Here is a 111,653-nt window from a genome sequence, read left to right as displayed (position 1 = left end):
GTCGCGGCGATGTCATCCGCGCCTGGCGCAATCGTCGCAACCCGAACGAAACGTCGATGCATGTGGCGCATCTGGCCGCCGACAATGCCGGCTCGGCACGCCCGACGGAATTCGAGACCGACCGTCGCCGCTTCCTTGGACGCGGCCGCACGCTGAGCGAAGCCGCGGCCTTCGATGCCGATGCAACGCTTTCCGGCAGCGACGGCTTCACGCTCGATCCGATCCTGTCGATGCGGCGCGTCGTGCGCGTGCCGGCCGGCAAGAAGGTCAGCGTGATCTTCTGGACGATCGCAGCACCGAGCCGCGAGGAACTGGATTTCGCCATCGAGCGCTACCGCCACCCGGACGCGTTCAGCTCGGAACTGACGCAGGCCTGGACCCGCGTGCAGGTGCAGATGCGCCATATCGGCATCAGCTCGCAGCAGGCCGGCGCCTTCCAGCATCTTGGCCGCTACCTCGTCTATCCCGACATGCACCTGCGTGCCGATGCGGCGACCGTCGAGGCCGGGCTCGGCTCGCAGAGCAAGCTCTGGGGTGTTTCGATCTCCGGCGACCTGCCGATCCTCACCCTGCGCGTCAATGACGAAATGGACATGGACATCGTCAAGGAGGCGCTGTCGGCTCAGGAATACCTGCGCTCGCGCGGCGTCATGGCCGATCTCGTCATCGTCAACGAAAAGCCTGCGTCCTACGCGCAGGATATGCAGCACGCGATCGACCACATCAGCGAGAGCATCCGCCGGCAGGGCCTGTCGGAAGGACGTCAGCAAGTGTTTGCGCTTCGCCGCGACCTGATGGACGAAGCCACATGGGCGACGCTGATCGCCGCCTCGCGGGTGGTCCTGCACGCACGCAACGGCAAGATCGAGGATCAGGTCACCCGTGCCGTGTCGCTGTTTGCCGCACCGCGCGGCGCCGAAGCCGAACTGGATCGGCGGGCGCTGCTGTCCGCCGGCGATTTCGGTTCTCCGAGCGAGACTTCGGCGACCGACCTCCACTACTGGAACGGCTATGGCGGGTTCTCGACCGAAGGCGATGAGTATGTCGTGCGGCTGAACGGTGGCGGTGCCACTCCTCAGCCGTGGATCAACGTCATCTCCAACGAGAATTTCGGCTTCCATATCTCGGCCGAGGGAGCCGGCTTCACCTGGAGCCAGAACTCCCGCGATTACCAGCTGACGCCATGGTCGAACGATCCGGTCATCAACCGGACCGGCGAAGGCTTCTACGTGGCGGATCTGCAGAGCGGCCAGGTGTCGACGCCGTTCGCCGCCCTGTCGCGCCGCCCGTCGGTCACCTTCGAAGCCCGCCACGGCCTCGGCTACTCGACCTTCACGGCGCAGGAGGAGGGTCTCTCGCTCTCGCTCTCGCAGACCGTCGATCGCCAGCGGCCGGTCAAGCTGTCGAAGATGGTGGTGCGCAATACCGGGACCGAGGCTCGCCGTCTGCGCGTCTACGGCTATGTCGAGTGGATCCTCGGCAACAACCCGCAGCGGACGCTGCCGTTCGTACTGAGCGGCCGCGACGAGACGACCGGAACGCTGTTTGCCACCAACCCCCACAGCATCGACTTCCACCGTACGTCGTTCTTCGGCTGCGACGCGGAGATCTCCGGCTTCACCACCAGCCGGCGCGACTTCGTCGGCCGCTTCGGCAGCATGCACGCCCCGACGGCGGTCCTTTCCGGTTCGCCGCTGAACGGCGGGCTTGAGCCGGACGGTGCGCCGTGTGCGGCCGTCGCCTGCGATATCGAGCTTGCACCGGGCGAGGAGAAGACCATCACCTTCTTCCTCGGTGATGCCGGCAGCCGTGAAGATGCCTCGGCGCTGGCAGCCGACGTCCGTGGCGGCAACTTCCAGACCGTGCTCGATCAGACCCACGGCTTCTGGCAAGAGTTTACCGGCAGGCTGAAGGTCCAGACGCCGGACAAGGCGCTGAACAACATGGTCAACACCTGGCTGCCCTATCAGGCTCTCGGGTGCCGGATCCTGTCGCGCACGGCGTTCTACCAGTCATCCGGCGCCTACGGCTTCCGCGACCAGTTGCAGGACACGCTGGCGTTCCTGCTGCATGCGCCGGAACTTGCCCGCAAGCAGATCGTCAACGCTGCCAGCCGCCAGTTCAGCGAAGGCGACGTGCAGCATTGGTGGCTTCCGGGCAGCGGCGCCGGTGTCCGCACGACGATCTCCGACGACGTCGTGTGGCTGGCCTTCGCTGCGCACCAGTATATCCAGGCGACCGGCGACAAGGCCGTCCTCGATGAGCAGACGCCCTTCCTGGAGGGTCCCGCGCTGCTGGCGACACAGCATGACGCCTTCTACAAACCGCAGCTGTCGGCTGAAACGGCATCGCTTTACGAGCATGCCGCCCGGGCGCTCGACCTCGCCATCCAGCGGACGGGTTCGAACGGGCTGCCGCTGATCCTCGGCGGCGACTGGAACGACGGCATGAACCGCGTCGGCATCGGCGGACGCGGCACGAGCGTCTGGCTCGGCTGGTTCCTGGCGGCCGCCCTGCGGCGCTTCCTTCCCTATGCCGAGGAGCGTGGCGACGGCGCCCGTGTGCAGGCCTGGACCAGTCATCTGGCGTCGCTCAAGCAGTCGCTGGAAACGGCCGGCTGGGACGGCACCTACTATCGCCGCGGCTATTTTGACGACGGCAGCCCGCTGGGTGCCAACGGCAATCTGGAATGCGCGCTCGATTCGCTCGGCCAGTCGTGGAGCGTGCTGTCCGGAGAAGGTGATCCGGCCCGCGCGGAGCAGGCGATGAATGCAGTGATGGACCGTCTCGTCGATGAAGAGGGCGGCATTATCCGCCTGTTCACGCCGGCCTTCGCCAACACGCCGAAGGACCCGGGCTACATCAAGGCCTATCCGCCGGGCGTGCGCGAAAACGGTGGGCAGTATACCCATGCCGCCATCTGGGTGGTGCTGGCTCTGGCGGAACTCGGACGCGGCGATGATGCCTGGAAGGCGTTCAAGCTCCTGAACCCGGTCAACCATGCGCTCGACCGTCAGGCCGCCGATCACTACCGGGTCGAACCGTATGTCGTCGCAGCCGACGTCTATGGGGAAGGCGACCTCACCGGTCGTGGCGGCTGGACCTGGTATACCGGGTCGGCCGGATGGCTGTACCGAGCCGCTGTCGAGGGCATCCTCGGCATCCGCCGTGAGGGCGAGCGGCTCTTCGTCCGCCCGGCGCTTCCCTCCGAGTGGCCAGGCTTCAGTGCCGAGCTGAAGATTGGCGATCGCACCTTCGCCATCACCGTGGAAAAGACCGAGGGCCAGACGAGGACCACCATCAACGGCGTGGCGGTTGCTGACGACGAAGGCTTTGCCATCGCCTGATCCGGCAACGGCGGAACGACATCTCACAGGGCCTGGCTGCGGACGCAGCCGGGCCTTTTTCCTTGGGTGCGCAGCCTATCGCTGCGCTCGGAATGTCGTGCAATGGTGTCGGGCAGCTTGGGCGATTACCTCGGTTGAGGAGACGGCTTCCTGAAGGAGCCGGGGCTATCGCCGAGAGGCCGCTCCATTGCCGGCACAGCCGCCCACGGACCAGTGGAAGCCAGCCGCCGGGGCAGCGCCGTCGCCGGCAAGCGGCTCGGCTCTAGGGGGGAGGTAGAGTCCCGCTTCTCTCGCAGCAGCTGTCAGTGGTGCCTCGACGGATACCCGCTCGCCAAGCCTGGCAGTCCGGCTCAAAAACAGTCGGTTTCGCGGCTGTTGCCGTGGCACTGACGGTCGACGGCGCCCCACCAGGATAGCCGATCGCCTGGGCCAACTGACGACACATGAAAAAGGCCGGCCCTGCGATGTGCGGGGCCGGCCTTCCAAGTGCGTCTCAGCGAGGGATGTTGCGTCAGGCGTGCTGCGAGATCTGCGTGACGGTCGCCATCGGCTTCACCTCGTCGGGCAGGATGCCGCTGGTCTTCAGCAGCGAGGCAAAGCGGCCGCCCAGCGCGCTCAGCTCGTCATAGGTGCCCTGTTCGAGGATCCGGCCACGGTCGAGGAAGATCACCACGTCCGCATCGCGGATCGTCGACAGACGGTGGGCGATGATGAAGGTGGTGCGGTTCTGGCGCAGCCGGTCGATGGCTTCCTTGACGCGCGCCTCGGTTTCGACGTCGAGCGCGCTCGTCGCCTCGTCGAGCACCAGGATCGGCGCGTTCTTGAGGATGGCGCGGGCAATCGCGATCCGCTGCCGTTCGCCGCCCGACAGGCGGTTGCCGCGCTCGCCGACATGGGTGTCGTAGCCGGCAAGGCGGCTCTCGATGAAGTCGGTAGCAGCGGCGGCCTCGGCTGCGGCGATCACCTCGGCTTCCGAGGCGCCCTCGCGTCCGAGCCGGATATTCTCGGTGATCGAGCGGTTGAGCAGGCCGGCATCCTGGAACACGGTCGCAATCGATTGGCGCAGCGACTTGCGGGTCACCTTGGCGATGTCGATGCCGTCGATCAGGATCTGGCCCTGCTGCGGCTCGTAGACGCGCTGCAGCAGGTTGACGAGCGTCGTCTTGCCGGCGCCGGTGGGGCCGACGATCGCCACCGTCTGGCCGGTCTTGGCGGTGAAGGAGACGTTGCGGACGCCCTGCGTGGTGTTGGCGAAGTCGAACGATACGTCGCGGAATTCCACCTCGCCGCGGACGGCCTGCAGATCGACGGCACCGGCCGGCTCTTCGCGTTCCTGGACGGAATCTTCCAGGCGGAAGAAGTCCTCGAGCTTCGAGCGGGCTTCGAAGATCTGCGTGGCGAACTGGCGCAGGAGGTCCAGGCGGCCGATCAGGAGGTTGGCGAAGCCGATGAAGGCGATGACGTCGCCGACGCGGATTTCGCCGGCGCGGACGAGGAAGACGCCGATGATCAGGATGATCAGCATCGAGATGGTTGAGGCCATACGGTTGAGCGCGCTGGCCAGTGCCCACCAGTCGAGGACCGGGTACTGGGCTGACAACAGCTTTTCCGTATAGCCCTTCAGCGCCCGCGTTTCCGCTTCGATGCGGTTGTAGCTGTGCAGCACGGTGACGTTGCTGATCGAATCGCTCACATGCGAAAAGACGTTGTGGTAATGGCCCTCGACGGAGGCCTGGCCCTCCTTGGTACGGTTCATCACCATGCGGCCGATGAACCAGTAGAGGACGCTCAGGACGACGAGCACCAGGCTCAGGCGCCAGTCCATTGAGAAGGCCGTCGGCACCAGCAGCACCAGTGCGACCACTGTCGCCAGATGGGTGCGCATGAATTCAAGCCACAGGCCGAACAGCGTCTCGCTCGCCCGCAACAGCGTATGCAGGGCGTTCGACGTGCCGCGCTGGTGGTGCCAGGCGAGCGGCATGGAGATGATCCGGCCGAAGGCTTCGGTCAGCAGCGTGGCGCGGCGGCCATGCGCCAGCCGGTCCGCCTCGCGGGCGACGAGCACGTAGGCAATGGTGTTGAAGACACCGAAGCCGCCCCACATCAGGAGGATGGGCGTGACGTCGCCATTGCCGGAGATGGCATCGATAATACGGCCGAACAGGATCGGTTCGGCGATGGTGATGACGGCGAGCACGATGTTGGCAACCACGACCATGGATACCCGGATCCGGCTGGAACCCAGATATCGCAGTGCGCGCGCATAAACTTGAAACAAGCTCAAGACATTACCTCATGGTGACTTCGTGCCACGCTTCTAGCAGGCAGCACCTGTATGTAGCGTGAACGATGGCACCCGGCGGCGAAGCAGATACTGAACGCGTGCGCTGTATGGCAACAAGTAACTTGCAATCTCTGCGAGAATAGAGCCCACTGAAGGAAGTCGATCCGGCGCCTGAAGGCGCTCCGGGAGCTCGGCACGAAGTGTCGGCCGACCCGTCGCCGAACATCGTCTCAATCTGAAAAGACCACCTCACGGGTGGCAGGGGGTATGAGTGAACGTTCACTCAATTCTGCAGCTCTTGGTGCTCATCAACGAGACGAAGACACAGGCAGATCTGACTGCAGAGCTTGAGACGCTGATGTCCGGCTACGGTTTCGACTATCACGGCGTGTGGATCCATGATCGCTCCGACAAGCGGCTGACGAACATGATGATGGTCGGGCGGTGGCCGGAAGGCTGGCGCAAACACTACAAGACGAAGAACTATGCCTCCATCGACCCGCTCCGGCGCATGCTTGCCCGCGCCCAGCGCCCATACCGCTGGCGCGACGCCATCCAGACGTTCCGGGACGACCCCTACCGCAAGCGGATGATGCGTCTGCTGCAGGACGCGTCGAAGGTTGGCCTCATCGACGGCTACGTCTTTCCGATCTACGGCAAGACCGGGTTGATCGGTCAATTCAACATCGGCGGGCGGCCCATCGATCTTTCGCCGGTCGAGATGTCGCTGCTCGACGCGGCGGGACGCAAGATGTTCTGGCGCCTTCTGGAGATGCAGGGCATCGCCGCGGATCTGGAGACCTCGGTCGTCATCGACCCCGAACTGACGCGCCGTCAGATGGAGGTGCTGAAACTGCTGGCCGAGGGCATGACGTCGAACGAGATTGCCCGCGAGCTGCAGATCTCCAGCCACACGGTCGACTGGTACATCAACGTCATCCAGGAGAAGTTCCACGCCCGCAACCGTCAGCACGTGATCGCAACCGCCTTCCGGCTGGGACTGATGACCTGACGCGAAACTGACATAAATTCCGCTGCAGGCGCATTGGCAAATTGAACTTCCCCGAAAAGCCGTTAGTCTCCCTTCGCGGGTGCAGCATGTCCGCCAAAGCGTATGGGAGATCGCCTTGAAGATTTCGAAGATTCTCGTGGCCAACCGATCCGAGATAGCGATCCGCGTGTTCCGGGCCGCCAATGAGCTGGGCATCAAGACCGTCGCCATCTGGGCCGAGGAGGACAAGCTTTCCCTGCATCGGTTCAAGGCGGACGAAAGCTATCAGGTCGGCCGCGGGCCGCATCTCGCCAAGGATATGGGGCCGATCGAGAGCTACCTGTCGATCCCCGAGATCATCCGCGTCGCGCGGCTCTCCGGCGCCGATGCCATTCACCCCGGCTACGGCCTCCTGTCGGAAAGCCCGGAATTCGTCGAAGCCTGCAACGAAGCCGGCATCATCTTCATCGGCCCGACGGCAGACACGATGCGCCAGCTCGGCAACAAGGTGGCCGCCCGCAACATCGCCATGTCTGTCGGCGTCCCCGTTGTGCCGGCGACGCTACCCTTGCCTGACGACATGGCGGAAGTCGCCCGCATGGCCGACGAGATTGGCTACCCGGTGATGCTCAAGGCCTCCTGGGGCGGCGGCGGGCGCGGCATGCGCACCATCCGCTCGCAAGGCGAACTGGCCAAGGAGGTGACCGAGGCCAAGCGCGAGGCGATGGCCGCCTTCGGCAAGGACGAGGTCTACCTCGAAAAGCTCGTCGAGCGGGCCCGCCACGTGGAAAGCCAGGTGCTTGGCGATACGCACGGCAATGTCGTGCACCTGTTCGAGCGTGACTGCTCGATCCAGCGGCGCAACCAGAAGGTCGTCGAGCGGGCGCCCGCTCCCTATCTTGGCGAGGCGCAGCGCCAGGAACTGGCCGGCTACTCGCTGAAGATCGCCGCCGCGACCAACTATATCGGCGCCGGCACCGTCGAATATCTGATGGATGCCGATACCGGCAAATTCTACTTCATCGAGGTCAATCCGCGCATCCAGGTCGAACATACGGTGACCGAGGTCGTCACCGGCATCGACATCGTCAAGGCGCAGATCCACATCCTCGAAGGCGAGACCATCGGCACGCCAGAATCCGGTGTCCCCGCCCAGGAGAACATCCGGCTGAACGGCCATGCGCTGCAGTGCCGGATCACCACCGAGGATCCCGAACAGAACTTCATTCCCGATTACGGCCGCATCACCGCCTATCGCTCGGCTGCCGGCTTCGGTATCCGTCTCGACGGCGGCACCGCCTATACCGGCGCGATCATCACCCGCTTTTACGACCCGCTGCTGGTCAAGGTCACGGCTTCCGGCGGCACGCCGCAGGAAGCGATCAGCCGCATGGACCGGGCACTGCGGGAGTTCCGCATTCGCGGGGTGGCGACCAACCTCACCTTCCTCGAAGCGATCATCGGCCATCCGAGTTTCCGCGACAACACCTACACGACCCGCTTCATCGACACGACGCCGGAGCTCTTCCAGCAGGTCAAGCGCCAGGACCGCGCGACGAAGCTGCTGACCTATCTTGCCGACGTCACCGTCAACGGCCATCCGGAAACCAAGAACCGGCCGCTGCCGTCGGACAAGGTGGCAAAGCCGATCGTCCCCTATATCGACGCCGCGGTGCCCGATGGCACGAAGCAGAAGCTCGATGCGCTCGGACCAAAGGGCTTCGCCGAGTGGATGCGCGCCGAGACCCGCGTGCTGATGACCGACACGACGATGCGCGACGGCCACCAGTCGCTCCTTGCCACCCGCATGCGCACATACGACATCGCCCGCATCGCGCCGGTCTACGCGCGGGCGCTTCCCAACCTCCTGTCGCTGGAGTGCTGGGGCGGTGCGACGTTCGACGTTTCCATGCGCTTCCTCACCGAAGACCCCTGGGAGCGCCTGGCGCTGATCCGCGAGGGTGCGCCGAACCTCTTGCTGCAGATGCTGCTGCGCGGCGCCAACGGCGTCGGCTACACCAACTATCCCGACAACGTGGTGAAGTATTTCGTCCGGCAGGCGGCCAAGGGCGGCATCGACCTGTTCCGGGTGTTCGACTGCCTGAACTGGGTGGAGAACATGCGCGTCTCTATGGATGCGGTGCAGGAGGAGAACCGGCTCTGCGAGGCGGCCATCTGCTACACCGGCGACATGCTGAACAGCGCCCGTCCGAAGTACGACCTCAAGTATTACACCGGTCTGGCGCAGGAGCTGGAACGGGCAGGCGCCCACATCATCGCGCTCAAGGACATGGCCGGCCTGTTGAAGCCGGCCGCGGCGCGCGTGCTCTTCAAGGCGCTGCGCGAGGCGACCAGCCTGCCGATCCATTTCCACACGCATGACACATCCGGCATTTCGGCCGCCACCGTGCTCGCCGCGATCGATGCCGGCGTCGATGCCGTCGATGCCGCGATGGACGCGTTTTCGGGCAACACCTCGCAGCCCTGCCTCGGCTCGATCGTCGAGGCGCTGTCGGGTACCGAACGCGATCCGGGGCTCGATCCGGAATGGATCCGCCGCATCTCCTTCTACTGGGAAGCGGTGCGCCACCAGTATGCGGCCTTCGAGAGCGATCTCAAGGGACCGGCCTCGGAAGTCTACCTGCACGAGATGCCGGGCGGCCAGTTCACCAATCTCAAGGAGCAGGCGCGGTCGCTGGGGCTCGACACGCGCTGGCACGAGGTGGCGCAGACCTATGCGGACGTCAACCAGATGTTCGGCGACATCGTCAAGGTGACGCCGTCCTCCAAGGTGGTCGGCGACATGGCGCTGATGATGGTTTCCCAGGATCTGGATGTCGGGGATGTCGAGAACCCGGACAAGGACATCGCCTTCCCGGATTCGGTGGTCTCGATGCTGAAGGGTGACCTCGGTCAGCCGCCGGGCGGATGGCCGCAAGCGCTGCAGAAGAAGGCACTGAAGGGCGACAAGCCCTATACGGAGCGTCCTGGCTCCCTGCTCGTCGAAGCCGATCTTGATGCCGAACGCGCGGCGATCGAGGCGAAGCTGGAGCGCCCGGTCGATGATTTCGAGTTCGCCTCGTATCTCATGTATCCCAAGGTGTTCACCGATTTCGCGCTGGCCTCCGATACCTACGGGCCGGTCTCGGTGCTGCCGACGCCCGCCTATTTCTACGGCATGGCGGATGGAGAGGAGCTGTTTGCCGATATCGAGAAGGGCAAGACGCTGGTGATCGTCAACCAGGCGGCCAGTGCGGCGGACATGCAGGGTCTGGTCACGGTGTTCTTCGAACTCAACGGCCAGCCGCGGCGCATCAAGGTGCCGGACCGCACGCAGGGCGCCGGCGGCGCGGTGGCAAGGCGGAAAGCCGAAGGCGGCAATGGCACGCAGCTTGGGGCACCGATGCCCGGCGTCATCTCGCGAGTGTTCGTGTCGACGGGGCAGGCGGTGAAGGCCGGCGATGTGCTGCTGTCGATCGAGGCGATGAAGATGGAAACTGCCCTGCACGCCGAAAAGGACGGCACGGTCGCCGAGGTGCTCGTCAAGCCGGGCGACCAGATCGACGCCAAGGACCTGCTGATCGTCTACGCCGACTGATCAGCCGTGTTCTCTCCGCCGCCCGGTCTCAACCAGTCTGGGCGGCGGTGACGGTCGCGACGAACTGGCGCGTGCGGTCCTGCTGCGGCGAACGGAAGATCGCTTCGGCGGTGCCGGTTTCGACGACGCGTCCCGCCTCGAGGAAGACAACCCTGTCGGCTATCTTCGAGGCCAGCCGCAGGTCGTGCGTCGCCATCACCATGGTCGTGCCTTCGGCGGCAAGCTTGGCGAGAACCTCGACGACTTCGGCGGCAAGCTCCGGGTCGAGCGCCGAAGTAGGCTCGTCGCACAGAAGAACCCGGGGCGAAGGCGCCAGCGCCCGGGCGATCGCGACGCGCTGCTGCTGGCCACCCGACAGCGTTGCCGGCCATGCGTCTGCCTTGTGCGCCATGCCGACCTTCGTCAGCAGTTCCATCGCCCGCTCGCGCGCCTTGGCTTTCGGCCATTTGAGCACCGTCACCAGCGATTCCATGACGTTCTCGATCGCCGTGCGATGCGGAAACAGCTGGAAATTCTGGAATACCATGCCGGTCTGCCGGCGGATCGCCTGCACGGCCGACCATGCGGGTTTCTGTCCGGGCGTGATGTCGAGACGCGCATCGCCCAGTTGCAGATGCCCGGCGCTTGGGATCTCGAGCAGGTTGATGCAGCGCAGCAGCGTACTCTTGCCGCCGCCCGAGGGGCCGACCAGTGCCGTAACGCTGCCTTCCTCCATGCGCAGGCTGACGTCATGGAGCACCGTGGTTTCGCCGAAACGCTTGTCGATGTGGCTGAGCTCGATCATGCGTTTGTCTCCAGCATGCCGCCATAGCGGGCGAAGCGCTTTTCCAGCCGCGCCTGCAGGGTTGAGAGGACAGAACTCAGCGCCAGATAGATGAGTGCCGCCTCGATGTAGAGGATCAGCGGTTCGTAGGTCGTTGCGACGATGCGTTGTGCGGCCTGGAACAGTTCCGGCACGGTGATCGCCGCGGCAAGCGAGGTATCCTTGACCAGCGAGATGAAGGTGTTGGAGAGCGGCGGCACGGCCACCCGCGCCGCCTGCGGCAGGATGGTGCGGATCATCGTCTGGCGCCAGGACATGCCGATCGAATAGGCGGCTTCCCACTGCCCCTTGGGCATCGAGGATATGGCGGCACGGATGATTTCGGAGCTGTAGGCCCCGATGTTGAGCGTAAAGCCGATCAGCGCGGCGGGAAAGGCGTCGAGCAGGATGCCGATGCTCGGCAGGCCGTAGAAGATCACGAACAGCTGCACGAGCAGCGGCGTGCCGCGGATCACCCAGACGTAGAAGCGGGCGACGGCGGCAAAGGGGGCGGCGGCGAAGAGCCGCGTCAGGGCGGTGATGAGCCCGAGCGTCAGCCCGAAGGCGAAGGAAAGAAGCGTCAGCGGAACGGTAAAGGTCACGCCGGCCCAGAGGAGGGAGGGCAGCGAATCCGCCATGAGTTGCAGCCAGTGCGGCACGATGATCTCTCCTCGCTAGAAGGCGGGCCTCGCGAAAAAGGCGGGGCCAGGCTGGCCGCCGCCTTGTCACATGATATGGAGGACTGTTCCCGGGCGGGAACGGGCCTTCTGCTTATTTCGATACGTCCTGCCCGAAATACGTGTCGGCGATCTTCTGGTAGGTGCCATCCGCCTTGATGTCGGCCAGCGCCTTGTTGATCGCCTCGAGCAGTTCCGGTTCCTGCTTGCGGATGATGATGCCGGAATAATCGGCATTGGACTGTTCGGCAACGATCTTCACCGGCGCGTCCGGCTTCTGCTTCTTGAAGTCGAGGAAGGACAGGCTGTCATTGACGGTGGCATCGGCGCGACGTGTCAGAACGAGCTGGATAGACTGGTCGAAGCCGTCGGTGCCGACGAGTTCGGCGCCGGCGGTCTGGGCGATCTTGCCGAAATTGCTGGAGAGCGACTGGGCGGACTTCTTGCCCTTCAGGTCGGTGAACGACTTGATGTCGTCATTGCCGTCACGGACGATCAGCACCGCCTTCGAGGCGATGTAGGGCTCTGAGAAATCGTACTTCTGCTTACGCGCTTCGGTAATGCCGACCTGGTTGATCACGGCGTCATAGCGCTTGGCGTCAAGACCGGCGATCAGGCCATCCCACTTGCCTTCGATGAACTGCGCCTTGACGCCAATCTTGGCGGCCACCGCTTCGCCGATTTCGACGTCGAAGCCGACGAGCTTGCCGGTCTTGTCGTGGAAGGTGAACGGCGCATAGGTGCCCTCGGTGCCGATCTTGATCGTGCCGGCGGATTTGATGGCGGCGAGGTTTTCGCCGGCCTGCACCGGCAGAATAGCTGCGGCCTGCAGAAGGGCGGCTGCAGCGAGCGCATTGAAAAGCTTCATGACGTGATCTCCTTGGAGCGGAATGGCGGTTCGGTTGGGCACGATCAATCGCAGAAATGGTGCAGCGTGGCTGGGTAGAAAACTGCAAAACCGATGTGCAAATGCAAATTTTTTTCTCTTCTTGCAGCGCATCCATACGGGCAGTTTCAGAACTCTCGGCACGGACGCAGGTTGCATGCGTGTTTGTTCCGGTTTATGCATGCTTATGCCGATTCTAAAGCTACGGGATGATTGATGACTGAACTGATGTTCGCCGAACGAAAAGAGCGGATCCGCGCCCTGCTTCGCCAGAACGGCCGGGTGGTCGCCGCAGCGCTGGCCAGCGAGTTCAATGTTTCCGAGGATACGATCCGCCGGGATCTGCGCGAACTGGCGGCGGCCGGCCTTTGCGAGCGCGTCTATGGCGGCGCGCTGCCGGTCTCCAAGGGTAGCAGCAGTCTCAGCCAGCGGATGGCGGTTGCGGTCGATCGCAAGCGGAACCTGGCGGGCAAGGCGGTCGGCTTCATCACGCCCCGCTCGGTCGTCTATCTCGATGCCGGCAGCACCAATCTCGCCGTTGCCGAGGCGCTGGGCGAGGATCTGCCGGTGACGGTGATCACCAATGCGCCGGCGATCGCCACGGCGCTGGCCGACAAGCTTGGCGTTGAGACCATCCTGGTCGGCGGGACGATCGATCGCATGGTCGGTGGAACGGTGGGTGCCAACGCCATCGCGGCGATGGCGGCGTTGCGCCCGGACCTCTGCCTGATCGGCACATGCGCCATCGATGCCGAGGGCGGTCTGTCCGCCTTCGGATTCGAGGATGCCGCCTTCAAGCGGTTCGTCCTGTCGCGCAGCCGGCGGACGATGGTGCTCGCCACGGCCGACAAATTCGAGGCTTCCGCACCCTATGCGTTCGCGGATGCCGGGCAATATCAACTGCTGGTGACGGAGCGCGGCGCCGATGCCGGGCGGCTCGGCACCATCAAGGACAAGGGCTGCGAGATCGTGCTCGCCTGAGCGGCGGCGCGCGGATGCAGGCAGGAGGAAGCGACAATGGACCATTCCATCCAGAACGAACGTCAAACCGGCCGCAGCCCGGCAGTGACCCGCGAGCGCGCAGCCGTGGCGCTGATGTTCCTGATGAACGGCTTTCTGGTCGGCGCCTGGGCGCCGAAGATCCCGGAATTTGCCAGCCGGCTGTCGCTCAGCGAAAGCGGGCTGGGCTTGATGATCCTCACCTTCGGCCTCGGCTCGATCATCATGATGCCGGTGGCCGGCCTGCAGATCGCCCGCTTCGGCTCGACCTGGGTGACCCGCATCAGCGCCGTTCTCGCCTTGCCGACGCTGCTTATCCTCAGCCTGGTCGGCAGTGTCTGGACCGGAGCCATCGCCATCTTCCTGTTTGGCGGCCTGATCGGGGCGATGGACGTGGCGATGAACGCCAATGCCGTGGCGACGGAAACCCGCATGCGCCGCTCGATCATGTCGTCCTGCCATGCCTTCTGGAGCCTTGGCGGTCTGTTCGGTTCGGTGAGCGGCGGGTTCCTCATCGCCTGGCTCGGCGTCGTCGGCCATGGACTGCTGATCACCGTCCTTGCGGCACTTGTGGTGGCGATCGGCTGGCCGATGCTGCTCGCCGACAAGCCGCATCCTGAAGAGGTGAAGGAACGGGCGCGCCTGCCGCGCTCGGCACTGCCCTGGCTGATCGGCATGGTCGCGCTGTTCAGCATGATCCCGGAAGGCGCGATCCTCGATTGGGGCGCACTGTATATCCGCAACGAACTCGGCGCCTCGGTGCAGGCTTCGGGCCTGGCCTTCGGCGCCTTCTCGCTGACCATGGCGGTCATGCGGTTCGCCGGCGATCTGGTGCGCGATCGGTTCGGCGCGGTGCGGACGCTGAGGTTCTGCACGGTCGCCTCGATCGTCGGGCTGCTGACGGCGGGATTTGCGTCGACGCCGCTGATGGCGATTATCGGTTTCGCCATTGCAGGCATCGGCATCTCCAACATGGTGCCGATCGCCTTCTCCGCAGCGGGAAACCTGCCGGGCATGGCACAGGGCATCGGTCTCTCGGTGGTAACGACGATGGGCTATTCCGGAATTCTCGTCGCCCCTTCGGCGATCGGCTTCATCGCCGAGCATACGGGGCTTGCGGCGATCTTCATCGGACTGCCGGTGCTGCACCTGGTGGTTCTCGGGCTTTCGCATCTGGCGCGGCATGCCGACCGGCCGGCCGCCGTCGGACCCAGCGCGCCGTAATGTGATCTCAAGCGGGTGTTGACAAGCCCCTGCGGTTGATCCACCTGAGGGGCACCTTTCCGGGATAAGAGAGAGCCTGATGCCTGCCGATTATGATCCGAAACCCCGTCGCGCCTCCGTCGCCGTCGACGTCGGCGGTGTGATTGTCGGCGGCGGCGCACCGGTCGTCGTCCAGTCGATGACCAATACCGACACGGCCGACATCGATGGTACCGTCGCCCAGGTGGCGGCCCTCTTCAACGCCGGCTCGGAGATCGTCCGCATTACCGTCGATCGCGACGAAAGTGCCGCAGCCGTGCCGAAGATCCGCGAGCGGCTGCTGCGGCTCGGCATGGACGTGCCGCTGGTCGGTGATTTCCATTACATCGGCCACAAGCTGCTCGCCGATCATCCGGCCTGCGCCGAAGCGCTGGCGAAGTACCGCATCAACCCCGGCAATGTCGGCTTCAAGGACAAGAAGGACAAGCAGTTCGCCGACATTATCGAGATGGCGATCCGCTACGACAAGCCGGTGCGCATCGGCGTCAACTGGGGGTCGCTCGACCAGGACCTGCTGACGACGCTGATGGACCGCAATGCCGAGGCGGGCTCGCCGCTGTCGGCCCGCCAGGTCATGCATGAGGCGATCTGCCAGTCGGCCCTCCTGTCGGCAGAGCTTGCCGAGGAACTCGGCCTTGCGCGCAACCGCATCATCCTGTCCGCCAAGGTCAGCCAGGTGCAGGACCTCATCGCCGTCTACTCGATGCTGTCGGAACGCTCCAACCACGCGCTGCATCTTGGCCTGACGGAAGCCGGCATGGGCTCCAAGGGCATCGTCGCCTCGTCGGCAGCCATGGGCTACGTGCTGCAGCAGGGCATCGGCGATACGATCCGCGTCTCGTTGACGCCGGAGCCGAACGGCGACCGCACCCGGGAGGTGCAGGTGGCGCAGGAACTGCTCCAGGTCATGGGTTTCCGCCAGTTCATTCCAGTCGTTGCGGCATGTCCCGGCTGCGGTCGCACCACCTCAACGGTGTTCCAGGAACTGGCGCAGAACATCCAGAACGACATCCGCAAGAATATGCCGATCTGGCGCGAAAAGTATCCGGGCGTCGAGGCGCTCAACGTCGCGGTGATGGGCTGCATCGTCAATGGTCCTGGCGAAAGCAAGCATGCCGATATCGGCATCTCGCTGCCGGGAACGGGCGAGACGCCGGCCGCACCGGTGTTCATCGACGGGCAGAAGGCGCTGACGCTGCGCGGCCCGCATATCGCGTCGGATTTCGAGGCGCTCGTCGCCGACTACATCGAAAAGCGCTTCGGCCAGAAGACCGCGGCGGAATGAAGCAGCGGACGCTGCCGGACGATCGTCCGGCCGTCCTCGCTTATGCCGCAATTCATGGTAAATGAACGGTCGCCAAGACGACGGGGACCTGATTCCATGATCAAGAAATTCGCGATTGTCGCCATGTGTGCGACCTATCTCTCAGCCTGCACCACCACCGACCCGTATACGGGTCAGCAGAAGATGTCGAACACCACCGGCGGTGCCGCACTCGGTGCCGGTCTCGGCGCGCTTGCAGGCCTCGCCGTCGGTGGATCGCCGGTCGGCCGTCGCAATGCGGCGCTCATCGGTGCCGGCGTCGGCGCGCTCGCGGGCGGCGCCATCGGCAACTACATGGACCAGCAGGAGGCCGAACTGCGCGCCCAACTGCAGGGGACCGGAATCTCGGTCACCCGTGTCGGTGATCGCATCATCCTCAACATGCCGTCCAACATCACCTTCCCGACCGATCAGGACCAGGTGCTGCCGGGCTTCTACTCGACGCTCGATTCCGTCGCGCTGGTGCTGAACAAGTTCAACCGCACGCTCGTCGACGTCAACGGCCACACCGATTCGACCGGCAGCGCCGGCCACAACCAGGAGCTCTCGGAGCGCCGTGCCGCATCGGTTGCCAACTATCTCGGCGGACGCGGCGTCGATCAGCGTCGCATGTCGACGCTGGGCTTTGGCCCCTCGCAGCCGGTCGCATCAAACGCGACGCCGGACGGCCGCGCCCAGAACCGTCGCGTCGAGATCCAGATCGCGCCGATCACCCAGAACTGAGGCTTTTCGAGCTCTTCGGAAAGCTGGAAGGCGTCGCGCAAGCGGCGCCTTTTGCGTTTCTGGCAGATTGGATGCCTGAAGCTTCGATCAAAGGCTGCTGGTCAGCATCTTGATGCCGGCAGCGCCGAACATCAGCGCCATCACGCCGTCGATGCTGCGCCGGGCGTTGCGATAGAGACGGGCGGCGCGCTCCGTCGAAAACAGCAGGGCATAACCCATGAAGACGGTGAAGCCGGTGGCAAGGCAGCCGCCGACGATGATGGCGACGGCACTCGGCGAGGCGGCCGGCGGCAGACCGAGAGAGATGATCGCCACCCAGGCGAAGATCGCCTTAGGATTGGTGAGGTGGATGGCGTAGCCAGTGAGGAAGGTCCGGCGAAGGCCGATCTCCGGCTTCGCCGTCTCGCCGGGTGCGATCGATGCCGTCGTATCCCGTCTGGCCAGCGCTCCCCTGGCGGCCTTGTAGGCGAGGTAGAGAAGATAGAGCCCGCCGACGATCTTCAGCACCGTCAGCGCCTGGCCATAGCGGCTGAGCAGCGCCGAGAGGCCGAGTGCCGCCGCCATCGCCCAGGTGAACGAGCCGGCGAAGATGCCGAGCCCGATCACCACGCCGGCCTGCCTGCCGCGCGCCAGCGAGGTCGAGATAATGGCGACGATCGCCGGCCCCGGGCTGATGACGGCGACCAGGTAGAGCAGGTAGGCGGCGGCCACCTGGTGAAGGTTCTGCATCAGCTCGGTCATGGGGCGCTTCCGGCGTTGAACTGCCGCCAGCTATAGCGCATCGGCAATCGCCGATCACGCCACGAGTTTTGATGGGACCCGTTGTTGCGCTGATGGATCGATCAGTTGCTGCGGTCGGCCACGAAGCGGGCGGTGGCGATCAGCATGTCGGCACGGCTGCCATAGGGCGAGAGCACGCCAACTGCATCCTCGACCAAGGCGTCGAGCCGCTGCTCGGCCCAATCGAGGCCATGCCGGCCAACAAGCGTCGCCTTGCCACGATCGGCATCCTTGCCGGTCGCTTTACCCATGGTCTTGGCATCCGCCGTCACGTCCAGCACGTCGTCGGCAAGCTGGAAGGCAAGCCCGATGATCTCGCCGAACCGGCGCAGGCGCAGGCGGTCGTCGGCTTCAGCCCCGGCCAGGATGGCACCGGCCTCGCAGGCGAACCGAAGCAATGCGCCCGTCTTCATCGCCTGTAGCGTGACGATGCCGTCTTCGTCCGGCGCTGCCGTCTCGGCCGCCAGGTCGAGCGCCTGCCCGCCGGCCATGCCGCCAATGCCGGCCGCCCGCGACAGGGCCATGACCAGCGCCACCTTGCGGTCGTCCGGCAGCCGGGTTTCCGGCGCGGCGATGATGTCGAAGGCAAGCGTCAGCAGGCTGTCGCCGGCAAGGATCGCGGTTGCCTCGTCAAAGGCCTTGTGGACGGTCGGCTGGCCGCGACGCAGATCGTCGTCGTCCATGGCCGGCAGGTCGTCGTGGATCAGCGAATAGCTGTGCAGACATTCGAGCGCCGCACCAACGCGGGCGGCAGCCTCCGCATCGCCGGAAAACAGCGCGGCCGCTTCCTGGACGAGGAAGGGCCGCAGGCGCTTGCCGCCATTCAGCGTGCCATGACGCATCGCGGCCAGCAGGTTTGCCGGCCGGACGATTTCTCCCGACAGTGGCGTGTCCGCCAGCAGAGCCGCCAGCAGCTCTTCCGTCTGGGCGGCGCGCGCGCGAAGGTGAGCGTCAAAGGCGGCGGGGTCGATGGTCGTCATGCGCGGTTCATTGGCACGACGGGACGGGGCTGGCAACGGGTTTTGCTGAAAAGCGGGGGGAGGCGCCGCCGCAGGCTGGCTTTCGCCTGTGGCTGCGTCTATATCCGGCAGGGATCTACGAAAACGAGTGGGAATGTTGGACGTTACACCCGAGCGGCAATCCGAAGAGGAGGAGCCCTTGCCGGCAACGCGCCGTGGCCTTCCCCTATCCGGATGGTTGAGGCGGGCAGCCGTCGTCATCCTCGCGCTGCTGCTGTTGCCCTACGGGCTGGTGCTCGTCTACGCGCTCCCCTTCATTCACCCGGTTTCGACGCTGATGGTCAGCGAGCTCGCGACGCTGAACGGCTACGACCGGCGATGGGTGCCCTTCGACACCATCTCGCCGGTCCTCGTGCAGTCGGTGATGATGTCCGAGGACGGTCAGTTCTGCGCCCATGACGGTGTCGACTGGGTGCAGATGCGCGGCGTCATGCAGGATGCCATCGACGGCGAGCCGACGCGCGGCGCCAGCACAATCCCCATGCAGACGGTCAAGAACCTGTTTTTGTGGAACGGCCGCTCCTTCCTGCGCAAGGGCATGGAAGTGCCGCTCGCCATGTGGGCGGACCTCGTCTGGTCGAAGCGGCGGGTCATGGAAATCTACCTCAATGTCGCCGAATGGGGTCCTGGCATCTACGGCATCGAAGCGGCGGCCCATCATCACTTCCGGGTGCCGGCAGAAAAGCTCAGCCGTCGTCAGGCGGCGCTTCTGGCCGTATCACTGCCCAATCCGATCACCCGTGTCGCCGGCAAGCCGGGCCGCGGCCTGCAGCGTCTCGCCTCGGTCGTCGAGCGGCGCGCGCGGGGCTCGGGCGAATACATCAGATGTCTTTATGAGTGACAGCAGCAAATCTCGTTAGTGGATTCGCCGACGTCCGCCTAGATTGGCATCGCGGGCACCTTTGCGGGAGAACATCATGGACGGTCTGGTCCTCTACATCGCCAACAAGAACTATTCGTCATGGTCGTTCCGGCCGTGGATTGCCATGAAGGCGGCAGGTATCCCCTTCGACGAAGTGCTGATCCCCTTCGACGACAATGCCAGCAATCCGCGCTTCCGGGAGTTCTCGCCAACCGGCAAGGTGCCGGTGCTGCAGCATGGCAGTCTGCATGTCTGGGAATCGCTCGCCATCATCGAGTATGTGGCAGAGCTCTACCCAGAAGCGGGCATCTGGCCGCTCGACCCGGCAGACCGCGCCATGGCTCGGTCGATCTCGATGGAAATGCTGTCGGGCTTCCGGGCCCTGCGCGGCGCCTGCCCGATGAACATGCGACGGCAGAAGGGCAAGATCGAGCTTGCCGATGGCGTGCTGGCCGACGTGGCGCGGATCACCGAGATCTGGAAGACCATGCGCATGCGCTCCGGGGGGCCGTTCCTGTTCGGCGCCTTCTCGGCCGCCGACGCCATGTTCGCGCCGGTGGTCAACCGTCTGGACGTCTACGATTTCGATCTCGACGCCGAAACCATTGACTATATCCAGGCGGTGCAGGCGCATCCGGCATGGGTGGCCTGGCGGGATGCGGCACTTGCCGAGACATGGGTGGTTCCCGCCGACGAGGCTTGATCCTCGGGCCGGAAGCGGCTGAAGTGCCTGGGGTACCCTGGGTACGGGTATCCGCCTCCGGGCTTCTGTGTGTCCGACCACATGAGCCGTTGCGCGAGATCCTGCCGCTGCCGGAAAGGCATTACCGGGGGGCATGCAGAGGCCGTCTGAGTTGCCGAGCGTTTCCGACCGGCGATCGCGCAAAAAATCCCGGCAGGGACTGGTCAATCGCCGCCACGCCATGTATAAGCCCGGCAAATTCCGAGATCGAGAGATGTGAAGCTCGGCCCATCACGGCCGCCGAACATCTCCTGCCTGACAATTTGGAGTAACGAAAATGGCTGTACCGAAGAGAAAAACGAGCCCGTCGAAGCGCGGTATGCGCCGCTCCGCTGACGCGCTCAAGACGCCGACCTACATCGAAGACAAGAACTCCGGTGAACTGCGTCGTCCGCACCACATCGACCTGAAGACCGGCATGTACCGCGGCCGTCAGGTTCTGACGCCGAAGGAAAGCGCATAATCCTCATTCGGGGATTTGCGAGCGGAAAGGCCGGCATCGCCCGGCCTTTTTTGTTGTCCGGATTTTCTTTGAGGCACCCGCTTTAGCGTCCCGACGCTTGGCCTGCGCCATTGATGGCCGAGATGCCGCGCGGCCGGGGTCGTGCAGCCTGCGGCCGCTCCAACCCAGGCCCTCGCGCCTTATCTAGGTTCCGAGGCTGTCGAGCCGGGTCTGCAGCGTCCGCAGCTGCTCCTTGAGCTCGTCTAGATCGCGGGCATCCGGTGCCTTCTTCGACGTCTCGGCCGTCCCATTACCGTTGAACGGCGTGAACATCTGCATCGCCTGGCGGAACAGTTCGGTGTTGCGACGGACCTGCTCCTCCATCAATTGCATCGGCGCCTGCAGGTTCTTGGTCAGCGGCGTCTCGCCGAAGGCACGGGTCATCTGCTCGCGCATCTGCGCCTGCTGGTCGGCGAATGTCTTCATCGAATGCTCGAGGAAGGTCGGCACGACCATCTGCATCTGATCGCCGTAATAGGAAATCAGCTGCCGCAGGAACGAGATGGGCAGCAGCGTGTTGCCGGTCTTCGATTCCTGCTCGAATATGATCTGCGTGAGGACCGAGTGGGTGATGTCGTCACCGCTCTTGGCGTCCTGTACCTTGAACTCCTGGCCCTTCTTGACCATCTGCGCCAGGTCTTCCAGCGTCACATAGGTGCTGGTGCCCGTATTGTAGAGGCGGCGGTTGGCATATTTTTTAATGACAACCTCACCATCCGTCTTTGCCATAATTGCCTCCTGATCCCGCCAATATGGTATTTTCGGTATTTCTCCCACGGCAACCTTACGCTTAAAAATTAGAAACTGACAATCCATTTGTGCGATGCGAGACGGCCTTGCGGCCTGTCGATCGTGCGCTTGCGCAGGCATCCCGCCTGCACCCCTCCGTCAGACCCTTTGACTTGCGTCGAAAGCTTTGCCAGTCTCGCGTCCAAACAAAACAAAGCATCTTGAGGAGACAGCCATGAGCCAGCCATCCATCGTCATCGCCTCGGCGGCCCGCACGGCAGTCGGATCCTTCAACGGAGCCTTCGCCAATGTTGCAGCGCACGAACTGGGGGCTGTGGCCATCAAGGCGGCTCTGGAGCGTGCAGGTGTCGAGGCGGCGGATGTCGACGAGGTCATCCTCGGTCAGGTGCTGCCGGCAGGCGAGGGCCAGAACCCGGCCCGCCAGGCGGCGATGAAGGCCGGCGTGCCGCAGGAGACGACGGCCTGGGGCGTCAACCAGCTGTGCGGCTCCGGCCTGCGGGCTGTGGCACTCGGAATGCAGCAGATCGCGCTCGGCGATGCAAAGATCATCGTCGCCGGTGGTCAGGAATCGATGTCCATGGCCCCGCACTGCGCGCATCTGCGCGGCGGCACCAAGATGGGCGACATGAAGCTGATCGACACGATGATCAAGGACGGCCTGACCGACGCCTTCTACGGCTATCACATGGGCATCACCGCCGAAAACATCGCCCGCCAGTGGCAGCTCTCGCGCGACGAGCAGGACCAGTTTGCCGTCGCCTCGCAGAACAAGGCGGAAGCCGCGCAGAAGGCCGGCCGTTTTCAGGACGAGATCGTGCCGTTCGTCATCAAGGGCCGCAAGGGAGACGTAACCGTCGACGCCGACGAATATATCCGCGCCGGCGTGACGCTCGACAGCATGACGAAATTGCGCCCGGCCTTCGACAAGGATGGCACCGTGACGGCGGCCAACGCCTCCGGCATCAATGACGGTGCGGCGGCCACGGTGATGATGACCGAGGAAGAGGCCGTCCGTCGCGGGATTTCGCCGATGGCGCGCATCGTGTCCTGGGCGACTGCCGGCGTCGATCCGCAGATCATGGGCACCGGGCCAATCCCGGCTTCGCGCAAGGCGCTGGAAAAGGCCGGCTGGTCGGCCGCCGATCTCGATCTGGTGGAAGCCAACGAAGCCTTCGCCGCACAGGCCTGTGCCGTCAACAAGGACATGGGCTGGGATCCGTCGATCGTCAACGTCAACGGCGGGGCGATCGCCATCGGCCATCCGATCGGTGCATCGGGTGCGCGGGTGCTCAACACGCTGCTGTTCGAAATGAAGCGGCGCGGCGCCCGCAAGGGGCTGGCAACGCTCTGCATCGGCGGCGGCATGGGTGTCGCCATGTGCCTGGAAGCGCTGTAGCCGGACCGGCTGCCGGATCGAGACGACCGCGCGGCACGGGTCGCGCGTCGCAACCGCAAGGGGGAGATGCTGCATGACCAGAGTGGCGTTGATATCCGGTGGCACGCGCGGTATCGGAGCGGCAATCTCGAAGGCGCTGAAGGCGGCGGGCTACAGCGTCGCGGCCAATTATGCCGGCAACGAGCAGCGGGCACTCGCCTTCCAGGAGGAGACCGGCATCCCCGTCTTCAGGTGGGACGTGTCGTCCTACGAGGCCTGCGTCACGGGGATCGGCGAGGTCGAGGCGCAGATCGGTCCGGTAGAGATCCTCGTCAACAACGCCGGCATCGTCCGCGACACGATGTTCCACAAGATGACGCCAGATGATTGGAACGCGGTGATCGCCACCAATCTCAGCGGCCTCTTCAACATGACGCATCCGGTCTGGCCAGGCATGCGCGAGCGGGGCTTCGGACGCATCGTCAACATTTCCTCGATCAACGGACAGAAGGGCCAGATGGGGCAGGTCAATTATTCGGCGGCCAAGGCAGGAGATCTCGGCTTTACCCGGTCGCTGGCGCTCGAAGGGGCGGCGAAGAACATCACCGTCAATGCCGTCTGCCCCGGCTATACGGCAACAGAAATGGTGCTGGCGGTACCCGAGAAGGTAATGAACGAGCGGATCCTGCCGCAGATCCCGGTCGGCAGGCTTGGAAGACCGGAAGAGATCGCACGCTGCGTCGTATTCCTGGTTTCCGACGACGCCGGTTTCATCACCGGCTCGACGATCAGCGCCAATGGCGGCCAGTATTTTACCTGATCCACTAGGCGTCCTCGTGCGCGGATCTCCAGGCAGAAGACAAAAAGAGACCGGCATGCGGGGGCACACCGGTCTCTTTTCTAGACAGCGTTATCGCTTAGCGGCAACGAGCTTCGTAGTTGCGGCCGTAGCGATCGCGGTAGACGCAATAGCCCTGACGCTTCTGCGACTCGCCGACAGCGGCGCCAACCAGGCCGCCGGCAACGGCGCCTACTGCTGCACCACCCCAGCTGTTGGTCACGGCACCGCCGACGACGGCACCCGTGCCGGCACCGATGGCCGTGCCTCTTTCGGTCGAGGTGCACGATGCGAGCATGCCAACCATGGCTGCAACGGCGAGGATCTTTTTCATGTGAGGCTTTCCTTCCCTGTTATAATCGAGTTTTGCAAACTTTAGATTCTGCCCATCAGGAGCAGAATGATCAGTATGAGGACGACGAGACCGAGACCGCCCGACGGGCCATAACCCCAGCTGCGGCTATGACCCCAGTTCGGCAGGGCGCCGATCAAGAGCAGAATGACAATGATCAGCAAAATGGTCCCGAGCATTCGAACTTCTCCAACACGTTGGTTTGTGCGGCGAAAACGTGACCACTGCGATTTTGTTCCAAGCCGATGTCCGATTTATGTGACGCCACAAAATCACTGTAGATGGCACAACGAAACTGCCTGCCCCAGTGAGGCCTAGTCGGCTTGCTTCCGGTTCCTGCATAGTAGCCGCGCGGAACAAAGGGTGACTCAGGAGAGTCAGCGATTCGTCCGTGCTTTGTTCGCCCGCTGTTCCGAACGTGCACGCATCGAGAAAACTGGCAGGATTTCCGTTGCCGCCGTCACTCCTGAGCCCTTGCGGCTTGCCATCGCCGGTTCGAAACGCCATGTGTGAGGTGTCAGCCGCATCGTCGCGGCGGCTTCAGACGATGTGCGGACAGAGCTTTTGAATTCCCAGCCCATGATCTTGAGTGGCCGCGGCGTTACCGCGGTTCTCGGCCCGACCAATACCGGCAAGACCCATTATGCCATCGAGCGCATGGTTGCTCACGGATCCGGCGTGATCGGCCTGCCGCTGCGTCTCCTGGCGCGCGAGGTCTATGGCCGGCTGGTCGAGAAGGTCGGGCACCACAACGTCGCGCTGATCACCGGCGAAGAAAAGATCACCCCGCATCTGGCACGGTTTTCGGTCTGTACCGTCGAGGCCATGCCGCGCGAGACGAAGGCGGCGTTCGTCGCCATCGACGAGGTTCAGCTCGCTGGCGATCTTGAGCGGGGGCACATCTTCACCGACCGGATCCTGCATCTGCGCGGACGGGAAGAGACCCTGCTTCTCGGCGCCGGCACCATGCGGCCGATCCTTGAGCGTCTGCTGCCCGGCATCACCGTCGTCGAGCGCCCCCGCCTGTCCACCCTCTTCTATGCGGGGCAGAAAAAGATCACCCGCCTGCCGCAGCGCACCGCCATCGTCGCCTTTTCGGCCGACGAGGTCTATGCGATCGCCGAACTGATCCGCCGTCAGCGCGGCGGGGCGGCGGTGGTCCTCGGTGCGCTGTCGCCTCGCACTCGAAATGCCCAGGTCGGTCTCTACCAGGCCGGCGACGTCGAGTATCTGGTGGCGACCGATGCAATCGGCATGGGCCTCAACCTCGATGTCGATCACGTCGCCTTTGCCCAGGATCGAAAGTTCGACGGATACCAGTTCCGCAATCTCAATGCCGGCGAAATGGGCCAGATTGCTGGCCGCGCCGGCCGCCACCTGCGGGATGGCACGTTCGGGGTGACTGGCCAGGTAGCGCCGTTCGACGAAGACCTGGTGGAGCGCATCCAGAGCCACCACTTTGACCAGGTGAAGGTCTTGCAGTGGCGCTCCAAGGCGCTCAACTTTTCCTCCATCCGCGACCTGCGTGCCAGCCTCGATGCGACGCCGACCGTCCACGGCCTGACCCGCGCCTTGCCGGCGACGGACAGCCAGGCGCTCGACTATCTGTCGCGCTATCCCGAGATCATCGATGCCGCGACGACGCCCGAGAATGTCGAGAAGCTGTGGGAAGCCTGCGCGCTTCCCGATTACCGGCGCATCACGCCGGCACAGCATGCCGACCTGATTTCGACGATATTTTCCGATCTTGTGCGGCTAGGCGCGGTGAACGAAGACTTCATGGCGACGCAGGTGCAGCGGGCCGATCGGACCGACGGCGAGATCGATACGCTGTCCGCCCGCATCGCCCAGATCAGAACATGGACTTATGTCTCCAACCGTCCGGGTTGGTTGGCGCATCCGACACACTGGCAAGAAAAGACACGGGAAATCGAAGACAGGTTGTCGGACGCGCTACATGAAAGGTTGACGAAACGCTTTGTTGATCGCAGGACATCTGTGCTCATGAAGCGCCTGAGAGAGAATGCGATGCTGGAAGCTGAAATCAGTGTGAATGGGGATGTCTTCGTCGAGGGACACCACGTCGGTCAACTAGCCGGTTTCCGGTTTACGCCTGTTTCCGGTGCCGAAGGGCCGGATGCCAAGGCTGTGCAGACGGCTGCCCAGAAGGCCCTGTCGCTGGAGTTCGAGGCTCGCGCTGCGCGGCTCTATGCTTGCGGCAATAGCGACATCGCCGTCGGCTCGGACGGTTTCGTCCGCTGGCTCGGTGATCCGGTGGCAAAGCTCGCGGCCGGCGATCACATCATGCATCCGCGTCTCATCCTGCTCGCCGACGAGCAGTTGACCGGCAATGCCCGCGATCACGTGGCTGCTCGCCTCGAGCGCTTCGTCAATCATCACATCGCCACGGTCCTGAAGCCGCTCGACGATCTGTCGCGTGCCGAAGACCTGCAGGGGCTTGCCAAGGGGCTCGCGTTCCAGCTCGTCGAAAATCTCGGTGTCCTCTTCCGGCGCGACGTTGCCGACGACGTCAAGACGCTTGATCAGGATGCGCGCGCCTCGATGCGCCGCTACGGCATCCGCTTCGGCGCCTACCATATCTTCATGCCGGCGCTGCTGAAGCCGGCCCCGGCCGAACTGATCACGCTGCTCTGGGCGCTGAAGAACGACGGTCTCGACAAGCCGGGCTATGGCGATCTCATCCCGGCGCTGGCAGCCGGCCGGACCTCGGTGGTCACCGATCCGACCTTCGAGCGCAACTTCTACAAGCTCGCCGGCTTCCGCTTCCTCGGCAAGCGTGCCGTGCGCGTCGATATCCTCGAACGTCTCGCCGATCTCATCCGGCCGCTCCTGCAGTGGAAGCCGGGCAACGGCCAGCGTCCGGAAGGCGCCTATGATGGGCGACGCTTCACCACGACGACCGCCATGCTCTCCATTCTCGGCGCGACGCCGGACGACATGGAGGAAATTCTCAAAGGTCTCGGCTACCGCGCCGATGCGGTAAAGCCGGAAGAGGCGCAGGCCTTCCTCGCCGGCCAGTCGGCAAGCGCCGCAAGCGCTGCCCCCGCGGCAGAAGCCTCGGCAGAAACGGCGCCGGCCTCCGAAGCTGACGATGCTGACAGTGCGGATGTTGCGACCGACGAGGCTCAGGCGCCGGAAGCGGTCGCCGAAACCGCCGCGGAAGATGCTGCCTCCGAACCGCAGGTCGAAGCCGTCGCTGGCGCGGAGCCTGAAGCTCCAGCCGAAGCGCCGGCCGCTGATCAAGCCGCCGCAGCTGCAGCAGACGTCGAGGCCGTTCCTGCGGCCGAGACGACCGATGCCGAACCGGCACCGGCGTCCGAGCCTGTCGCCGAAGAAGAACCCAAGCCGGTTCTGCTGTGGCGTCCGGGTGGCGGACGTAGCGAAAACCAGCGCGGTGGTCGTCCGCAGGGAGAACGCCGGGCGGCTGCCAACCGCGCACCGGGCGAAGGTCGACGCGATGATCGTCGCGGCGGCGGAGAGCGTACCGAACACGCAGCACGTGGTGCCGAGGGTGGCCAGCGTGAAGGCGGTCAGCGGGATGGTGGCAATCGCAACGGCGGCAAGCCGCGCGGCGACCGCCGGCCCGACGGCAAGGGCGATCGTCCGCCACGCGGCGACCGTAACGACAGGAACGATCGCAACGATCGGCAGAAGACTGCGCAGCCGGCTCGCTTCGAGGCTCGTCCGCCGCGCAAGGAAAAGCCGATCGATCCGGATTCACCGTTCGCCAAGCTGGCTGCTCTCAAGGAGCAAATGAAGAAGTAGGCTGATGACGGAACAAGTGCCGCCCGGAGTTGCGCGTCAGCGCCTCGACAAATGGCTGTTCTTTGCCCGCATGGTCAAATCCCGATCGCTTGCCCAGGCGTTCATTCACTCGAACAATGTGCGGGTGAATGGCGTCCTCGTGTCGCAGCCCAGCTTTCAGCTGAAGGCGGGCGATCGGATCAACCTTTCCCTGGACAGGCGAGACCTCGTGCTGCAGGTCAAGGCTGCCGGTGAGAGGCGGGGCCCGTACGAGGAAGCCCGGTTGCTCTACGACGATCTGACGCCGCCGGCAGAGGAAGCAAAAAAGCTCACTGCTTTCGAGCAGGCGCTGCGCCAGCCCGGTGCGGGTCGGCCGACAAAGCGGGAACGGCGGCTGACGGATCGGCTGCTTCCAGATCCCGGTGATGAGGGTCACTAGGAAAACCATCTAGCAGGCCGCCGGATTTAGAAAGGTTTGTCCTTGCGAACCAGGGGCAAACGCATTACCTCACTGTCGCAACGCCGGACTTGTCGGCTGCTCGATCGGCTGGATTTGGCGTGTCTGCCAATCATTCGTCCGACAGCCTGCCGCAAATTCGTGACATTCTGGAGTGCCTCATGACGTATGTCGTGACCGACAATTGCATCCGCTGCAAATATACCGACTGCGTCGAAGTATGCCCGGTCGACTGCTTCTACGAAGGCGAGAACTTCCTGGTCATCCATCCGGACGAGTGCATCGACTGTGGCGTCTGCGAGCCCGAATGTCCGGCAGAGGCGATCAAGCCGGATACCGAACCGGGTCTGGACAAGTGGCTGAAGGTCAATGCCGATTACGCCCAGGTCTGGCCGAACATCACCGTCAAGCGTGATGCCCTGCCGGAAGCCAAGGAAATGGACGGCGTCAGCAACAAGTTCGAGCAGTATTTTTCGACGGAGCCCGGCAAGGGCGACTGACCGGTGCAGGCTTCGCTACGTCGCTGCTTGTCGATTAGGCAGCGATTCGATCGTTGCATCTGAGCATCTGCGAAAGCAAATCATTGATTTCTGCCTATTTTTGTGGTAGACAATAGAAACTGTTCCACAAAGCGGCATTCGCGTGCCCAAAAACATCACGAAAGCACCAGAGCATCCTGCGCGGTTCCCGTGACAAAGCCAATTTTTGGATCTTGTCGTCGCTGATCGCGATGGATGTTGTTTTCGCGCGCGTTTGGTCGGACCAGTATGGAGTCACCTGACGGTTCCCCCGTCTCATCCGGGCCTGACTGACCCGGCCCCGGCACATGGATTGCCGAGTGCGTAACAGGGAGTTTGTTAAACGAATGACGACCCAGCAGAAAAAATCTTCAGCACGCCACGGCTTCAAGACCGGCGAATCGATCGTATATCCCGCGCATGGCGTAGGCACTATCACGGCGATCGAGGAACAGGAAGTGGCTGGAATGAAGCTCGAGCTGTTCGTGATTGATTTCGAAAAGGACAAGATGCGCCTGAAGGTGCCGGTCGCCAAGGCGGTCAGCATTGGTATGCGCAAGCTGTCCGAGACTGATTTCGTCGAGCGTGCATTGAAGGTTGTCCAGGGCAAGGCGCGCGTCAAGCGGACGATGTGGTCGCGCCGCGCTCAGGAATACGACGCGAAGATCAATTCGGGCGATCTGATCTCCATCGCCGAAGTGGTGCGCGATCTGTATCGTGCTGAAAACCAGCCGGAGCAGTCCTATTCTGAGCGCCAGCTGTACGAAGCGGCTCTCGATCGCATGGCGCGCGAAATCGCGGCAGTCAACAAGATGTCCGATACGGAAGCGGTTCGTCTGGTCGAAACCAACCTTGCCAAGGGTCCCAAGCGCAACAAGGTCCTCGACGAAGAAGAATCCCACGAGGAAGCCGCATAAGCTGCTGCTTTCCTGTTTCAATTCAAAGAACCCGGCTCAGGCCGGGTTTTTTTGTGGGAACTTTTGCTCCTGCCGCGCGTTGATCCGCCGGTGCGGCGAGACAGTCTGAGGTGCCTCAGGAGCTTTCGTGGTGCCGGACTATCAAGGGGACGCATGCGTGAAGCCGGCGCCCCATGCAGAATGAAGGGGAGCCAAAAGCCTGCTTATCTCGTGTCGTACCTGCTGTCTCTGTCCAAGAGTTCAACAGGAGCAGCATCGGACGAAGGCTTTTGCCGGGTCACACAGTCTCATGGAGAGAGCGCGATGAATGCCATGTCCGCAGACCGCACGATGATCAAGATTGCCATGTCGGCACCTTATCTTGCGCGTGAGGAGGAGCGCGACCTGGCTGTCCGCTGGAAGGATGACCAGGACCAGGATGCGCGCAACCAGATCGCTCTGGCGCATATGCGTCTCGTGATCGCCATGGCTTCCAAGTTCCGCGGCTTCGGCCTGCCGATGAGCGACCTCGTACAAGAGGGTTATGTAGGGCTGCTGGAGGCGGCGGCAAGGTTCGAGCCAGCCCGCGACGTGCGTTTTTCTACCTATGCAAGCTGGTGGATCCGGGCTTCCATGCAGGATTACATCCTGCGCAACTGGTCGATCGTCCGCGGTGGTACCAGTTCGGCCCAGAAGGCGCTGTTCTTCAATCTTCGCCGCCTGCGTGCCAAGCTGTCGCGTGGCGACAGCAATCTCGGCGCCCGCGAGATCCACGAGGAGATCGCCACGGCACTGGGCGTCAGCGTCGCTGACGTGCAGACCATGGACGCGCGACTGTCCGGCAATGACGCCTCTCTCCAGGCGCCATCGATTGCCGGTGATACCGACAGCGTCGAACGGCTCGACATGCTGGAAAGCGGAGAGCCGCTGCCGGACGAGCAGGTTTCCGGGATGATCGACGGCGAGCGCCGGGTCAAGTGGCTGCAGGGCGCACTTACCAAGCTCAACGAGCGCGAGAAGAAGATCATCCACGCCCGCCGGCTGACCGACGACGGCGCGACGCTCGAGGCTCTCGGCGCGGAACTCGGCATTTCCAAGGAACGCGTGCGCCAGATCGAAAGCCGGGCGATCGAGAAGCTGAAATCGGCGCTGGTCACCATCAACCCGCAGATGGCAATGGTCTGCTGAGCAGGCACCCGTACCGGCGGCCGGACTGGCCGCCGAAACTCGCTGCCGAAACTCGTTGCAGCACCTGCCTAGCCCGGTGGCCCGGGCAGGCTTCTTATTCGGAAATGATCTTGACGCGCTGGCCGGGCGACAATGCCGCCCCTGATGGCAGCGCATTGATCAGTCTGAACAGGTCGACCTTGCGGTCGGTCCCCATCATCCTCGCCGACATGGTGGTCAGGTTGTCGCCCGGCGCAACCGTCACCACGCGCACGCGCAGCGGCTTCAGCTGGGCGATTTCCTGCGGCGTCATGCTGCGGAAGGTGTTGCGCAAAATGTTGGCGGTCGTCTCCAGCGACTGGTTGCCCTTTGGCACCGCAGTCAGGAAGCGGAAGATCTGCTTGTCCTGCCGGATCACCGTCACATCGAAATCCCAGCGCTCGGCCGATGCCCTAGCAGTGGCCGCCTGCAGGCCGTTCACCGTCGTCTCGCGCACCGTTTCCGGCAGAAGGCCGGCAACCCAGCCGCTCGTCAGGTAGTTGGTGAGGCTCTGCTCGGTTTCAGCCTTGACGCCGTCAAAGCGGATCGCCGTCTCGTCCGGCCCGGTCGCCAGCACGGCTTCGGCCTTGTTGTCGATGCGGAAGCCTTCCGGCACGTCGAAGCGGATGCCGAGCCCTGCATGCAAGAAGGTCTCGTTGCGCACATAGCCTTCTTCCGGGCTGTCGCCATAGAGAAGTCCGTCGATCCCGGTCAGATAATAGTCGCGGCCGCGATCGCCGAAGGTGCCTTCCTGGCCGAAAGCGCGCGCGTGCTGGCGGGCAAGCTCGACGCGCTGCGGCGCATTCGGATGGCTCGACAGGAAGTCGAGGCTCTGGTCGTTGTCGGGGTCGACGGCCGAATAGCGGGCATAGGCGGCCATCGAGTCAAGGAAGCGCGCCGCGGAATAGGGGTCGTAGCCGGCCTCGCCGAGCATGCGCACGCCGATCACGTCTGCCTGCAGCTCCTGCTGGCGGGAGAAGGCGGCGAGCCTCAGCTTGCCGCGTGCCAGTGCCTGCTTGCCGGCGAGATCGCTGGACAGCACCTCGGCGACCACGCGGCTGGCGATGACTTCCGCTTCCTCGCGCTTCTGGCGCTCGATGCCGTGGTTGGCGGTGACGTGGCCCATCTCGTGCGACAGGACGGCCGCCACTTCGGAGGCGTCGTTGGCCAGCGCCAGCAATCCGCGTGTGACGTAGAGATAGCCGCCCGGCAGCGCAAACGCGTTGATCGCCGGCGAGTTGAGAATGGTGATACGGAACGACTGCGTGGGATTTTCGGAGACGGCGGTCAGAGCACCTGCAATGCGGGCGACCAGCCTCTCGGTCTTTGCGTCATGATATTCTCCGCCGTAGCTTGCAACGATGCGCGGATGCTCGCGCGCACCCATTTGCGCACGCGGATCGTTCTTCTGCACCTGATCGACGATCTGCGGGGTCGATGAAGGCTTGACGTCTGGCTTGTAGGTCTGCTCCAGCACCGACTGGCAGCTGGACAGCGCCGTCGCTGCGATCAGCAGGGATATGAGCGTGCGCATGCGGGCGCCCCTGAGCCGGGTGCCGGCCGAAGCTGCTTTGTGGCCGGTTTGGCCACTTCCTGCGATATCGATCCGTCTGCTTGGAAACGTCATTCTTTCACGCTCGCCATCCGGCATGTCGCGGCATCTGCCTTCCCGCCGCTGTCTCCTGACCGTCACTACGGATGGCTGATTGGCTCGCCGAATTGCCTCGTTCCCCATTTAAGTAGAACATGTGTGGCTGCAAGCAATCGTCCCGCCTATTTCGCATCGCGGCATGGCACTGACCCAAGTCTAAAATGTGGCGGAGTGGTTGAGGCTTTATGAAGAGCCGACGAATCTGGCGATTCCCGGATCTTCGCTGTGCAGCATAAACACGTCCTTCGGCGCCTGGAAGCGGATAGTGCCGTCGGCGATGTAGATGACGCTGTCGGCGAGCCGCTTCACTTCCTCCACGTCGTGCGTCACCACGAGCACCGTCATCTGCGTCTCGCGGTGAAGATCGAGCAGGAGTTCGGCCATCGACCGGCGCAGCGCCGGATCGAGCGCCGCGAACGGTTCGTCGAGCAGAAGCAGCGGTCGATGCCGGACCAGCGCCCGGGCAAACGCCACCCTCTGGCGCTCACCGCCGGACAGCGTTCCCGGCCGCCGCCTCTCGTATCCGGCAAGTCCGACACGCTCGAGCGCCGAGGAGACCCTGCGTCTGCCCGCCTCGTCGAGCCGCAGGCCCGGATGGACGCCGAGGCCAACATTCGCATAGACGTCGAGATGGGCGAAGAGATTGTTGTCCTGGAAGATGACGGAAAGCGGCCGTTCGCCCGGATGCCGGCTCGTCATCTCCTCTCCACCGATCAGCACGCGGCCCTCATCCGGCGTCTGGAAGCCGGCGACGAGGTTGAGAAGCGTCGACTTGCCGGATCCGGATGCGCCGGTGATGGCGGTGATTTCGCCTGCCGGAAATGCGCAGTCGAAGTGAAACGATGCAGTGCCGAGCCGCAGCCTCACGTCTTTCAGTTCGACGGCTGGTATTTCACTCATCTGCCGTCCTCACGATCCTGATCGCCGGTTGCGATGTCCGACCGTCGGTTGTTGTCTGCGGCGCCGGCCGTCCCCAGTGCCGTCAATGCGAGGCAAACGACGCCGAGAATGAGGGCAAGGCCATCGGCGTCATTGGTGCGGTAGCTGCCCATGCGGCTGTAGACCAGCCATGGCAGCGTCGTCAGGTCCTGCGATCCGAACAGCGCCACGGCGCCGAGATCGCCGAGCGACAGCGCCATGGCAAAGGACAGCGCCATCAGAAGTGGCCGGCGCAGCACCGGCCAGTCGACCAGCCGCCAGCGCGCAGCGCCTGAGATCCCCAGACTTGCCGCCAGCCGATCGGTGCATCTGGCATGTGTCTGGTAGGCCGGCTCCAGGATGCGCACGACGAAGGGCAGTGCCATCAGCATGTTGATGGCGACGATCAGCGCCGGAGCGACACGCGCAACATCGGTGTAAGGCCGCACCAGCAGGAACCAGCCGGTTCCGAGCACCACCGGCGGCACCAGGAGAACCAGCGAGGAGAGGCCGGCAAGAACCCCCGAGAACAGCGCCTGAAACCGGGCAGGCTTGCGCCTGTCGACGATCGCGGCGCGAGCAAGCACGATGCCGGAGGCCACAAGGATGGCCAAGGTCCCGGCCGCCAGAGCAATGGCCAGACTGGTCACGGCCGCCTGGCGGAAGGACGGCATGGTCAGCAGTCGCCAGAGATCGGCCTTCAGGCCAGCAGTTACGATCGCCGACAGCGGCAGGATCAGGAAGACCGTGGCAAGCAGGATCGCCAGCCCGTCCCAGACCCGGCTGCCGAGCCCTTTGCCATCAAAGCGCTGTGGCGCGCGCCCCTCTCCGCCGCCCGTCACGTCGGCTGCAGGAAGACGGCTGATGGCAATCAGAACGCAGGCGGTCAGCGCAATCTGCAGCAGCGACAGCGCGACAGCCCGCGGTGGATCGAAATCGAAGCGCAGCGCCTGGTAGATCGCCACTTCCAGCGTCGTTGCCGCCGGGCCGCCGCCCAGCACCAGCACCAGCGTAAAGCTCGTGGCGCAGAGCATGAAGATGAGGCCTGCGGCTCCGGGCAGGGTACGGGTGAGGGCAGGCGCTTCGATGAAGCGAAAGGTCGACCAGGAGCCCATGCCGAGACTGGCCGAAAGACGCCAGGTTTCCGTCGGCAAGCGCTCAAGGCCGGCCAGCATCAGCCGGCAGGCAAGCGGCAGGTTGAAGAAGACATGCGCAAGCAGGATGCCGCCCAACCCGTAGATGCCGATCGGCTGTTCGAGCCCGAGTAGCGCCAGCATGCGGTTCAGCAGGCCCTGGCGTCCGAAGATGCCGATCAGGCCGAGCGCGCCGATCAGTACCGGCAATCCCATGGGCACGGCCATCAGCCGGAGGATCCAGATGCGGCCGGGAAACGCCGGCCGGCGGCCGAGCGCCAGCACGACGGGGATCGCCAGGCCAACGGAGAGAAGTGTGGAGAGCACCGCCTGCAGCACGGTAAAGCGCAGCAGGCTCAGCGTGTAGCTGTCGAAGATGGCGCGCCCGGGCATTGCCGGCGAAGCGGAAACCAGGGCGATGCTGGGCGCCAGGATGAAGACCGCGACCGTAGCAAAGCTCGCCGCGCCTGCGGCAAGTCCCCGGCCTCGCTCCCCCGCCGTCAGCATCGGCCTACTTCATGCTCATCGCGGACAGCCATTCGCGGATCCACGCCTGGCGGTTGGCGGCCACCTCGTTGGGGCTCATCATCAGCGTCTTCTGCGGCTGCACGAGCCTCCCGAACGCTTCCGGCAGTGCTTCATCCGTGGCAGCGGCCGGCATCATCCAGTTGGTGGTCGGGATGATCGCCTGGAAGTCCGGCGACAGGGTGAAGGCGAGGAAGGACCGGGCAAGATCCTTGTTCTGCGAGGATGTGAGGATCCCCGAGACTTCGACCTGGATGTAGTGCCCCTCGTCGAAGGCGGCGGCCTGGTAGCGATCGGTGTTTTCCTCGACCATGTGATAGGCCGGCGAGGTGACGTAGGAGAACACCATCGGTGCCTCGCCCTTGGTGAACAGGCCATAGGCTTCCGACCAGCCCGGCGTCACGGTGAGGATGCGGTTCTTCAGCTTGGCCCAGGCGGCCGGGGCCTCGTCGCCATAGATGGAGCGGATCCAGAGAAGCAGGCCGAGGCCCGGCGTCGACGTGCGCGGATCCTCGATGACGATCTTCTGGTTCGGGTCGCCCTCGACGAGGTCCTTCAGGCTGCGCGGGGGGTTCTTAATCGTCTCTGTATCGTAGACGATGGCGAAGTGACCGTAGTCATAGGGCACGAAGACCTCATCGGCAAAGCCGCCCGGAACCTTCGCAGCAGAGGTATCGATGCCGTGCGCCTCGAAGAGGCCGGTCTGCTTGGCTTCGGCAATGAGGTTGGTATCCAGCCCCAGCGCGACGTCGGCGGTGGAGGTGGTGCCTTCGAGCTTCAGCCGGGTCAGCAGCGCCACGCCGTCGGCGACACCGACGAAGTTGACCGTGCAGTCGCAGGTCTTCTCGAAGGCCTGCTTGACCTTCGGGCCGGGACCCCACTCGGAGATGAAGCTTTCATAGGTGTAAACGGTCAGCGTCTTCTTCTCGGCGGCAGTGGCCGGAGCCGAAAGGCCGAGAGCTGCAAGCAATGCCATGGCAATGATCTGGGATCCGCGCATCAGCGCCTCCTTGTTCTTTTCAAAACGGGGAATAGGCGCTGAAGATCGAGCCGTCTAATCCCTCCGCCGGTGTTAACCGGATCAGGTTCCGCGGGTTGGCAAAAGCCTCTCAGCCATGGATATGGCACCCCGTTAGAGCAGGCGGAGATGTAGCCGGATGGCGGGCGCTTGGCAAGCACCGCCTCGGGTGTCAGTGCGGCTGCAAGTGGTGGACGTGCCGGAAGATCTGCAGGTCGCGCGGCACTGCGGCGATGCCGCCAAGACGATTGGCGAGAGCGTAATCGAGCGTCTCCTCGATCGAGTGCGGCATGACCGGCTTGGTGAGGACGCCGAGAGAGCCGTTCGGGTGCCCCTCGAGCTGTTCCGGATTGGCGGTCATGAAGATCACCGTCACGCCGAAACGTTCGGCAAGCTCGCGGCCGATCGACGGGCCGGTCGGGCCGTCAGACAGGTTGACGTCGACGAGGGCAATATCCGCATTTGGAGCAAGCGACAGGGCATGCATCCGGCCGCTGGCAAAGCCGCTCACCGTCAACCCCATGCTTTCCACTGTGTCGGCGACGTCGAGAGCGATGAGAAATTCGTCCTCGACGATCATGACCCGTTGTTTCATGGCTGCATCTTCCAGCCGACGACGCACTACATTTGCCGACATGGGACATCCCTCTGTTGAACACGCACCTGAACAATCTCTGTACCAAGTGTCGACCGAACGTGCCATTTCGGGAAATGTTCCGGCACGGGGCCAGATTTATTAGCACTAACTCTTTGTTAAGTATAACAAACTGTTAGGTTAGCCTTCGAGCTCCTCGCGCAGCATCTCCAGTTCCAGCCACTCTTCCTCCATCGCCGTCAGTTTTGCGCGCAGCTTTTCGAGCTCCGCGGCCAGGCGGTTGAAGGCTGCCGGGTCCTTGGTGAACAGGCTGGCATCAGCCATCTTCGCCTCGCGCTGATCAATATCTGCCTGCACCTTCTCCATCTCCTTGGGAAGGCTTTCGAGCGCGAATTTCTGCTTGTAGGAGAGCTTCACCTTCGACTTCGGCGTATCGGATGCAGGTGCCGCGGCGCTGGCGGTATCTGCCTTCGCCCGCTCCACCCGGCGCTTCTCGTCGAGCGCGCCCTTGCGCTGCGCCATCATGTCCGTGTAGCCGCCGGCATATTCGATCCAGCGGCCGTCCGGCGCCTCGGGATTTGCCGGCGCGATGGTCGAGGTGACGGTGCGGTCGAGGAAATCGCGGTCGTGGCTGACGAGGATGACGGTGCCGTTGAAGCCGGCGACGATTTCCTGCAGCAGGTCCAGCGTTTCGATGTCGAGGTCGTTGGTCGGCTCGTCGAGGATGAGCAGGTTCGACGGCCGGGCCATGATCCGCGCCAGCATCAGGCGGGCGCGCTCGCCGCCCGACAGGTTCTTGATCGGCGTGCGCATCTGCTCCGGCTGGAACAGGAAGTCTTTCATGTAGCCGGCCACGTGGCGCTGCTCGCCGTTCACCAGCAGGCTCTCGCCGCGTCCGTCGGTCAGGTAGTGCGCCAGCGTGTCGTTAAGATCGAGATCCTCGCGCTTCTGGTCGAGCGTTGCGATCTCGAGATTGGTGCCAAGCTTGATGATGCCGCTGTCGGGCTCCAGTTGGCCCGTCAGCATCTTCAGCAGCGTCGTCTTGCCGGCGCCATTGGGGCCGACGAGACCGATCCGGTCGCCGCGATGCACGCGGATGGAGAACGGCGCGACGATGGTCCGGTCGCCATAGGCCTTGGTGATGGCCTCCGCCTCGATCACCAGCTTGCCGCTTTCCTTGCCCTCTGAGGCCGAGGCCTGGATGGTGCCCTGCGGTCCCTGATGGCCACGGTAGTTGGAGCGCAGCGTCTGCAGGTTGCCGAGCCGGCGCATGTTGCGCTTACGCCTGGCCGTCACGCCGTAGCGCAGCCAGTGCTCCTCGCGCTCGATCTGCTTGCCGAGCTTGTGCTGCTCCAGCTCCTCCTCTTCCAGCACCTTGTCGCGCCATTCCTCGAAATAGCCGAAGCCGCGGTCGAGCCGGCGCGCCGTTCCGCGATCGAGCCAGACGGTGGCAGTCGAGACCTTTTCCAGGAAGCGACGGTCATGGGAGATCAGCACCAGGGCGCTGCGGCTCTTCTGCAGCTCGCTTTCCAGCCATTCGATCGTCGGCAGGTCGAGATGGTTGGTCGGCTCGTCGAGCATCAGGATGTCGGGTTCCGGCGCCATCACGCGGGCTAGCGCCGCGCGCCGGGCTTCGCCGCCCGACAGCCGGTTCGGATCTTCCTGGCCGGTCAGGCCCAGATGGTCGAGCAGATAGGTAACACGGTAGGCGTCGTCGCCGGGGCCAAGGCCCGCCTCGGCATAGGCCTGGACGGTCTGATAGCTGCCGAAGTCGGGTGCCTGCTCCAGATAGCGGATGGTCGCCGACGGATGGCGGAACACCTCGCCGGACTGGGATTCGACGAGGCCCGCGGCAATCTTCATCAGCGTTGACTTGCCGGAGCCGTTGCGGCCAACGAGGCAGATGCGGTCGCCCGGCTCCACCTGCAGATTGGCGCCGTCGAGCAGCGGCGCGCCGCCGAAGCTCAGCCTGATGTCGTCGAGCTTGAGGATGGGAGGTGCCATTCGGTCGTCTAGACTCCGCTGAGGTCGTAGGGTCTGGCGAGCAGGATCGCCCGGCCGCTCTTCAGCGTCACGGAGATCGGCCCGTCTGCTAGATTGGATATGGTGCGCGACGACCCGAAGGTCAGCGAAAAATCGGTGAGCGGATAGCGCGCATTGCGGATCGTCAGGCCTTCGAGTGCCGTGAAGCCGAGCACCGAGAACAGCGCACCTTGCGGCAGGTCGAGTTCCAGCCGGTCGCCGCCGGTCATCGGATAGGCTTCCTCGTCACCGGACGAGAGCATCACCTCGTAGCCGTCCTCGACCAGGCCGAGACCGTTGAGGTAGTGCTGCAGTGCATGGTCGGAACGTTCGCCGCCCAGGGCCCCGGCAAAGATCAGCCGGGTGGCGCCCCGGGCGATGGCTTCGGCGACGGCGATTTCACCATCGGTCGCCGCCTTCGATGCCGGGTAGGTGCGGCGCTCGATATCCGGCCACATGCGGCTCAGTGCCGCGTCGCTGCTGTCGAAATCGCCCACCCAAAGCTCCGGCTTCAGCCGCAGGCCCTGCGCATGGCGCATGCCGCTGTCGGCGGCAATGACCCTCGTTCCATCGACAAGCGCACGCAGCCGATCGGTGAGGGTCAGGTGGCCGCCCAGAAGGATGGTGAAGGAGGATGAACTCATGGCCTGCCCTTAGCGCATCTTCAGGCAAAAGGGAAAGGCCGAAGACGCGGTGACGGGGGGCGCGAAGGACGCGGCGGCTATCGCCGCGGCCGATGTCGGGATGGATAGGAACGCTAGCGCTTCTTCGGGGCGGCGGCTTCGGCGCCCTTCAGCTGGGTGGTGAAGGTGGAAGTCGGCGCTGCGGCGGCCTTCGTCTTGTCCTTCTTCGGTTTGCGCACTTCGCGGTTCGAACGTACCTGACCTTTGGCCATTGATCTTGTCCTTGTGGCCCGGCTCCATCTGCGGAGGGGCGTTGCGGGGGGGTAGCAAGCTGTATCGGATGTGGTGGCGGATCGGTTTGTCGAGGGCGGCGGGCAGCCCGTCTTTCTCAGAGACTGGTTTCCGGGACTGGCTATCCGAGAGTGACATCCCTGTCCGGAGTGGCTGTCGGCCGCATCGATTGGCTGATCGGAAGAAGAAGGCTGGCGGCACGCAAGGCTTCGGCCGCCGCTCCGGGGCGACCTTCGGCTGGCCCTGCGATGTCTCGTGACCTTCTGCCAGATTCGCAGATCGGCTGCGGAATACAAGCGCAATCTTGTGGCCGCAGGCGTCCGGACGCCGCTTGCGGACCCGGTGCCGGCTGATTACCTTCCGCCCAGGCCTTTCGAACCCTGCAGGAGCATCCACCGCATGCAGTTTACCGGTACCGCGGACTACATCGCCGACAAGGACCTGATGGTCGCGGTCAATGCAGCGATCCGCCTCGAGCGGCCGCTGCTGGTGAAGGGCGAGCCAGGTACCGGCAAGACCGAACTGGCGCGGCAGGTGGCGGCGGCGCTCGATCTGCCGATGATCGAGTGGAACATCAAGTCGACGACCAAGGCGCAGCAGGGGCTCTATGAATACGACGCAGTGTCGCGGCTGCGAGACAGCCAGCTCGGCGATGCGCGGGTGAACGCGGTGTCGAACTACATCCGCCAGGGCAAGCTGTGGCAGGCCTTCTCCTCGGACACCAAGGTGGTGTTGCTGATCGACGAGATCGACAAGGCAGACATCGAGTTCCCCAACGACCTTCTGCAGGAACTCGATCGCATGGAGTTCCACGTCTACGAGACGGGCGAGACGGTGAAGGCCAAGGTCCGGCCGATCGTCATCATCACCTCCAACAACGAGAAGGAGCTGCCCGACGCGTTCCTGCGCCGCTGCTTCTTCCATTACATCCGCTTTCCGGATGCCGAGACGCTGTCGCGGATCGTCGACGTCCATTATCCCGGCATCAAGCAGACCCTCGTGCGCGCCGCACTCACCCAGTTCTACGAGATCCGCGAGACTGCGGGTTTGAAGAAGAAGCCGTCGACTTCGGAGGCGCTCGACTGGATCCGGCTGCTGGTGTCGGACGACGTCGATCCCGAGACGCTGCGCGGCGACGTCAAGAACGCACTGCCGAAGCTGCACGGCGCATTGCTGAAGAACGAGCAGGACGTGCATCTCTTCGAGCGCATGGCGTTCATGGCAAGGCGGGAGCGATAGGTGGCAAGGCCGGACATCCCGATTGATTGACCTTCGGCTGCGAAAGGCCTATTGAGGACACTCTTCGTGGTGATTTGGCCGGCCGGCTTGCAGCCACGTTAAAAAAGTCGCTAAAGGGCCGCGAGAAGATGTGAAACCTTCCACGGACCGGTCGCGACCATTCGCTGCCGGTTTTTCTGTTTTTGTAGGTTCGAGCCCATGCCGATCAAGATCCCCGATACCTTGCCCGCCTTCGACGCACTGGTGAACGAGGGCGTGCGGGTGATGACCGAGACCATGGCCGTGCGGCAGGACATCCGTCCGCTGCAGATCGGCCTGCTCAACCTGATGCCGAACAAGATCAAGACGGAAGTGCAGATGGCTCGCCTTGTCGGAGCCTCGCCGCTGCAGGTCGAATTTTCGCTGGTGCGGATCGGCGGCCACAAGGCCAAGAACACCTCGGAAGAGCACCTGCTGTCGTTCTACCAGACATGGGAAGAGGTGAAGGACCGCAAGTTCGACGGCTTCATCATCACCGGCGCCCCGGTCGAGATGCTTCCCTACGAGGAAGTCACCTATTGGGAGGAGATGCGGCAGATCTTCGACTGGACCGACACCCATGTCCATTCGACCCTCAACGTCTGCTGGGGCGCGATGGCCGCCATCTATCATTTCCACGGCGTGCCGAAGCACGAGCTGAAGGAAAAGGCGTTCGGCGTCTACCGGCATCGCAATCTCTGCCCGTCCTCCATCTATCTCAACGGCTTCTCCGATGATTTCCAGGTGCCCGTGTCACGCTGGACGGAAGTCCGCCGCGCCGACATCGAAAAGGTCCACGGACTGGAAATCCTGATGGAATCGGAAGAGATGGGCGTCTGTCTCGTTCACGAGAAGAAGGGCAACCGGCTCTACATGTTCAATCACGTCGAGTATGATTCCACCTCGCTGGCGGACGAATATTTTCGCGACGTGAATGCCGGCATTCCGATCAAGATGCCGTACAACTACTTCCCGCATAACGATCCGGCACTGACGCCACAGAACCGCTGGCGCAGCCACGCGCATCTGCTGTTCGGCAACTGGATCAACGAGCTCTACCAGACCACGCCTTACGATCTGGAGCAGATCGGCACGCGGTAGCAAGGACCCGGCATGTTCATCCCCTTCTTCCTGAAGCTGAAGGACGCCAGGGTCCCGGTCACGCTGCGGGAATTCCTGGACCTTCTGGAGGGTATGGAGGCCGGACTTGCCGATTTCGATGTCGAGGCCTTCTACTTCCTCGCCCGCGCCGCGCTGGTGAAGGACGAGCGTCACATCGACCGCTTCGACCAGGTGTTTTCCACCCATTTCAGTGGTCTTGAGGCCATCTCCGGCATTGAAGTCAGCGAGTCGGAGCCGCTGCCGGAGGAGTGGCTGCGCAAGCTTGCGGAACGGCACCTGAGCGCCGAGGAGAAAGCGCTGGTCGCTTCGCTCGGCGGCTTCGAGGCGCTGATGGAGATGCTGAGGAAGCGGCTTGAGGAGCAGCAGGGCCGCCATCAGGGCGGTTCGAAGTGGATCGGCACGGCCGGCACATCTCCGTTCGGGGCCTATGGCTACAATCCGGAAGGCGTGCGCATCGGCCAGAAGACGTCGCGGCATCGCCGGGCGGTCAAGGTCTGGGACAGCCGCGAGTTCCGCGATTTCGACGATGCCCGCGAGATCGGCACCCGCAACATCAAGGTGGCGCTGAAGCGGCTGCGCCGCTGGGTGCGCGAGGGTGCCGCCGACGAGCTTGACCTCCCCGGCACCATCCGCTCGACCGCGGAGCACGGCTATCTCGATGTGCAGACGCGTCCGGAGCGGCGCAATTCGGTGAAGCTGCTGATGTTCTTCGATGTCGGCGGATCGATGGACGATCACGTGGCCGAGGTGGAGGAGCTGTTTTCGGCAGCCCGCTCGGAGTTCCGGCACCTGGAGCACTTCTACTTCCACAACTGCCTCTACGAGAGCGTCTGGCGCGACAACCGCCGCCGCTCGACGCGCCTGCCGGTCACCGAAATCCTGCGGACCTACGGGCCTGACTATCGGATCATCTTTGTCGGCGACGCGACGATGAGCCCTTACGAGATCAGCCATCCCGGCGGCTCGGTGGAGCACTGGAACAAGGAGGCCGGCGAGGTGTGGATGGGCCGGATGACCGCGCATTTCCGGCGTGTCGCCTGGATCAATCCGGTCGCCGAGCCACAGTGGGATTTCACCCAGTCGGCCATTCTCATGCGGCGCATCCTCGACGGGCGGATGTACCCGCTGACGCTTTCCGGGCTGGAGCAGGCAATGCGCTCCCTCTCCCGCTGAGCGTATTTCAAGGATTGCGAAGGAACCGGTTTTGGCGCAGTTTGCGCCGCGCCAGATCGGTGAGAAGACTGAGGACAGGACGGATAAGCATGGCAACGCAAGGTGAAATCTTCGGCACGACGGCTGCGGGCGAAACGGTGTACCGGGTGAAGATTTCCGGCGGCGGCCTGACCGCCCATGTGATGACCTGGGGCGCCGTTATCCAGGATCTGCGGCTGGAAGGTCACGAGGCGCCGCTGGTGCTGGGCTTTGCCACGTTCGACGATTATCCCCAGTATTCCTCCTATTTCGGTGCAACGCCGGGCCGGGTCGCCAACCGCATCGGCCATGGACGCTTCACGCTCGACGGCAAGCAATACCAGCTCGATCTCAACCAGCACGGCACGACACATCTGCACGGCGGTAGCGACGGTCTCGGCAAGACCAACTGGACGATTGTTGCCCATTCCGACAACAAGGTGATCCTGCAGGTCACCGACACGGACGGCCGCGGCGGCTATCCCGGCAACTGCACCGTCACCGCCACCTATGAGCTGAAGGACGACGGCGTGCTCAGCGTCATCTACGAGAGCGTTACCGATCAGCCGACGCTCGCCAACATCTGCCAGCACACCTACTTCAACCTCGACGGCCGCGAGGATATCCTCGGCCACGACATCATGATCGCTGCCGATCACTATCTGGAGCTCGACGAGGAGCAGGTGCCGACGGGCGTGCTGGTTCCGGTCGAGGGCACGCCGATGGATCTGCGCCAGCTCGGCCCTGTCCGCCGGAGCGGCGAGGACGGTGCGCAGGTCGATTTCGATCACAATTTCTGCCTGTCGGCAAATCGAACGGAAAAGCGTTCCGTTGCACTGGTGCGCAGCGTCAACTCCGGCGTCTCGCTGGAAGTGCGCACCACAGAGCCGGGCGTTCAGCTCTATTGCGGCTTCAAGCTGAAGCCGACGGTGCCGGGGCTCGGCGGCGCGGCCTATCATCCCTATGGCGGGCTCTGCCTCGAGACACAGATCTGGCCGGATGCCATCAACCACGACGGCTTCCCCAACGCCATCCTGCGGCCCGGCGAGGTGCTGCGCCAGGAGACCGACTACGTGTTCGCCAAGAGCTGAGGCGCGTCGTCCTCTAAGCCTTCCCGGTGATGGCCGGGCTGAACACCATCAGGCTGAGGATCTCGAACAGCACCTGCGCGCCGGCATGGGCGGTATTGGTCGTCGCGTCATATTGCGGCGCGACCTCCACCACATCGGCGCCGACGAGGTTGATGCCCTTCAGGCCGCGGATGAGTTCCAGCACTTCGCGCGTCGTCAGGCCGCCGACCTCCGGCGTGCCGGTGCCCGGCGCGAAAGCCGGATCGAGACTGTCGATATCGAAGGAAAGATAGGTCGGGCCGTCGCCGACGATCGCCTTCGCCCTGTCCATGATCGCCGGAATGCCAAGCCCCGTTATCTCCTCGGCATGGATCACGGTCATGCCGCTCTCGTAGGAAAACTCCCAGAGATACTCGGCCGATCCGCGAATGCCGATCTGCACGGTGCGCGTCGGATCGAGAACGCCGTCCAGCACCGCGTTGCGGAAGGGGCCGCCGTGGTGGAACTTCGTCTGGTCGAAGCCACCGCTGGTATCGCAGTGGGCGTCGATGTGGATCATGCCGACGGGTCGGTGCTTGCCCACCGCCTTCATGATCGGATGGGTAATCGAATGGTCGCCGCCGACGGCAAGCGGGATCACGCCGGCATCGACGATCTGGTTGAAGCGCTTCTCGATGTCGTCGTGGCTCATCTCCAGCCGGTAGCGGCTGCGGAACGGCACGTCGCCGATATCCGCGACGCGCAGGTCGTGGACCGGGGCGCAACCGAGGACATGGTTATAGGGTCCGATGCGCTCGATGCTGCGCAGAGCCCGGGGGCCGAAACGCGAGCCGGGGCGGTTGGTGACGCCGAGATCCATCGGTACGCCGGTGATTGCTACCTGCAGGTCGCCGAAATCGGGACTGTCCGCCTCGACCGTCCGGTAGGGCGCCGACAGGAAGGTCGGCACACCCGCATAGGGTGCGGCACGCGTGCCGTTGCTGAAGATCTTCTCGCCCACCTTTGCGAAAGCCGGGTCGAAGATCTCGCCGCCTTCGCTGCTGCCGTACTTTTCCCGCAGCGCCGCCAGTTTGTCTGCATCCAGGCTCATCTTCTGCTCCCATGCCGCTGTCGGCCATACCGCGCAAACCCATATGCGCAATCGCCGTGCATCGCCGGCCGCTGCCTTCGTTTTGCGCAGTATCGGCGCAAATGGCGCGTGAAATCAATTGACAATCGGCCTGCCTCCACCGTTAGTCGGCGCGTTCAATCTCATCGCAGGCCGCCCTCCATGCCCTTGTCCTCCCCCGCCTTCAACCCGCTCGTCGCCCGGATCTCGCCGCCTCCCGTGCCGTCCGTCCAGGCCTGGGCGCGCGCCTATGACGGCGCCAAGGGGCCACTGATCGACCTGTCGCAGGCGGTTCCCGGATACCCGGCGCATCCGGCCATGCTCGGACTTCTGGGCGAAGCGGCGTCATCGGCCGCCTATACCGGCTACGGCCCGATCGAAGGCGAGACGGTCCTGCGCACTGCCTATGCGGCGCATGTCTCGCTGGTCTACGGCGCCGATCTGTCGGCCGATACCATCCACATCACCTCGGGCTGCAATCAGGCGTTCATCTGCGCCGCCATGGCGGTTGCCGGCGCCGGTGACACGGTGCTGATGACGGAGCCCTTCTACTTCAACCACGAAACCACGCTTTCGATGCTCGGCATCCGCACAAGCTTCGTCGCCTGCGGTGCCGACAACGGCTTCCTGCCGACATTGGAGGACGTGGCGGCTGCGTTGACGCCGCAGGTGAAGGCACTGGCGCTGGTGTCACCCAACAATCCGACGGGCGCCGTCTACCCGCCGGCGCTGATCGGCGAGATCTTCGCGCTTTGTCAGGCACGCGGCGTCTGGCTGATTTTCGACGAGACCTACCGTGATTTCCTGCCGGATGCGCATCAGGCGCCGCATGCCCTATTCGGCGAGAGCGGATGGCAGGATGGCTTCGTCTCGCTCTACAGCTTTTCGAAGAGCTTCTGCATTCCCGGCCACCGGCTGGGCGCCATCACTGCCGGACCCGGATTCGTGGCGCAGGTCGCCAAGATCATGGACAACCTGCAGATCTGTGCACCGCGCTCCGCCCAGGCCGCCGTTGCGCAAGCCCTGCCGCTGCTGACCGACTGGCGGGAAGACAACCGGTTGGAGATCCTGCGCCGTGCCGAAGCACTCAGATCGGCGATGTCGGGGCTGCCGCAGTGGCAGCTGGCGGCGGTCGGCGCCTATTTCGCCTTCGTTCGCCATCCGTTTCCCGGCATAGATTCGGCAACCGTCGCTGAAGCGCTGGCGAGACAGGTCGGCGTTTCCTGCATTCCGGGCGGCTATTTCGGGCCGAGCCAGGAGGACTTCCTGCGGTTCGCGTTTGCCAATGCCGACGCGGCGGGCATTGGTCGCCTGGCCGAGCGGCTGAGCGGCTTCACGCTCTGATCAGGAAAACACAGTCACCAGCAAGTAGATGAGGCTTTTCAGCAGCGCATAGGCGACGCCGGCGACCAGAAACAGCGAGACGATGCCGAGCACGACGCCGGCAAGGATCCACAGCCCGTCCTTTTCCAGGATGCCGAAGGCGATCAGGCAGATGCCTAGCGCCGGCAGCATGTTGCCAAGCGGGATTGGCAGCGCCAGCACGATCGCCAGGATAAGACAGAAGCAGCCGATCAGGCGTTCGGCCACCGGCGACGTGAGGAACGAGAGCCGCGGCTTCAGCATGCGTTCGGCTCTGGCGATCCAGGGTCCGGTTCTGCCGATCATCGCGGCAAAGTCGGTGCGCAGCATCGAACGGCCGGCGATCAGCTTCGGCAGCCAGGGTGCGCGGCCGAGCGCCATCTGCGCCGACAGGAAGACCAGCGGAATGCCGAGGATCGCCGAGGTGCCGGGCGGCGTCGGAATGGTGTTGGGCATGGCGAAGATGAACAGCAGCGCGCCGAAGGCGCGATCCTGCATCAGCAACAGGAGATCGGAGACGAAGATGCGCGCCCGGCTCGGATCGTCCGCTAGGCTCCGCAGCATCTCGGAAAAGCTGCGGCCGGCGGCAGTACCGGATGCGGGATCGTCTTCGTCCGGCGCATCGGAACGCGGAACAGGCGGCTGCGGGTAAAGGTCCATCTGTCAGAGGACCGTCTGAAACGATAGGCGGGAAGGGGTCATGGAAATGGCCATGTCACAAGAACATGGCCATTTCGTTACGGATTGCGATCGGCAGTGCGTTGACGATCAGAATTCCATGTCGTCCATGCCGCCATCATCCATGGCCGGCTCTTCGGCGGGAGCGGCAGGCTCGGCCGGTTCGGCCGCCTGCGCCTCGTTGCCGCCCATCATCCCGGCAATCGCGCTGCCCAGCAGCACGCCACCGGCAACGCCCATGGCCGTCTGCGCTGCACCAGCCAGGAAGCCGCCACCGCGCGATGGCTGGCCCTGGCCGTAGCCGGGGCCGAAGCCTTGCGCCGGCTGGCCGCCCCAGGGATTGCGGGGACCCGCCTGCGGCTGCATCGGAGCCATCCCGGGTGTCATTCCTGGCGCCATGCCCTGTGCCCGCATCGCGCCGGGTGCCTGCCGCTGCGGCTGCGAACCGCTGCCGAAGATACCCGAGAAGAAGCCGCCGCCCGAGGCCGGACGGGCCGAAAGCTGGTATTCCAGCTCCTCGATCCGCCGCTGCGCCTCTTCCAGCGCCTGCTCCTGAACGACGATCGTCTGCGCCATGAAGTAGGGTGCGCCCGGCTAGGCATTGATGCGGTCGCGGATCAGGTGCTCCGCGTCCGGATCGCGCGGCCCGGACTGGCTCTCGACCTGCGAGAGCTTGCCGAACAGCGCTTCAATTGCCTGACGGTCGTTATGGTCCATGAATGTCTCCTGCCTGGCTTCCGGTTACTCTTCGCGCTGGCCGGTAAGGCTCAGCAGCAGCTGGAAGATGTTGACGAAGTTGAGGTACAGCGACAGCGCGCCGAAGACGGCAAGCTTCTGCTGGCTCTCCTGGTCAAAATTCTCGGCGAACTGCTCCTTGATGTTCTGCGTGTCCCAGGCGGTCAGGCCGATGAACACGAAGATGCCGATGATCGAGATGGCAAACTGCAGGGCGCTGGAGCCGAGGAAGATGTTGACCACCGAGGCGATCACCACGCCAATCAGGCCCATCACCAGGAACGAACCGAACTTGGCGAGGTCGCGCTTGGTGACGTAGCCGTAGAGGCTGGTGGCGCCGAACATGGTGGCGGTGATGAAGAAGGTGCGGGCGATGCTGGCACCGGTAAACACCAGGAACACCGAGGCGAGCGACAGGCCCATGACGGCGCAGAAGGCCCAGAAGGTCATCTGTGCGGTCGAGGCGGACATCGTCTGGATCTTGAACGAGAAGAAGAAGACGAAGGCGAGCGGCGCCAGCATCACCACCCACTTCAGCGGGCTGGAGAAGATCGGCACGTAGAGCGCCGGCGTCGAGGAGACGACGAAGGCGACGATGCCGGTAATGACAAGGCCGAGTCCCATGTAGTTGTAGACGCGCAGCATGTGCTTGCGCAGGCTCTCGTCGAGTGCGGCGTGCGACTGGACGGCCGGGTTATAGCCGAAACGCGGATTCATGGCGTACTCCTGTGGTTGTTCAGTAAAGGGAACGGGCGAGGCTTTCGGCCTCGGTCTTCAGTTGGGCGGCGTTCTGCGTATCGGAGACGAGCGCATAGGCCACCTCGCCGATCTGCCAGTAGGAAGCCTCGACGGCATCCTTCTTCACCAGCGACACCGGCTGGACGTTGAAGCTGCCGGGGCGAACGGCAAACAGCGACAGCCGCACATCCTTGCCGTGGCTGATCGCCATCTCGACGCTCGGACCGAAGGCGGAGGGGAAGACCTGCACGTCCTCGACCTTCCAGCCGTCCGGGATCTCGGGCATGACAATCGCCGTTGCCGAACGGATCTCGGTCGGGTCATAGCGCGATGCCTCGGCCTGCGACGTCATCGTCTCGCGCAGCACCGATGTGCCGTGGGCGCGGATGGCCTCCTCGACGAAGGCCGGCGGCGGCACGGAGGCCACCACTTCGGAGACCGTGAACGTGCCGAACTGGCTGCTCAGGCCCCAGCCGGCGGCAACCAGCACCACGGTTGCGGCAAGCCGCTGCAGCGACTGGAAGATCCGGCCGCGCGACAGGGCCGCCTGCAGCCGGCGCGCCGCCTCGCGCGTCTGCGGAAGACCGTGCGGATGCCGCTCGGCCAGCGCCAGGCGCAGTTCGCCCCTGATCGCCAGGTCCGCCATCACCCGTGCGGCAATGTCGGGATGTTCGGACAGATAGGCTTCCACCTCGATGCGGCGTCCGGCATCCAGCTGGTCGTCCACATAGGCTTCCACATCGGCGGCTTGTACCGGATCAACGGCTGTCATCGCGGCCTCCTTCGATCAGTTTGAGATGGCCGGTGCTGTCGGGCAGCTTGCGGCCGCTTTCCTCGAACTCGCGCAGCCGCGCCCTGGCGCGCGACACGCGCGACATCAGCGTGCCAACCGGGATGTTGAGCGTTGCTGCGGCGTCCTGATACGAAAGCCCCTCGATCGCCACCAGGTGCAGCGCGTCGCGCTGTTCCTCGGGAAGGGCGAAGAAGGCGTTGCGCAGCTGCTTCAGCCGGATTGACTGGTCGGGATCCGAATGATGGACTCTTTCAGAGATTTCCGCCGCCGCCTGATGACGTGCGTCGGACGATCGCCTGCGGCGGATGCGGTCGATATGCGTGTTGTGGACGATCGACAGCAGCCAGTTGCGCAGGTTTGCGCCATTGCGGAACGTGCTCTTGCGCTCGAAGGCCCGCACCAGCGCGTCGTGCACCAGATCCTCGGCATCGTCGGGATTGCGCACGAGCGACCGCGCATAGCGGCGCAGTGCCGCCAGCTGGTTCAGGACATCGAAAGGGTGCCGCTTGTCGCTCATGTCCCTGTATACGCGAGCAGGCGCCAGGTTATTCCCGCCATCCTCGAAAAAATCGAGCGGCTTCGTCCTCAGCGAAGCTCCGGCCCGGTCAGTCGAGGAGCGACTCACGCAGCTTCTCCGCCTGGACCAAGTGCCGAGCGGGCATAACGCCATGTCGCTCTGTGAGATGTCGAGGCGCACGGACATCGGTCCCATGCCGGATTGATCGTCCGTCAATGCGAACCCAACCGGTGCGGAAACATCCGCGCCGGTTACGGAAAGCATCGCGCTCCGCAGGAGCGGAATTCGCTTAAACCAATGTGAAATGGAAAAATTTGGAGCGGGCGAAGGGATTCGAACCCTCGACCCCAACCTTGGCAAGGTTGTGCTCTACCCCTGAGCTACACCCGCTCATCAAACCAGCAGCCCGGGGTAGATCGCTGGGCCGTGGGTCGCTCGCTTGCGGCGACGGGCGGTATATGGCCCAACTGATTTTCGAATGCAACAGGGAAATGACATGGAAGCCGAGATTTTTCGGTTCTCCGCGTAACTACCTGTTTTAGCGCGGGTTTTCCAAAAGCAGCGTTCGGGCTTGTGATGCCGGGCCGGTGTGGCCGCCGGTGCTGGCGCCGACGCGCGATGTCGGAAAGCGCCGCAGCCGATGGCGCGGTCCGGCTTGTGGCTGAGCGGCCCCCGTCTCTATAGTGCCGGCCAATGCACCCATCCCCGCGCCCGCCGCGCCTCATCCAGGAAAGCCGCCCTCCACGCCATGACAGACACTGCCTCCGCTCCGACGGCCTGCACCGCCGACGACCTTTTCCGCCTGCTCGACGAGCTTGGCATTTCCCACACGACAAAGACCCATCCGGCGGTGTTTACCGTCGCCGAGTCGGCAGATCTGCGCGACGCGATCCCCGGCGCCCATACCAAGAACCTGTTCGTCAAGGACAAGAAGGACCGGTTCTTCGTCATCACCGTGGAGGAGCATGCGACCGTCGACCTGAAGAGCGTCCACAAGCTGATCGGCGCATCGAGCCGCGTCTCCTTCGGCAGTCCTGAGAAGATGCTCGCCTATCTCGGCGTCGTTCCGGGGTCGGTCACCGTCTTCGGAGCCATCAACGACCGGGACAACGCCGTGACCTTCGTGCTCGATGAGGCGCTGATGGACAGCCACATCATCAACGGCCACCCGCTCACCAACGAGGCCACCACATCGATCGGCCGCGACGATCTCCTGCGATTTCTGGAAGCCACCGGCCACACGCCGCTTGTCTTGAAAGTGACGTCCTGACATACGATCTTTGCGAGCAGATGGCAGGCAGTTAAGCAGTCCCGGGAGATTTCCATGAGCGGTTCCGACAATCCTTACAGCGGCAGCTATGGCGGACAGATGAGCGGCAGCATGAGTTTCGGCAGCCAGCCGCAACAGGCGGCGCCGGCTGCATCGGCATCCGGCCCGGCCGCGCATATCAAGGATACGACGACCGCCGCCTTCCCCAAGGACGTGCTGGAAGAATCGCGCCGCCAGCCGGTGCTGGTCGATTTCTGGGCTCCCTGGTGCGGCCCATGCAAGCAGCTCGCCCCGGCGCTTGAAAAAGTCGTCAACGAGGGCCAGGGCCGCGTCAAGCTGGTCAAGCTCAACATCGATGATCATCCGTCGATCCCCGGCCAGCTCGGTATCCAGTCGATCCCGGCCGTCATCGCCTTCGTCGATGGCCGCCCCGTGGATGGCTTCATGGGCGCCGTGCCGGAAAGCCAGATCCGCCAGTTCATCGACAAGATCGCCGGCCCGCCCGGTGCCGATCAGGCGGCCGAGATCGAGGCCGCGCTCGAGGAAGCCAACGGCCTCCTGCAGGCGGGAGACGTCCAGAATGCGGCCCAGCTCTTCGGCGCCGTGCTGCAGGCCGATCCGGAAAATGCCAAGGCGGCGGCCGGCATGATGGAGTGCCTGATCGCGCTTGGCGAAACCGAGCGCGCCCAGCAGATGCTCGCCTCGCTGCCCGAAGAGCTGTCGTCGGCAGCCCCTGTCCAGGCCGTGGCGTTGAAGCTGCAGCAGATCGAGGAAGCCCGCAAGCTCGGCGATCCGGTGGCACTGGAGCAGCAGCTGGCGCAGAACCCGGACGATCACGCGGCGCGGCTCAACCTGGCGAAGATCCGCAATGTCGAGGGCAAGCGAGACGAGGCGGCCGATCACCTGCTGACGATCATGCGCAAGGACCGCACCTTCGACGACGACGGTGCGCGCCGTCAGCTGGTTCAGTTCTTCGAGACCTGGGGTCCGAAGGATCCAGCGACAGTCACCGCGCGCCGCCGCCTGTCGTCCATCCTGTTTTCCTGAGCGCCTCGGCTTGTCCGCGGCGGGGCACCTGCTTCGTCGCGACAGGCTTACCCGTCTTGCTGAATCGGCTGGATGCACCACATTAGAAACAGAGCTGCAATCAGCCAGCTGACGGGTGGAGAAGGTTCATGCATGTCGGAAATGCACGGTACGTGAAGCGTGAGGATCTGCCGGAGACGATCCCGGTATTTCCGCTGACCGGCGCCCTGTTGCTTCCGGCCGGGCAGTTGCCGCTCAATATCTTCGAGCCGCGCTATCTGGCGATGTTCGATGCGGCGCTCGCCGGCGAGCGGCTGATCGGCATGGTACAGCCGGCGCTCAGCGAACCCGGCGAGGGGTCGCGGCAGGCGTTGGCGCCGGTCGGCTGCATCGGACGCATCACGTCGTTTGCCGAAACCGGCGACGGCCGCTACATCGCCTCGCTCACCGGCGTCTGCCGGTTCCGGGTGATGGACGAGGTCGGCGAGGGCCATCCATTCCGTACCGTCAGCTTCATGCCGTTCATGAGCGACCTGTCGTCGGAGGACGACGAAGCGGCGGTCGATCGGCAGGAACTGCTGCGCGTCTTCCGCGCCTATCTGGATGCCAACAAGCTTGAAGCGGACTGGGAAAGCGTCGAGCGCGCCGGCAACCGTACGCTGGTCAATTCTCTGTCGATGATGTCGCCGTTCGGGGCGGCGGAAAAGCAGGCATTGCTCGAGGCGCCGGACCTGAAGACCCGCGCCGATACGCTGATCGCCATCACCGAAATCCTGCTCGCCAGCGGTTACGGCGACAGCGATACCGTGCTGCAATAGGGATCGCCATGGACGAGAAGCTTTCCAAGGTCGACCCGAAGCTGCTCGATCTGCTGGTCTGCCCGCTCGGCAAGACCCGGCTGGTGCTAAACCGCGAGACCAACGAACTGATCTCGGAGGTCGCGCGTCTCGCCTATCCGATCCGCGATGGCATCCCGATCATGCTGATGTCGGAAGCCCGGCGCATCGAAGACTGACGAACGACGCTCTCTCGCCCAGCCCGGACGATCAGATCGTCCGGCCTTCCAGCAGGCGCGGAAGGTTCTTCGCCTTCGTGCCGGCCGCCTCGCCGATGAAGAAGGATTTGAGCCGCGGCAGACGCTCGACCATGCCAAGCCCCAGATCCCGTGCGATGCGGATCGGCGTGATGTCATTGGAGAACAGCCTGTTCAGCACGTCGGTGGTTACCCCCATGCGGAAGGTGTCGAAGCGCCGCCATTCCTGGTAGCGCTCGAGAATGTTGAGGGCGCCGATATCGAGGCCGAGGCGATCCGCCTCGACCACGGTTTCGGCCAGTGCCGCGACATCCTTGAAGCCGAGGTTGAGGCCCTGCCCGGAAATCGGGTGGATGCCGTGCGCGGCATCGCCGGCAAGCGCCAGGCGCGGTGCGACGAAGGCACGCGACAGCGTCAGCCCCAGCGGAAACGCCTTGCGCCCACCAACCACCGTCAGCGCACCGAGCTTGTAGCCGAAGCGGCGCTGCAGTTCCTCCTCGAAGAACAGGTCGTCGGAGGCCACCAGCCGGTCTGCATCGGCGGTGCGCTCGGTCCAGACGAGCGAGGAGCGGTTGCCGGTGAGCGGCAGGATGGCGAAAGGCCCCGACGGCAGGAAGTGTTCCTCGGCGCAGCCCTCGTGCGGGCGCTCGTGCTCGACGGTGGTGACGATGCCCGACTGGCCGTAATCCCAGTGAACCGTCTTGATGCCGGCCATGTCGCGCAGTTTCGAGCGCACCCCGTCACATGCGACGACGAGCCGGGTGTCGATCTTCTCGCCGTTCGACAGGATCAGCGAAGCGCAGTTCGGGCCGGCGACAAAGCCGGTCGCCGAGGCGCCGTGGCGGATGCGGATGCCGAGCCGTTCGCAGACACCGCGCAGCGCGCGCACCATCGCGACGTTCGGAACCATGTGTGCGAATGGCTGGCCTTCCGCCACCTCGCCGTCGAAGGTCAGGTAGACCGGGCGCACCGGATCGGATGTGCGCGAATCGGTGACGATCATCCGGTTGATCGGCTGCGACTGCGCAGCGATCTCGTCCCAGACGCCGAGCACCTGCAGCATGCGGGTCGCTGCTGCGATGATTGCTGAGGCACGCTCGTCCTTCTGCCACACGTGTTCCGGAGCCGCCTCGATCACCTCGATCGAAAGGTGAGGGGCCGCCTGCTTGGTCGCGACCGCCACCGAAAGGCCCACGTAACCGCCGCCTACGATCAGCATATCCAGCATTGCTTTGCTCCCGCCACGCTTGAGAATGGTTGAGGGGACATATAGATCATCGGATACCCTGTTCCTACCTTCGGAGACCGTGAAAAATGCCGCAGCCCTCGGATGCCGTCACGCCGATGACCGAACTCCTGCGCACGCTTGATCTGGAGCGGCTGGAGGAGAACCTGTTTCGCGGCGTCAGCCCGCAGGTCGGCTGGCAGCGCGTGTTCGGCGGCCAGGTGGTCGCACAAGCGCTGATGGCGGCGCAGCGCACCTCGGCCGACGACCGCTTCGTGCATTCGCTCCACGCCTATTTCTTGCTGCCGGGAGATCCCAAGGTGCCGATCGTCTACCAGGTGGAACGGCTGCGCGACGGCTCCAGCTTCTCGACCCGCCGGGTGACGGCGATCCAGCATGGCCGGGCGATCTTCGCGATGTCCGTGTCGCTGCAGATCGAGGAGCCTGGCTTCGAGCACCAGACGACGATGCCGCAGGTGCGCCAGCCGGAAGAGCTGATGTCGGAAAAGCGGTTCCAGGAGATGTTTCTGGCGCAGGCTCCGGAGATGGTGAAGCGCTACTGGGGGCAGAAGCGGCCGGTGGAGATCCGTCCGCTGAACCTCGTCCACTATGTCTCGGAAGAGAAGCTGAAGCCCGAGGCGCAGATCTGGGTGCGCACCACCGGCGAGGTGCCCAACGAACGGCATTACCAGGCGGCGGTTCTCGCCTACCTCTCGGACATGACGCTGCTCGACACCTCGCTTTATCCGCACGGAACGACGATCTTCCATCCGCAGGTGCAGGCCGCCAGCATCGATCATGCCATGTGGTTTCATCGACCCTGCGGGCTCGACGACTGGCTGTTGTATACGCAGGACAGTCCCAGTGCGTCAGGCGCGCGCGGCATGACGCGCGGCTCGCTCTACACGCGGTCCGGCGAGCTCGTTGCATCGGTCGCCCAGGAGGGACTGATTCGCAAACGGGCATCTGATTAAATCGCGGGCAAATCTTGAAAACTGAATGAAAAATGGGCGCCTAAATGGCGCCCATTTGCATTTCAACTTGCAGATCAGCAAAGAGATTAACGAATTCAACAACTTAAATTTGTGGCGAGAATCTGGCACGGGCCTTGAATGTAGAAGGGCAGTTGCTGCCGACGGATGTGCCGGCAGCAAGGAGGGATCGGCACTGCGCCGAGACAACAAAGGACGGGAAACCACATGAAAATCGTGATGGCCATTATCAAGCCATTCAAGCTCGATGAGGTGCGGGAAGCCCTCACGGCTGTCGGCATCCAGGGCCTGACCGTGACCGAGGTGAAGGGTTACGGTCGTCAGAAGGGTCATACCGAAATCTATCGCGGCACCGAATACGCCGTCAGCTTCCTGCCGAAGCTGAAGATCGAAATCGCAGTCGCCACCGACATGGTTGAGAAAGCCGTCGAGGCCATCGCGTCAGCCGCAAAGACCGGTCAGATCGGTGACGGAAAGATCTTCGTCTATTCGATCGAGCAGGCCGTGCGCATCCGTACCGGCGAAACCAATACCGAAGCCCTTTAAGCACGGCTGATCAGGGGAGTTCTCACACTATGCACTTCAACAAGATGTCTACTATCGGACGCCTGGGAGCCACAGCGGCGGCCCTCTTCGCGCCCGCCATCGCCTGGGCGCAGACGGCAGTCGAGCCTGCCGCCGCTGCGGCCGCGCCGGCCATGACCGTCGACAAGGGCGATACGGGCTGGATGATGGTTTCCTCCATTCTCGTCCTGCTGATGATCGTGCCGGGCCTGGCGCTGTTCTACGGTGGCCTCGTGCGCACCAAGAACATGCTCTCCGTCCTCATGCAGGTCATGATGATCGCCGCCGTGGCGATGCTCGTCTGGGTCGCCTACGGCTATTCGCTGGCCTTCACCGACGGCGGTTCGATGAACAGCTTCGTCGGCGGCTTCTCCAAGATGTTCCTCGCCGGCGTCGACACCACCACGCTGTCGGAAAGCTTCACCAAGGGTGCGGCGATTCCGGAACTGGTCTTCGTCTGCTTCCAGATGACGTTTGCCGCCATCACCCCGGCGCTGATCGTCGGTGCCTTCGCAGAACGCATCAAGTTCTCCGCGGTCATCCTGTTCACCATCCTGTGGCTGACCTTCGTCTACTTCCCGATGGCGCACATGGTCTGGTTCTGGGGCGGCCCGAGCGCCTATGACGGCCCGACCGGCCTGATCTTCGGCTTCGGCGCGATCGACTTCGCCGGCGGCACCGTGGTGCACATCAATGCCGGTATCGCCGGTCTCGTCGGCGCGATCATGGTCGGCAAGCGCACCGGCTACGGCAAGGACATGATGGCTCCGCATTCGATGACGCTGACGATGGTCGGCGCCGCGCTTCTGTGGGTCGGCTGGTTCGGCTTCAACGCCGGTTCCAACCTCGAAGCCAATGCCTACGCGGCTCTGGCCATGCTCAACACGTTCGTGGCGACCGCTGCTGCCGTGGTTGCGTGGGCTCTCGTCGAAACGCTGACGCGCGGCAAGGCCTCCATGCTGGGTGCAGCATCGGGTGCGGTTGCCGGCCTCGTCGTCGTCACGCCCGCTGCAGGCTTCGTGGGTCCGATGGGCGCCATCATCATGGGCCTCATCGTCTCGCCGGTCTGCTACTTCTTCGTCTCGACGGTGAAGAACAAGTTCGGCTACGACGACACGGCTGATGTCTTCGGCGTGCACGGCATCGGCGGCATCATCGGTGCCATCCTGACCGGCGTGTTCGTCAACCCGGCGCTTGGCGGTGCAGGCATCGTCGATTACTCGACCGCCGATTTCGCCGCCAGCTATGCCGGCACGGCGACCCAGGTCTGGGCACAGTTCAAGGGCGTCATCGTCACGGTCCTGTGGTCCGGCATCGGCTCGGCGATCCTCTACAAGATCGTCGACGTGATCGTCGGCCTGCGCGTGCCGGTGGAAGCCGAACGCGAAGGTCTCGACCTCGCCTCGCACGGCGAAGCCGCCTACCACAGCTAAAATCCTTCCTCGGGCGGCGCAATGCCGCCCGACGTCTGCTTGCGGCCTTTGCCGCTGCCTCTCGCCCGGTGCCTGCACCGGGCGTTTCTGTTTCTGGTAAAGACTTCCCTTCGACGCGTGGTTAAAGCGCCGTTAACCTCGTTCGGCTAGGCTTCCGCCTCATGGGCGCATTGCGGCGGTCCCGCCGTCGCCTCGTGCGCCCCTTCGACAACGTGAAGCGGGCAAAGACATCATGGGCAGAAGCACTTCCGCAGCAATGGCGCAGCACTCGACACGCCATGCGCTGATGACGTTCGCCATAAGGCAGGTCCTGGCGCTTGGCGGTTTCGCGCTGTTCCTCGGCCTGGCGCTGGCCGTCGCCGCGCTCGCCACCTGGAACGTCCGCGATCCGAGCTTCTCCTACGCCACCAGCAGTGCGCCGACGAACATCCTCGGTTTCCCGGGCGCTGCGTTCGCCGATCTGATGATGCAGTTCGTCGGCCTAGCCAGCATCCTCGCGCTCCTGCCGATCCTGTCCTGGGCGCTGGCGCTGATCGTCGGACGCCCGGTTACCCGGCTTCCGGCCCGCCTCGGATCCTGGGCCGCCGGTAACGTCATGGGTGCCGCGACGCTCGGCTGTTTCCCGGCGCCGCTCACATGGCCTATCCCCAACGGCATCGGCGGCGTCATCGGCGACATGATCCTGCGCTTCCCGGGCCTGTTCATCGGCACCTATCCGACCGGCACGCTGGCGATGATCCTCGGCGTCATCTGCGCCGTGCCGACCGCAGGTCTCCTGCTGTTTGCCGCAGGCCTGCTGCGCAACGAAGAGCGCGACGAAGAGGGCGACGATGCGGAAATGCCGGCGCCGGTGCGGCGCAAGGCGCACGAAGAGGCTGCCGACGAGGAGGACGACGACAGCGGCTTCGGCGGCTTCCTCGCCTTCGGCGCCATGGCCCACTACTGGTACACCGCCCAGGCCCGCATGCGCCGGCTGCTGCGCATCAAGCCGCGCTCGGCCGCTTCCTACGACGAGCCGTATGATTTCAACGAGGACGAGTTCGGCACGCTGAACGAACCCGTGCGGGCAAAGGTCCGCACCGCCGCCGGCCGTCTGGAGCCGTCGCTCGACAGCCCGATGTCAGACCTGATGGCGGCGCGCCGCAGGCTGTCGCCACCGCCGCTCAGCATCGACGGCGACGAGGACGATGACGGCATGCCGTCGACGCCCGCCGGCATCCTGCCGGACGGCGAGCCGCATTTCGACGCGGCACCGCGCACCGGTGGCGCGACCTCCAGCCGTTCCGTTCGCGTTTCTGCCCCGGCCCAGCCGCCGAAGCCCGGCCCGCGCCTGGCGCGCGATGCGCAGGCCTCGTTCATCGATCCGGACGGTTTCCAGCTGCCGTCGATGCATCTGCTGGCCGAGCCCCCCCACGCGGTGCGCGATGCGACGCTTTCGGCCGACGCGCTGGAGCAGAATGCCCGCATGCTGGAAGGCGTGCTCGAGGATTTCGGCGTCAAGGGCGAGATCATCCACGTGCGGCCAGGTCCGGTCGTCACCCTCTACGAACTGGAGCCGGCGCCTGGCATCAAGTCGTCGCGCGTCATCGGTCTGGCCGACGACATCGCCCGGTCGATGAGCGCGATCGCTGCCCGCGTCGCCGTGGTCCCGGGCCGCAATGCGATCGGCATCGAGCTGCCGAACCAGACGCGCGAAACCGTCTACCTGCGCGAGATGATCGCCAGCCGTGATTTCGATACCAGCAAGGCGAAGCTCGCCATGGCGCTGGGCAAGACGATCGGCGGCGAACCTGTCATCGCCGATCTCGCCAAGATGCCGCATCTGCTGGTCGCCGGCACCACCGGCTCGGGCAAGTCCGTCGCCATCAACACGATGATCCTGTCGCTGCTTTACAGGCTGTCGCCCGAGCAGTGCCGGCTGATCATGATCGACCCGAAGATGCTGGAACTTTCCGTCTATGACGGCATTCCGCATCTCCTGTCCCCCGTCGTCACCGACCCGAAGAAGGCGGTGGTGGCGCTGAAGTGGACGGTCCGCGAGATGGAGGAGCGCTACAAGAAGATGTCGAAGATCGGCGTTCGCAACATCGATGGCTTCAACAGCCGGGTGGAGCAGGCGATCGCCAAGGGCGAGGTGCTGACGCGCACCGTACAGACCGGCTTCGACCGCCAGACCGGCGAAGCGATGTACGAAACGGAAGAGTTCGACCTGAAGCCGATCCCCTATATCGTCGTCATCATCGACGAGATGGCCGATCTGATGATGGTCGCCGGCAAGGATATCGAAGGCGCCGTGCAGCGGCTGGCGCAGATGGCTCGCGCCGCCGGCATCCACGTGATCATGGCGACCCAGCGTCCGTCGGTCGACGTCATCACCGGTACGATCAAGGCCAACTTCCCGACCCGGATTTCCTTCCAGGTCACGTCGAAGATCGACAGCCGCACCATTCTGGGCGAGCAGGGCGCCGAACAGCTGCTCGGCATGGGCGACATGCTGTACATGGCCGGCGGTGGGCGTATCCAGCGCGTCCACGGGCCGTTCGTCTCCGACAACGAGGTGGAGGAGATCGTTTCCTACCTGAAGAGCCAAGGGTCGCCGCAGTATCTCGATGCGATCACCGCCGACGACGATGATGACGGCGAGGGCGGCAGCGGTCCGGCCGGCACCGGCAATCTTTCCGACTCCGACGATCCGTACGATCAGGCGGTTGCCATCGTCCTGCGTGACGGAAAGGCATCGACGTCCTATATCCAGCGCAGGCTCGGCATCGGCTATAACCGTGCCGCCTCGCTGATCGAGCGGATGGAGCAGGAGGGCCTGATCGGGCCTGCCAACCACGCCGGAAAGCGGGAGATCCTGGTTCCGACGGAGGCCGATATCATCGAGCGGTAACAGTGCCTGGCGGCCACGAAGCCGCCGCCTTTGGCCGCAATAAGACGCGTTAAGGAGATTTTGACACATGACGATCCGTGCGCCACAGAAAGACTGCGTTTCGCAGGCCCGCCGCCAGGTTCTTGCCGGGCTTGCAGGTCTTGCGGCCGGCAGCCTGGTGGGCATGCCTTCCGCACTCGCCCAGGCCGCAGCCGGCCCGGCGGCGCAGAAGATTGCCGACCACTTTTCCTCGGTGAAGACGATGATGGGTGAGTTCGTCCAGTTCGGCCCGCGCGGCGAACAGACGGGCGGCAAGTTCTTCATCGAGCGTCCCGGCAAGCTGCGTTTCAATTTCGAGGATCCGTCGCCGATCCGCGTTATCGCCGACGGAAAGAACGTCGTCATCGGCAATCTCAAGCTGAAGACCTGGGATCTCTATCCGCTGTCGAAGACGCCGCTCAGCCTGCTGCTCGCTGACCGCATCGACCTGTCGAACCAGATGGTCCGCGATGTGAAGCAGGAATCCGATCTCACCACCATCGTGCTCGGCAACAAGACGGTGTTCGGCGATTCGACGATCACCATGATGTTCGATCCGAAGACCTTCGACCTGCGCCAGTGGACGATCAGCGACCTGCAGAACAAGGACACGTCGGTGATGATCTACAATGTCCAGTCGGGCGTCCGCTTCGACGACAAGGTCTTCACCATCCCCTACGACGAAGTCCACAAGCTCTGATTTGTCATAAGCCCGATCCGGATGATCGGGTTTTACCGCAACGCGGTGATTTATCCGGTGGCGACCTGCGCGGCGGACATCTTCCGCCTCGATCGCCCTTGCCCTTTACCTGCCTGACGCTCTAAACCTCGGCGCATCACGTCGAGGTTTCTCCCCATGAGCTTTTCCGTCACCACCTGGAACATCAATTCCGTGCGCCTGCGGCTGCCGATCGTCGAGCAGTTCATCGTACGCGAGAAGCCTGACATCCTGTGCCTGCAGGAGATCAAGTGCCGGGCGGAGGAGTTTCCGCTCGAGCCACTGAAGGCCATGGGCTATCCGTACATCATCCTGCACGGGCAGAAGGGCTATCACGGCGTGGCGACCATCTCCAAGGTGCCACTGATCGAGGACCACCGGCAGGATTACTGCGGCGTCGGCGATGCCCGGCACATCTCGGCAATCTTCGAGCGTGGCGGACGCCGCATCCGCATCCATAACTTCTACGTGCCGGCCGGCGGCGACGAACCGGACCGGTCGATCAACCCGAAATTCGGCCACAAGCTGGATTTCGTCGAGGAGATGAAGGCACTGCGGGCCGACATGCCGGGGGCCTCGTCGATCCTCGTCGGCGACCTCAACATCGCGCCGCTCGAAAACGATGTCTGGTCGCACAAGCAGATGCTGAAGATCGTCAGCCATACGCCGGTGGAAACCGAAGGCCTGACCGCGATCATGGAAAAGGGCGGCTGGATCGACCTGATGCGCCAGCACGTGCCGGCGTCGGAAAAGCTCTACACCTGGTGGAGCTACCGGGCGAAGGACTGGGAAGCGGCTAACCGCGGCCGCCGGCTCGACCATATCTGGTCGTCCGCCGATCTCGGTCCGGCGCTCGACAAGATCGAGGTGCTGAAGGAAGCCCGCGGCTGGAACCGCCCGTCCGACCACGTGCCGGTGACGGCACGGTTCAAGTTCTGACGGAGGGTTGGTCGCCCTTGCGAAAGCCGTCCAGCCGATCAAGGAACATCACCCTCCGCGTCGAGTTCCCGAACCAGATGGTTTTGGGAAAGGATGATGGATGGGCTTGGAGGGAATGTTCTTTCAAGGGTGGTCCGGCATTGCCCGGACGGTGATCGTCGGCGTGCTTGCCTACGTGGTTCTGGTGCTGTTTCTGCGGATTTCCGGCAAGCGGACCCTAGCAAAGCTGAACGCTTTCGATCTGGTCGTGACGGTTGCGCTTGGATCGACGCTTTCTGCCATCCTGCTGCAGGAGAGCATCGCACTGGCCGAGGGGATAACGGCCCTGGCCCTGTTGATCGGCTTGCAGTACCTCGTGACGTTCGTCTCCGTCCGTTCGGAGGATGCCGCAAAGCTCATCCGGTCGGAGCCGACGCTGCTGGTCCGACAGGGGGCTCTGTGCAATGGCGCAATGCGCAGGCAGAGAATAACCGAGGGTGAGATCCTGAGCGCGGTTCGCGCGAACGGCCACGAAGGCCTTGAGAAGGTGCAGGCTGTCGTGCTCGAGAGCGACGGGTCGCTCAGCGTCATCTGACACTGGCGTCGCCGGCGTGTTGTTTCAGGCAAACCGTCCCGACATCGCCTGTGCGGCCTTGGCCAGCGCCACGAGATTTTCCTTGATGCGCGCCTCGAGCAGGCGGGCCACCGCGGGATACTCTTCGAGCAGGCGATGGAAGAGCGTGCGCGGCACGCGTAGCACCTCGCCGTCCTCTGCGGCAACGGCGGTGAACTTGCGTTCCACCATCGTCACCAGCGCCAGTTCGGACAGCAACGTGCCGGGACCGACCGAGCTGTTCAGCTCCGCCAGCCCGTCGCGCCCTTCGGTATAGAGGTCGAAGCGGCCGCGCGAGACGACAAAGGCGCATTCGGCCGGCGAATGTTCGCGAAACAGCGCCTGTCCCTTGCCGATATTGCGACGCTCCGCACCGAAGGCGACCAGCCGAAGCTGGTCGTCGTCGAGGCCCTGGAAGAGCGGCACCTGCGAGAGAAGCCTGATGTCGTCGCTGAGCGCCATGCCCGCCTCGGGTTAGGGGACGATCTTGTAGCCGCCGTTTTCGGTCACCAGGATCTCGGCGCTGGACGGATCCCGCTCGATCTTCTGGCGCAGCCGGTACACATGGGTCTCCAGCGTGTGCGTCGTGACGCCGGAATTGTAGCCCCACACTTCTTCCAGCAGCACGTCGCGGGTCACGACCTTCTGGCCGGCCCGGTAGAGATAGCGGATGATCGCCGCTTCCTTCTCCGTCAGCCGGATCTTCTTGCCGTCGTCGGTGGTCAGCAGCTTCTGGCTCGGCTTGAACAGATAGGGGCCGACAGTGAAGGTCGCATCCTCGCTCTGCTCGTACTGGCGAAGCTGGGCCCGCATGCGCGCCAGAAGCACCGCGAAGCGGAACGGCTTGGTGACATAGTCGTTGGCGCCGGCCTCGAGGCCGAGAATGGTATCGCTGTCGGTGTCGTGACCGGTCAGCATGATGATCGGCGCCTTGAAGCCGCCCTTGCGCAACAGTTTCACCGCTTCGCGACCATCCATGTCCGGCAGGCCGACATCCATGATCAGGAGGTCGATCTGGCGCGATTTGGCGGTGGCGATTGCCTTGCTGGCATTCGGCTCCTGCAGCAGGCTGAATTCCTCATAGAGGGAAAGCTGCTCGATCAGCGTTCCACGCAGATCGTCGTCGTCGTCCACCAGCAGTACGGTGCGTGCGGCCATGCCGTCCGTGCCCTTTCTCTTTCCCTGCCGTCATCCTGTCAGACAGGCTTCACAGGTCCTTCGATGTAAGTCCGATCATGCTATGAATTCAAACAAAATCATCTTCAAAGCAAAATCATGTGAGAAAAATGGCATCGAGTCGCAAGAAGTTGAGAGGTGGGCCATCGACGCTCGTGGTTCGTGCGTCTCCGGGAAACCGCAGCCGGGCGATCGTCCAGTGCGGCCCGCTGACCTTTGCGGCGGCCATCGGCCGGAGCGGTCGCACCGCGCTGAAGCGCGAGGGAGACGGTGCAACGCCGATCGCGGCGATGAAGTTGCTCTCCGGTTTCGTGCGCGGCGACCGAGGTCCCCTGCCGAAGACAGCGCTGCCGATGCGGCGCATCCGCCCCGACATGCTGTGGTGCGACCAGCCGGAGCATCCGTCCTACAACCGTCTTGTGAGGGCGCCGTTCAGGCCGAGCCACGAGGAGATGCAGCGTAGCGACGGCCTCTACGATATCTGCCTCGTCATGGACTGGAACGTCACGGCGCGCAAACGCTACGGTGGCTCGGCGATCTTCTTCCACCTGATCCGCCCGGGCTACGAGCCGACCGCCGGCTGCGTCGCGGTCAGACTTCGCGACATGCGCCGGCTGCTCGCCGTCATGCGACGGGGCACCGTGGTGCGGGTTGTCTAGCGTCAGCGGCCGATGACGATCCCGCCGGCCGCAACGATCACGCAGGCGATGACGCGTCGCGGCGTCAGCGTCTCTCCGAGGAACAGCCGACCGATCAGCATGGCGAAGACGACGCTTGTCTCGCGGATGGCGGTGATCGGGCCTGCCGGTCCGAGCGAGTAGGCGATGATCACCACTCCATAGGCGATCAGCACGAAGATCCCGCCGCCCAGCGCCTTCCAGGTCTCGCGGTGGTGAAGGTCGATCGCCAGCCTGCCGCGCATGACAAGATAGGCGAGGATCAGCAGCATACCGTAGGTGAACAGCACCCAGGCCGCATAGGCGCGCGGATCGGAGACGTGCCGCACGCCGTTCGAATCGACCGTAGCATAGGTGGCGATGATCAGGCCGGTCAGCAGCGCCCAGAGGATGGACGAGGTCGGCGCGCGCACCTTGCCGAGCGACAGGCTCATGATGCCGAGCGCGATCAGCGCCACGCCGAGCAACTGTTCGGGTGCCAGCAGTTGGCCCGTCAGCACGCCACCCAGGGTCACCAGCAGCGGCACCGAGCCGCGCACGACGGGATAAACCTGGCTCAGGTCGCCGTGCCGGTAGGCCGCCACCAGAAACAGGCTGTAGGCCACCTGGAGGATGGAGGAGGCTGCGATATAGGCAAAGCCTGTCGGCGTCGGGAGCGGCAGCCACAGCATCACCGGGATGGCGCAGACGATCCCCGTCACGCCCATCACCGTGATCGACCACAGCCTGTCGGCTCCGGAGCGCAGGAAGGCGTTCCAGCTTGCATGCAGGACGGCCGCGGTCAGTGCCAGCGCGATGACGGTCAGGCTCATCGGGTCATTGCCCCGCATTTGCGGGCAAGGCAGAAAGAGGTTGTGTTGGGCGGCATGCGGGAACCGGTTCGAAAGCCTCCACCGTAGAGCTGTGCCGGCGCCAGTCAATGACCCGTTCCGCGCATCCGTGATCAGCAGCCAGGACGGCGTAAGAAAGCCGCCGGACGCTTTCGCATCCGGCGGCTCGAGTGTCCTGCAGGCTCTAAGCCGTGCCTGTCGTCACTTCCACTCGCGGATATCGACGAAGTGCCCGGTGACGGCGGCGGCCGCCGCCATGGCCGGCGAGACGAGGTGGGTGCGGCCCTTGAAACCCTGGCGGCCCTCGAAGTTGCGGTTCGAGGTGGAGGCGCAGCGCTCGCCCGGCTTCAGCCGGTCGTCGTTCATCGCCAGGCACATGGAGCAGCCCGGCTCGCGCCACTCGAAGCCGGCGTCGAGGAAGATCCGGTCGAGGCCTTCCGCTTCCGCCTGTTCCTTGACGATGCCGGAGCCCGGAACGACCATCGCAGACACGGTCGGCGCGACGCGGCGCCCGTCGACGACGGCTGCCGCTGCCCGCAGGTCTTCGATGCGGCCATTGGTGCACGAGCCGATGAACACGCGGTCGACGGGGATGTCGGTGATCTTCGTTCCCGGCTTCAGGCCCATGTAGTCGAGCGCCCGCCACTTGGAGGTCCGCTTGTTCTCGTCGGCGATTTCGTCCGGGTTGGGCACGACGCCTTGAACGGAGATGACGTCTTCCGGCGACGAGCCCCAGGACACGATCGGCGGCAGGGCGGCCGCATCGAGAACGACGACCTTGTCGTAATGGGCGCCTTCGTCGGTCTGCAGCGTTTTCCAGTAGTCGACCGCCATGTCCCACGCCTGGCCCTTCGGGGCGCGTGGCTTGTTCTTGATGTAGGAGAAGGTGGTCGCGTCCGGTGCGATGAGGCCGGCGCGGGCGCCACCCTCGATCGTCATGTTGCAGATCGTCATGCGGCCTTCCATCGACAGCGCGCGGATTGCCTCGCCGGCAAACTCGATGACGTGGCCGGTGCCGCCGGCGGTGCCGATCTCGCCGATGATGGCGAGAATGATGTCCTTGGCGGTGACGCCCGGCGGCAGCTGGCCGTCGACACGCACCAGCATGTTCTTCGCCTTCTTCTGCACCAGCGTCTGGGTGGCCAGAACATGCTCGACCTCCGACGTGCCGATGCCGTGCGCCAAGGCTCCGAAGGCGCCGTGCGTCGAGGTGTGGCTGTCACCGCAGACGATCGTCATGCCGGGCAGGGTGAAGCCCTGTTCCGGGCCAACGATGTGGACGATGCCCTGGCGGACGTCCTTTTCGGAGTAGTATTCGACGCCGAAGTCAGCGGCGTTCTGGGCGAGCGCCTCGACCTGGATGCGGCTTTCCTCGTTCTTGATGCCCTCGTGGCGGTCGGCGGTGGTCGGCACGTTGTGGTCGACGACGGCGAGCGTCTTTTCCGGCGCCCGGACCTGACGCCCGGCAAGCCTCAGGCCTTCGAACGCCTGGGGGCTCGTCACCTCATGCACGAGGTGACGATCGATGTAGAGAAGACAGGTGCCGGTCTCGTCCTGGCTGACGATGTGGTCGTCCCAGATCTTGTCGTAGAGGGTGCGGGGTGCGCTCATGGCTGCCATCCGTTGATGTCGAAGAAAAAAGGGAATTGAAGGCTCGGCAGAAAATGCTGCCGGCAAAAGGCCTGCTCAGCGCGTCCGAAGTCGGCTGTACAGGGCGCCGGATACGCGCGCGAAAAATCGTGCCGGCAGACGCTTATGGTCCTGCAGCACGATGAACTGGTTCGCGAGGCATCCGAATTTCGATCCCATGTGGCGTTATTTAGCAGTTTTCCGGCAGCCCGGCAATTGCACTTTCGCCCCTGTAAGCTCCGTCACTTGTCGCCCGTCCGGCCTCCGCTAATTTCCTCGGAAGACGGTGCGCGGCACCGCGTTTGTCCTGGAGTGACTCCATTGGTTTCCGAAAAAAATCTGATCGCCAAGATCACATGGCGGCTCATGCCATTTCTGGGCTTTCTCTACCTGATCGCCTACATCGACCGCCAGAACGTCAGCTTCGCCAAGCTGCAGATGGTCGATGCGCTGGGTCTGAGCGAATACGCTTACGGGCTCGGCGCGTCGCTGTTCTTCATCGGCTACTTCCTCTTCGAGGTGCCGAGCAACCTGTTCCTCAGCCGCTTCGGTGCCAGCAAATGGTTTGCCCGGATCATGGTCTCGTGGGGCATCGTCACCATCGCGCTTGCCTATACCAGCAGCCCGACGATGTTCTATATCCTGCGCTTCCTGCTCGGCGTTGCGGAAGCCGGGTTCTTCCCGGGCGTGCTGTACCTGCTCACCCTGTGGTTCCCGAAGGACTATCGCGGCCGCATGGTCGGCCTGTTCATGATCTTCAGCGCGCTTGCCAACGCGATCGGTGCGCCGCTCGGTGGCATGCTGCTCGATCTCGACGGCCTCTTCGGCTACGCGGGCTGGGAGTGGGTGTTCCTCGCCACCGGCGTTCCGGCAGTGATTGCCGGCATCGTGACCTTCTTCTATCTCGACGATACGCCGGCCAAGGCAAAATTCCTCAGCGCCGACGAGAAGCGCTGGCTGGAAGAGCGCCTGGCCTCGGAAAATGCCGGCATGGCAGAGGATGCCGACAACGGTTTCCGCGCGCTCCTTAACCCGCGCGTCCTGTTGATGGCGCTCTGCTACATCGGCTTCCCGCTTGCCGCCTATGGCCTCAGCTACTGGCTGCCTACCATCGTCAAGGGGTTCGGCGTCTCCAACACCGTCAACGGCTTCATCAACATCATTCCGTGGGTAATCGTCGCGCTGGCGCTATGGCTGGTGCCGAGCGCTGCCGACAAGACGGAGAACAAGACGCCCTACATCGTCGGTCCGGCGTTCGTCGGCGCGCTCTGCCTGCTGCTTTCTGCGGTGATCTCGGTCCCGGTGGTGCAGTTCGCGCTGCTGTGCGTCGCGGCTGCCGGTATCTTCGCCGGCCAGCCGGTGTTCTGGAGCCTTCCGGGGCGCTTCCTCAAGGGAGCCGGGGCGGCCGCCGGTATCGCGGCGATCAATTCTGTCGGCAATCTCGGCGGCTTCATCGCCCAGAACGTCGTGCCGTGGATCCGCGATGCGACCGGCAGCACGATCGCGCCGATGTTCTTCCTGTCCGCCTGCCTGGCGATGGCCGGCGTGCTGGTCATTGTCGTCGGCCGCATGCTGGCCCGCCACGGCCGGCCCTCGGTGCAGTCCTAGCGCACGGCACTGATCCGGGCCGGCGCGGTCCTAACGAAAGACAACAAAAAAGGCGGCTCCGGGAGCCGCCTTTTCAATGGGTGGAAACTTCGCGTCTTATTCGGCGGAAGCTTCTGCAGCCGTTGCGGCTTCTGCTTCAGCCTTGGCTGCTGCTTCGGCTTCGGCCTTGGCGGCTGCCTCTGCTGCTGCCTTTTCGGCCGCCAGCGCCTGTGCTGCTGCAACCTTTTCGGCTTCCAGACGTGCACGCTCTTCAGCGGCAGCCGTACGCTCGGCTTCGTTCAGCTTGCGGGTACGGGTGTTGGTGTTCTCGACGATACGAGCCGACTTGCCGCGACGATCGCGCAGGTAGTACAGCTTGGCGCGACGGACCTTACCGCGGCGGACGACTTCGACGCTCTCGACGAGCGGCGAGTAGACCGGGAATACGCGCTCGACGCCTTCGCCGTAGGAAATCTTGCGGACAGTGAAGCTTTCGTTGATGCCGCCGCCGGAACGGGCGATGCAAACGCCTTCGTAGGCCTGCACGCGGGTACGGTTGCCTTCGCGAACCGTGACGTTGACGCGCAGCGTGTCGCCCGGGGAGAATTCCGGAAGCGTACGCTTGGCTTCGATCTTGGCAGCCTGTTCGGCTTCCAGCTGCTGGATGATGTTCATCGGTCTAACCTCTAATTTTTCTCAAACAGCCAGAGCGCTCAACATCGTATCCTTGGGACGTGCCGCGGGATCGTGCCACTGGGGCAGGAGCGAATTCGCCATTCTTTGCTTGCTGGTCGACGGGAGTATCTCCCATGTCCGCGTGGGCAGTTACACGAAAGCGCAGGCTTTGTCACCCCCTTTGCGGCCGGCGGTGGTGTGAAAGATATCGCCTGCCGCCCCTTGTCCGACCGGTGCTTCGCGGATATCTGCTCGGCCAAGGCGTTTGGGAGGACACCGGATGACATTGGCAATGATCGGGCTGCTGTTCGTGGCGGGCTTCCTGTCCGGCGCCGTCAACGCGATTGCCGGCGGCGGCACGTTCCTGACGTTCGGCGCCCTGACGCTTGCCGGGCTGCCGCCGATCTCGGCCAATGCCACCTCCTCCATCGCTCAGTTTCCCGGATATGTCACCTCGACGCTCGCCTACCGGCACGAGATCGCCAAGATGTGGCGCGGCGCCGTCGTGCTCACCATCGCCTCGTTGCTCGGCGGGCTCGGCGGTGCACTGATCCTGCTGGCGCTCGACAATCCCTCGTTCCGGGCCATGGTGCCTTGGTTGCTGATGGCGGCCACCGCGCTGTTTGCTGCCGGGCCGCTGCTCAAGCCGAAGGCCAGCGAGGAACGCGCCACGAACAGCCTGCCAAGCATCCTCGGCCAGTTTCTCACCGCCGTCTATGGCGGCTTCTTCGGCGCCGGCATGGGCATCATGATGCTGGCGGTGCTGGGGCTGACGACCGGCGGCGGCTATCACCACCTGAACGCGTTGAAGAACCTGCTCGCCACCGTCATTGCCGCCATGGCGCTGCTGGTGTTCATCGGCGGCGGCGTGGTCGGCTGGCCGCAGGCGGTGGTGATGATCCCGGCCGTGGCTGCCGGAGGCTGGGCCGGCGTCTGGCTTGCGCGCCGGGTGCCGCAGACGATCATGCGGGTTCTGGTGGTGGCCGTCGGCATCGCGCTGACGATCTACTACTTCGTCACCGACTGACGGCACGCGGATCGATCCTAGTCCTGCCTGCCGCCGCCGATCCGCCCGAGATGCGTCTCGTGAAATCCGCTCGTCCGCTTCAGCCCGTAGCCGCACATGCGATCGAAGGCGATGTGGAAGACCCAGATGAGCGCCACCGGAACCGCCAGGTCCCAGCCCGCCAGATAGCCCACCGCCAGTAACAGGCCCGGGGCGACGAACGTGTGGACGATATTGTAGGCCATGGCGCCGGTGCGCGGGCCGAAAACATAGCCGAGCATCGAGAGGTCGGGCACCAGGACCAGCAGCAGGAACAGGCGCCAGCCGGCGCCGCCGTTCCAGTAGAGGGCGAGGGCGACGAGCGCGATCGCCAGGTGTTCAAGCCTGAGAAGCAGCGTCATCAGACGTCTGCCGTTCGCTTCGCCAGAAGGTCGGGCCGGCGCTCCGCCGTCAGCTTTTGCGCTTCCGCCTGCCGCCACTTGTCGATCGCCGCGTGGTTGCCGGAGGTCAGGACCGGCGGGATGGTGCGGCCCTCGAATTCCTGCGGACGCGTGTAGTGCGGATGCTCCAGCAGCCCAGTCTCGAAGCTCTCATGGGTGCCGGAAGCATCGTTGCCCATGACGCCGGGAAGGATGCGGACGACCGCATCGAGGAGCGTCAGGGCGGCCGGCTCGCCGCCGGAAAGGATGTAGTCGCCGACAGAGACTTCCTCGAGCCCGCGGGCATCGATCACCCGCTGGTCGACCCCCTCGAAACGGCCGCAGACGATCACCACGCCATCCCCATCCGCCAGTTCACGCACCCGCTTCTGCGTCAGCGGGCGGCCGCGCGGGCTCATCAGCAGTCTCGGCCGCGGATCGGCAGCGACCGAATCGATCGCCTTGGCAAGGATATCGGGTTTCAGGACCATGCCGGCGCCGCCGCCGGCCGGCGTGTCGTCGACCGTGCGGTGGCGGTCATCGGCGAATTCGCGGATCTGCACCGTCTCCAGCGACCACTGGCCACGCTCAATCGCCTTGCCGGCCAGCGAATGGCCGAGATGGCCGGGAAACATGTCCGGGTAGAGCGTCAGGATGGTGGTGCGGAAGGGCATGGCTTCAGATCAGTCCGGCTTGCTGTTCTTGTTGCCACCCTTGCCGGCGGGCCGGGTCGGGTCGCCATCGTCGGGCGTATCGATCAGCCCGGCGGCGATCGGATCGACGATGATGCGGCCGTTCTCCAGGTCGATCTCCAGCACCGCCGCTTCCGAGAACGGAATGAGCGTCGGGCGGCGTCCCTGGCCCTTCAGTTCGAGCAGGTCGCCGGCGCCGAAATCGAAGACGCCGCTCACCTGGCCGTAGCTGCGGCCTTCGGTGTCGACGGCTTCCAGCCCTTCCAGGTCGGCATAGTAGAACTCGTCGTCGTCGAGTTCCTCGTCGGGCAGGTTGTCGCGGTCGATGTAGAGCTCGAGCCCGTTCAGGGATTCAGCCGTCGTCCGGTCGTTGATGCCGCGGAAGCGCACGACGACGACATTCTTCGCCTCGCGCAGCTCGAGGATTTCGAAGACGCGGCCGTCCATGGCATGCAGATGACCGTATTCGGCAAGCGCGGTCGGATCGCCGGTGAAGGGCCGCACCCGGACTTCGCCGCGCAGGCCCTGGGCCGCGCCGATGGTCGCCATCAGGATAGGGTTCTCAAGCTTGGCCATGATCGCTCCTGTTCGGTTGAAGCGTTGTAGAGCGCATCCTGCGCCTTGAAAATAGATGACGGGCGGCATGTCGCCATGCCACCCGCCAAAAGAACGAGGATATGCGCCGGACTTATTCGGCAGAAGCAGCAGCTTCAGCGGCGTCGGCAGCCTTCTGGGCCCGCTCGGCAACGCGCTCCTGGGCCTTCTTGCCCGGCTTTGCCTTGTCCGGGTTGCTGCGCTCGGCGCGCTCGGCCAGGCCGGCCTGGGCCATGAAGCGCAGAACGCGGTCGGTCGGCTGGGCGCCGGCGGCAACCCAATGCTTGATGCGGTCGCCGTCCATCTGGATGCGGGCGTCCGAATCCTTGCCGAGCATCGGGTTCCACGAACCGAGCTTCTCGATGAAGCGGCCATCGCGCGGGGCGCGGGCATCGGCAACGACGATGTGGTAGTACGGGCGCTTCTTGGAACCACCACGGGCGAGACGGATCTTCAGGGACATGTAGAACTCCTAGTGTTTGGGAGCCAGGCGCCATCTGCGGCGGGCTGGACTGTTGTTGAGGCCGCCGTCAGGCGGTCTGTTTCGGTTCGCCGTGTTCAGCGGCGATGGCTTCATGATGCCGGATGACTTCCTTGATGACGAAGTTCAGGAACTTCTCGGCGAAATCCGGATCCAGATGAGCGTCCTTGGCAAGCTTGCGAAGCCGTTCGATCTGGTATTCCTCGCGCGCCGGGTCGGCCGGCGGCAAATCGTATTGGGCCTTCAGGATGCCCACTTCCTTGGTGCAGCGGAAACGCTCGGCGAGCATGTGGATCAGCGCCGCGTCGATGTTGTCGATCGACTGGCGGTAGTTGCCAAGCTGCTGCTTCACCTTCGGATCGCTCATCTGCGCCGTCACCCCTTACTTCTTCTTGGGGAAACCGGGCAGGCCCGGCATTCCACCCAGGCCCGGAAGCTTGGCGCCGCCAAGGCCCGGCATTCCGCCGCCGAGGCCCGGCATCGAACCCGGACGCAGGCCGGCGGCCTCCGCCTGCTTCTGCAGGGCTTCCAACTGCTTCGGATCGAGCTTCGACAGGTCGGGCATGCCGCCCATGCCGCCGAGACCGCCCATCCCGCCCATGCCACCAAGACCCATCTTGCCGGCAAGGCCGCCCATCATCTGCTTCATCATGCCGCCCTTGCCCTTACCGCCCATGGCTTTCATCATGTCGGCCATCTGGCGGTGCATCTTCAGGAGCTTGTTGATTTCCGCGGCGTCGGTGCCGGAGCCGGCGGCGATGCGCTTCTTGCGGGAATGCTTCAGCATGTCCGGGTTGGCGCGCTCGGCCTTGGTCATCGAGCCGATGATGGCGATCTGGCGGTCGAACATCTTGTCGTTCATGCCGGACGCGGCGAGCTTGTCCTTCATGCCGGCCATTCCGGGCATCATCCCCATGATGCCGCCCATGCCGCCCAGCGACTTCATCTGGCGCAGCTGGTCGGCAAGGTCGTTCAGGTCGAACTTGCCCGACTGCATCTTCTTGGCCATCGCCGCGGCCTTTTCCGCGTCGATGTTTTCGGCAGCCTTCTCGACCAGCGAAACGATGTCGCCCATGCCGAGAATGCGGTCGGCGATACGGCGCGGATGGAACTCCTCGAGCTCGTTCATCCGCTCGCCGGTACCGATGAGCTTGATCGGCTTGCCGGTGACGGCGCGCATCGAAAGCGCTGCACCGCCACGACCGTCGCCGTCCATGCGGGTCAGCACGAGACCGGTGATGCCGACGCGCTCGTCGAAATTGCGGGCAAGGTTGACGGCGTCCTGGCCGGTGAGGCTGTCGGCCACCAGCAGGATTTCGTGCGGCTTGGAGCGGGCCTTGATCTCGGCCATCTCGGCCATCAGCGGCTCGTCGATATGGGTGCGGCCGGCGGTATCGAGGATGACGACATCATGGCCGCCGAGCTTGGCTGCCTGTACGGCGCGCGCGGCGATGTCGGTCGGCGACTGGCCGGCGATCACCGGCAGCGTGTCGATACCGGTCTGGACGCCCAGCTGGCGCAGCTGTTCCTGGGCTGCCGGACGACGCGTGTCGAGCGAGGCCATCAGGACCTTCTTGCGCTCGCGTTCGGTCAGCCGCTTGGCGATCTTGCCGGAAGTCGTCGTCTTGCCCGAGCCCTGCAGGCCGACCATCATGATCACGACGGGGGCGACCGCATGCAGGTCGATGGAGACGCCTTCCGAGCCAAGCATCTCGACCAGCTCGTCATGGACGATCTTGACGACCATCTGGCCGGGCTTGATCGACTTCAGGACTTCGGCGCCGACGGCCTTCTCGCGAACCTTGTCGGTGAAGGAGCGCACGACTTCCAGCGCCACGTCCGCTTCCAAGAGCGCACGGCGAACCTCGCGCAGAGCGGCGGACACATCCGCTTCGCTCAATGCGCCACGGCCGGTCAGTCCACTCAAGATGGAGCCAAGACGGTCCTGGAGGCTTTCGAACATCGTTTCTTCCTTCTCAACGCTGACGGTCGAGCCGCAACGTTGTGTTCCTGCCACCGAAAAACAAGAGAAACAGCCGGAAATCACCCGAGGGCGCATCGCGCTGTCGGGTGTTGACCTCCGGGAACTCTTTACACCTTTACGGGTCCCGGTCGGCGGCTAAAGTCTTGTCAACTTTCAGCAGATGCCGGGCTTAAACAGCATGATGCCCGGAAAGTCAAGGCGGCCCGGGGTTTGGCCCGGTCAGGCTGCTTTGCGGGTGCCTGCATTTTCCGCTATAACCGATCTTCTGTTGTCCGTTGGCGCAAAGGATGCCTTGCGATGTCGATGATCATCCGCGATCCCGTGGTCGATGCGCTGGCGGCGGAAGTCATGCAGAAGCTGGGCGCCAAAACCAAGGCGGAGGCCATTCGCCTGGCGCTGGAAAACGAGCTGAAGCGCGGCGACGACAAGGCGCTGCTGGCCGACCGCGTGAAGGAAATCCAGGACAGGGTCGTCGCAAGAATGGGTTCGCATGCCGCAGCCTTTGATGAGAAGGCCTACATGGACGAGATGTGGGGAAACTGATGTTTCTCGATGCCTCGGCGCTCGTCGCCATCCTGACGGGCGAAGCGACCGCCAACCAGCTCCTGCAGAAACTGGCTGGATCTGCCGGCCCGTTCCACTACACGTCGCTGACCATGTACGAAGCCGTCATCGCCATCGCCCGCAAGACGTCGATCTCGCAACACGGAGATCAGGTTCCGACGCCTGCACCCCTCATCCTGACAGTACAGGCGGATGTCGAGCAGTTTCTCGACGTGATCGGCGCCACGGAAGTGCCCATTCCGCTCGGTGCGCATCACGCAGTGCTTGCTGCCGCCCGCACCTACGGCCGTGCCGTCGGCCATCCGGCAAAGCTGAATTTCGGCGACTGCTTTGCCTACGCCTCTGCCCGCAGCCTCGACGTTCCGCTGCTCTTCGTCGGCAATGATTTTGCCTTGACGGATATCAAGCCTGCGTGATGCCGCTGCCTGGCTTTGCGTGTTTGCAGCGCTTTATCTTGCCGCTTCTCAGAGCGCTTCCTATACCTTCATCATGAAAAGACGCCAATTCATGAAACGGGCCGGCATCGGTGGTCTTGCCCTTCTGGGTGGGGGCTTTGCCGCGGGGAGAGCCATGGCTGCCAATCGCTATTATTCCGGTCCGGCCTCCGATCATTTCGACGGCACCCGCTTCTTCAACCCGAACGGCGAGCAGCCGGAAGGCCTGATGAGCCTGCTCCGCTGGCGTCTCAACGGCAAGAGCATCGGCTGGCCGGACGCGTATCCGAGCCCCGTCGAACCCGCGGTGCCGGAAAAGCGCGTTTCGGGCAACCGCATGGTGGTCACCATGGTCGGCCATGCGTCGATGCTGATCCAAGTGGCTGGTCTGAACATCCTCACCGATCCGGTCTGGGCGGAACGGACCAGCCCTGTCAGCTTTGCCGGCCCGAAGCGCGTCAACCAGCCGGGCATCCGCTTCGAGGATCTGCCGACGATCGACGCCGTCATCGTCACCCACAACCATTACGACCATCTCGACCTTGTGACGCTGAAGCGTGTGCACGAGGCGCACCGGCCGCTGTTTGTCACGCCGCTCGGCAATGATGCGATCTTCGCCCCGTCGCTGGACGATCCGCGCATCACCGTCATGGACTGGGGCGACACGGCCTATGTCGGCAAGAACGTCACGCTTCACTGCGAGCCCTGCCATCACTGGTCGGCGCGCGGCGTCGGCGATCGCCGCATGGCGCTGTGGGGCGCCTTCGTCATCGAGACGCTGGCCGGCAAGATCTACCACATCGGCGATACCGGCTTTCACCAGGGCGAAAACTACCGCGCAGCCTCGGAAAGGCACGGACCCTTCCGGCTGGCCATCCTGCCGATCGGCGCCTACGAGCCGCGCTGGTTCATGAAGGCCCAGCACCAGAACCCGGAGGAAGCGGTGGCCGGCATGCAGCTGGCGCGCGCCTCCTACGCCCTCGGTCACCACTGGGGCACCTTCAAGCTGACGGATGAAGGCATCGAGGAGCCGCTGGCTGCCCTCGGCAATGCGCTTTCGGCAGCCGAGATGAAGCCGGAGCGGTTCCGGGCGATGCGCCCGGGCGAAGCGTTCGACGTTCCGGACGTCTGAGGCGGACGATCTCGCAGTGCGGCATTTACAGCGGCGACAGGCTCTGCTCCACTCCTGCCAGTAAGACAGACGACTTCCTCGCCGCATGGAGCCTTGCTTGAGCACTCAGTTTCACCAGCCCGTCGATGCCGCCGAAGTGCCGCGCTTTGCCGGCCACTCCACCTTCATGCGGCTGCCTGCCGTCACCTCGGCCGAGGGCCTGGACATCGCGCTGGTCGGCATCCCCTGGGACGGCGGAACCACCAACCGGGCCGGTGCCCGGCACGGGCCGCGCGAGGTGCGCAACCAGTCGAGCCTCATCCGCCGCGTGCATCATGTCTCCGGCGTCGAGCCGTTCTCGATCGCCAACATTGCCGATGTCGGCGACGTGTCGGTCAACCCGATCGATCTGATGGATGGTCTGCAACGCATCGAAGCCGGCATTGCCTCCATCGTCGCGGCCGGTGCCGTGCCGCTCTCGGTCGGCGGTGATCACCTGACGACGCTGCCGGTGCTGCGCGCCGTTGCGAAAAGCCGTCCGGTCGGGCTCATCCATTTCGATGCGCATACCGATACCAATGACAGCTATTTCGGCGGCAACAAATACACCCACGGCACGCCGTTCCGCCGCGCCATCGAAGAGGGGCTGCTCGATCCGAAGCGCATGGTGCAGATCGGTATCCGCGGCTCGATCTACGACACGACCGACCATGACTGGGCGAAGGCGCAGGGCATCCGCATCATCTACATGGAAGAGTTCGTCGAGCGTGGCGCCAAGGACGTCATGGCCGAAGCCCGCCGGATCGCCGGTGACGGCCCGACCTACGTCACCTTCGACATCGACAGCATCGATCCGTCGATGGCGCCCGGAACCGGCACGCCGGAGATCGGCGGCTTCTCCACCCGCGAGGCGCAGCAACTGGTGCGGCTTCTCGCTGGCGTCGACATCGTCGGCGCCGATGTGGTGGAGGTCGCGCCACCCTTCGATGTGGCGGGCGTCACCGCGCTTGCCGGAGCCAACATCCTCTTCGAACTGCTCTGCGTCATGGCGCCATGCGTCGAGCGTCGGCGGCAGCTCTAGCGCGGGCCGACACTGGAATTATCCGTCATTTTCCGCCATATAGGCTGCAGATCGGCGCGATCGCGCCCGGGAAGGTGGCAGGCATGACAGAGACGGTCCAATTCGCGAAGATGAACGGACTTGGCAACAAGATCCTGGTCGTCGACATGCGCGGCCGGACCGATCGCGTCACGCCGGCGGCTGCCATCGCACTGGCGGGCAATGCCGATACCGGTTTCGACCAGATCATGGCGGTGCACGATCCGAAGCTTGCCGGTACCGACGCCTATATCGACATCCTCAACTGCGACGGCACGAAGGCGCAGGCCTGCGGCAACGGCACGCGCTGCGTCGTCCAGGCAATGGCCGCCGAGACCGGCTCCAAGACCTTCACCTTCCAGACCGTCGCCGGGATCCTGAATGCTGAGGAGCACGAGGACGGGACGATCTCCGTCGACATGGGCAAGCCCGTGTTTGCCTGGGACAAGATCCCGCTATCGGAAGAGTTCTTCGATACCAGCCGCATCGAGCTGCAGATCGGGCCGATCGACGCGCCGATCCTGCATTCGCCCTCGGCCATGTCGATGGGAAATCCGCATGCGGTGTTCTGGGTCGACCGCGACCCGATGAGCTTCGACCTCGAGCGCTTCGGGCCGCTCCTCGAAAACCATCCGATGTTCCCGGAAAAGGCCAACATCACGCTTGCCCAGGTGGTCTCGCCGTCGCAGATGGTCACCCGCACCTGGGAACGCGGCGCCGGGCTGACGCTCGCCTGCGGATCGGCTGCCTGTGCCGCCGGTGTCTCCGGCGCCCGCACCGGCCGCACCGGCCGCAAGGTCTCGATCACCGTTGCCTCCAGCGCCAACCGCGGAACGCTGACGATCGACTGGCGCGACGACGACCATGTCGTGATGACCGGACCTGCCGCCTGGGAATGGTCGGGCCGTCTCGATCCCGTGACCGGAAGCTTCGAGCGCGAGGCGGCGCCGGAGGCCGGCATCCGGTGAGCGGCGTCGACGTCATAACCTTCGGCTGCCGGCTGAACACCTACGAATCCGAGATCATGCGCGCAGAGGCCGAAAAGGCCGGGCTCAACAATGCCGTGCTCGTCAATACCTGCGCAGTGACCGGCGAGGCGGTGCGCCAGGCACGCCAGGCGATCCGCCGGGTACGGCGCGAACATCCGCATGCCCGCATCATCGTCACCGGCTGTGCCGCCCAGACCGAAGCCGCGACCTTTTCGCAGATGCCAGAAGTCGATGCGGTTCTCGGCAACGAGGAAAAGCTGAACCGGGCCTCCTATCGCAGCCTGCCGGATTTCGGCGTTGCGGCGGAAGAAAAGCTGCGGGTCAACGACATCATGAGCGTCAAGGCGACGGCGCCGCAGATGGTCCTCCACATCGATGGGCATGTGCGGGCTTTCATCCAGGTGCAGAACGGCTGCGATCACCGCTGCACCTTCTGCATCATCCCTTACGGCCGCGGCAATTCCCGCTCGGTGCCGATGGGTGCGGTGGTCGACCAGGCGCGCAGGCTCGTCGAAAGCGGCTACCGCGAAATCGTCCTCACCGGCGTCGACGCGACGAGCTATGGCGGCGACCTGCCGGGCCAGCCGACGCTCGGCCTGCTGGCAAGGACGCTGCTGCGCCAGGTTCCGGACATCCTCCGGCTTCGGCTGTCGTCGATCGACGGCATCGAGGCCGATCGCCATCTCCTCGATCTCATCGCCGAAGAGCCGCGCTTCATGCCGCATCTGCATCTGTCGCTGCAGCATGGCGATGACCTGATCCTGAAGCGCATGAAGCGTCGCCATTCGAGCAGCGATGCGCTCGCCTTCGTCCAACAGGTCCGCCGCCTGCGTCCCGATGTCAGCTTCGGCGCCGACATGATCGCCGGCTTCCCGACGGAGACCGAGGCAATGTTCGCCAACGCGGTGCGCCATGCTGAGGACTGCGGCCTGTCCTTCCTGCACGTGTTTCCCTACAGCCCGCGTCCGGGGACGCCGGCGTCCCGGATGCCGCAGCTGGACCGGGCGCTCGTCAAGGAACGTGCGGCACGGCTTCGCGTTACCAGAGAGGCGCTGCAGCGGCGGCATCTCGACCGAATGATCGCCACGCGCCAGACGGTTCTTGTGGAGATGAGCGGTTTCGCGCATACGGAAAACTTCACGCTGGTCGAAGCCTCCGGGCTCACGCCCCGCGCCATGGTCGATGTGGAGATCACCGGCCACAACGGCAAACATCTCACCATGCAGCTTGCCGCCGCCCGCGCGGCGTGACGGAACGGAATTTCATGGCGATCAGCTTCATCAAAAGGGTCTTCACGTTCGGCGACAAACCCGTCGAGGAGAATATCCCGTCGGTCAGCGAGGCCGAGCAGCGGCTGAGCCCGCAGGAAGCCGCGCAGATCGCGTCCGAGCTCGAGCCGCATTCTCGCAGTGAGGACCTGCCGCTCGCCGATGCCGATCCAGTGGCGGCACTCGAGATGGAGACGGCCGGCGGCCCGGCAGCGGATGAGGCCACAGAGACCGTCGAGATCATTCCCGACGCTGACGCGGCGGATGCGGATCTCGAAGAGCCGCCGCTGCTGCCGGCCGTCGATACGCTGTCGGACATGGGTGTCGTGCCGCTGTCGTTGCTGGAGGCGGAAGCCGCCGAGGGGCAGACCGAGGCGCCGGTTGCCGAGGTCGCTCTGCCGAAGGGCTTTGCAACGCGCGTCGAGGAGGCGCCGGTCGAGGTCGTGGCACAGCCGCGGCTCACCTGGTTCCAGCGCCTGCGCGCCGGCCTGCTCAGGACGTCGACGCAGCTTACCGGCCAGATCTCGGCGCTGTTCACCAAGCGCAAGCTCGACGATGCGACGCTCGAAGAGCTCGAGGATCTCTTGATCCAGGCCGATCTCGGCGTCGAGACCGCCATGCGCATCACCGGCGCCCTGTCGTCCGAACGCTACGGCAAGGACGTCACCGGCGAGGACGTCTCGAAGATCATGGCAAGCGAGATCACCAAGGTGCTGAAGCCGGTCGCCAAGCCGCTGGCGCTCGATCTCGCCCACAAACCCCATGTCATCCTCGTCGTCGGGGTCAACGGCACCGGCAAGACGACGACGATCGGCAAGCTTGCCGCCAAGCTTTCGGGGTCGGGCCTGAAGGTCATGCTGGCGGCTGGCGATACCTTCCGTGCGGCCGCAATTGAACAGCTGAAGATCTGGGCCGACCGTACCAATTCGGAATTCATCGGCACCAGGCTCGGCGCCGACGCGGCCGGCCTTGCCTATGATGCGTTCGAGCAGGCGCGCCAGAAGAAGTGCGACGTGCTGATCATCGATACGGCCGGCCGCCTGCAGAACAAGACGGAGCTGATGGCCGAGCTCGAAAAGATCGTCCGCGTACTCGGCAAGCTCGATCCCGACGCGCCGCATACCGTGCTGCAGACGCTGGATGCGACGACCGGCCAGAATGCCATGAACCAGGTGGAGATCTTCCGCAATGTGGCTGGCGTCGGCGGCCTGATCATGACCAAACTCGACGGCACGGCGCGCGGCGGCATCCTCGTCGCCATCGCCGCCAAGCACAAGCTGCCGGTCTATTTCATCGGCGTCGGCGAAGGCGTCGACGATCTGGAACCCTTCGAAGCCGAAGATTTCGCCGCGGCCATTGCCGGCGTGACGCATTGATGACACAGAAACCGGGTTTGCATCCGCAACCCTCCGATCGAGATTAAGACAGATCATGCAGAGCTTCGAAAGCGACACGACGCCGACCCGCCAGGAAAAGGAACATCCCGGCCTCAAGCTGGCGCTCGAAATAGGCCCGTTGCTGGTGTTCTTCTTCGCCAACCTGCGCGGCGAGTGGCTGGTCGAGCGGTTTCCGGCACTGTCTGCTCTCGGCGGTCCGCTGCTGGTGGCGACCGGCGTGTTCATGGCCGCCACGGTGATCTCGCTGGTCGTCTCGAAGATCGTCTTCAAGCACCTGCCGGTCATGCCCTTCGTCTCGGGCGTCGTGGTCATGGTGTTCGGCGGCCTGTCGATCTGGCTGCAGGACGAGACCTTCATCAAGATGAAGCCGACCATCGTCAACACGCTGTTCGGCGTGACGCTCCTGGTCGGCCTGCTGTTCGGCAAGTCGCTGCTCGGCTACGTGTTCAACGCCGCCTTCCAGCTCACGGATGAAGGCTGGCGCAAGCTGACGCTGCGCTGGGGCGTTTTCTTCCTGTTTCTCGCGGTCATCAACGAAGTCGTCTGGCGCAACTTTTCCGATGCCGTCTGGGTCAACTTCAAGGTCTGGGGCACGATGCCGATCACCATCGCCTTCACCCTTGCCCAGATGCCGCTGATCATGCGCCACTCCGTCGATAAGACCGCCGATCCAAGCGCCAGAGACATCAAGTGACCCTGGCCGCGGCGCCGCAGCGCGACACCAGCGACTCCTTCTGGTTTGCCGTCGTCGGCATCATTCTCGCCGTCCAGGTAATTTCGGAGCATCTGCTTGGGCGGCTGTGGATCTGCTCGTGCGGCACGATCAAGCTGTTCGAGCCGGGCGTCAACACGCCCGGCAATTCGCAGCATCTCTCCGACTGGTACACGCCGTCCCACATCATTCACGGCTTCCTCTTCTATCTTCTCGCCCGCGCCATCCTGCGGCAGGGCGGGTTTGGTCAGCGGCTGGCGCTCGCGACGCTGATAGAGGCCGCATGGGAACTGCTGGAGAACTCGCCGATCATCATCGACCGCTACCGTTCGGCGACCATGGCGATCGGCTATGAGGGCGACAGCATCCTCAACTCGGCGATGGACACGGTGTTCATGGGTCTCGGCTTCCTGTTTGCCGCCCGCGCCCCCGTCTGGCTGACAGTGCTGCTGGCCGTCGCCTTCGAGCTGATTACCGCCATTGTCATCCGCGACAACCTCACGCTCAACGTGCTGATGCTGGTCTGGCCGGTTGAGGCCGTCAAAGCCTGGCAGGCAGCGCTCTGACCCAACTGTCATCGTGACAGCAACGGTCGCGGTTTCCGATTGTTAACGGATGCCGCTTATGGGTCTGCGCCACCACAGGCATCGATGGTCACGGGACGATGACAGATCACTTCGCATTCATCCTTCCGTTCTTCATGGCGGTGTTCGGCATCATCTTCCTGACGGCGGGCACCTGGAGCGCAGCGCGCGCGACCTGGTGGGGCGTCGGCTACCTGTCTGCGGCGGTCGCCTTCCTCATGCCGGTCCTGACCTTTCTGCCGGTGCCGCTGGCCGCGATGATCGCCAACCTCCTGTTCCTCACCGCCTTCTTCGCTTACGGCGAGGCGCTGGCCGACCGGCTCGGTGGGCCGCGACTGCGGCGCGTCCGGCTGCTCGTCGTGCTACTCGCTTTGCCGTTTCTCGGCCATGCCGTGCTGATTGCAGCCGACCTGCGGCAGGAGATCATCGCCGGCGATCTCGCCTGCGGGCTGCTGCTGCTCGCGTCGGTCGTCAGTCTCGTGCGGCGGGCGGTGCTGCCGGTCGATCGGGTGCTGGTGGCGGTTGCGGCGATGGTGGTGGCGGAAACGCTGCTGCGGCTTGTCCTGTTCGTCGCCATGACTTCCGCGTCGGCGGGCCTCTCGACGGAGAGCTATCTTTCCTCCTCCTATGCCTTCTATGTCCAGATGGGCGCCAGCATGCTGACCTTCCTGTTAGCGCTGTCGGTGCTGGCAACGATCGTCCACGACACGGTCCTGGGGCACCGTACGGCTTCCGAACAGGATCCGCTGACCGGTCTCCTCAACCGCCGGGGTTTCGACCTCGGATGCGACCGCGCTACACGGTCCCGGGCTCTCGGGGCGGTGGTGCTTGGCGATATCGACCGGTTCAAGCGCGTCAACGACCACTTTGGCCATGCCGCCGGCGACGATGTCATCCGCCGTTTCGCTGATCTTCTGAGAAGCACGATACCGGAGGGGGCGCTTGCCGCTCGTTTCGGTGGCGAGGAGTTTGTCGTCTTCCTGCCCGGCCTTGCGGCAGCCGAGGCAGGCGTGCTTGCTGAACGGCTGCGCGAGGCGTTTGCCGCGCAAGCGTGGATCTTCCACGACGACGGCGTGCCGATCACGGCCAGTTTCGGCGTCTCGGCGCTCGCCGCCAGCGATCATTCCGTCCACGACGCGATCCAGAGGGCCGATGCGCGGCTCTACGAGGCCAAGTGCGGCGGTCGCAACCGCGTGGTCGTAGAGGGCCAGAACAGCGCCGCCGCCAACCCCTCGCTGCGGGTCGTCTCGATCAACTGATCGTCGTTCAGCGAACTCAGCCGCGCTGGGTGGCCCGGGCGATTGCGGGCAGCAGATCATCGCGCACGCTGCGCTCGTCGAAGGGGCCGACGCGCTTGTAGAGGATCGTCCCGTCGGCGCCGACGAGGTAGCTTTCCGGAATGCCGTAGACACCCCAGTCGATCGCCGCCTTGCCGTTCGGGTCGACACCGATCGCCTTGTAGGGATTGCCGAGCTCGCCGAGGAACCGCAGGGCGTTGTCGTTGCGGTCCTTGTAGTTGATGCCGACGATCGTCAGGCGCGGATCCGTGGCCAGTTGCTTCAGCAGCGGATGCTCCTGGCGGCAGGGTACGCACCAGGAGGCGAACACGTTGACCAGCGTCAGTCGCCCGGCAATCGCCTGCGTCGTCAATGCCGGCAGGTTGGCACCCTCGAGCGGCGGCAATGCAAGCGCCGGTGCCGGCTTGTCGATGAGCGCCGAAGGAATGGCGGAGACATCGAGGCCGTTGACGTCCTGGTCGTAGAGCATCTTTCCGGCCACGGCGGCAAAACCGGCAAACACCGCAAGCGGAATCAGCGCCAGGGCATACCGCGCCTTGCTGCGAGGAGCCGGCTCGGCCTGCGGTGCATGGTTTTCAGGGTGGTCCGTCGTCATGTGCGATTGGCCTCGGCGGCCTGCGAAGCCGAGCGGCGGCGCAGGCCGCCGGCTTCGAGTTCGGCCAGTTCCCGGCGGCGGGCACGGCCGTCGAGCCAGGTCCGACAGATGGCGCCGAGCGTGATGGCGGCGGTGATGCCATAGGCGGAATAGACGTAGAAGGCGTGGCTCATCGTCAGTCTCCGCGGGTCGCGAGGCGGGCTGCCATGCGTCGCTGGGTGGCAATGCGGCGCCGCCAGATCTCGTTGCGCATGGCCATCACGTGCAGGGTGAAGAACAGACAGGTGAAGGCGATAGCCATCACCAGCAACGGGCGCAGGAATTCGCCGTCGATCGTCGGGCCGTCCATGCGGATGACGCTTGCCGGCTGGTGCAGCGTGTTCCACCAGTCGACGGAGAACTTGATGATCGGGATGTTGACGAAGCCGACGAGGATCAGCACGGCGCTGAGGCGCGCGGCCCGCGACGGATCGTCCATCGCCCGGTTGAGCGCGATGATGCCGAGATACATGAGGAACAGCACGAAGACGGAGGTGAGGCGTGCATCCCAGACCCACCAGGTGCCCCACATGGGCTTGCCCCACAGCGAGCCGGTGACGAGTGCGATCAGCGTGAAGGCGGCGCCGAGCGGGGCTGCGGCCCTGTGGCTGACATCGGCCAGCGGATGGCGCCAGACCAGCGTGCCGATCGCCGACAGCGCCATCACCGTGTAGCACATCATCGACAGCCAGGCGGCCGGCACGTGAATGTACATGATGCGGACCGTATCGCCCTGCTGGTAGTCGCCTTCTGAAGCGAAGGACAATGTGAGACCTATGGCAAACAGCAGCGCCGTGACGCCGGCCATCCAGGGCAGGATACGCGCCGCCAGCGCCAGGAAGCGGGTCGGGTTGGCCAGGTCGCTGAATTTGCGGATGGCGAGGCTGTCGGTCATGCGGTCCTTCTACGGCGGGGCATCTGCCGCCTGCTTGATTCTAGTCAATCGCCGGCATTGCGCAACGCCAGTGCCGCACCCGCCGGACCGATCACCGCAAAAAACATCGTGATGGCGATGAGGATCATGAAGGGCGGCAGGAAGGGAGCCGGGTCCATTACCGCCGCGTAGGAGGCGCTGACGCCGAAGATCAGCACCGGCACGCAGAGCGGCAGGACAAGGATCGACACGAGCAGGCCGCCGCGCGGCAAGGTCACGGCGACCGCGGCACCCACCGCACCGATGAAGGTCAGCGCAGGGGAGCCGACCAGCAGCGTCAGCATGACGGCGCCGATCGCCACCTCGTCCATGTTCATGAACAGTCCGAGCAGCGGCGAAGCGATCACCAGCGGCAAAACATTGGCCAGCCAGTGGGCGAGGCATTTCACCAGCACCGTCAGCACCAGCGGATGCTCCTGCATCAGCAGGAGATCGAGCGAGCCGTCCTCGCGCTCGGTCTGGAACAGCCGGTCGAGGCCGAGGAGCGCAGACAGCAGCGCGCCGATCCAGACGATTGCCGGGCCGATGCGGGCGAGCAGGTTGAGATCGGGACCGACGCCGAATGGAATGACGGCGACCACCGTTAGGAAGAACAGCACGCCGATCAGCGCACCGCCGCCGGCCCGCACCGAAAGTCTGAGATCGCGCAGCAGGAGGGCGGTCATGATGGTGCCTTGTCGGCTGCTTGCCCCTTACCCCAACCCTCTCCCCGCAGGCGGGGAGAGGGGGAAATCTGCCGTTGCCGCAATGATCCTTCTCCCCGTTCAGACGTGGAGAAGATGCCGGCAGGCAGATGAGGGGCAGATTTTGTCAACTGCCTTGAGGTGCCTTGCATCATACACCCACCTCCATATCCGCGTGCGCAAACCCCTTCATCTCCAGACGATGCTTCGCGGTGAAATCCAGCGGCTGGTGGGTGGCGGCGAGAACGATCCCGCCATCGGCGAGGTGGTCTCGGATCAGGCGGGCAAACAGCGCTTCGGCCAAGGTGTCGAGGGCTGCCGTCGGTTCGTCGAGCAGCCAGACAGGCCGGTGCGCCACCAGCAGCTTGGCAAACGCCATGCGTCGCTGCTGGCCGGCCGAAAGGTATCCGAAGGGCAGATGCAGGATCGTGTCGAGTTCGACCGCACTCGCCGCACGCTCAACCGCCAGGCCACGACCGCTCTCGCTGCCGGTGAAGAACGACTTCCAGAAGCTCAGGTTTTCCGCCACCGTCAGTTCCGGCTTCATCGCGTTGCGATGGCCGAGATAGTGGCAGGCTTCGGACACCCGCATCGGCTCGGATGCATCCGGGTCATTCCACAGCACCCGCCCCCCCGATGCCGGCAGCAGGCCCGCCACCACGCGCAGCAGCGTCGACTTTCCAGAACCGTTGCGGCCCGTCAGCAGCAGCGCGTCGCCATCGACCAAGCTGAAGGAAATATTGGAGAAAAGCAGATCCTCACCACGCCGTGCCGAGAGATCTTCTGCGGTCAGCCGCATGAGGTCCGCCTTCGTTTGCCGCCGGTCGGAGGCTTGTCGAAAAAAATTCTGACGATCGTCCCAAACACTGTCTGGAACCTTTCTTAGAAATTATCTATAAGCTTCGCAACCACGCCAGCGGCCGGCGTGATTTTCACATTGCGCCGGACCTGAGGATTTTATCTTCTCGTGCGGACAGCGGAAATGGTCGTACCCGCATCCTGATGTGCATGAAGTGCATAGGCGTCCGCACGCGCGTGTTGGCTCTATATCAGCGGGGATATGTTCCGTGTCCAAATCACTCGACAGCTTCAATTGTCGGTCCATCCTGACCGTCGACGGCAAGGACTACGTCTATTACAGCCTGCCGAAGGCGGAAGCCAATGGCCTGCCGGGCGTGGCAAACCTGCCCTTCTCGATGAAGGTGCTGCTGGAAAACCTGCTGCGTTTCGAAGACGGTCAGTCGGTCACCAAGGATCACATCCTGGCGGTGGCCGCGTGGCTCAGCAACAAGGGCAAGGTCGAGAACGAGATCGCCTATCGCCCGGCGCGCGTTCTTATGCAGGACTTTACCGGCGTTCCCGCCGTCGTCGACCTTGCCGCGATGCGTGACGCCATGGTGGCGCTCGGCGGCGATCCGGAAAAGATCAACCCGCTGGTTCCCGTCGACCTGGTCATCGACCACTCGGTCATCGTCGACGAGTTCGGCACGCCGACCGCCTTTGCCCGCAACGTCGAGCTCGAATACGAGCGCAACGGCGAGCGCTACCGCTTCCTCAAGTGGGGCCAGCAGGCGTTCAAGAACTTCCGCGTCGTGCCCCCCGGCACCGGCATCTGTCACCAGGTCAATCTGGAATACCTCGGCCAGACGGTCTGGACCAAGGAAGAGGACGGCGAAACGGTTGCCTATCCGGATACCTGCGTCGGCACCGACAGCCACACGACGATGATCAACGGACTTGGCGTTCTCGGCTGGGGCGTCGGCGGCATCGAGGCCGAGGCTGCCATGCTCGGCCAGCCGGTGTCCATGCTGCTGCCGGAAGTCATCGGCTTCAAGCTGACCGGCAAGGTCAAGGAAGGCGTCACCGCCACCGACCTCGTGCTCACCGTCGTGCAGATGCTGCGCAAGAAGGGCGTCGTCTCGAAGTTCGTCGAATTCTTCGGCCCCGGCCTCGACTCGATGTCGCTTGCCGACCGCGCCACCATCGGCAACATGGGTCCGGAATACGGCGCCACCTGCGGCTTCTTCCCCGTCGACGGCGAAACCATCAACTACCTCACCATGTCGGGCCGCACCAAGGACCGCATCGCGCTGGTCGAAGCCTATTCCAAGGCGCAGGGCATGTGGCGCGACGGTGACGGCTCGAACCTTGTCTTCACCGACACGCTTGAACTCGACCTCGGCGACGTCGTGCCGTCGATGGCGGGCCCCAAGCGTCCGGAAGGCCGCCTGGCGCTTGAAACCATTGCGCCGAACTTCGCGACCGCTCTCGAGAACGACTACAAGAAGCCGGGCCAGCTGAATGCCCGCTACGCCGTCGAAGGCGAAGGCTACGACATCGGCCACGGCGACGTGGCGATCGCCGCCATCACGTCCTGCACCAACACCTCCAACCCGTCGGTGCTGATCGCCGCCGGCCTCTTGGCCCGCAACGCGGTTGCTAAGGGCCTGAAGTCCGCGCCGTGGGTGAAGACGTCGCTGGCGCCTGGGTCCCAGGTGGTTGGCGAATATCTCGCCAAGTCGGGCCTGCAGACCTCGCTTGATGCGCTGGGCTTCAACCTGGTCGGCTTCGGCTGCACCACCTGCATCGGCAATTCCGGCCCGCTGCCGGCACCGATCTCGAAGACGATCAACGACAAGGGCCTGATCACGGCCGGTGTTCTGTCGGGCAACCGCAACTTCGAAGGCCGCATCTCGCCGGACGTCCAGGCGAACTACCTTGCTTCCCCGCCGCTGGTCGTCGCCTATGCGCTGGCCGGTACGGTACAGAAGGACCTGACCACCGAACCTCTCGGCCATGATCAGGACGGCAATCCGGTGTTCCTCAAGGACATCTGGCCGACCTCGCACGAGATCCAGGAATTCATCCTGAAATACGTCACCCGCGAACTCTACGAGAGCAAGTACGCCGACGTGTTCAAGGGCGACGAAAACTGGCAGGCCGTGCAGATCCCGCCGGGCCAGACCTATGCCTGGGACGACAACTCGACCTACGTGCAGAACCCGCCCTACTTCGTCGGCATGGGCAAGACCGGCTCGGGCGTCTCCAACATCGTCGGCGCCCGCGTGCTCGGCCTGTTCGGCGACAAGATCACCACCGACCACATCTCGCCGGCCGGTTCGATCAAGGCCGCATCGCCTGCCGGTGCCTACCTGATGGAGAACGGCGTCGGCGTTGCCGACTTCAACCAGTACGGCACGCGCCGCGGCAACCACGAAGTGATGATGCGCGGCACGTTTGCCAACATCCGCATCCGCAACTTCATGCTCGGCCCGAACGGCAAGGAAGGCGGCTACACCGTCCACTATCCGTCGAAGGAAGAGATGTCGATCTACGACGCGGCCATGAAGTACAAGGCCGAGGGCACGCCGCTGGTGATCTTCGCCGGCGTCGAATACGGCAATGGTTCGTCGCGTGACTGGGCTGCCAAGGGCACCAACCTGCTTGGCGTACGCGCCGTCATCGCCCAGTCCTTCGAGCGTATCCACCGCTCGAACCTGGTCGGCATGGGCGTCGTACCGTTCGTCTTCGACGAGGGCGTCAACTGGCAGAGCCTCGACCTCAAGGGCGACGAGACGGTGACGATCGAAGGCCTCGACGGCGAGATCAAGCCGCGCGAGTGGATGACTGCCAAGATTGCCTATGCCGACGGTTCGGTGAAGGAGATCAAGATCCTCTGCCGCATCGATACGCTCGACGAAGTGATCTACATGAACAACGGCGGCATCCTGCAGACGGTTCTGCGTGACCTGGCTGCCTGAGCGGCATCCGAAGTGACATGATAAAGGCCGCCGGACAGGCTTGTCCGGCGGCTTTCCTTTGCGCACCGTCCGCCGGCACCCTGCGTCTCACCCGCTTGTGACTTCCGCTTGAAGCGGGCGGCAGGTAGGTTCGACGCATGGACCGTAATGCTCCCTCGCAACAAAGACATCCAATGCCTCTCCTGACCTCAATCTTGAAGCTTGCCGAACGCTGCGCCTGGATCGCGGCGGCGGCGATGGTCTGCAGCCCGGCGATCGCCGGCGAGATCCGGTCCCCGAAAGGCGTCGTAGAGCTCTTCACCTCGCAAGGCTGTGCCTCCTGTCCGCCGGCCGACCAGGCGCTGAAGAAGCTTGTCGAGCAGGGCGACGTCGTGGCGCTCTCCTACCACGTCGATTACTGGAACTATCTCGGCTGGGCCGACACGCTGAGCAGCAAGGAAAATACCGAGCGCCAGTACGGCTACGCCCATTCGATGGGCCGCAGCGGTGTCTACACGCCGCAGGCGATCATCAACGGTCGCGAGCACGTCAAGGGCATGGACCTGTCGGCGATCAACAGCGCCGTCGACAGGATGAACGGCAAGGGCACGGGCATGACCATTCCCGTCGGCGTCGAGGTGACGGGCGACGAGATGTCGATCGATATCGGCCCCGGCGCCGGCCGGGCCGAGGTCGTCGTCGCGTACTTCACCAAGAAGGAACAGGTCGAGGTTCTGCGCGGCGAAAACAGCGGCAAGCAGATGGAATACTGGCACAACGTCTATGACGTGCAGACCGTCGGCATGTGGGACGGCAAGGCGCTGAAGATCACCCTGCCGGCGAAATCCATGGGCAGCACCAAGAAGGACGGCTGCGCGATCCTGCTGCAGACGTCCGGCGCCAACGGCGAACCGGCGGCAATCCTCGGCGCGGCCGTCGTCATGGTCGGACGCAAGGGCCATCCGAGCCCCTGACGCGCAGGGCCGCAAATCCGAGATTGCAATGCTTGGGAGGATCTCCAGAGGAAGGTCCGGCCTTGAGCGATGGGGGGCTGGGGGGTAAGGTCATCACTCGAGGCCGGACCATATGGCGCCTGGCGCCAACTGGATGACCGTTACTCTGGTCGCCGATTCCGGCAGCCTTTTGTTCGAAATCAGGCCAAAAGCGGAGAGTTTCGACGGTTTGCGTCTCTGCCTTCTGCTCCCATGGATCTTCCGACCGCCACGCTTGTTACAGGGACTGCTGCGGGTTGCTTTTTGCGGCCGGTGAGGCAAACTGTCATGGAAATGTTGCAAGCCCGGGAGCTTGGATGACCGATCAGCCGGATTTAACCGGGTGCGGGCCGTCTGCGGAAGGTGTCGTCGTCGAACTCAACCAGTACCGCCAGAAGCACGATCCGCTGCCGGTGACTTTCCACCGGCGTGAACTCGACGCGATCCTGCGGATCTACGGGCGAATGGTCGGCGAGGGCGAGTGGAAGGACTATGCGATCGACCACCTGAAGGACAAGGCGGTGTTCTCGGTCTTCAAGCGGTCCGGCGAGATGCCGCTCTACCGGATCGAGAAGGATCCGAAGCTTGCAGCCAGGCAGGGCGCCTACAGCGTGATCAACACGCATGGAAAGATCCTCAAGCGCGGCCATGAATTGCCGCAGGTGCTCAAGGTCTTCGACAAGGTCCTGAAGCTGATCGACTGACCTGGCCGGCCGGCGATCTCCGTTTGCCGGGCGGACCAGCCGCTAGAACAGCGATCCCGGATAGCTGCCAGCATCCGGCTCCGACGTCGTGCCATCGCCGAGCGCCCGCTGCATGAACACCGTGTCCAGCCAGCGTCCGTGCTTGAAGCCGGTACCCTTCATCGTGCCGACCATCTCGAAGCCGAGGCCCGCATGCAGGGCGCAGGAGGCAGGGCTCGCGCCACCGATGACGGCGGCCATCTGGCGGAAGCCGAGCACGGTGCACCGTTCGATCAGGTCCCGCAGTAGCGCCTTGCCGAGCCCACGACCGCGCGCCTCCGGCGCCAGATAGATCGAATCCTCCACCAGCCAGCGATAGGCGGGTCGCGTGCGGAACGCCGAGGCATAGGCATAGCCGAGCAGGGTGCCGTCCGTGTCGACGGCAGCGATATAAGGGTAGCGCTTGTCGACGATGGCGGCGAAGCGGGCCTGCATTTCTGCCTGGTCCGGTGGCGTGATCTCGTAGCTCGCGGTGCCGTTCAGCACGCTGTCGCGGTAGATCTCGGTGATGGCGGGAAGATCGGCAGGAGTGGCGTCGCGCAGCGTGAAGGGCATCGGGATCTGTCGTTCGGTACGGGGCGCCTTCGACAGTACGGCGGTCGAAATCGCGCCGCAAGCCCCTTCATCCTGACAGCAAAAAGGCGGCCCTGGAGCCGCCTTTCGCAAATCGTCATGGTGTCTGCCGGATCAGTTGTTGCGGTTGCCCATGAACTGCAGCAGGAACATGAACAGGTTGACGAAGTCGAGGTACAGCGTCAGCGCACCCATGATGGCCTTGCGGCCGACCACGGCAACTTCGTCGCCCTCGAGATACATCTCCTTGATCTTCTGCGTGTCGAAGGCGGTCAGGCCGGCGAAGATCAGCACGCCCATGGCGGAGATCGCAAAGCCGAGAGCCGACGAGGCGAGGAAGATGTTGACGACCGAGGCGATGATCAGGCCGAACAGGCCCATGATCAGGAACGAGCCCATGGCCGACAGGTTACGCTTCGTCGTGTAGCCGTAAAGCGACAGCGCGCCGAACGAGGCTGCGGTGACGAAGAAGGTCTGCACGATGCTCTGGCCGGTGAAGACCAGGAAGATCGACGACAGCGACAGGCCCATCAGCGCCGCATAGATCCAGAAGGTGGTCTGGGCGGCGGCAACGCTCATCTTGTTGATGCGGAAGCTCAGGAAGAACACCATTCCGAGCGGAGCCAGCATCACGACCCACTTCAGCGGGCTGGCATAGAGAGCCGTGCCGAAAGCGGTCAGCTGGCCGTTGTCGACCGCAAGCTGCCATGTCCCGAATGCTGCAAGACCGGTGATCACCAGGCCCAGCGCCATCAGGTTGTAGACCTTCAGCATGTAGGCGCGCAGGCCGGCATCGATCTCGACGCCCGTCTGGGCACGCTGCTGTGCCGTACGGTTCTGGAAGTTGTATGGTTCAGCCATTTTGTCCTCTCAAAGCTCCGGAATGTCTACGGTGTCGGCGTCATCGAGGACACCTGGCGCCGCTGCGGAGCCTCAGCAAGCATGGATTGAATATGCGAGCATCGGTCATCCGGTTCAAGTGGCCGAGCCCCGAATCGCCCCTGATTGCCGTCCGATTCGCCAAGGTGACAAGAATTTAATCCAGCAACTGCCGCGGCAGCCCTGGCATCAGAGCTCCCTCAGCACGGGGCCTGCCTTCTGGCCGAGAATCCGCCAGGTGCCGGCAAGGCCGATGCCCACCGTCAGCACCAGTGCCACGACCAGCGTGACCACCGCGACGTCCGGCATGAATGTCACCGGCAGCTTCATGATGCGGGCAACGACGAACCAGGCGGACAGGCTGCCGGCGGCCAGCGCGAAGATCGCCGTGGCGACGCCGAGGATCATGTATTCGTAGCTGAAGGCGCGCATCAGCATGCGGCGCGTGCCGCCGAGCGTCTTCAGGATCACCGCGTCGTGGGTGCGGGCGCGGTTGCCGGAGGCAAGCGCACCGGCAAGCACCAGGACCGAGGCGACAAGCGCGACGGCAGCGGCAGCACGGATGGCGGTCGCCAGCTGTCCGACGAGCTGTTCGGCGATATCCAGCGCATCCTTGACCCTCACGCTGGTGATCGTCGGATAGGCGTTGGTGACGGCGCGCAGGATGCGGCCTTCGTCTGCCGGCGTCGCATTGGCATCCGTCAGCGTGGCGAGCCAGGCATGCGGCGCGCCGCGGAAGGTATTGGGCGAAAACACCATGACGAAGTTGATCGACAGCGATTCCCACTCGATTTGCCGGAAGTTGGAGATCTTGGCGGTGATGTTGCGGCCGAGCACGTTGACGGTGACGGTGTCGCCGAGCTTCAGGCCAAGTTCCTCCGCCTCCTCCGCTGAAAACGAGACGAGCGGCTCACCGGCATAGTCGGCCGGCCACCACTCGCCCTGGACCAGCCGCGAATTCTCCGGCGGCTTCTCCTGGTAGGTGATGCCGCGATCGCCGCGCAGCACCCAGCGTCCGCCGGGCGGCACGTTCATCTGGCTGACGTCCTGGCCGTTGAAGGCGAGGATGCGGCCGCGCAGCATCGGCACCTGCTGGATCGTCCCTTGCGGCGAATTCTGCTTCAGGATGTCGACGAAGCCTTCGCGCTCGCTGCCCTGGATGTCGACGAAGAAGAAGTTCGGGGCATTCTCCATCATCGTGCCGGTCAGCTGGCGGCGCAGGTTGCCGTCGATCAGCGCCAGCGTCACGAGCAGCGCAAGCCCAAGCCCGAGCGACAGAACGACGGACGGCGTGAGCGCACCCGGACGGTGGATATTGCCGATCGCCAGCCTGAGCGCCGGAGAGTTAACCCGCGGGCTGCGTCTCGCCAGTGCGGCGATGCCCGCCGCCACCAGCCGCAGAAGCACGAAGGCCGCAGCCACGGCACCGAGGAAGACGACGGCGATGAAGCGGTCGTCGGCGGCATAGATGGCCAGTCCCGCAAGCGCTGCAAGCGCTGCCGAGCCCGCCAGGAGGTAGGGCCAGGAGGGCAGGCGGGCCTGGTCGAAGCTCTGGTCGCGGAACAGCGCCGTTGCCGGCACCCGCCGCGCATGGCCAAGCGGCAGGATGGCGAAGGCGAAGGTGGTCAACAGGCCGAACAGGGCGGCCATCCCGAGCGCTGCCGGATAGATCGTCGCTTCCGCCGGCACCGGCAGGATGTCGCGCAGGAAGCCGAGCGCCACGAAGGGTGCGGCAGCGCCCATCGCCAGGCCGATGACGATACCGACCATGCCGATCAGCAGGATCTGGATGAGATAGATGAGCGTCACGACGGTTGCCGGAGCGCCCAGGCACTTGAAGGTCGCGATCGTCGTGCGCTTAGCATCGAGGAAGGCGCGTACCGCATTGGCAACGCCGACGCCGCCGACGATCAGCGCCGTCAGGCCAACCAGCGTCAGGAACTGCGAGAACCGATCAACATTTTCGGTCAGCGACGGCGCGGCGCGGTCGGACGTGCGGATCGACCAGCCGGCCGACGGCAGCTCGCGGTTGGCGGTGGTGGCCAGCGTGCCGCGCAATGCCGGATCGGCGACTTTGATCTTATAGGCGTGCTCGACAAGGCTGCCGTTCTGCACCAGGCCGGAGGCGATCAGCGCCTCGCGGCTGAGAAGCAGGCGCGGCGCAAAGCCGAAACCTTCCGAGATCGCATCCGGCTCCGTCACCAGCGTCCCCGTGATGCGGACCTTCAGGTTGCCGAGCAACAGTTCGGTGCCCGGCTTAATGCCGAGGCGCTCGAGCAGCAGGGGTGCTGCCAATGCGCCATAGACATCGCCGTCGCGACCCAGCAGTTGCGAGAGCGGCCGGTCCGGATCGGCCGTTACCTTGCCGTAGAGCGGGTAGGCCTCGTCGACGGCCTTGGCCTCGACAAGCGCCTGCTGCGATCCGTCCGGCAGCCGTGCCATCGAGCGCAGGCCGGTTGATATGGATACCTCGCCGTAGCGCTGCAGGAAGGCCAGCTCCTCCGGCGTCGCCTCGCGATTGTCGAGCTCGAAGCGCATGTCGCCGGCGAGCAGCGTCTGGCCCTGCGAGGCGATGGCGCCGGTGATGGCCCGCGAGACCGAATTGACCGAGGCGATGGCGCCGGTGCCGAGCGCGATGCAAGCGAGGAAGATGTAGAAGCCGGACAGCCCGCCGCGCAGTTCGCGCAGCGCCAGTCGAAGCGAGATGGACAAACGCGAGGAGAGGGGGCCGATCATGCCGTAACCGCCTGCGGTGCCCGCGCACTCGTACCGTCGTCGGCGATCTCGCCGGAGCGGACGCGCACCTGCCTGGAGCAGCGGGCCGCCAGCGCGTTGTCGTGGGTCACCAGCAGCAGCGTCGTGCCGCGCTCTGCCTGCTTGGCAAACAGCAGGTCGGCGATCTGCCGGCCGGTCTCTGTGTCAAGATTGCCGGTCGGCTCGTCGGCAATCAGCACGGCGGGCGAGGGCGCAAGCGCCCGGGCGATCGCCACGCGCTGCTGTTCGCCGCCGGACAACTGGCCCGGATAGTGGTTCAGCCGCTCGCCGAGCCCGACCGCCGTCAGTTCCTGGCGTGCGATGTCGAACGGGTTCTTGATGTTGGCGAGTTCCAGCGGCACCGCGACGTTCTCGAGCGCCGTCATGTTGGCGATCAGGTGGAAGGACTGGAAGACGATTCCGATGTTGCGGCCGCGGAAATCAGCAAGCGCATCCTCGCCGAGCGCGTGAAGCGGCGTTTCTAGAATGGTGATCTCGCCGCTATCGAGCCGCTCGAGACCGGCCAGCACCATCAGCAGCGTCGACTTGCCGGACCCCGACGGACCGACGATGCCGACCGCCTCGCCCTCGGCAATCTTCAGGTCGATCCCCTTCAGGACATGGACTGCAGCCGGCGCGCTTCCCAGAGTCAGATCGGCCTGCTTGAGCTCGATGATGGTTTTAGTCACGAGAACCCGTCCTATATCTGGGGGAGACGACCGGAACACCCGGGTTTGCCGCAGTGCGGCACATCCCATCAATCTAGGGAAAGCCACGATGAAATTCAAAGCAGCGCTGCTTCACGTGATTGTCATTGCCGGATTGGCGATGACCTCCGCTGCCGGGGCGTCGGCCAGAACATTGCAGCTCGTCGGTTTCGGCGACAGCCTGATGGCAGGGTATCAGCTGCCGCCGGCGCAGTCTTATACGGCCCAGCTTGAGACTGCGCTGAAGGCGAAGGGGGTCGATGTCGCCATCACCAATGCCGGCGTGTCCGGCGATACGACGGCGGGTGGCCTGTCACGCATCGACTGGTCGGTGCCGGACGGCACGGATGCGGTCATCCTCGAGCTTGGCGCCAACGATGCGCTGCGCGGCGTCTCGCCGGACGACACGAAGAAGAACCTCGATGCCATGCTGTCGCGCCTCAAGGACCGCAAGATCCCGGTTCTGCTGATGGGCATGATGGCGCCGCCGAACATGGGAGGCGACTACGGTGCCCGCTTCAACGCGATCTACGGCAGCCTTGCGGAGAAATATGGCGTGCCGCTCTACCCGTTCTTCCTCGATGGCGTGGTCACGCAACGCGGCCTGCAGCTCGAGGACGGCATGCACCCGAATGCCGACGGGGTGGGCGTGATGGTCGAGAAGTCGCTGCCGGCGGTCGAGCAATTCCTGAAGGGGCTTCCCACGGCCAACTAATGTTGCAGAGCGGAAAATGCCACTTGCGCGGAACACCGTTGCGTGGTCCGCTGTTGAGGTTACGCCAAGAGATTCGAGGAGGTTCGCTATGCCGAGACTTTTCACCGCCCTCGAAATCCCGCGCAATGCCGCCATGAGCTTGTCCCTGCTGCGTGGCGGTCTACCCGGCGCGAGATGGATCGATGTCGAGAACTACCACATCACGCTGCGTTTCATCGGCGATGTGGATGGGCGTACCGCCGACGAGATCGTCAACCGTCTCGACCGGATCGACCGTGAAGAAATCCAGCTAAGCCTGAGCGGTATCGGATCCTTCGGATCCAAGAAGCCGCATTCCATCTGGGCGGGCGTCTCTCCGTCGCCCGAACTGAATGCGCTGCAGGCCGAGATCGAACGGATCTGTCAGCGCATCGGTCTTACTCCCGATCCACGCAGGTTCACGCCGCATGTGACGCTGGCACGGCTGCGCTCGGCACGGGTCGAGGATGTCGTCCATTATCTGGCGGGCCGCGGCAACTTCCACACCATGCCGTTCACCGCCGCTCGCTTCGTGCTGATGTCTTCGAAGGAATCGGTCGGTGGCGGCCCCTACCTGACGGAGGAGGTGTTTCCCCTTCAGGAAAGCCGCGTCGATTACGGCTCCTCCGAGCACTATGCGGAATCGATCGGCCGCTGAGGGCGGTCCAAGCGAGGTGAGCGCGATGCGCGACGAACTGCTGACGCCGGAGCGGGTGGCGGAGATGAGTGCCGCTTCGCCGCGCTGGAACGTTTCCGACGATGGGCGCTCGCTGCAGCGGACATTCAAGTTCGGCAGCTTCCGCCAGGCCTTTGGATTCATGACCCAGGCAGCGCTCGCCGCCGAGAAACTCGATCATCATCCAGAGTGGTCGAACGTCTATTCCACCGTCGAGGTCCGCCTCACGACGCATGACAGTGGCGGCCTGACCGAGCGCGATTTCGCACTGGCCAGGGCGATGGACAAGGCGGCCGGCGGCGATTGACGTTCGGCATTGTCGGGACCATATCCGGGTTCGAGTGCCGCATGCGGCTGAGTGGAGGTTGCCATGGACGACGTGAAAATCGGTGAAATTCTTCTCCCCGGCGACGAGAAGACCCAGGCCCGGCAGGAAAAGCAGGTCCAGTCGAAATTCTGGCCGACGCTGAAACGCGCCGTCCGCTACGTCCCCTTCAGCCGCGATCTCGTCGCTGCCTACTACTGCGCGATGGACAGCCGGACGCCGACGCGCGTGCGTGGCGTGCTGCTTGCAGCACTCGGCTATTTCGTGCTGCCGATCGACATCGTTCCGGACATGTTTGCCTTCGTCGGGTTCACCGATGACGTCGCGGTGCTGGCCGCTGCGCTGCGGCTCATCCAGTCGCACATTCACGACCGGCACTACGAAGCCGCCGACCTGGCGCTTGCCGAACCGTCCGATAATGATCCCGCAGCCCATCCGGCCGCCGGCTGAGCCGGATTGCGGCCAAACTCTCGCCCAAATCCTCGTTTCATTGAGATTGTGGAGCAAGGTCGGGGTGAAGGCGCCGTTCGTGGATAACTGAAATCCTGCCTTTGACTTGCCCTCCGCCCTGCCGTCGTTGACGGTTTGGTAACCGGAATTAAGTCAAAGTCTAACGGATCGCGACCAAGCCCGGCGCTTAGCCGCGCGGTCAGCCGTTAATGAGAAAACTGGCAGGACACAATGTTTCCAAGACAGATTGCCATCGCGTCGACCCTTCTGCTCGCCAGCGTCACCGTGGCAGCGGCGCAGGCGCCTTCGCCGACCCGGCTCGAACAGTTCAAGAACTGGGGCGCCTATTCGTACAAGTCCGGCAACAGCACGGTCTGCTACGTGCTGTCGGTGCCGACCACCAAGGAACCGGCCTCGGTCGATCACGGCGATATCTTCTTCATCGTCTCGCAGCGGCCCGGCCAGAACATCTCCTATGAGCCGCAGGCGATGATGGGCTACACGATGAAGGCCGATTCCAAGGTCAACGTCACCATCGACAAGCGCAGTTTCGTCCTGTTCGTCAAGGACCGGGCGGCATGGGTGGAGAATGCGGCGGAAGAGCCGGCGCTCGTCGCGGCGATGAAGACGGGCTCCAGCATGACCGTCAAGGCAACCTCGCTGCGCGGCACGACGACCAACTATGCCTATTCGCTGGCCGGCGTTTCGCAGGCGCTGAAGAAGATCGAATCCTGCAAGTAAGCGGATGACCCATGTGCGATGCGGCCGGCCTGCAAGTGTCGGCCGTTTGGCGTTGGCCCCCCGTCTGGTGCAGGTCTGCCTTTTCGTCTTGGATGGTGACGCGGCGCGGATTTGATGGTAAACGGCGCCACGAGATGCGGTCCGACCCCCTGTAGTGCCGGCCGCCGACGCACATTCACACGAGACAGCACGGATCGCAACGGCGTCTTCACGCCGCCGCCTATCCGTTCGAACGGGATCATGAGCATGTCTGTTTCCGAAGCCATGGTGATGGCGGATACCGTGAAGAAGCCCCTGGTGGCGCGCCCGGAGCTGATGTCCGAGAAGCCGTCGCTGATCGGCCTGACGCGCGACGAGCTCGCCGATGCGCTGCGCGACAAGGGCGTCTCGGATCGGCAGGTGCGCATGCGCGTCAGCCAGATCTGGAACTGGCTCTACGTGCGCGGCGTGTCCGATTTCGACGCGATGGTCAACATTGCCAAGGATTTGCGCGAGGTGCTGAAGCAGCACTTCACGATCGCCCGGCCGGAGGTCGTCGAAGAGCAGGTGTCGAACGACGGCACGCGCAAGTGGCTGCTGCGCTTCCCGGCGCGCGGGGCCGGCCGCCCGGTCGAGGTCGAAACCGTCTACATCCCGGAGGAAGGCCGCGGCACGCTGTGCATTTCGAGCCAGGTCGGCTGTTCGCTCACCTGCTCCTTCTGCCACACCGGTACGCAGCGCCTGGTGCGCAACCTGACCGCCGAGGAAATCCTCGCCCAGCTGCTGCTGGCGCGCGACCGCCTTGGCGATTTTCCCGATCGCGCGGCGCCGCAAGGGACGATCATGCCGGCCGAGGGCCGCAAGGTCTCCAACATCGTGATGATGGGCATGGGCGAGCCGCTCTACAATTTCGAGAGCGTCAAGACGGCGCTGCTGATCGCGACCGATGGCGATGGCCTGTCGCTGTCGAAGCGCCGCGTGACGCTGTCCACGTCCGGCGTCGTGCCGGAAATCTTCCGCACCGGCGACGAGATCGGCGTCATGCTGGCGATCTCGCTGCATGCGGTGCGCGACGAGTTGCGCGACATGCTGGTGCCGATCAACAAGAAGTATCCGCTGAAGGAGCTGATCGAAGCCTGCCGCACCTATCCCGGCCTGTCGAACGCCCGCCGCATCACCTTCGAATACGTGATGCTGAAGGACGTCAACGACAGCCTGGAGGACGCCAAGGAACTGATCAAGCTGCTGAAGGGCGTGCCGGCGAAGATCAACCTCATTCCGTTCAACCCGTGGCCGGGCACCAACTACCAGTGTTCCGACTGGTCGACGATCGAAAAGTTCGCCGACTTCATCAACCAGGCCGGCTACGCCTCGCCCATCCGCACGCCGCGCGGTCGCGACATCCTGGCCGCCTGCGGTCAGCTGAAGTCCGAATCCGAGCGGATGCGCAAGACCGAACGGATGGCTTTCGAAGCGATGATGATCGCCGGCCACGGCGAGGACGATTGATCCGCATGCCGTCGCCGTTCGAGCGTCTGAAGGCGGAAAACGCGGTCGAGTGGCGCAGCTACTGCGAGCACCGGTTCGTGCGCCAGCTCGCCGACGGCACGCTGCCGGAGGCGTCGTTTCGGCATTACCTCAGCCAGGATTACCTGTTCCTCATCCAGTTCGCCCGGGCCTGGGGGCTTGCCGTCTACAAGAGCCGCGATCTGTCCGAAATCCGCCAGGGGCTGGAAAGCCTGAAGGCGATCGTTGACGTCGAGATCGGCCTGCATATCGGCTACTGCGCCGCATGGGGCATCCCCGAGACGGAACTGGCGGGGCTTGCCGAATCCCGGGCAACGCTCGCCTATACGCGCTATGTGCTGGATGCCGGCATGAGCGGCGACCTTCTCGACCTGCATGTGGCGCTGGCGCCGTGCATCATCGGCTACGGCGAGATTGCCGTGTGGATCGGCAGCCAGCCATCGACCCGTCTCGATGGCAATCCCTATGCGGACTGGATCGAGATGTATGCCGGCGACGGGTATCAGGCGCTGGTGCGTTCGGAGCTCGACTGGCTGAACGATCGCTTGTCGGAGGTTGACGACACACGGATGCAGCGCCTGTCGACGGTGTTCCGCGATGCCACCCGCCTGGAGGCGGATTTCTGGCAGATGGGTCTGGATCTCAGCTGAGCCGGCAGCGCCTTGATTAACGCGCCTGCGTCAGGAAGATCTTTGCGGCAAAGACCGAAAACACGCCGGCGAAGGTATAGTCGATGCCGCGCAGCACCTTCGGGTTTGCCTGCAGCCAGCCCGCAAGCCTGTCGGCTGCCAGGATCGCGCCGATGTTCACCGGCATGCAGATGACGATGAAGTAGAAGCCGAGGAAGATCAGCTTCTGGGTGACGCCCGGATCGCCGGCAGTGACGAACTGCGGCAGGAAGGTCATGAAGAAGATGATGACCTTCGGGTTGAGCAGATTGACCCAGAAGCCGGTCGAGATGTTTGCAAGCGCGCTGCTGGCGCCCTGGTCGACCCGCTCTACCGACAGGCTCGAACCGTAGCGGATCGCCTGGATCGCCAGCCACAGAAGATAGGCAGCGCCGCCGGTCTTCAGCATGAAGAAGGCCGTCGGCGAGGCGGTGATGAGTGCCGAAATCCCGAACGCCACCAGCAGCGTGTGGCAGACGACGCCGAGGCTGGTTCCGACGACGACGAACAGCGCCGGCTTCGGCCCCTGCGCCAGCGCGCGGCTGATCGACAGGGTCATGTCCGGCCCTGGCGTCAGCGCCAGAAGCATGCCGGCGGCGGTAAAGGCGATGAGGGTGGCGATGTTCGGCAGGAAGTCCATGGCGGCCTCGACAGCGTTGGCTGCATGAGGTTTAGCCGGACCCGCCCGTCTTGCCAATCCCGGCGCCACGGCAATCGGCTTGCGGCGGCGCCGGTCACTCCTTGCTACTGCTTCAGGTGATCGGCGAACACCTGCGCATAATCCTTGTGCCAGCGCGACAGCGGCGGACGGTTGTTGATGATGTCGCCGGCGGCCCAGGCGATCCGCTTCTCGTCGGTCACCCGGTCCACGTCGTTGTCCGGGCAGAGGATGTAGAAGTCGCCGCCTTCGAGGCGCTCCATCATGAAGTCGACGGTTTGTTCGGACGTCCAGGCGGCTGCCGGCTTTTCGGGACGGCCGTTGGCGGTCAGCCCGGTATAGACGAAGCCGGGGATCAGCAGATGGGCGGTGACATTGCAGCCCTCTGCGTTGCGCAACTCGTGCTGCAGCGCTTCGGTAAAGACCTTCACGCCGGCCTTTGCGACGTTGTAGGCGGGGTCGCCGGGTGGCGTGGTGATGCCCTGCTTGGATCCGGTATTGATGATCAGCGCCGGCTCGCCATGGCCGATCATGTTCGGCGCGAAGGTGCGGGTGCCGTTGACGACGCCCATCAGGTTGATCGCCAGCACGTTGTCCCAGTTGGCCTGCGGGCCGAAGAGACTGCTGCCGGGCTGGATGCCGGCATTGTTCATCAGCACGTGCACGCGGCCGAAGCGCTGGATGACGGCGCGCTCCAGAGCCTCCAGCTCGTCGATCCGCGCCACGTCGGTGCCGATCGCCACGACGTCGGTCTCGCCATCCTCGGCAAGTGCTGCCACGGTGCGGCAGGCTTCCGCCAGCCTGTCGCCTTCGAGGTCGACGAGCACGACGCACATGCCGAGCCGGGCGAACTGCTTGGCTGCCGCAAGCCCGATCCCGGATGCGGCTCCGGTGACGACGGCGACGTTGTCCTTCTTCAGAGCGGGATGATTGATGGCCATGGAAGTCTCCTCGACGACGCGTCGGTTCAAAGTTCTGGTGTGTTTGAAGGCTTGGCGGCATATGGTAACATCCCGCCTATCCGTCAACATGACGGTATCGCGAACGGGAGCCGACCTGATGGGCGAGATCACATCGATCACTGTGGATGAGGACCTGGCCTCCTTCGTCAGGCAGCAGGTGGACAAAGGTCTCTATGCGTCCGAAAGCGAGGTTGTCGAAGAGGCGCTGCGGCTGCTGAAGGAAAGCGACGAGGCATCCCTTAAAGAGCTTCGCGCCGCGATCGAGGAAGGCGAGGCATCAGGTGAGCCGCAGCCTTTCGACTTTGATGCCTTCATAGAAGAGAAGCGCCGTCGCAATGCCGCGCGATGAAGACATTGGTCATATCACCGCGTGCCAGTGCGGATATCAATGAGATCTACGACTATACCGAGGGTCGCTGGGGGCAGGATCAGGCAGAGGATTACACCTTTGGGATCCGCAGCGTTATGCAAGACGTCTGCCGCGGGATACGATCGGGCAAATCCATCAATGAGATCCGCGAAGGTGCCTGCTCTCTGTCTTACCGATCGCACTACCTGATTTATCGGGAGCGATCGCGCTCCGTCGTCTTGATCCGCATCCTTCACCGCCGAATGCAGGTAGCACGGCACCTCTGACGGGTGGGTCGGCGCCCTTGCGCCATGCAGCAAACTCGCTAAAAGTGCGGCATCCCCGCTATGACGGCTTGACCAGAAGCCGCCACCACTCGCAGACGGACATATACGATATGGCACTCCCCAAAGACGTGAAGAAAGTCGTTCTCGCCTATTCCGGCGGTCTCGACACCTCGATCATCCTGAAGTGGCTTCAGACCGAACTCGGCGCCGAAGTCGTCACCTTCACCGCCGATCTCGGCCAGGGTGAAGAGCTCGAGCCGGCCCGCAAGAAGGCCGAGATGCTTGGCATCAAGGAAATCTTCATCGAGGATGTCCGCGAGGAGTTCGTCCGCGACTTCGTCTTCCCGATGTTCCGCGCCAATGCCGTCTATGAAGGCGTCTACCTGCTCGGCACGTCGATCGCCCGGCCGCTGATCTCCAAGCACCTGATCGAGATCGCCCGCAAGACCGGCGCCGATGCGATTGCCCACGGTGCGACGGGCAAGGGCAACGACCAGGTTCGCTTCGAGCTGTCGGCCTATGCGCTGAACCCGGACATCAAGATCATCGCGCCGTGGCGCGACTGGGCCTTCAAGAGCCGTACCGATCTGTTGAAGTTCGCCGAGGAGAACCAGATCCCGGTGGCCAAGGACAAGAAGGGCGAAGCGCCGTTCTCGGTCGACGCCAACCTTCTCCACTCCTCCTCGGAAGGCAAGGTTCTGGAAGATCCCTCGGTCGAGGCGCCCGAATACGTCCACATGCGGACGATCTCTCCGGAAGCTGCGCCCGACAAGGCGACCACCATCACGGTCGGCTTCGAAAAGGGCGACGCCGTCTCGATCAACGGCGAGCGCCTGTCGCCGGCAACGCTCTTGGCCAAGCTCAACGATCTTGGCCGCGACAACGGCATCGGTCGCCTCGACCTCGTCGAAAACCGCTTCGTCGGCATGAAGTCGCGTGGCGTCTACGAGACCCCCGGCGGCACGATCCTTCTGTCGGCGCACCGCGCGATCGAATCGATCACGCTCGACCGTGGTGCAGCCCACCTCAAGGACGAGATCATGCCGCGCTACGCCGAGCTCATCTATTACGGCTTCTGGTTCTCGCCGGAGCGCGAAATGCTGCAGGCGCTGATCGACAAGAGCCAGGAACATGTCGAAGGCGAAGTGACGCTGAAGCTCTACAAGGGCAATGTCATGGTCATCGGCCGCTCGTCAGCAAAGTCGCTCTATTCGGACCAGCTCGTCACCTTCGAGGATGACCAGGGCGCCTACGACCAGAAGGATGCAGCCGGCTTCATCAAGCTGAACGCGCTTCGCCTGCGCACGCTCGCCAAGCGCAATCTCGGCAAGTAACCGCGCCTCTTAATCGGATGAGCCCGCTTTCCATCCGGACAGCGGGCTTTTTCATGTCTGCGGCCGCCGCGAGAGCTGCCTCAGCCAGATGAAACCGGCCACCGCGCTGAGCTCCATGACCGGAATGATGATGCCGAAGGCGTGCAGCGGGTCGCCGACGATCGCTGCTGCGGTTCCGCCGACAAAGCCCGCCGACATCTGCAGGAAGCCCGTCAGCGCCGAGGCCGAGCCGGCAATGTGCGGAAAGGGCGCCAGGCTGAGCGTGATGATGTAGGGGCTGAGGAAGGCAAGGCCGAAGGTGCAGATCGCCACGGGTCCCATGATCGACAGGAAGAACGGCTCCAGGAAGGCGACGGAGGCCGCCATCGCCACAGCCCCGATGCCGCAGAGCAGGATGCCGGTTCGCGCCGCCTGCAGGCCGCCGATCCGCCCGACCACGAGCTTCAGCGCCACCGAGCCCATCAGGTAGAAGCCGGACTGCATCAGCATGCCGATGCCGAATTCCATCGGCGTCAGCCCGACGCGGTTGATCAGCACGAAGGGCAGCATGGTGGCCTGGGCATAGAGCGCGCCGATCGTCCCGCTGAGCACCAGCGCCGTCGCCAGAAATTGAGGGTTGCGCGCCACCTCGACGTAATTGCCGATCAGCCGTGCCGGCTGCAGCCGCGATCTGTCCGGCAGCACCGTTTCGCGCAGGAAGCGCATGGTGGAGAAGGCGGCGATCAGCCCGAAGCCGATCATCAGCAGGAAAACGGCATGCCAGCTGAAGGCCGCCAGCATCAGGCCGCCGAGCGTCGGCCCCATGGCCGGGCCGATGGCGAGGAAGATGCCGATGGTGTTGAGGATGCGTGAGGCGTCCGGTCCGCTGAACAGGTCGCGGACGAGAGCGCGGCCGACCACCACGCCGACCGAGGCGCCGATACCCTGGATCAGTCGTGCCGCAAGAATGAACTCCACCGTTGGGGCGAAGGCCGCCAGCACCGAGCCGGCGAGATAGATGACCAGGAAGACCAGCGTCACCGGCTTGCGGCCGAGCGCATCGGACAGCGGCCCGGCGACCAACTGGGCAAGCGCAAAGCCGGCGAAGAACATCGACAGGCTGAGCTTGATCGCCGCCTCTGTGGTGCCGAAGGCCAGCACCAGCTGCGGCATGGCGGGCGTGTAGATCGCCATGGAGATCGGCCCAAGCGTCGTCAGCAGCGCGCCGAGCACGGTCGTCCGGCGCTCGCTCATGCGCGGTCTGCGGGGGTCATGCGCAACGGTCACGGAGAGACCGTCTTGTCGTTTGCCGGTGCAGCCTCGGCCTGCAGATTGCCGGTCATCGTCTCCAGCGAATGCCGGAGACACGCCACTTCTTCGGCGGACAGGCCGTCGACGGCCTGCGTCACGACCGCCGCAATCTCGGTCCGCAGTGCGGCGATCAGCGGCTCGGAAGCCGGCGTCACGGTAATCCGCTTGGCGCGTCGGTCGGTTGGGTCGGGCTGGCGGTCGATCAGGTCCATTGCTTGCAGCTTGTCGAGGTACGTGCAGACGGTCATCGGCTCGACGCCCATGCGTGCGGCGATCTCCATCTGCCGGCAATCCTTCAGCGTGTGGACGCTGAGCAGCGTGCGGGCCTCGCCGGGGGTGATGCCGAGCCCGGCGTCTGCAATGCGCCGCTCGAAGCCGTTGCGCAGCAGCCTGGCGCCGTCGGTCAGCAGGAAGCCGAGAATATGCATGTCTGGTTGGGTGCCCATACGTCCGTGCCGGTTGATAAGGCACCCTGACTATCTTTCACGCCGCAGACAATCAATAACCGGCGATGTCGCACGGACGCTCGTGAAAGTGAACGGCGCAGGCGCCGTGCGTGATCGCGCCTCAGCTGCGCATGAAGGCCAGCACGGAGGTGAAGGTCGAGGCGTTCTCGCCGTCGCCGAGCGCCGATGCCAGGTCACGCTGCTCGCGGAAATAGGACTGGAAGTCGAATTCGGTATCGTCGGTAACACCGGACAGGTCGAGGACCGTGCCGGCTGAATCGACCGCCTCCATCGGCAGTTCCTGGGCAAGCGCGATGTAGACGTCTTGCGGAATCTGGCCGGCGACATATTTCTGCAAGGCGACTTCGCGCAGCAGACGGGGCGAGACGGCGGAATAATCCAGTTCCGACGGCGCAATGCCTCCCACCTCGAATACGGGCTGCGTATCCGTGGGAACGGTAAACTGCGGATGTTCTGTTCTGGTGTTGCGAGCCTGCTCTCGATGAAGCAAGCTGCTCGACCAGTGCAAGGAAGTTATTTCCACGACACGATATCCATGATCATCGGATATGATGGTGGGTCTAGACAGCGGTCAGCAAGGGGTCAATTCTTAATAATGAGTTAATATTTCTTGTATTGCCTTGACTTAGCTTCCGCATCCGACGGCTCTTCTCTTGGATGCCGGCGACAAGCACCAGCAGCAGAGGACGAACTTCATGACCGATCACCCGCCCATCAATCCCGCCCTCGTGGAATGGACCGGGCAACACGGCCTGCCGCATTTCGACCGCGTCGGCGACGATGATTTCGCTGCAGCCTTCGATGCGGCACTTGCCCGTCACGACGAAGAGATCGCCGGCATCGCGGCACAGAGTGAAGCGCCGACCTTCGACAACACCATCGTCGCGCTGGAGGTGGCGGGCGACGACCTGTCCCGCGTCTCGGCGCTGTTCTGGAATCGTGCCGGCGCCCACACCAACGACGTCATCCAGGCACTGGAGCGCGACATCGCGCCGAAGATGTCGCGTCATTATTCGCGCATCGCCATGAACGAGGCGCTGTTTCGCCGCGTCGATGCGCTGTGGAACGGTCGCGAGGACCTCGACCTGACGGTCGAACAGGGGCGGGTGCTCGAGCGCCACTGGAAGGGCTTCGTGCGGTCCGGCGCCAAGCTGTCGCGGGATCAGCAGGAGCGGCTGGCGGCCATCAACGAGACGCTTGCTGGGCTCGGCGCCCGCTTCGGCCAGAACGTGCTCGGCGACGAGAAGGAATGGTCGCTGCCGATCGCTTCGGACGAGGATCTGGCCGGTCTTCCGGCCTTCCTGCGCGATGCGATGGCCGGTGCGGCGCGCGAGCGCGGAGCAACCGACGGATCCTATGCGGTCACCCTGTCGCGCTCGGTGATCGAGCCCTTCCTCAGCTTCTCCAGCCGCCGCGATCTGCGCGAGAAGGCGTTCGAGGCCTGGGTGAGGCGCGGCCAGAACGGCGGAGAACGCGACAACATCGCCGTCGTCCGCGAGATGCTGGCGCTGCGGGCGGAAAAGGCAAGCCTGCTCGGCTACGACAGCTTTGCCGCCTACAAGCTCGACGACACGATGGCCAAGACCCCGGACAACGTCAACGATCTGCTGATGAAGGTCTGGAACAAGGCGCGCGCCAAGGCGCTCGAAGAGGCGTCCGACCTCGAGGGGCTGATGGCCGAAGACGGCATCAACGGACCGATCCAGCCGTGGGACTGGCGCTATTACGCCGAAAAGCTGCGCGAGCGGATGTTCGATTTCTCCGAGGCCGAACTCAAGCCCTACCTGCAGCTCGAAAAGATCATCGAGGCCTGCTTCGACGTCGCCACCCGGCTGTTCGGCGTGACGATCACCGAGCTGAAGGGCGTTGCCGCCTATCATCCTGACGTGCGGGTGTTCGAGGTGCGCGACGAGGAGGGCAGCCTCAAGGCGCTGTTCCTCGGCGACTATTTTGCCCGGCCGTCGAAGCGCTCCGGCGCCTGGATGAGCTCGTTCCAGAGCCAGCACAAGCTGCCGCTGAAGAGCGGCGCAACCGGCGAACTGCCGATCGTCTACAACGTCTGCAACTTCGCCAAGCCGGCACCGGGCAAGCCGGCGCTATTGTCCATCGACGATGCCCGCACGCTGTTCCATGAGTTCGGCCACGGCCTGCACGGCATGCTGTCGGATGTCACCTATCCGTCCGTCGCCGGCACCGGCGTATCGCGCGATTTCGTCGAGCTTCCCTCGCAGCTCTACGAGCACTGGCTGACGGTGCCGGAAATCCTCACCCGCTACGCCGTCCACTACGAGACCGGCGAGCCGATGCCGAAGGCGCTGCTCGACAAGGTGCTGGCGGCGCGGACCTTCAATGCCGGCTTCAACACCGTCGAGTTTACTTCGTCGGCGCTCGTCGACATGGCGTTCCACACGCAGGGGCCGGTGGAGGATCCGATGGCGGTGCAGGCCAAGGTTCTGGAATCGATCGGCATGCCGTCCTCCATCGTCATGCGCCACGCGACGCCGCATTTCACCCACGTGTTCTCCGGCGACGGCTACTCGGCCGGCTACTATTCCTACATGTGGTCGGAAGTTCTGGATGCGGATGCCTTCGCCGCGTTCGAGGAGGCCGGCAACCCCTTCGATCCGGTCATGGCGCGCAAGCTGAAGAACAACATCTATGCGGTGGGCGGCTCCATCGATCCGGAGGCGACCTACACCGCCTTCCGCGGCAAGCTTCCGGATCCGCAGGCGATGCTGAAGAAGAAGGGCCTGTCGATGGTCGGTGAACTTTCCGGTAGCGACGCCTGATATTTGTCAAAAACATCCGGTCGCCGTTCATGACGCAATGGACGGCGACCGGTAAATTGCCGTAAGCGCCTGTCGAGGCACCTCAATCCGACGATCGGGGCGGCGGTCGGTGGCATAGATGAACCTGCGCCGGGAGCGTGTCTGCCGGCGTCATCGGGCGGTCGTCGCACCGAACCCCTTTCGCATTTGCGAAAAACAGGGTATGAGCCCGCCAACGTAATTTGGCGCGGTCTGTTGGATCATATGCGTCACAGCCCAGAGAACCAATATGAAAATTCGCAATATCGCGATCATTGCGCACGTTGACCATGGGAAAACGACCCTTGTCGACGAACTCCTGAAGCAGTCCGGCTCGTTCCGCGAAAACCAGCGCGTTGCAGAACGCGTGATGGATTCGAACGACCTCGAAAAGGAACGCGGCATCACCATTCTCGCCAAGGCGACTTCGGTTGAATGGAAGGGCGTCCGCGTCAACATCGTCGACACCCCCGGCCACGCCGACTTCGGCGGCGAAGTCGAGCGCATCCTGTCGATGGTGGATGGCGCAATCGTTCTGGTCGACTCGTCGGAAGGCCCGATGCCGCAGACCAAGTTCGTCGTCGGCAAGGCGCTGAAGGTCGGCCTTCGCCCGATCGTCGCGATCAACAAGATCGACCGCCCGGACGGTCGCCATGAAGAAGTCATCAACGAAGTCTTCGACCTGTTCGCAAGCCTCGATGCGACCGACGAGCAGCTCGACTTCCCGATCCTCTACGGTTCGGGTCGCGACGGCTGGATGAACGTCAACCCGGAAGGTCCGAAGGATCAGGGTCTGGCACCGCTGCTCGACCTGGTTCTGCAGCACGTTCCGGAGCCGAGCGTCGGCGACGAAGACGGCGCCTTCCGCATGATCGGCACGCTTCTCGAAGCCAACCCCTTCCTCGGTCGCGTCATCACCGGCCGCATCCATTCCGGCTCGATCAAGCCGAACCAGGCTGTCAAGGTCCTCGGCCAGGACGGCAAGCAGATCGAAACCGGCCGTATCTCGAAGATCCTCGCGTTCCGCGGCATCGAGCGCACGGCGATCGATGAAGCCCATGCCGGCGACATCGTTGCGATTGCCGGTCTCTCGAAGGGCACCGTTGCCGACACGTTCTGCGATCCGTCCGTGACCGAAGCGCTGGAAGCCCAGCCGATCGACCCGCCGACGGTCACCATGTCCTTCCTCGTGAACGACTCACCCCTTGCCGGCACTGAAGGCGACAAGGTAACGAGCCGCGTCATCCGCGACCGCCTGTTCAAGGAAGCCGAAGGCAACGTCGCACTGAAGATCGAAGAAGCCGAAGGCAAGGATTCGTTCTTCGTGTCCGGCCGCGGCGAATTGCAGCTGGCCGTCCTGATCGAGACCATGCGCCGCGAAGGCTTCGAACTTGCCGTGTCGCGTCCGCGCGTCGTGATGCACAAGGATGAGAACGGCGTTCTCATGGAGCCGATCGAAGAAGTCGTGATCGACGTCGACGAGGAGCACTCCGGCGTCGTCGTGCAGAAGATGTCCGAGCGCAAGGCCGAGATGACCGAATTGCGTCCC

At 64.2% G+C, this 111,653-nt stretch carries 110 protein-coding genes, 1 tRNA gene, 1 pseudogene and 2 riboswitches (2 of these 114 cut by a window edge); of the genes and pseudogenes, 61 read left to right on the top strand and 51 right to left on the bottom strand.

The genetic code is table 11. The annotated features are described in order from the left end of the window. Nucleotides 1-3,347, top strand: partial view of a GH36-type glycosyl hydrolase domain-containing protein gene (locus tag ACR65N_RS19415; RefSeq protein WP_440458326.1) — the 3' end only. It extends 5,128 nt beyond the left edge of the window; only the last 3,347 of its 8,475 coding nucleotides appear in the window; the start codon falls outside the window, past its left edge; the stop codon is at nt 3,345-3,347. A gap of 511 nt (nt 3,348-3,858) precedes the next feature. On the opposite strand, the gene ACR65N_RS19410 is transcribed toward ACR65N_RS19415, so the two are convergent. Beyond that, a complete protein-coding gene (locus tag ACR65N_RS19410) occupies nt 3,859-5,631 on the bottom strand; it encodes a glucan ABC transporter ATP-binding protein/ permease (protein ID WP_440458325.1) in 1,773 nt (590 codons plus the stop codon). A gap of 271 nt (nt 5,632-5,902) precedes the next feature. Here ACR65N_RS19410 and ACR65N_RS19405 point away from each other — a divergent pair, with 271 nt between their 5' ends. After that, nucleotides 5,903-6,643, top strand: a complete 741-nt coding sequence (locus ACR65N_RS19405; protein WP_440458324.1) for a LuxR family transcriptional regulator — start codon at nt 5,903-5,905, stop codon at nt 6,641-6,643. Nucleotides 6,644-6,758: 115 nt separating this feature from the next. After that, nucleotides 6,759-10,220, top strand: a complete 3,462-nt coding sequence (pyc, locus tag ACR65N_RS19400) for a pyruvate carboxylase (protein WP_440458323.1) — start codon at nt 6,759-6,761, stop codon at nt 10,218-10,220. 28 nt (nt 10,221-10,248) lie between these two features. On the opposite strand, the gene ACR65N_RS19395 is transcribed toward pyc, so the two are convergent. The 3 genes from ACR65N_RS19395 to ACR65N_RS19385 form a co-directional block, all read right to left on the bottom strand. Then, nucleotides 10,249-11,004, bottom strand: coding sequence for an amino acid ABC transporter ATP-binding protein (locus tag ACR65N_RS19395; RefSeq protein WP_440458322.1), 756 nt, complete (start codon nt 11,002-11,004; stop codon nt 10,249-10,251). Continuing rightward, entirely contained in the window at nt 11,001-11,681 is a 681-nt protein-coding gene (locus tag ACR65N_RS19390; protein ID WP_440458321.1) for an amino acid ABC transporter permease, read from the bottom strand. The genes ACR65N_RS19395 and ACR65N_RS19390 overlap by 4 nt, the downstream gene beginning before the upstream one ends. Nucleotides 11,682-11,793: 112 nt before the next feature. Further along, the gene (locus tag ACR65N_RS19385) at nt 11,794-12,567 is read right to left on the bottom strand and encodes an amino acid ABC transporter substrate-binding protein (RefSeq protein WP_440458320.1); all 774 of its coding nucleotides are present in this window, start codon (nt 12,565-12,567) and stop codon (nt 11,794-11,796) included. Between the two features lie 234 nt (nt 12,568-12,801). Between ACR65N_RS19385 and ACR65N_RS19380 the strand changes: the two genes are divergently transcribed. The 4 genes from ACR65N_RS19380 to ACR65N_RS19365 all read left to right on the top strand — a co-directional run bounded on the left by ACR65N_RS19380 (nt 12,802) and on the right by ACR65N_RS19365 (nt 16,894). Then, a complete protein-coding gene (locus tag ACR65N_RS19380) occupies nt 12,802-13,566 on the top strand; it encodes a DeoR/GlpR family DNA-binding transcription regulator (RefSeq protein ID WP_440458319.1) in 765 nt (254 codons plus the stop codon). A gap of 36 nt (nt 13,567-13,602) precedes the next feature. Beyond that, a complete protein-coding gene (locus tag ACR65N_RS19375) occupies nt 13,603-14,808 on the top strand; it encodes an MFS transporter (protein WP_440458318.1) in 1,206 nt (401 codons plus the stop codon). A 79-nt stretch (nt 14,809-14,887) separates the two neighbouring features. Beyond that, nucleotides 14,888-16,132 carry a flavodoxin-dependent (E)-4-hydroxy-3-methylbut-2-enyl-diphosphate synthase gene (gene ispG, locus ACR65N_RS19370; RefSeq protein ID WP_440458317.1) on the top strand — a complete coding sequence of 415 codons (1,245 nt, stop codon included), beginning with the start codon at nt 14,888-14,890 and terminating at the stop codon, nt 16,130-16,132. 96 nt (nt 16,133-16,228) lie between these two features. Continuing rightward, the gene (locus tag ACR65N_RS19365; RefSeq protein WP_440458316.1) at nt 16,229-16,894 is read left to right on the top strand and encodes a YiaD family glycine zipper/OmpA-like lipoprotein; all 666 of its coding nucleotides are present in this window, start codon (nt 16,229-16,231) and stop codon (nt 16,892-16,894) included. 87 nt (nt 16,895-16,981) lie between these two features. On the opposite strand, the gene ACR65N_RS19360 is transcribed toward ACR65N_RS19365, so the two are convergent. Both ACR65N_RS19360 and ACR65N_RS19355 read right to left on the bottom strand, forming a co-directional pair. Next, nucleotides 16,982-17,635, bottom strand: a complete 654-nt coding sequence (locus ACR65N_RS19360) for a LysE family translocator (protein WP_440458315.1) — start codon at nt 17,633-17,635, stop codon at nt 16,982-16,984. A gap of 101 nt (nt 17,636-17,736) precedes the next feature. Further along, nucleotides 17,737-18,654: a polyprenyl synthetase family protein gene (locus tag ACR65N_RS19355; RefSeq protein ID WP_440458313.1), complete on the bottom strand. Its 918-nt coding sequence runs from the start codon at nt 18,652-18,654 to the stop codon at nt 17,737-17,739. 88 nt (nt 18,655-18,742) lie between these two features. Between ACR65N_RS19355 and mtgA the strand changes: the two genes are divergently transcribed. The 3 genes from mtgA to rpmF all read left to right on the top strand — a co-directional run bounded on the left by mtgA (nt 18,743) and on the right by rpmF (nt 20,760). Continuing rightward, entirely contained in the window at nt 18,743-19,534 is a 792-nt protein-coding gene (gene mtgA, locus ACR65N_RS19350; RefSeq protein ID WP_440458312.1) for a monofunctional biosynthetic peptidoglycan transglycosylase, read from the top strand. A 76-nt stretch (nt 19,535-19,610) separates the two neighbouring features. Beyond that, entirely contained in the window at nt 19,611-20,258 is a 648-nt protein-coding gene (locus tag ACR65N_RS19345; protein WP_440458311.1) for a glutathione S-transferase family protein, read from the top strand. A 316-nt stretch (nt 20,259-20,574) separates the two neighbouring features. After that, nucleotides 20,575-20,760, top strand: coding sequence for a 50S ribosomal protein L32 (rpmF, locus tag ACR65N_RS19340; protein ID WP_025425225.1), 186 nt, complete (start codon nt 20,575-20,577; stop codon nt 20,758-20,760). 183 nt (nt 20,761-20,943) lie between these two features. On the opposite strand, the gene phaR is transcribed toward rpmF, so the two are convergent. After that, nucleotides 20,944-21,528, bottom strand: coding sequence for a polyhydroxyalkanoate synthesis repressor PhaR (gene phaR / locus ACR65N_RS19335; protein ID WP_430307671.1), 585 nt, complete (start codon nt 21,526-21,528; stop codon nt 20,944-20,946). 235 nt (nt 21,529-21,763) lie between these two features. Here phaR and ACR65N_RS19330 point away from each other — a divergent pair, with 235 nt between their 5' ends. Further along, the gene (locus tag ACR65N_RS19330) at nt 21,764-22,945 is read left to right on the top strand and encodes an acetyl-CoA C-acetyltransferase (RefSeq protein ID WP_430307670.1); all 1,182 of its coding nucleotides are present in this window, start codon (nt 21,764-21,766) and stop codon (nt 22,943-22,945) included. 73 nt (nt 22,946-23,018) lie between these two features. Beyond that, on the top strand, nt 23,019-23,744 hold the full coding sequence (locus ACR65N_RS19325) for a beta-ketoacyl-ACP reductase (protein WP_440458310.1): 726 nt from the start codon (nt 23,019-23,021) through the stop codon (nt 23,742-23,744). Between the two features lie 97 nt (nt 23,745-23,841). Here the strand turns inward: ACR65N_RS19325 and ACR65N_RS19320 are convergent, their stop codons facing one another. After that, complete coding sequence (locus ACR65N_RS19320) at nt 23,842-24,096, bottom strand: YMGG-like glycine zipper-containing protein (RefSeq protein ID WP_430307668.1); 255 nt, start codon at nt 24,094-24,096, stop codon at nt 23,842-23,844. 41 nt (nt 24,097-24,137) lie between these two features. Continuing rightward, nucleotides 24,138-24,293 (bottom strand): DUF3309 family protein, encoded by a 156-nt coding sequence (locus ACR65N_RS19315; protein WP_430307667.1) that lies wholly within the window; start codon nt 24,291-24,293, stop codon nt 24,138-24,140. A 400-nt stretch (nt 24,294-24,693) separates the two neighbouring features. On the opposite strand from ACR65N_RS19315, the gene ACR65N_RS19310 reads away from it, so the two are divergent. From ACR65N_RS19310 to ACR65N_RS19290, 5 genes are all read left to right on the top strand, one after another. After that, nucleotides 24,694-27,900 carry a helicase-related protein gene (locus ACR65N_RS19310; RefSeq protein ID WP_440458309.1) on the top strand — a complete coding sequence of 1,069 codons (3,207 nt, stop codon included), beginning with the start codon at nt 24,694-24,696 and terminating at the stop codon, nt 27,898-27,900. Between the two features lie 4 nt (nt 27,901-27,904). Further along, nucleotides 27,905-28,318 (top strand): RNA-binding S4 domain-containing protein, encoded by a 414-nt coding sequence (locus ACR65N_RS19305; RefSeq protein WP_440458308.1) that lies wholly within the window; start codon nt 27,905-27,907, stop codon nt 28,316-28,318. Nucleotides 28,319-28,497: 179 nt separating this feature from the next. Beyond that, nucleotides 28,498-28,836: a ferredoxin FdxA gene (gene fdxA, locus ACR65N_RS19300; protein ID WP_430307664.1), complete on the top strand. Its 339-nt coding sequence runs from the start codon at nt 28,498-28,500 to the stop codon at nt 28,834-28,836. A gap of 365 nt (nt 28,837-29,201) precedes the next feature. After that, nucleotides 29,202-29,771, top strand: coding sequence for a CarD family transcriptional regulator (locus ACR65N_RS19295; RefSeq protein ID WP_430307763.1), 570 nt, complete (start codon nt 29,202-29,204; stop codon nt 29,769-29,771). A gap of 303 nt (nt 29,772-30,074) precedes the next feature. Beyond that, entirely contained in the window at nt 30,075-30,938 is an 864-nt protein-coding gene (locus ACR65N_RS19290; RefSeq protein WP_430307663.1) for an RNA polymerase factor sigma-32, read from the top strand. A 94-nt stretch (nt 30,939-31,032) separates the two neighbouring features. Here the strand turns inward: ACR65N_RS19290 and ACR65N_RS19285 are convergent, their stop codons facing one another. The 8 genes from ACR65N_RS19285 to ACR65N_RS19250 all read right to left on the bottom strand — a co-directional run bounded on the left by ACR65N_RS19285 (nt 31,033) and on the right by ACR65N_RS19250 (nt 39,713). Next, entirely contained in the window at nt 31,033-32,490 is a 1,458-nt protein-coding gene (locus ACR65N_RS19285; RefSeq protein ID WP_440458307.1) for a M48 family metalloprotease, read from the bottom strand. 300 nt (nt 32,491-32,790) lie between these two features. Then, nucleotides 32,791-33,507 carry a thiamine ABC transporter ATP-binding protein gene (locus ACR65N_RS19280; protein ID WP_440458306.1) on the bottom strand — a complete coding sequence of 239 codons (717 nt, stop codon included), beginning with the start codon at nt 33,505-33,507 and terminating at the stop codon, nt 32,791-32,793. Further along, a complete protein-coding gene (thiP, locus tag ACR65N_RS19275) occupies nt 33,504-35,165 on the bottom strand; it encodes a thiamine/thiamine pyrophosphate ABC transporter permease (protein ID WP_440458305.1) in 1,662 nt (553 codons plus the stop codon). The genes ACR65N_RS19280 and thiP overlap by 4 nt, the downstream gene beginning before the upstream one ends. Before the next feature lie 4 nt (nt 35,166-35,169). Further along, entirely contained in the window at nt 35,170-36,159 is a 990-nt protein-coding gene (thiB, locus tag ACR65N_RS19270) for a thiamine ABC transporter substrate binding subunit (RefSeq protein WP_440458390.1), read from the bottom strand. 65 nt (nt 36,160-36,224) lie between these two features. After that, nucleotides 36,225-36,325, bottom strand: a riboswitch (TPP riboswitch). 48 nt (nt 36,326-36,373) lie between these two features. Further along, nucleotides 36,374-36,838 carry a response regulator gene (locus ACR65N_RS19265; protein WP_440458304.1) on the bottom strand — a complete coding sequence of 155 codons (465 nt, stop codon included), beginning with the start codon at nt 36,836-36,838 and terminating at the stop codon, nt 36,374-36,376. A 138-nt stretch (nt 36,839-36,976) separates the two neighbouring features. Next, nucleotides 36,977-38,800 (bottom strand): ABC-F family ATP-binding cassette domain-containing protein, encoded by a 1,824-nt coding sequence (locus ACR65N_RS19260; RefSeq protein WP_440458303.1) that lies wholly within the window; start codon nt 38,798-38,800, stop codon nt 36,977-36,979. An 8-nt stretch (nt 38,801-38,808) separates the two neighbouring features. Beyond that, on the bottom strand, nt 38,809-39,462 hold the full coding sequence (locus tag ACR65N_RS19255; protein ID WP_440458302.1) for a thiamine diphosphokinase: 654 nt from the start codon (nt 39,460-39,462) through the stop codon (nt 38,809-38,811). A 113-nt stretch (nt 39,463-39,575) separates the two neighbouring features. Then, nucleotides 39,576-39,713, bottom strand: a complete 138-nt coding sequence (locus tag ACR65N_RS19250) for a hypothetical protein (RefSeq protein WP_430307656.1) — start codon at nt 39,711-39,713, stop codon at nt 39,576-39,578. Nucleotides 39,714-40,131: 418 nt separating this feature from the next. Here ACR65N_RS19250 and ACR65N_RS19245 point away from each other — a divergent pair, with 418 nt between their 5' ends. From ACR65N_RS19245 to ACR65N_RS19230, 4 genes are all read left to right on the top strand, one after another. Then, nucleotides 40,132-40,971 carry an AAA family ATPase gene (locus tag ACR65N_RS19245; protein WP_440458300.1) on the top strand — a complete coding sequence of 280 codons (840 nt, stop codon included), beginning with the start codon at nt 40,132-40,134 and terminating at the stop codon, nt 40,969-40,971. A 56-nt stretch (nt 40,972-41,027) separates the two neighbouring features. Next, nucleotides 41,028-41,105, top strand: a riboswitch (SAM riboswitch). Between the two features lie 64 nt (nt 41,106-41,169). Then, entirely contained in the window at nt 41,170-42,090 is a 921-nt protein-coding gene (metA, locus tag ACR65N_RS19240) for a homoserine O-acetyltransferase MetA (RefSeq protein ID WP_430307654.1), read from the top strand. Between the two features lie 12 nt (nt 42,091-42,102). After that, entirely contained in the window at nt 42,103-43,284 is a 1,182-nt protein-coding gene (locus tag ACR65N_RS19235; RefSeq protein WP_440458299.1) for a vWA domain-containing protein, read from the top strand. An 83-nt stretch (nt 43,285-43,367) separates the two neighbouring features. Next, complete coding sequence (locus ACR65N_RS19230) at nt 43,368-44,393, top strand: aldose epimerase family protein (RefSeq protein ID WP_440458389.1); 1,026 nt, start codon at nt 43,368-43,370, stop codon at nt 44,391-44,393. A 13-nt stretch (nt 44,394-44,406) separates the two neighbouring features. On the opposite strand, the gene speB (ACR65N_RS19225) is transcribed toward ACR65N_RS19230, so the two are convergent. Then, nucleotides 44,407-45,462, bottom strand: a complete 1,056-nt coding sequence (speB, locus tag ACR65N_RS19225; RefSeq protein ID WP_440458298.1) for an agmatinase — start codon at nt 45,460-45,462, stop codon at nt 44,407-44,409. 180 nt (nt 45,463-45,642) lie between these two features. Between speB (ACR65N_RS19225) and ACR65N_RS19220 the strand changes: the two genes are divergently transcribed. Beyond that, nucleotides 45,643-46,824, top strand: a complete 1,182-nt coding sequence (locus ACR65N_RS19220; RefSeq protein WP_440458297.1) for an aminotransferase — start codon at nt 45,643-45,645, stop codon at nt 46,822-46,824. Here ACR65N_RS19220 and ACR65N_RS19215 read toward each other — a convergent pair whose 3' ends face one another. The 7 genes and pseudogenes from ACR65N_RS19215 to ACR65N_RS19185 form a co-directional block, all read right to left on the bottom strand. Further along, nucleotides 46,825-47,403: an exopolysaccharide biosynthesis protein gene (locus ACR65N_RS19215; protein WP_430307760.1), complete on the bottom strand. Its 579-nt coding sequence runs from the start codon at nt 47,401-47,403 to the stop codon at nt 46,825-46,827. It lies immediately after the preceding gene. 207 nt (nt 47,404-47,610) lie between these two features. Next, a pseudogene (locus ACR65N_RS19210) lies at nt 47,611-48,102 on the bottom strand (DUF2076 domain-containing protein); the annotation flags it as partial. Nucleotides 48,103-48,114: 12 nt separating this feature from the next. Further along, complete coding sequence (locus tag ACR65N_RS19205) at nt 48,115-48,237, bottom strand: hypothetical protein (RefSeq protein WP_440458296.1); 123 nt, start codon at nt 48,235-48,237, stop codon at nt 48,115-48,117. A 24-nt stretch (nt 48,238-48,261) separates the two neighbouring features. After that, nucleotides 48,262-48,972, bottom strand: coding sequence for a Bax inhibitor-1/YccA family protein (locus tag ACR65N_RS19200; protein ID WP_430307649.1), 711 nt, complete (start codon nt 48,970-48,972; stop codon nt 48,262-48,264). A 19-nt stretch (nt 48,973-48,991) separates the two neighbouring features. After that, a complete protein-coding gene (locus tag ACR65N_RS19195) occupies nt 48,992-49,765 on the bottom strand; it encodes an anti-sigma factor family protein (RefSeq protein WP_430307648.1) in 774 nt (257 codons plus the stop codon). Continuing rightward, nucleotides 49,752-50,303, bottom strand: a complete 552-nt coding sequence (locus ACR65N_RS19190; protein WP_440458295.1) for a sigma-70 family RNA polymerase sigma factor — start codon at nt 50,301-50,303, stop codon at nt 49,752-49,754. Before ACR65N_RS19190 ends, ACR65N_RS19195 begins: the two co-directional genes overlap by 14 nt. Nucleotides 50,304-50,618: 315 nt before the next feature. Next, nucleotides 50,619-50,693, bottom strand: a tRNA-Gly gene (locus ACR65N_RS19185). 358 nt (nt 50,694-51,051) lie between these two features. On the opposite strand from ACR65N_RS19185, the gene ACR65N_RS19180 reads away from it, so the two are divergent. The 4 genes from ACR65N_RS19180 to ACR65N_RS19165 all read left to right on the top strand — a co-directional run bounded on the left by ACR65N_RS19180 (nt 51,052) and on the right by ACR65N_RS19165 (nt 53,614). After that, nucleotides 51,052-51,573: a prolyl-tRNA synthetase associated domain-containing protein gene (locus tag ACR65N_RS19180; RefSeq protein ID WP_440458294.1), complete on the top strand. Its 522-nt coding sequence runs from the start codon at nt 51,052-51,054 to the stop codon at nt 51,571-51,573. A gap of 54 nt (nt 51,574-51,627) precedes the next feature. Further along, nucleotides 51,628-52,620, top strand: coding sequence for a thioredoxin (gene trxA / locus ACR65N_RS19175; RefSeq protein ID WP_440458293.1), 993 nt, complete (start codon nt 51,628-51,630; stop codon nt 52,618-52,620). 128 nt (nt 52,621-52,748) lie between these two features. Then, nucleotides 52,749-53,417, top strand: a complete 669-nt coding sequence (locus ACR65N_RS19170) for an LON peptidase substrate-binding domain-containing protein (RefSeq protein WP_440458292.1) — start codon at nt 52,749-52,751, stop codon at nt 53,415-53,417. Between the two features lie 8 nt (nt 53,418-53,425). Continuing rightward, entirely contained in the window at nt 53,426-53,614 is a 189-nt protein-coding gene (locus ACR65N_RS19165; protein WP_430307643.1) for a Trm112 family protein, read from the top strand. 31 nt (nt 53,615-53,645) lie between these two features. Here the strand turns inward: ACR65N_RS19165 and ACR65N_RS19160 are convergent, their stop codons facing one another. Further along, nucleotides 53,646-54,860, bottom strand: coding sequence for a ubiquinone biosynthesis hydroxylase (locus tag ACR65N_RS19160; RefSeq protein WP_440458291.1), 1,215 nt, complete (start codon nt 54,858-54,860; stop codon nt 53,646-53,648). 86 nt (nt 54,861-54,946) lie between these two features. On the opposite strand from ACR65N_RS19160, the gene tesB reads away from it, so the two are divergent. The 7 genes from tesB to ACR65N_RS19125 all read left to right on the top strand — a co-directional run bounded on the left by tesB (nt 54,947) and on the right by ACR65N_RS19125 (nt 62,988). After that, nucleotides 54,947-55,831, top strand: coding sequence for an acyl-CoA thioesterase II (tesB, locus tag ACR65N_RS19155; protein WP_440458290.1), 885 nt, complete (start codon nt 54,947-54,949; stop codon nt 55,829-55,831). Between the two features lie 225 nt (nt 55,832-56,056). After that, entirely contained in the window at nt 56,057-56,395 is a 339-nt protein-coding gene (locus ACR65N_RS19150) for a P-II family nitrogen regulator (RefSeq protein WP_430307640.1), read from the top strand. Nucleotides 56,396-56,424: 29 nt separating this feature from the next. Continuing rightward, nucleotides 56,425-57,846, top strand: coding sequence for an ammonium transporter (locus tag ACR65N_RS19145; RefSeq protein WP_440458289.1), 1,422 nt, complete (start codon nt 56,425-56,427; stop codon nt 57,844-57,846). Nucleotides 57,847-58,078: 232 nt separating this feature from the next. Continuing rightward, nucleotides 58,079-60,739 carry an FtsK/SpoIIIE family DNA translocase gene (locus ACR65N_RS19140; RefSeq protein ID WP_440458288.1) on the top strand — a complete coding sequence of 887 codons (2,661 nt, stop codon included), beginning with the start codon at nt 58,079-58,081 and terminating at the stop codon, nt 60,737-60,739. A gap of 67 nt (nt 60,740-60,806) precedes the next feature. Next, nucleotides 60,807-61,457: an outer membrane lipoprotein carrier protein LolA gene (locus ACR65N_RS19135; protein ID WP_430307637.1), complete on the top strand. Its 651-nt coding sequence runs from the start codon at nt 60,807-60,809 to the stop codon at nt 61,455-61,457. 156 nt (nt 61,458-61,613) lie between these two features. Beyond that, complete coding sequence (locus tag ACR65N_RS19130; protein ID WP_440458287.1) at nt 61,614-62,414, top strand: exodeoxyribonuclease III; 801 nt, start codon at nt 61,614-61,616, stop codon at nt 62,412-62,414. Between the two features lie 115 nt (nt 62,415-62,529). Continuing rightward, a complete protein-coding gene (locus ACR65N_RS19125; RefSeq protein WP_440458286.1) occupies nt 62,530-62,988 on the top strand; it encodes a DUF421 domain-containing protein in 459 nt (152 codons plus the stop codon). Nucleotides 62,989-63,012: 24 nt separating this feature from the next. Here the strand turns inward: ACR65N_RS19125 and ACR65N_RS19120 are convergent, their stop codons facing one another. Further along, complete coding sequence (locus ACR65N_RS19120) at nt 63,013-63,468, bottom strand: cyclic nucleotide-binding domain-containing protein (RefSeq protein ID WP_430307635.1); 456 nt, start codon at nt 63,466-63,468, stop codon at nt 63,013-63,015. 12 nt (nt 63,469-63,480) lie between these two features. Beyond that, entirely contained in the window at nt 63,481-64,164 is a 684-nt protein-coding gene (locus ACR65N_RS19115; protein ID WP_430307634.1) for a response regulator transcription factor, read from the bottom strand. Between the two features lie 128 nt (nt 64,165-64,292). Here ACR65N_RS19115 and ACR65N_RS19110 point away from each other — a divergent pair, with 128 nt between their 5' ends. Further along, on the top strand, nt 64,293-64,841 hold the full coding sequence (locus ACR65N_RS19110) for a L,D-transpeptidase family protein (protein WP_440458285.1): 549 nt from the start codon (nt 64,293-64,295) through the stop codon (nt 64,839-64,841). Between the two features lie 2 nt (nt 64,842-64,843). Here ACR65N_RS19110 and ACR65N_RS19105 read toward each other — a convergent pair whose 3' ends face one another. Both ACR65N_RS19105 and leuC read right to left on the bottom strand, forming a co-directional pair. Beyond that, nucleotides 64,844-65,671 carry a DMT family transporter gene (locus ACR65N_RS19105; protein ID WP_440458284.1) on the bottom strand — a complete coding sequence of 276 codons (828 nt, stop codon included), beginning with the start codon at nt 65,669-65,671 and terminating at the stop codon, nt 64,844-64,846. 219 nt (nt 65,672-65,890) lie between these two features. Next, nucleotides 65,891-67,300, bottom strand: a complete 1,410-nt coding sequence (leuC, locus tag ACR65N_RS19100; protein ID WP_440458283.1) for a 3-isopropylmalate dehydratase large subunit — start codon at nt 67,298-67,300, stop codon at nt 65,891-65,893. 339 nt (nt 67,301-67,639) lie between these two features. Here leuC and ACR65N_RS19095 point away from each other — a divergent pair, with 339 nt between their 5' ends. Continuing rightward, a complete protein-coding gene (locus tag ACR65N_RS19095; protein ID WP_440458282.1) occupies nt 67,640-68,926 on the top strand; it encodes an MFS transporter in 1,287 nt (428 codons plus the stop codon). Nucleotides 68,927-69,022: 96 nt separating this feature from the next. On the opposite strand, the gene rplS is transcribed toward ACR65N_RS19095, so the two are convergent. Beyond that, nucleotides 69,023-69,580: a 50S ribosomal protein L19 gene (rplS, locus tag ACR65N_RS19090; protein WP_430307629.1), complete on the bottom strand. Its 558-nt coding sequence runs from the start codon at nt 69,578-69,580 to the stop codon at nt 69,023-69,025. Nucleotides 69,581-69,860: 280 nt separating this feature from the next. Between rplS and ACR65N_RS19085 the strand changes: the two genes are divergently transcribed. Continuing rightward, complete coding sequence (locus ACR65N_RS19085) at nt 69,861-70,607, top strand: sulfite exporter TauE/SafE family protein (protein WP_440458281.1); 747 nt, start codon at nt 69,861-69,863, stop codon at nt 70,605-70,607. A 17-nt stretch (nt 70,608-70,624) separates the two neighbouring features. Here the strand turns inward: ACR65N_RS19085 and ACR65N_RS19080 are convergent, their stop codons facing one another. From ACR65N_RS19080 to ffh, 6 genes are all read right to left on the bottom strand, one after another. Then, on the bottom strand, nt 70,625-70,987 hold the full coding sequence (locus tag ACR65N_RS19080) for a DUF4260 domain-containing protein (RefSeq protein WP_430307627.1): 363 nt from the start codon (nt 70,985-70,987) through the stop codon (nt 70,625-70,627). Then, on the bottom strand, nt 70,987-71,679 hold the full coding sequence (trmD, locus tag ACR65N_RS19075; protein WP_440458280.1) for a tRNA (guanosine(37)-N1)-methyltransferase TrmD: 693 nt from the start codon (nt 71,677-71,679) through the stop codon (nt 70,987-70,989). Before trmD ends, ACR65N_RS19080 begins: the two co-directional genes overlap by 1 nt. Nucleotides 71,680-71,688: 9 nt before the next feature. Next, on the bottom strand, nt 71,689-72,273 hold the full coding sequence (rimM, locus tag ACR65N_RS19070; RefSeq protein WP_430307625.1) for a ribosome maturation factor RimM: 585 nt from the start codon (nt 72,271-72,273) through the stop codon (nt 71,689-71,691). A gap of 112 nt (nt 72,274-72,385) precedes the next feature. Then, the gene (rpsP, locus tag ACR65N_RS19065) at nt 72,386-72,754 is read right to left on the bottom strand and encodes a 30S ribosomal protein S16 (RefSeq protein ID WP_430307624.1); all 369 of its coding nucleotides are present in this window, start codon (nt 72,752-72,754) and stop codon (nt 72,386-72,388) included. Nucleotides 72,755-72,821: 67 nt separating this feature from the next. Further along, nucleotides 72,822-73,139 (bottom strand): chorismate mutase, encoded by a 318-nt coding sequence (locus ACR65N_RS19060; protein ID WP_430307758.1) that lies wholly within the window; start codon nt 73,137-73,139, stop codon nt 72,822-72,824. 15 nt (nt 73,140-73,154) lie between these two features. Then, a complete protein-coding gene (gene ffh / locus ACR65N_RS19055; RefSeq protein ID WP_430307623.1) occupies nt 73,155-74,735 on the bottom strand; it encodes a signal recognition particle protein in 1,581 nt (526 codons plus the stop codon). Nucleotides 74,736-75,053: 318 nt separating this feature from the next. On the opposite strand from ffh, the gene ACR65N_RS19050 reads away from it, so the two are divergent. From ACR65N_RS19050 to ACR65N_RS19005, 10 genes are all read left to right on the top strand, one after another. Next, entirely contained in the window at nt 75,054-75,299 is a 246-nt protein-coding gene (locus tag ACR65N_RS19050; protein WP_440458279.1) for a type II toxin-antitoxin system VapB family antitoxin, read from the top strand. Beyond that, a complete protein-coding gene (locus ACR65N_RS19045) occupies nt 75,299-75,736 on the top strand; it encodes a type II toxin-antitoxin system VapC family toxin (RefSeq protein WP_440458278.1) in 438 nt (145 codons plus the stop codon). The genes ACR65N_RS19050 and ACR65N_RS19045 overlap by 1 nt, the downstream gene beginning before the upstream one ends. Before the next feature lie 73 nt (nt 75,737-75,809). Next, on the top strand, nt 75,810-76,886 hold the full coding sequence (locus tag ACR65N_RS19040; protein WP_440458277.1) for an MBL fold metallo-hydrolase: 1,077 nt from the start codon (nt 75,810-75,812) through the stop codon (nt 76,884-76,886). 97 nt (nt 76,887-76,983) lie between these two features. Then, the gene (gene speB, locus ACR65N_RS19035) at nt 76,984-77,946 is read left to right on the top strand and encodes an agmatinase (RefSeq protein WP_440458276.1); all 963 of its coding nucleotides are present in this window, start codon (nt 76,984-76,986) and stop codon (nt 77,944-77,946) included. Nucleotides 77,947-78,029: 83 nt separating this feature from the next. Further along, nucleotides 78,030-78,932 (top strand): diaminopimelate epimerase, encoded by a 903-nt coding sequence (gene dapF, locus ACR65N_RS19030; protein WP_440458275.1) that lies wholly within the window; start codon nt 78,030-78,032, stop codon nt 78,930-78,932. Next, the gene (gene mtaB / locus ACR65N_RS19025; protein WP_440458274.1) at nt 78,929-80,203 is read left to right on the top strand and encodes a tRNA (N(6)-L-threonylcarbamoyladenosine(37)-C(2))-methylthiotransferase MtaB; all 1,275 of its coding nucleotides are present in this window, start codon (nt 78,929-78,931) and stop codon (nt 80,201-80,203) included. The genes dapF and mtaB overlap by 4 nt, the downstream gene beginning before the upstream one ends. A 14-nt stretch (nt 80,204-80,217) precedes the next feature. Beyond that, nucleotides 80,218-81,597 (top strand): signal recognition particle-docking protein FtsY, encoded by a 1,380-nt coding sequence (gene ftsY, locus ACR65N_RS19020; protein ID WP_440458273.1) that lies wholly within the window; start codon nt 80,218-80,220, stop codon nt 81,595-81,597. 55 nt (nt 81,598-81,652) lie between these two features. Next, nucleotides 81,653-82,312: a septation protein A gene (locus tag ACR65N_RS19015; protein WP_430307615.1), complete on the top strand. Its 660-nt coding sequence runs from the start codon at nt 81,653-81,655 to the stop codon at nt 82,310-82,312. After that, nucleotides 82,309-82,896 (top strand): DUF2585 domain-containing protein, encoded by a 588-nt coding sequence (locus ACR65N_RS19010; RefSeq protein ID WP_440458272.1) that lies wholly within the window; start codon nt 82,309-82,311, stop codon nt 82,894-82,896. Before ACR65N_RS19015 ends, ACR65N_RS19010 begins: the two co-directional genes overlap by 4 nt. A 98-nt stretch (nt 82,897-82,994) precedes the next feature. Then, nucleotides 82,995-84,173 carry a GGDEF domain-containing protein gene (locus ACR65N_RS19005; protein ID WP_440458271.1) on the top strand — a complete coding sequence of 393 codons (1,179 nt, stop codon included), beginning with the start codon at nt 82,995-82,997 and terminating at the stop codon, nt 84,171-84,173. A gap of 16 nt (nt 84,174-84,189) precedes the next feature. Here the strand turns inward: ACR65N_RS19005 and ACR65N_RS19000 are convergent, their stop codons facing one another. The 5 genes from ACR65N_RS19000 to ccmA all read right to left on the bottom strand — a co-directional run bounded on the left by ACR65N_RS19000 (nt 84,190) and on the right by ccmA (nt 87,262). After that, the gene (locus ACR65N_RS19000; RefSeq protein WP_440458270.1) at nt 84,190-84,807 is read right to left on the bottom strand and encodes a DsbE family thiol:disulfide interchange protein; all 618 of its coding nucleotides are present in this window, start codon (nt 84,805-84,807) and stop codon (nt 84,190-84,192) included. Beyond that, nucleotides 84,804-84,980 (bottom strand): heme exporter protein CcmD, encoded by a 177-nt coding sequence (gene ccmD, locus ACR65N_RS18995; RefSeq protein ID WP_440458269.1) that lies wholly within the window; start codon nt 84,978-84,980, stop codon nt 84,804-84,806. Before ccmD ends, ACR65N_RS19000 begins: the two co-directional genes overlap by 4 nt. A 2-nt stretch (nt 84,981-84,982) precedes the next feature. Beyond that, entirely contained in the window at nt 84,983-85,741 is a 759-nt protein-coding gene (locus ACR65N_RS18990; RefSeq protein ID WP_440458268.1) for a heme ABC transporter permease, read from the bottom strand. Nucleotides 85,742-85,785: 44 nt separating this feature from the next. After that, nucleotides 85,786-86,445, bottom strand: a complete 660-nt coding sequence (ccmB, locus tag ACR65N_RS18985) for a heme exporter protein CcmB (RefSeq protein ID WP_440458267.1) — start codon at nt 86,443-86,445, stop codon at nt 85,786-85,788. 169 nt (nt 86,446-86,614) lie between these two features. Continuing rightward, a complete protein-coding gene (ccmA, locus tag ACR65N_RS18980) occupies nt 86,615-87,262 on the bottom strand; it encodes a heme ABC exporter ATP-binding protein CcmA (RefSeq protein ID WP_440458266.1) in 648 nt (215 codons plus the stop codon). Nucleotides 87,263-87,530: 268 nt separating this feature from the next. On the opposite strand from ccmA, the gene acnA reads away from it, so the two are divergent. The 3 genes from acnA (at nt 87,531) to ACR65N_RS18965 (ending at nt 91,899) form a co-directional block, all read left to right on the top strand. Then, the gene (gene acnA, locus ACR65N_RS18975) at nt 87,531-90,224 is read left to right on the top strand and encodes an aconitate hydratase AcnA (RefSeq protein WP_440458265.1); all 2,694 of its coding nucleotides are present in this window, start codon (nt 87,531-87,533) and stop codon (nt 90,222-90,224) included. A gap of 236 nt (nt 90,225-90,460) precedes the next feature. Beyond that, nucleotides 90,461-91,177, top strand: coding sequence for a DUF1223 domain-containing protein (locus ACR65N_RS18970; RefSeq protein ID WP_430307757.1), 717 nt, complete (start codon nt 90,461-90,463; stop codon nt 91,175-91,177). Nucleotides 91,178-91,512: 335 nt separating this feature from the next. Further along, complete coding sequence (locus ACR65N_RS18965; protein ID WP_440458264.1) at nt 91,513-91,899, top strand: DUF2794 domain-containing protein; 387 nt, start codon at nt 91,513-91,515, stop codon at nt 91,897-91,899. 42 nt (nt 91,900-91,941) lie between these two features. Here the strand turns inward: ACR65N_RS18965 and ACR65N_RS18960 are convergent, their stop codons facing one another. The 4 genes from ACR65N_RS18960 to ACR65N_RS18945 form a co-directional block, all read right to left on the bottom strand. Then, entirely contained in the window at nt 91,942-92,493 is a 552-nt protein-coding gene (locus ACR65N_RS18960; protein WP_440458263.1) for a GNAT family N-acetyltransferase, read from the bottom strand. 132 nt (nt 92,494-92,625) lie between these two features. After that, complete coding sequence (locus ACR65N_RS18955) at nt 92,626-93,372, bottom strand: Bax inhibitor-1/YccA family protein (RefSeq protein ID WP_430307604.1); 747 nt, start codon at nt 93,370-93,372, stop codon at nt 92,626-92,628. Nucleotides 93,373-93,579: 207 nt separating this feature from the next. After that, nucleotides 93,580-96,126, bottom strand: coding sequence for an ABC transporter permease (locus ACR65N_RS18950; RefSeq protein WP_440458262.1), 2,547 nt, complete (start codon nt 96,124-96,126; stop codon nt 93,580-93,582). Beyond that, complete coding sequence (locus ACR65N_RS18945) at nt 96,123-96,833, bottom strand: ABC transporter ATP-binding protein (protein ID WP_430307602.1); 711 nt, start codon at nt 96,831-96,833, stop codon at nt 96,123-96,125. Before ACR65N_RS18945 ends, ACR65N_RS18950 begins: the two co-directional genes overlap by 4 nt. An 88-nt stretch (nt 96,834-96,921) precedes the next feature. Between ACR65N_RS18945 and ACR65N_RS18940 the strand changes: the two genes are divergently transcribed. The 7 genes from ACR65N_RS18940 (at nt 96,922) to tenA (ending at nt 101,932) form a co-directional block, all read left to right on the top strand. Continuing rightward, nucleotides 96,922-97,566 carry an arylesterase gene (locus ACR65N_RS18940; protein WP_440458261.1) on the top strand — a complete coding sequence of 215 codons (645 nt, stop codon included), beginning with the start codon at nt 96,922-96,924 and terminating at the stop codon, nt 97,564-97,566. A gap of 88 nt (nt 97,567-97,654) precedes the next feature. Beyond that, a complete protein-coding gene (gene thpR, locus ACR65N_RS18935) occupies nt 97,655-98,242 on the top strand; it encodes an RNA 2',3'-cyclic phosphodiesterase (RefSeq protein ID WP_440458260.1) in 588 nt (195 codons plus the stop codon). 25 nt (nt 98,243-98,267) lie between these two features. Continuing rightward, complete coding sequence (locus ACR65N_RS18930; RefSeq protein ID WP_440458259.1) at nt 98,268-98,567, top strand: 4a-hydroxytetrahydrobiopterin dehydratase; 300 nt, start codon at nt 98,268-98,270, stop codon at nt 98,565-98,567. 63 nt (nt 98,568-98,630) lie between these two features. Further along, a complete protein-coding gene (locus ACR65N_RS18925; protein ID WP_430307598.1) occupies nt 98,631-99,035 on the top strand; it encodes a YkvA family protein in 405 nt (134 codons plus the stop codon). Nucleotides 99,036-99,266: 231 nt separating this feature from the next. Beyond that, on the top strand, nt 99,267-99,776 hold the full coding sequence (locus tag ACR65N_RS18920; RefSeq protein WP_430307597.1) for an invasion associated locus B family protein: 510 nt from the start codon (nt 99,267-99,269) through the stop codon (nt 99,774-99,776). 246 nt (nt 99,777-100,022) lie between these two features. Next, nucleotides 100,023-101,264 (top strand): dual-specificity RNA methyltransferase RlmN, encoded by a 1,242-nt coding sequence (gene rlmN / locus ACR65N_RS18915; protein WP_430307596.1) that lies wholly within the window; start codon nt 100,023-100,025, stop codon nt 101,262-101,264. Nucleotides 101,265-101,269: 5 nt separating this feature from the next. Beyond that, entirely contained in the window at nt 101,270-101,932 is a 663-nt protein-coding gene (gene tenA, locus ACR65N_RS18910) for a thiaminase II (RefSeq protein WP_440458258.1), read from the top strand. A gap of 16 nt (nt 101,933-101,948) precedes the next feature. On the opposite strand, the gene ACR65N_RS18905 is transcribed toward tenA, so the two are convergent. Together ACR65N_RS18905 and ACR65N_RS18900 are read right to left on the bottom strand one after the other, a co-directional pair. Then, complete coding sequence (locus ACR65N_RS18905; protein ID WP_430307594.1) at nt 101,949-102,590, bottom strand: LysE family translocator; 642 nt, start codon at nt 102,588-102,590, stop codon at nt 101,949-101,951. Nucleotides 102,591-102,694: 104 nt separating this feature from the next. Continuing rightward, nucleotides 102,695-103,549, bottom strand: coding sequence for an SDR family NAD(P)-dependent oxidoreductase (locus tag ACR65N_RS18900; protein ID WP_440458257.1), 855 nt, complete (start codon nt 103,547-103,549; stop codon nt 102,695-102,697). On the opposite strand from ACR65N_RS18900, the gene ACR65N_RS18895 reads away from it, so the two are divergent. The 3 genes from ACR65N_RS18895 (at nt 103,542) to ACR65N_RS18885 (ending at nt 105,540) form a co-directional block, all read left to right on the top strand. Next, nucleotides 103,542-103,919: a type II toxin-antitoxin system ParD family antitoxin gene (locus ACR65N_RS18895; RefSeq protein ID WP_440458256.1), complete on the top strand. Its 378-nt coding sequence runs from the start codon at nt 103,542-103,544 to the stop codon at nt 103,917-103,919. The genes ACR65N_RS18900 and ACR65N_RS18895 overlap by 8 nt on opposite strands. Further along, nucleotides 103,916-104,206 carry a type II toxin-antitoxin system RelE/ParE family toxin gene (locus ACR65N_RS18890; protein WP_440458255.1) on the top strand — a complete coding sequence of 97 codons (291 nt, stop codon included), beginning with the start codon at nt 103,916-103,918 and terminating at the stop codon, nt 104,204-104,206. Before ACR65N_RS18895 ends, ACR65N_RS18890 begins: the two co-directional genes overlap by 4 nt. 110 nt (nt 104,207-104,316) lie before the next feature. Further along, on the top strand, nt 104,317-105,540 hold the full coding sequence (locus ACR65N_RS18885; protein WP_430307590.1) for an argininosuccinate synthase: 1,224 nt from the start codon (nt 104,317-104,319) through the stop codon (nt 105,538-105,540). 51 nt (nt 105,541-105,591) lie between these two features. On the opposite strand, the gene ACR65N_RS18880 is transcribed toward ACR65N_RS18885, so the two are convergent. From ACR65N_RS18880 to ACR65N_RS18870, 3 genes are all read right to left on the bottom strand, one after another. Continuing rightward, entirely contained in the window at nt 105,592-106,773 is a 1,182-nt protein-coding gene (locus ACR65N_RS18880; protein ID WP_440458254.1) for a multidrug effflux MFS transporter, read from the bottom strand. Between the two features lie 29 nt (nt 106,774-106,802). Beyond that, nucleotides 106,803-107,276 carry a MarR family winged helix-turn-helix transcriptional regulator gene (locus tag ACR65N_RS18875; RefSeq protein WP_430307588.1) on the bottom strand — a complete coding sequence of 158 codons (474 nt, stop codon included), beginning with the start codon at nt 107,274-107,276 and terminating at the stop codon, nt 106,803-106,805. Between the two features lie 121 nt (nt 107,277-107,397). Then, a complete protein-coding gene (locus ACR65N_RS18870) occupies nt 107,398-107,787 on the bottom strand; it encodes a hypothetical protein (protein WP_440458253.1) in 390 nt (129 codons plus the stop codon). Nucleotides 107,788-107,992: 205 nt separating this feature from the next. On the opposite strand from ACR65N_RS18870, the gene ACR65N_RS18865 reads away from it, so the two are divergent. Together ACR65N_RS18865 and typA are read left to right on the top strand one after the other, a co-directional pair. Further along, a complete protein-coding gene (locus ACR65N_RS18865; protein ID WP_440458251.1) occupies nt 107,993-110,086 on the top strand; it encodes a M3 family metallopeptidase in 2,094 nt (697 codons plus the stop codon). A gap of 268 nt (nt 110,087-110,354) precedes the next feature. Continuing rightward, nucleotides 110,355-111,653, top strand: the 5' portion of a protein-coding gene (typA, locus tag ACR65N_RS18860) for a translational GTPase TypA (protein ID WP_440458250.1). Its footprint extends 525 nt past the window's final position; the window shows 1,299 of its 1,824 coding nt (coding positions 1-1,299); its start codon is at nt 110,355-110,357; its stop codon lies off the right edge, out of view.

This window comes from Rhizobium sp. SAFR-030 (assembly GCF_059415005.1).
Note: the sequence above shows the minus strand (reverse complement) of the source record. Positions and strands in the feature narration are given on the sequence as shown.

Bases quoted from the DNA above. Each gene is read 5' to 3' on its own strand.
- rimM (WP_430307625.1), bottom strand. From the start codon at position 72,273: ATGGCCAAGCTTGAGAACCCTATCCTGATGGCGACCATCGGCGCGGCC.
- ACR65N_RS19280 (WP_440458306.1), bottom strand. From the start codon at position 33,507: ATGAGTGAAATACCAGCCGTCGAACTGAAAGACGTGAGGCTGCGGCTC.
- ACR65N_RS19355 (WP_440458313.1), bottom strand. From the start codon at position 18,654: ATGACGACCATCGACCCCGCCGCCTTTGACGCTCACCTTCGCGCGCGC.
- ACR65N_RS19115 (WP_430307634.1), bottom strand. From the start codon at position 64,164: ATGGCCGCACGCACCGTACTGCTGGTGGACGACGACGACGATCTGCGT.
- ACR65N_RS19120 (WP_430307635.1), bottom strand. From the start codon at position 63,468: ATGGCGCTCAGCGACGACATCAGGCTTCTCTCGCAGGTGCCGCTCTTC.
- ACR65N_RS19205 (WP_440458296.1), bottom strand. From the start codon at position 48,237: ATGGACCATAACGACCGTCAGGCAATTGAAGCGCTGTTCGGCAAGCTC.
- ACR65N_RS19015 (WP_430307615.1), top strand. From the start codon at position 81,653: ATGCAGAGCTTCGAAAGCGACACGACGCCGACCCGCCAGGAAAAGGAA.
- trmD (WP_440458280.1), bottom strand. From the start codon at position 71,679: ATGCCCTTCCGCACCACCATCCTGACGCTCTACCCGGACATGTTTCCC.
- ACR65N_RS19050 (WP_440458279.1), top strand. From the start codon at position 75,054: ATGTCGATGATCATCCGCGATCCCGTGGTCGATGCGCTGGCGGCGGAA.
- ACR65N_RS18950 (WP_440458262.1), bottom strand. From the start codon at position 96,126: ATGATCGGCCCCCTCTCCTCGCGTTTGTCCATCTCGCTTCGACTGGCG.
- ACR65N_RS18885 (WP_430307590.1), top strand. From the start codon at position 104,317: ATGGCACTCCCCAAAGACGTGAAGAAAGTCGTTCTCGCCTATTCCGGC.
- ACR65N_RS18940 (WP_440458261.1), top strand. From the start codon at position 96,922: ATGAAATTCAAAGCAGCGCTGCTTCACGTGATTGTCATTGCCGGATTG.
- speB (WP_440458298.1), bottom strand. From the start codon at position 45,462: ATGAGCCTGGATGCAGACAAACTGGCGGCGCTGCGGGAAAAGTACGGC.
- leuC (WP_440458283.1), bottom strand. From the start codon at position 67,300: ATGAGCGCACCCCGCACCCTCTACGACAAGATCTGGGACGACCACATC.
- phaR (WP_430307671.1), bottom strand. From the start codon at position 21,528: ATGGCAAAGACGGATGGTGAGGTTGTCATTAAAAAATATGCCAACCGC.
- ACR65N_RS18990 (WP_440458268.1), bottom strand. From the start codon at position 85,741: ATGACCGACAGCCTCGCCATCCGCAAATTCAGCGACCTGGCCAACCCG.
- ACR65N_RS19320 (WP_430307668.1), bottom strand. From the start codon at position 24,096: ATGAAAAAGATCCTCGCCGTTGCAGCCATGGTTGGCATGCTCGCATCG.
- ACR65N_RS19310 (WP_440458309.1), top strand. From the start codon at position 24,694: ATGATCTTGAGTGGCCGCGGCGTTACCGCGGTTCTCGGCCCGACCAAT.
- ACR65N_RS18960 (WP_440458263.1), bottom strand. From the start codon at position 92,493: ATGCCCTTCACGCTGCGCGACGCCACTCCTGCCGATCTTCCCGCCATC.
- thpR (WP_440458260.1), top strand. From the start codon at position 97,655: ATGCCGAGACTTTTCACCGCCCTCGAAATCCCGCGCAATGCCGCCATG.
- ACR65N_RS18970 (WP_430307757.1), top strand. From the start codon at position 90,461: ATGGTCTGCAGCCCGGCGATCGCCGGCGAGATCCGGTCCCCGAAAGGC.
- ACR65N_RS19125 (WP_440458286.1), top strand. From the start codon at position 62,530: ATGTTCTTTCAAGGGTGGTCCGGCATTGCCCGGACGGTGATCGTCGGC.
- ACR65N_RS18865 (WP_440458251.1), top strand. From the start codon at position 107,993: ATGACCGATCACCCGCCCATCAATCCCGCCCTCGTGGAATGGACCGGG.
- ACR65N_RS19140 (WP_440458288.1), top strand. From the start codon at position 58,079: ATGGGCAGAAGCACTTCCGCAGCAATGGCGCAGCACTCGACACGCCAT.
- ACR65N_RS19060 (WP_430307758.1), bottom strand. From the start codon at position 73,139: ATGAGCGATCCGAAGGTGAAGCAGCAGCTTGGCAACTACCGCCAGTCG.
- ACR65N_RS18895 (WP_440458256.1), top strand. From the start codon at position 103,542: ATGGCCATGGAAGTCTCCTCGACGACGCGTCGGTTCAAAGTTCTGGTG.
- ACR65N_RS19360 (WP_440458315.1), bottom strand. From the start codon at position 17,635: ATGACCGAGCTGATGCAGAACCTTCACCAGGTGGCCGCCGCCTACCTG.
- ACR65N_RS19195 (WP_430307648.1), bottom strand. From the start codon at position 49,765: ATGACAGCCGTTGATCCGGTACAAGCCGCCGATGTGGAAGCCTATGTG.
- ACR65N_RS19365 (WP_440458316.1), top strand. From the start codon at position 16,229: ATGATCAAGAAATTCGCGATTGTCGCCATGTGTGCGACCTATCTCTCA.
- ACR65N_RS19170 (WP_440458292.1), top strand. From the start codon at position 52,749: ATGCATGTCGGAAATGCACGGTACGTGAAGCGTGAGGATCTGCCGGAG.
- ACR65N_RS18955 (WP_430307604.1), bottom strand. From the start codon at position 93,372: ATGGCTGAACCATACAACTTCCAGAACCGTACGGCACAGCAGCGTGCC.
- ccmA (WP_440458266.1), bottom strand. From the start codon at position 87,262: ATGCGGCTGACCGCAGAAGATCTCTCGGCACGGCGTGGTGAGGATCTG.
- ACR65N_RS19165 (WP_430307643.1), top strand. From the start codon at position 53,426: ATGGACGAGAAGCTTTCCAAGGTCGACCCGAAGCTGCTCGATCTGCTG.
- ccmD (WP_440458269.1), bottom strand. From the start codon at position 84,980: ATGAGCCACGCCTTCTACGTCTATTCCGCCTATGGCATCACCGCCGCC.
- ACR65N_RS19110 (WP_440458285.1), top strand. From the start codon at position 64,293: ATGGCATCGAGTCGCAAGAAGTTGAGAGGTGGGCCATCGACGCTCGTG.
- ACR65N_RS18930 (WP_440458259.1), top strand. From the start codon at position 98,268: ATGCGCGACGAACTGCTGACGCCGGAGCGGGTGGCGGAGATGAGTGCC.
- ACR65N_RS18880 (WP_440458254.1), bottom strand. From the start codon at position 106,773: ATGAGCGAGCGCCGGACGACCGTGCTCGGCGCGCTGCTGACGACGCTT.
- ACR65N_RS19235 (WP_440458299.1), top strand. From the start codon at position 42,103: ATGTTCATCCCCTTCTTCCTGAAGCTGAAGGACGCCAGGGTCCCGGTC.
- ACR65N_RS18905 (WP_430307594.1), bottom strand. From the start codon at position 102,590: ATGGACTTCCTGCCGAACATCGCCACCCTCATCGCCTTTACCGCCGCC.
- ACR65N_RS19085 (WP_440458281.1), top strand. From the start codon at position 69,861: ATGACATTGGCAATGATCGGGCTGCTGTTCGTGGCGGGCTTCCTGTCC.
- rplS (WP_430307629.1), bottom strand. From the start codon at position 69,580: ATGAACATCATCCAGCAGCTGGAAGCCGAACAGGCTGCCAAGATCGAA.
- ACR65N_RS19135 (WP_430307637.1), top strand. From the start codon at position 60,807: ATGACGATCCGTGCGCCACAGAAAGACTGCGTTTCGCAGGCCCGCCGC.
- ACR65N_RS19315 (WP_430307667.1), bottom strand. From the start codon at position 24,293: ATGCTCGGGACCATTTTGCTGATCATTGTCATTCTGCTCTTGATCGGC.
- thiB (WP_440458390.1), bottom strand. From the start codon at position 36,159: ATGGCATTGCTTGCAGCTCTCGGCCTTTCGGCTCCGGCCACTGCCGCC.
- ACR65N_RS19040 (WP_440458277.1), top strand. From the start codon at position 75,810: ATGAAAAGACGCCAATTCATGAAACGGGCCGGCATCGGTGGTCTTGCC.
- tenA (WP_440458258.1), top strand. From the start codon at position 101,270: ATGCCGTCGCCGTTCGAGCGTCTGAAGGCGGAAAACGCGGTCGAGTGG.
- ACR65N_RS19180 (WP_440458294.1), top strand. From the start codon at position 51,052: ATGACAGACACTGCCTCCGCTCCGACGGCCTGCACCGCCGACGACCTT.
- ffh (WP_430307623.1), bottom strand. From the start codon at position 74,735: ATGTTCGAAAGCCTCCAGGACCGTCTTGGCTCCATCTTGAGTGGACTG.
- ACR65N_RS19305 (WP_440458308.1), top strand. From the start codon at position 27,905: ATGACGGAACAAGTGCCGCCCGGAGTTGCGCGTCAGCGCCTCGACAAA.
- ccmB (WP_440458267.1), bottom strand. From the start codon at position 86,445: ATGACCGCCCTCCTGCTGCGCGATCTCAGACTTTCGGTGCGGGCCGGC.
- ACR65N_RS19345 (WP_440458311.1), top strand. From the start codon at position 19,611: ATGGACGGTCTGGTCCTCTACATCGCCAACAAGAACTATTCGTCATGG.
- ACR65N_RS19080 (WP_430307627.1), bottom strand. From the start codon at position 70,987: ATGACGCTGCTTCTCAGGCTTGAACACCTGGCGATCGCGCTCGTCGCC.
- metA (WP_430307654.1), top strand. From the start codon at position 41,170: ATGCCGATCAAGATCCCCGATACCTTGCCCGCCTTCGACGCACTGGTG.
- ACR65N_RS19160 (WP_440458291.1), bottom strand. From the start codon at position 54,860: ATGCTGGATATGCTGATCGTAGGCGGCGGTTACGTGGGCCTTTCGGTG.
- ACR65N_RS19375 (WP_440458318.1), top strand. From the start codon at position 13,603: ATGGACCATTCCATCCAGAACGAACGTCAAACCGGCCGCAGCCCGGCA.
- rpmF (WP_025425225.1), top strand. From the start codon at position 20,575: ATGGCTGTACCGAAGAGAAAAACGAGCCCGTCGAAGCGCGGTATGCGC.
- ACR65N_RS19395 (WP_440458322.1), bottom strand. From the start codon at position 11,004: ATGATCGAGCTCAGCCACATCGACAAGCGTTTCGGCGAAACCACGGTG.
- ACR65N_RS19130 (WP_440458287.1), top strand. From the start codon at position 61,614: ATGAGCTTTTCCGTCACCACCTGGAACATCAATTCCGTGCGCCTGCGG.
- ACR65N_RS19285 (WP_440458307.1), bottom strand. From the start codon at position 32,490: ATGCGCACGCTCATATCCCTGCTGATCGCAGCGACGGCGCTGTCCAGC.
- rlmN (WP_430307596.1), top strand. From the start codon at position 100,023: ATGTCTGTTTCCGAAGCCATGGTGATGGCGGATACCGTGAAGAAGCCC.
- ACR65N_RS18900 (WP_440458257.1), bottom strand. From the start codon at position 103,549: ATGGCCATCAATCATCCCGCTCTGAAGAAGGACAACGTCGCCGTCGTC.
- ACR65N_RS18875 (WP_430307588.1), bottom strand. From the start codon at position 107,276: ATGGGCACCCAACCAGACATGCATATTCTCGGCTTCCTGCTGACCGAC.
- ACR65N_RS19045 (WP_440458278.1), top strand. From the start codon at position 75,299: ATGTTTCTCGATGCCTCGGCGCTCGTCGCCATCCTGACGGGCGAAGCG.
- ftsY (WP_440458273.1), top strand. From the start codon at position 80,218: ATGGCGATCAGCTTCATCAAAAGGGTCTTCACGTTCGGCGACAAACCC.
- ACR65N_RS19380 (WP_440458319.1), top strand. From the start codon at position 12,802: ATGACTGAACTGATGTTCGCCGAACGAAAAGAGCGGATCCGCGCCCTG.
- ACR65N_RS19220 (WP_440458297.1), top strand. From the start codon at position 45,643: ATGCCCTTGTCCTCCCCCGCCTTCAACCCGCTCGTCGCCCGGATCTCG.
- ACR65N_RS19385 (WP_440458320.1), bottom strand. From the start codon at position 12,567: ATGAAGCTTTTCAATGCGCTCGCTGCAGCCGCCCTTCTGCAGGCCGCA.
- ACR65N_RS18925 (WP_430307598.1), top strand. From the start codon at position 98,631: ATGGACGACGTGAAAATCGGTGAAATTCTTCTCCCCGGCGACGAGAAG.
- ACR65N_RS19265 (WP_440458304.1), bottom strand. From the start codon at position 36,838: ATGTCGGCAAATGTAGTGCGTCGTCGGCTGGAAGATGCAGCCATGAAA.
- ispG (WP_440458317.1), top strand. From the start codon at position 14,888: ATGCCTGCCGATTATGATCCGAAACCCCGTCGCGCCTCCGTCGCCGTC.
- ACR65N_RS19250 (WP_430307656.1), bottom strand. From the start codon at position 39,713: ATGGCCAAAGGTCAGGTACGTTCGAACCGCGAAGTGCGCAAACCGAAG.
- ACR65N_RS19000 (WP_440458270.1), bottom strand. From the start codon at position 84,807: ATGACGACGGACCACCCTGAAAACCATGCACCGCAGGCCGAGCCGGCT.
- ACR65N_RS19190 (WP_440458295.1), bottom strand. From the start codon at position 50,303: ATGAGCGACAAGCGGCACCCTTTCGATGTCCTGAACCAGCTGGCGGCA.
- fdxA (WP_430307664.1), top strand. From the start codon at position 28,498: ATGACGTATGTCGTGACCGACAATTGCATCCGCTGCAAATATACCGAC.
- ACR65N_RS19295 (WP_430307763.1), top strand. From the start codon at position 29,202: ATGACGACCCAGCAGAAAAAATCTTCAGCACGCCACGGCTTCAAGACC.
- ACR65N_RS19005 (WP_440458271.1), top strand. From the start codon at position 82,995: ATGACAGATCACTTCGCATTCATCCTTCCGTTCTTCATGGCGGTGTTC.
- ACR65N_RS19200 (WP_430307649.1), bottom strand. From the start codon at position 48,972: ATGAATCCGCGTTTCGGCTATAACCCGGCCGTCCAGTCGCACGCCGCA.
- ACR65N_RS18920 (WP_430307597.1), top strand. From the start codon at position 99,267: ATGTTTCCAAGACAGATTGCCATCGCGTCGACCCTTCTGCTCGCCAGC.
- tesB (WP_440458290.1), top strand. From the start codon at position 54,947: ATGCCGCAGCCCTCGGATGCCGTCACGCCGATGACCGAACTCCTGCGC.
- ACR65N_RS19325 (WP_440458310.1), top strand. From the start codon at position 23,019: ATGACCAGAGTGGCGTTGATATCCGGTGGCACGCGCGGTATCGGAGCG.
- ACR65N_RS19290 (WP_430307663.1), top strand. From the start codon at position 30,075: ATGAATGCCATGTCCGCAGACCGCACGATGATCAAGATTGCCATGTCG.
- thiP (WP_440458305.1), bottom strand. From the start codon at position 35,165: ATGCTGACGGCGGGGGAGCGAGGCCGGGGACTTGCCGCAGGCGCGGCG.
- rpsP (WP_430307624.1), bottom strand. From the start codon at position 72,754: ATGTCCCTGAAGATCCGTCTCGCCCGTGGTGGTTCCAAGAAGCGCCCG.
- ACR65N_RS19260 (WP_440458303.1), bottom strand. From the start codon at position 38,800: ATGGCACCTCCCATCCTCAAGCTCGACGACATCAGGCTGAGCTTCGGC.
- ACR65N_RS19330 (WP_430307670.1), top strand. From the start codon at position 21,764: ATGAGCCAGCCATCCATCGTCATCGCCTCGGCGGCCCGCACGGCAGTC.
- ACR65N_RS19255 (WP_440458302.1), bottom strand. From the start codon at position 39,462: ATGAGTTCATCCTCCTTCACCATCCTTCTGGGCGGCCACCTGACCCTC.
- ACR65N_RS18890 (WP_440458255.1), top strand. From the start codon at position 103,916: ATGAAGACATTGGTCATATCACCGCGTGCCAGTGCGGATATCAATGAG.
- ACR65N_RS19145 (WP_440458289.1), top strand. From the start codon at position 56,425: ATGCACTTCAACAAGATGTCTACTATCGGACGCCTGGGAGCCACAGCG.
- ACR65N_RS19150 (WP_430307640.1), top strand. From the start codon at position 56,057: ATGAAAATCGTGATGGCCATTATCAAGCCATTCAAGCTCGATGAGGTG.
- ACR65N_RS19105 (WP_440458284.1), bottom strand. From the start codon at position 65,671: ATGAGCCTGACCGTCATCGCGCTGGCACTGACCGCGGCCGTCCTGCAT.
- dapF (WP_440458275.1), top strand. From the start codon at position 78,030: ATGACAGAGACGGTCCAATTCGCGAAGATGAACGGACTTGGCAACAAG.
- trxA (WP_440458293.1), top strand. From the start codon at position 51,628: ATGAGCGGTTCCGACAATCCTTACAGCGGCAGCTATGGCGGACAGATG.
- ACR65N_RS19245 (WP_440458300.1), top strand. From the start codon at position 40,132: ATGCAGTTTACCGGTACCGCGGACTACATCGCCGACAAGGACCTGATG.
- ACR65N_RS18965 (WP_440458264.1), top strand. From the start codon at position 91,513: ATGACCGATCAGCCGGATTTAACCGGGTGCGGGCCGTCTGCGGAAGGT.